This window comes from Paraburkholderia sp. (assembly GCF_050742655.1).
In the GTDB taxonomy this organism is placed as follows: domain Bacteria; phylum Pseudomonadota; class Gammaproteobacteria; order Burkholderiales; family Burkholderiaceae; genus Paraburkholderia.
Genome location: NZ_JBOIGG010000015.1, coordinates 112701 through 194056, shown reverse-complemented (window position 1 = coordinate 194056; position 81356 = coordinate 112701). Strand labels below are relative to the sequence as shown.

The 81356-nt window shown below is 65.0% G+C and carries 76 protein-coding genes, 1 other RNA gene, 1 pseudogene and 1 riboswitch (1 of these 79 only partly in view); of the genes and pseudogenes, 43 read left to right on the top strand and 35 right to left on the bottom strand.

All coding sequences use genetic code 11. From position 1 onward, the window contains the following. From ACREXZ_RS21380 to ACREXZ_RS21325, 12 genes are all read right to left on the bottom strand, one after another. Window positions 1-140: helix-turn-helix domain-containing protein (locus tag ACREXZ_RS21380; protein WP_431766115.1), on the bottom strand; the 140-nt coding region annotated here is incomplete at its 3' end. A 122-nt stretch (window positions 141-262) separates the two neighbouring features. Further along, window positions 263-835 (bottom strand): TMEM165/GDT1 family protein, encoded by a 573-nt coding sequence (locus ACREXZ_RS21375; RefSeq protein WP_431766101.1) that lies wholly within the window; start codon window positions 833-835, stop codon window positions 263-265. A 38-nt stretch (window positions 836-873) separates the two neighbouring features. Next, window positions 874-1062, bottom strand: a riboswitch (yybP-ykoY riboswitch). Between the two features lie 58 nt (window positions 1063-1120). Further along, window positions 1121-2464 carry a guanine deaminase gene (gene guaD / locus ACREXZ_RS21370; protein WP_431766100.1) on the bottom strand — a complete coding sequence of 448 codons (1344 nt, stop codon included), beginning with the start codon at window positions 2462-2464 and terminating at the stop codon, window positions 1121-1123. A 41-nt stretch (window positions 2465-2505) separates the two neighbouring features. Beyond that, window positions 2506-3552 carry an adenosine deaminase gene (locus ACREXZ_RS21365; protein ID WP_431766099.1) on the bottom strand — a complete coding sequence of 349 codons (1047 nt, stop codon included), beginning with the start codon at window positions 3550-3552 and terminating at the stop codon, window positions 2506-2508. Window positions 3553-3667: 115 nt separating this feature from the next. Then, entirely contained in the window at window positions 3668-4672 is a 1005-nt protein-coding gene (gene xdhC, locus ACREXZ_RS21360) for a xanthine dehydrogenase accessory protein XdhC (protein ID WP_431766098.1), read from the bottom strand. 472 nt (window positions 4673-5144) lie between these two features. Continuing rightward, complete coding sequence (locus ACREXZ_RS21355; RefSeq protein ID WP_431766097.1) at window positions 5145-5627, bottom strand: RES family NAD+ phosphorylase; 483 nt, start codon at window positions 5625-5627, stop codon at window positions 5145-5147. Further along, a complete protein-coding gene (gene parS, locus ACREXZ_RS21350; protein ID WP_431766096.1) occupies window positions 5624-6214 on the bottom strand; it encodes a type II RES/Xre toxin-antitoxin system antitoxin in 591 nt (196 codons plus the stop codon). Before parS ends, ACREXZ_RS21355 begins: the two co-directional genes overlap by 4 nt. A 72-nt stretch (window positions 6215-6286) precedes the next feature. Beyond that, window positions 6287-6796, bottom strand: a complete 510-nt coding sequence (locus ACREXZ_RS21345) for a disulfide bond formation protein B (RefSeq protein WP_431766095.1) — start codon at window positions 6794-6796, stop codon at window positions 6287-6289. A 93-nt stretch (window positions 6797-6889) separates the two neighbouring features. Next, window positions 6890-8266: an amidase gene (locus tag ACREXZ_RS21340; RefSeq protein ID WP_431766094.1), complete on the bottom strand. Its 1377-nt coding sequence runs from the start codon at window positions 8264-8266 to the stop codon at window positions 6890-6892. A 5-nt stretch (window positions 8267-8271) separates the two neighbouring features. After that, the gene (locus ACREXZ_RS21335; protein WP_431766093.1) at window positions 8272-8949 is read right to left on the bottom strand and encodes a GntR family transcriptional regulator; all 678 of its coding nucleotides are present in this window, start codon (window positions 8947-8949) and stop codon (window positions 8272-8274) included. 90 nt (window positions 8950-9039) lie between these two features. Further along, window positions 9040-10404: an MFS transporter gene (locus ACREXZ_RS21330; RefSeq protein ID WP_431766092.1), complete on the bottom strand. Its 1365-nt coding sequence runs from the start codon at window positions 10402-10404 to the stop codon at window positions 9040-9042. A 7-nt stretch (window positions 10405-10411) separates the two neighbouring features. After that, window positions 10412-11113, bottom strand: a complete 702-nt coding sequence (locus tag ACREXZ_RS21325; protein ID WP_431766091.1) for a DUF2848 domain-containing protein — start codon at window positions 11111-11113, stop codon at window positions 10412-10414. Window positions 11114-11319: 206 nt separating this feature from the next. Between ACREXZ_RS21325 and ACREXZ_RS21320 the strand changes: the two genes are divergently transcribed. Together ACREXZ_RS21320 and ACREXZ_RS21315 are read left to right on the top strand one after the other, a co-directional pair. Further along, entirely contained in the window at window positions 11320-13101 is a 1782-nt protein-coding gene (locus tag ACREXZ_RS21320; RefSeq protein ID WP_431766090.1) for a cation:proton antiporter, read from the top strand. A 287-nt stretch (window positions 13102-13388) separates the two neighbouring features. Further along, window positions 13389-14354 (top strand): annotated as a pseudogene (locus ACREXZ_RS21315) (gamma-glutamyl-gamma-aminobutyrate hydrolase family protein); the annotation flags it as partial. Window positions 14355-14375: 21 nt separating this feature from the next. Here ACREXZ_RS21315 and ACREXZ_RS21310 read toward each other — a convergent pair. Next, window positions 14376-14921 carry an N-acetyltransferase family protein gene (locus ACREXZ_RS21310; protein WP_431766089.1) on the bottom strand — a complete coding sequence of 182 codons (546 nt, stop codon included), beginning with the start codon at window positions 14919-14921 and terminating at the stop codon, window positions 14376-14378. A 395-nt stretch (window positions 14922-15316) separates the two neighbouring features. Between ACREXZ_RS21310 and ACREXZ_RS21305 the strand changes: the two genes are divergently transcribed. After that, window positions 15317-16624: an MFS transporter gene (locus ACREXZ_RS21305; RefSeq protein WP_431766088.1), complete on the top strand. Its 1308-nt coding sequence runs from the start codon at window positions 15317-15319 to the stop codon at window positions 16622-16624. A 116-nt stretch (window positions 16625-16740) separates the two neighbouring features. On the opposite strand, the gene ACREXZ_RS21300 is transcribed toward ACREXZ_RS21305, so the two are convergent. Next, the gene (locus tag ACREXZ_RS21300) at window positions 16741-18597 is read right to left on the bottom strand and encodes a tetratricopeptide repeat protein (RefSeq protein WP_431766087.1); all 1857 of its coding nucleotides are present in this window, start codon (window positions 18595-18597) and stop codon (window positions 16741-16743) included. 173 nt (window positions 18598-18770) lie between these two features. On the opposite strand from ACREXZ_RS21300, the gene ACREXZ_RS21295 reads away from it, so the two are divergent. From ACREXZ_RS21295 to ACREXZ_RS21285, 3 genes are all read left to right on the top strand, one after another. After that, window positions 18771-19094 (top strand): ArsR/SmtB family transcription factor, encoded by a 324-nt coding sequence (locus ACREXZ_RS21295; RefSeq protein WP_431766086.1) that lies wholly within the window; start codon window positions 18771-18773, stop codon window positions 19092-19094. A gap of 5 nt (window positions 19095-19099) precedes the next feature. Then, window positions 19100-20146 carry a cation diffusion facilitator family transporter gene (locus ACREXZ_RS21290; protein ID WP_431766114.1) on the top strand — a complete coding sequence of 349 codons (1047 nt, stop codon included), beginning with the start codon at window positions 19100-19102 and terminating at the stop codon, window positions 20144-20146. 82 nt (window positions 20147-20228) lie between these two features. Beyond that, window positions 20229-22019 carry an FAD-dependent monooxygenase gene (locus ACREXZ_RS21285; protein ID WP_431766085.1) on the top strand — a complete coding sequence of 597 codons (1791 nt, stop codon included), beginning with the start codon at window positions 20229-20231 and terminating at the stop codon, window positions 22017-22019. 34 nt (window positions 22020-22053) lie between these two features. Here the strand turns inward: ACREXZ_RS21285 and ACREXZ_RS21280 are convergent, their stop codons facing one another. From ACREXZ_RS21280 to ACREXZ_RS21265, 4 genes are read right to left on the bottom strand one after another with little or no spacing between them, the layout of a single operon-like run. Continuing rightward, window positions 22054-22299, bottom strand: coding sequence for a formate dehydrogenase subunit delta (locus ACREXZ_RS21280; RefSeq protein WP_431766084.1), 246 nt, complete (start codon window positions 22297-22299; stop codon window positions 22054-22056). Between the two features lie 9 nt (window positions 22300-22308). Further along, window positions 22309-25254, bottom strand: a complete 2946-nt coding sequence (fdhF, locus tag ACREXZ_RS21275) for a formate dehydrogenase subunit alpha (protein WP_431766083.1) — start codon at window positions 25252-25254, stop codon at window positions 22309-22311. Between the two features lie 18 nt (window positions 25255-25272). After that, window positions 25273-26838, bottom strand: a complete 1566-nt coding sequence (locus tag ACREXZ_RS21270; RefSeq protein WP_431766082.1) for a formate dehydrogenase beta subunit — start codon at window positions 26836-26838, stop codon at window positions 25273-25275. Then, window positions 26835-27335: an NAD(P)H-dependent oxidoreductase subunit E gene (locus ACREXZ_RS21265; RefSeq protein ID WP_431766081.1), complete on the bottom strand. Its 501-nt coding sequence runs from the start codon at window positions 27333-27335 to the stop codon at window positions 26835-26837. Before ACREXZ_RS21265 ends, ACREXZ_RS21270 begins: the two co-directional genes overlap by 4 nt. Window positions 27336-27466: 131 nt before the next feature. On the opposite strand from ACREXZ_RS21265, the gene ACREXZ_RS21260 reads away from it, so the two are divergent. Then, complete coding sequence (locus ACREXZ_RS21260; protein ID WP_431766080.1) at window positions 27467-28546, top strand: substrate-binding domain-containing protein; 1080 nt, start codon at window positions 27467-27469, stop codon at window positions 28544-28546. Between the two features lie 120 nt (window positions 28547-28666). Then, entirely contained in the window at window positions 28667-28930 is a 264-nt protein-coding gene (locus ACREXZ_RS21255; protein WP_431766079.1) for a hypothetical protein, read from the top strand. A 120-nt stretch (window positions 28931-29050) separates the two neighbouring features. On the opposite strand, the gene ssrA is transcribed toward ACREXZ_RS21255, so the two are convergent. The 4 genes from ssrA to ompA all read right to left on the bottom strand — a co-directional run bounded on the left by ssrA (window position 29051) and on the right by ompA (window position 31825). After that, window positions 29051-29409, bottom strand: a transfer-messenger RNA (tmRNA) gene (gene ssrA, locus ACREXZ_RS21250). Window positions 29410-29500: 91 nt separating this feature from the next. Continuing rightward, window positions 29501-30214, bottom strand: coding sequence for a phosphoglycolate phosphatase (gene gph / locus ACREXZ_RS21245; RefSeq protein WP_431766078.1), 714 nt, complete (start codon window positions 30212-30214; stop codon window positions 29501-29503). Between the two features lie 39 nt (window positions 30215-30253). Further along, complete coding sequence (gene ubiG, locus ACREXZ_RS21240) at window positions 30254-30952, bottom strand: bifunctional 2-polyprenyl-6-hydroxyphenol methylase/3-demethylubiquinol 3-O-methyltransferase UbiG (protein ID WP_431766077.1); 699 nt, start codon at window positions 30950-30952, stop codon at window positions 30254-30256. Between the two features lie 225 nt (window positions 30953-31177). Then, on the bottom strand, window positions 31178-31825 hold the full coding sequence (gene ompA, locus ACREXZ_RS21235) for an outer membrane protein OmpA (protein ID WP_431766076.1): 648 nt from the start codon (window positions 31823-31825) through the stop codon (window positions 31178-31180). A gap of 491 nt (window positions 31826-32316) precedes the next feature. Here ompA and gyrA point away from each other — a divergent pair, with 491 nt between their 5' ends. The 17 genes from gyrA to cysM all read left to right on the top strand — a co-directional run bounded on the left by gyrA (window position 32317) and on the right by cysM (window position 51360). Then, window positions 32317-34929: a DNA gyrase subunit A gene (gene gyrA, locus ACREXZ_RS21230; protein WP_431766075.1), complete on the top strand. Its 2613-nt coding sequence runs from the start codon at window positions 32317-32319 to the stop codon at window positions 34927-34929. A 126-nt stretch (window positions 34930-35055) separates the two neighbouring features. After that, window positions 35056-35661, top strand: a complete 606-nt coding sequence (locus tag ACREXZ_RS21225; RefSeq protein WP_431766074.1) for a DUF2059 domain-containing protein — start codon at window positions 35056-35058, stop codon at window positions 35659-35661. A 173-nt stretch (window positions 35662-35834) separates the two neighbouring features. Next, on the top strand, window positions 35835-36917 hold the full coding sequence (gene serC, locus ACREXZ_RS21220) for a 3-phosphoserine/phosphohydroxythreonine transaminase (RefSeq protein ID WP_431766073.1): 1083 nt from the start codon (window positions 35835-35837) through the stop codon (window positions 36915-36917). Between the two features lie 46 nt (window positions 36918-36963). Beyond that, the gene (gene pheA / locus ACREXZ_RS21215; RefSeq protein WP_431766072.1) at window positions 36964-38046 is read left to right on the top strand and encodes a prephenate dehydratase; all 1083 of its coding nucleotides are present in this window, start codon (window positions 36964-36966) and stop codon (window positions 38044-38046) included. Between the two features lie 56 nt (window positions 38047-38102). Further along, window positions 38103-39215 (top strand): histidinol-phosphate transaminase, encoded by a 1113-nt coding sequence (gene hisC, locus ACREXZ_RS21210; RefSeq protein ID WP_431766071.1) that lies wholly within the window; start codon window positions 38103-38105, stop codon window positions 39213-39215. Window positions 39216-39265: 50 nt separating this feature from the next. Further along, entirely contained in the window at window positions 39266-40204 is a 939-nt protein-coding gene (locus ACREXZ_RS21205) for a prephenate dehydrogenase (protein ID WP_431766113.1), read from the top strand. An 11-nt stretch (window positions 40205-40215) separates the two neighbouring features. Continuing rightward, the gene (gene aroA / locus ACREXZ_RS21200) at window positions 40216-41523 is read left to right on the top strand and encodes a 3-phosphoshikimate 1-carboxyvinyltransferase (RefSeq protein WP_431766070.1); all 1308 of its coding nucleotides are present in this window, start codon (window positions 40216-40218) and stop codon (window positions 41521-41523) included. Window positions 41524-41565: 42 nt separating this feature from the next. Further along, window positions 41566-42252, top strand: a complete 687-nt coding sequence (gene cmk, locus ACREXZ_RS21195; protein WP_431766069.1) for a (d)CMP kinase — start codon at window positions 41566-41568, stop codon at window positions 42250-42252. A 143-nt stretch (window positions 42253-42395) separates the two neighbouring features. Next, window positions 42396-44126, top strand: coding sequence for a 30S ribosomal protein S1 (gene rpsA, locus ACREXZ_RS21190; protein ID WP_431766068.1), 1731 nt, complete (start codon window positions 42396-42398; stop codon window positions 44124-44126). A gap of 22 nt (window positions 44127-44148) precedes the next feature. Continuing rightward, entirely contained in the window at window positions 44149-44472 is a 324-nt protein-coding gene (locus ACREXZ_RS21185; protein ID WP_133647883.1) for an integration host factor subunit beta, read from the top strand. 268 nt (window positions 44473-44740) lie between these two features. Next, window positions 44741-45034 carry a LapA family protein gene (locus tag ACREXZ_RS21180; protein WP_431766067.1) on the top strand — a complete coding sequence of 98 codons (294 nt, stop codon included), beginning with the start codon at window positions 44741-44743 and terminating at the stop codon, window positions 45032-45034. A 61-nt stretch (window positions 45035-45095) separates the two neighbouring features. Next, entirely contained in the window at window positions 45096-46271 is a 1176-nt protein-coding gene (gene lapB / locus ACREXZ_RS21175; RefSeq protein ID WP_431766066.1) for a lipopolysaccharide assembly protein LapB, read from the top strand. 98 nt (window positions 46272-46369) lie between these two features. Then, on the top strand, window positions 46370-47785 hold the full coding sequence (locus ACREXZ_RS21170) for a UDP-glucose dehydrogenase family protein (protein WP_431766065.1): 1416 nt from the start codon (window positions 46370-46372) through the stop codon (window positions 47783-47785). Beyond that, entirely contained in the window at window positions 47739-48740 is a 1002-nt protein-coding gene (gene rfaE1 / locus ACREXZ_RS21165; RefSeq protein ID WP_431766064.1) for a D-glycero-beta-D-manno-heptose-7-phosphate kinase, read from the top strand. The genes ACREXZ_RS21170 and rfaE1 overlap by 47 nt, the downstream gene beginning before the upstream one ends. A gap of 72 nt (window positions 48741-48812) precedes the next feature. Then, window positions 48813-49805: an ADP-glyceromanno-heptose 6-epimerase gene (gene rfaD, locus ACREXZ_RS21160; protein ID WP_431766063.1), complete on the top strand. Its 993-nt coding sequence runs from the start codon at window positions 48813-48815 to the stop codon at window positions 49803-49805. 77 nt (window positions 49806-49882) lie between these two features. After that, window positions 49883-50218, top strand: a complete 336-nt coding sequence (locus tag ACREXZ_RS21155; protein ID WP_431766062.1) for a ComEA family DNA-binding protein — start codon at window positions 49883-49885, stop codon at window positions 50216-50218. Between the two features lie 239 nt (window positions 50219-50457). After that, complete coding sequence (gene cysM, locus ACREXZ_RS21150; protein WP_431766061.1) at window positions 50458-51360, top strand: cysteine synthase CysM; 903 nt, start codon at window positions 50458-50460, stop codon at window positions 51358-51360. Between the two features lie 92 nt (window positions 51361-51452). Here the strand turns inward: cysM and mltB are convergent, their stop codons facing one another. After that, a complete protein-coding gene (gene mltB, locus ACREXZ_RS21145) occupies window positions 51453-52739 on the bottom strand; it encodes a lytic murein transglycosylase B (protein WP_431766060.1) in 1287 nt (428 codons plus the stop codon). A 233-nt stretch (window positions 52740-52972) separates the two neighbouring features. Between mltB and ACREXZ_RS21140 the strand changes: the two genes are divergently transcribed. Beyond that, the gene (locus ACREXZ_RS21140) at window positions 52973-53896 is read left to right on the top strand and encodes a histone deacetylase family protein (RefSeq protein WP_431766059.1); all 924 of its coding nucleotides are present in this window, start codon (window positions 52973-52975) and stop codon (window positions 53894-53896) included. A gap of 43 nt (window positions 53897-53939) precedes the next feature. Further along, a complete protein-coding gene (locus ACREXZ_RS21135) occupies window positions 53940-54764 on the top strand; it encodes an enoyl-CoA hydratase (protein ID WP_431766058.1) in 825 nt (274 codons plus the stop codon). A gap of 11 nt (window positions 54765-54775) precedes the next feature. On the opposite strand, the gene ACREXZ_RS21130 is transcribed toward ACREXZ_RS21135, so the two are convergent. Then, window positions 54776-55654, bottom strand: coding sequence for a lysophospholipase (locus ACREXZ_RS21130; RefSeq protein ID WP_431766057.1), 879 nt, complete (start codon window positions 55652-55654; stop codon window positions 54776-54778). Window positions 55655-55884: 230 nt separating this feature from the next. Here ACREXZ_RS21130 and ACREXZ_RS21125 point away from each other — a divergent pair, with 230 nt between their 5' ends. From ACREXZ_RS21125 to ACREXZ_RS21100, 6 genes are all read left to right on the top strand, one after another. Next, window positions 55885-56919 carry a methionine ABC transporter ATP-binding protein gene (locus tag ACREXZ_RS21125; protein ID WP_431766056.1) on the top strand — a complete coding sequence of 345 codons (1035 nt, stop codon included), beginning with the start codon at window positions 55885-55887 and terminating at the stop codon, window positions 56917-56919. Further along, window positions 56909-57562: a methionine ABC transporter permease gene (locus ACREXZ_RS21120; protein WP_431766055.1), complete on the top strand. Its 654-nt coding sequence runs from the start codon at window positions 56909-56911 to the stop codon at window positions 57560-57562. The genes ACREXZ_RS21125 and ACREXZ_RS21120 overlap by 11 nt, the downstream gene beginning before the upstream one ends. Before the next feature lie 54 nt (window positions 57563-57616). Continuing rightward, complete coding sequence (locus ACREXZ_RS21115; protein ID WP_431766054.1) at window positions 57617-58435, top strand: MetQ/NlpA family ABC transporter substrate-binding protein; 819 nt, start codon at window positions 57617-57619, stop codon at window positions 58433-58435. A 244-nt stretch (window positions 58436-58679) separates the two neighbouring features. Continuing rightward, window positions 58680-59429, top strand: a complete 750-nt coding sequence (locus ACREXZ_RS21110; RefSeq protein ID WP_431766053.1) for an electron transfer flavoprotein subunit beta/FixA family protein — start codon at window positions 58680-58682, stop codon at window positions 59427-59429. 13 nt (window positions 59430-59442) lie between these two features. Then, window positions 59443-60375, top strand: coding sequence for an electron transfer flavoprotein subunit alpha/FixB family protein (locus ACREXZ_RS21105; RefSeq protein ID WP_431766052.1), 933 nt, complete (start codon window positions 59443-59445; stop codon window positions 60373-60375). Between the two features lie 133 nt (window positions 60376-60508). Continuing rightward, window positions 60509-62296: an acyl-CoA dehydrogenase gene (locus tag ACREXZ_RS21100; RefSeq protein WP_431766051.1), complete on the top strand. Its 1788-nt coding sequence runs from the start codon at window positions 60509-60511 to the stop codon at window positions 62294-62296. A gap of 91 nt (window positions 62297-62387) precedes the next feature. On the opposite strand, the gene ACREXZ_RS21095 is transcribed toward ACREXZ_RS21100, so the two are convergent. After that, window positions 62388-63674, bottom strand: a complete 1287-nt coding sequence (locus ACREXZ_RS21095; protein WP_431766050.1) for a D-amino acid dehydrogenase — start codon at window positions 63672-63674, stop codon at window positions 62388-62390. A 146-nt stretch (window positions 63675-63820) separates the two neighbouring features. Here ACREXZ_RS21095 and ACREXZ_RS21090 point away from each other — a divergent pair, with 146 nt between their 5' ends. Both ACREXZ_RS21090 and ACREXZ_RS21085 read left to right on the top strand, forming a co-directional pair. Continuing rightward, entirely contained in the window at window positions 63821-64309 is a 489-nt protein-coding gene (locus ACREXZ_RS21090) for an Lrp/AsnC ligand binding domain-containing protein (protein WP_431766049.1), read from the top strand. A gap of 87 nt (window positions 64310-64396) precedes the next feature. Then, the gene (locus ACREXZ_RS21085) at window positions 64397-65551 is read left to right on the top strand and encodes a PA0069 family radical SAM protein (protein WP_431766048.1); all 1155 of its coding nucleotides are present in this window, start codon (window positions 64397-64399) and stop codon (window positions 65549-65551) included. Window positions 65552-65570: 19 nt separating this feature from the next. On the opposite strand, the gene ACREXZ_RS21080 is transcribed toward ACREXZ_RS21085, so the two are convergent. Both ACREXZ_RS21080 and ACREXZ_RS21075 read right to left on the bottom strand, forming a co-directional pair. Next, entirely contained in the window at window positions 65571-66038 is a 468-nt protein-coding gene (locus tag ACREXZ_RS21080) for an NINE protein (RefSeq protein ID WP_431766047.1), read from the bottom strand. A 125-nt stretch (window positions 66039-66163) separates the two neighbouring features. Then, the gene (locus ACREXZ_RS21075) at window positions 66164-67345 is read right to left on the bottom strand and encodes a PQQ-dependent sugar dehydrogenase (protein WP_431766046.1); all 1182 of its coding nucleotides are present in this window, start codon (window positions 67343-67345) and stop codon (window positions 66164-66166) included. 179 nt (window positions 67346-67524) lie between these two features. Between ACREXZ_RS21075 and rpsP the strand changes: the two genes are divergently transcribed. From rpsP to ACREXZ_RS21045, 6 genes are all read left to right on the top strand, one after another. Beyond that, entirely contained in the window at window positions 67525-67779 is a 255-nt protein-coding gene (gene rpsP / locus ACREXZ_RS21070) for a 30S ribosomal protein S16 (protein ID WP_006476550.1), read from the top strand. A 105-nt stretch (window positions 67780-67884) separates the two neighbouring features. Further along, window positions 67885-68595: a ribosome maturation factor RimM gene (gene rimM / locus ACREXZ_RS21065; RefSeq protein WP_431766045.1), complete on the top strand. Its 711-nt coding sequence runs from the start codon at window positions 67885-67887 to the stop codon at window positions 68593-68595. 36 nt (window positions 68596-68631) lie between these two features. After that, a complete protein-coding gene (gene trmD, locus ACREXZ_RS21060) occupies window positions 68632-69399 on the top strand; it encodes a tRNA (guanosine(37)-N1)-methyltransferase TrmD (protein WP_431766044.1) in 768 nt (255 codons plus the stop codon). Window positions 69400-69554: 155 nt separating this feature from the next. Then, window positions 69555-69941 (top strand): 50S ribosomal protein L19, encoded by a 387-nt coding sequence (gene rplS, locus ACREXZ_RS21055; RefSeq protein WP_133647907.1) that lies wholly within the window; start codon window positions 69555-69557, stop codon window positions 69939-69941. Window positions 69942-70044: 103 nt separating this feature from the next. After that, window positions 70045-70725 (top strand): CoA pyrophosphatase, encoded by a 681-nt coding sequence (locus ACREXZ_RS21050; protein ID WP_431766043.1) that lies wholly within the window; start codon window positions 70045-70047, stop codon window positions 70723-70725. A 126-nt stretch (window positions 70726-70851) separates the two neighbouring features. After that, complete coding sequence (locus tag ACREXZ_RS21045) at window positions 70852-71790, top strand: CobD/CbiB family protein (RefSeq protein ID WP_431766042.1); 939 nt, start codon at window positions 70852-70854, stop codon at window positions 71788-71790. A 93-nt stretch (window positions 71791-71883) separates the two neighbouring features. Here ACREXZ_RS21045 and ACREXZ_RS21040 read toward each other — a convergent pair whose 3' ends face one another. From ACREXZ_RS21040 to ACREXZ_RS21030, 3 genes are read right to left on the bottom strand one after another with little or no spacing between them, the layout of a single operon-like run. Then, on the bottom strand, window positions 71884-72204 hold the full coding sequence (locus tag ACREXZ_RS21040) for a putative signal transducing protein (RefSeq protein ID WP_431766112.1): 321 nt from the start codon (window positions 72202-72204) through the stop codon (window positions 71884-71886). Window positions 72205-72237: 33 nt separating this feature from the next. Further along, the gene (rsgA, locus tag ACREXZ_RS21035) at window positions 72238-73179 is read right to left on the bottom strand and encodes a ribosome small subunit-dependent GTPase A (RefSeq protein ID WP_431766041.1); all 942 of its coding nucleotides are present in this window, start codon (window positions 73177-73179) and stop codon (window positions 72238-72240) included. Then, on the bottom strand, window positions 73176-74435 hold the full coding sequence (locus ACREXZ_RS21030) for a M48 family metallopeptidase (RefSeq protein WP_431766040.1): 1260 nt from the start codon (window positions 74433-74435) through the stop codon (window positions 73176-73178). The genes rsgA and ACREXZ_RS21030 overlap by 4 nt, the downstream gene beginning before the upstream one ends. Before the next feature lie 114 nt (window positions 74436-74549). Here ACREXZ_RS21030 and orn point away from each other — a divergent pair, with 114 nt between their 5' ends. After that, on the top strand, window positions 74550-75179 hold the full coding sequence (gene orn, locus ACREXZ_RS21025; protein ID WP_431766039.1) for an oligoribonuclease: 630 nt from the start codon (window positions 74550-74552) through the stop codon (window positions 75177-75179). A 21-nt stretch (window positions 75180-75200) separates the two neighbouring features. Here the strand turns inward: orn and mog are convergent, their stop codons facing one another. Both mog and yjgA read right to left on the bottom strand, forming a co-directional pair. Next, a complete protein-coding gene (gene mog, locus ACREXZ_RS21020; protein WP_431766111.1) occupies window positions 75201-75818 on the bottom strand; it encodes a molybdopterin adenylyltransferase in 618 nt (205 codons plus the stop codon). Further along, window positions 75799-76401 (bottom strand): ribosome biogenesis factor YjgA, encoded by a 603-nt coding sequence (gene yjgA / locus ACREXZ_RS21015; RefSeq protein ID WP_431766038.1) that lies wholly within the window; start codon window positions 76399-76401, stop codon window positions 75799-75801. The genes mog and yjgA overlap by 20 nt, the downstream gene beginning before the upstream one ends. A 226-nt stretch (window positions 76402-76627) precedes the next feature. On the opposite strand from yjgA, the gene pmbA reads away from it, so the two are divergent. Continuing rightward, a complete protein-coding gene (gene pmbA / locus ACREXZ_RS21010) occupies window positions 76628-77998 on the top strand; it encodes a metalloprotease PmbA (RefSeq protein ID WP_431766037.1) in 1371 nt (456 codons plus the stop codon). A 101-nt stretch (window positions 77999-78099) separates the two neighbouring features. On the opposite strand, the gene ACREXZ_RS21005 is transcribed toward pmbA, so the two are convergent. The 3 genes from ACREXZ_RS21005 to ACREXZ_RS20995 all read right to left on the bottom strand — a co-directional run. Then, window positions 78100-78600 (bottom strand): dihydrofolate reductase, encoded by a 501-nt coding sequence (locus ACREXZ_RS21005; protein ID WP_431766110.1) that lies wholly within the window; start codon window positions 78598-78600, stop codon window positions 78100-78102. Window positions 78601-78685: 85 nt separating this feature from the next. Beyond that, window positions 78686-80134, bottom strand: a complete 1449-nt coding sequence (locus tag ACREXZ_RS21000) for a sigma 54-interacting transcriptional regulator (protein WP_431766109.1) — start codon at window positions 80132-80134, stop codon at window positions 78686-78688. Between the two features lie 147 nt (window positions 80135-80281). Next, a protein-coding gene (locus ACREXZ_RS20995; RefSeq protein WP_431766036.1) for a hypothetical protein crosses the window boundary here: on the bottom strand, window positions 80282-81356 show its 3' portion. 380 nt of this gene lie beyond the right edge of the window; only the last 1075 of its 1455 coding nucleotides appear in the window; its start codon lies beyond the right edge, outside the window — the gene reads right to left on this strand; the stop codon is at window positions 80282-80284.

Sequence of the window (81356 nt, the reverse complement as noted above, 5' to 3'; positions counted from 1 at the left end):
TGCTGCTCATAGGCCATCACCCAGCGCTGCACAACCGAGCGACTCATACCGTGTCGCTCGGCAAGCGCCCGCGTCCCACCGGCGCCGCCCAGATACTGCTTCACTACTTTCAGCTTTAACTGCTCACCGTACTTCGCCATGAAAAACACCCCAAAGGTTGGATCGGTGTCCAACTTTTGGGGTGCAGTTCAGACGGGGTGAACCCGCGAGGCCGTTTTTTATTGGCTGTATCGGTGAAGAGGCCCGCAGGCGTCGGACGGCGTCAGATGCCGACGCCCATGATCGCAAGCGCGCCGAGCACGACGAACATCACCGCCGCGATGCCATGCACGAGCTTGGTCGGCAGACGATGCGCGAAGCGGTCGCCGAGCAGGATCGCCGGCACGTTCGCGAGCATCATCCCGAGCGTCGTGCCTGCCACTACACCGAAGAAGTCGTGGAAGCGCGCGGCGAGCGCGACGGTCGCGAGCTGCGTCTTGTCGCCCATCTCGGCGAGGAAAAACGTGACCACAGTCGCACCGAACACGCCGAGCCGGTTGCGAGCCGCTTTCGCTTCGTCGTCGTCGAGCTTGTCGGGCACGAGGATCCACAACCCCATCCCGATGAACGATGCGGCGAGTGCCCAGCGCATGATGGTCGGCGTGACGAGCGAGCCGAGCCACGCACCGAGTGCGCCGGCGCCCGCGTGATTGATCAGCGTCGCGACGAGAACGCCGAGAATGATCGGTAGAGGTTTGCGATAGCGGGCGGCGAGGACGAGCGACAGCAGTTGTGTCTTGTCGCCGATTTCGGCAAGCGCGACTGCGCCTGTTGAGATCAGAAAGGCTTGTTCCACGTGTGATTGTCTTCCGGGCCGAGATGAGTGCGAGCGACGATCCACGACGCACCGGGCCCTGTGACGGCGGTCATGGATCATCGGTCTCGCCAGGCCCGAGGCTGCGTCTGCCATGGCCACGAAGGCCAAGTTTGTTGACAGACGCCCCCGCGAAACACGCGCTGTGCGCCCGGTGAAACGGGTGGCGCTAGCGTGCTGCGGGGCGGCTACTCCCCAATGAAGCGCGAAGTATAGCACGGGGGTTTTATCGTACCGGTCCCGCGGCAGGGCAGCCGTGCTGCGGTATTACGCCGCGATCTTCGCCGCGCGCACCGGATGCGCACGCTGCGTTTGCCCGTCGCGCCGATGCACGCATCGCCCGGCCGAGTAAGTCGCATACACGGCACGATCGTCGCCGAGCAGCGCGAGCGCGAACAGCAGTTCCTCCAGCGATTCGACCCGCGACGTGCGGCGCGCGAGCAGCGGCGTCGCGGCCGGATCGAGCACGACGAAGTCCGCTTCCGAACCCGGCGCAAGCGTGCCGATCTTGTCGCCGAGATCGAGTGCCTGTGCGGCGCCGGCCGTCGCGAGCCAGAACATCCGCGTCGCGGTGAGGTGATGGCCGGCGAGGCGCGCGACCTTGTGCGCTTCGTTCATCGTCTGCAGCATCGAGAACGACGTGCCGCCGCCGACGTCGGTCGCGAGCGTGACTGGCATGCCGGTTTCACCGGCCTTGTCGAAATCGAACAGCCCGCTGCCGAGAAACAGGTTCGACGTCGGGCAATGCGCGGCGACCGTGCCGGTCTGCGCCATCCGTCGACGGTCTTCGTCGTCGAGATGGATGCAGTGGCCGTACACCGCGCGCCGGCGCAGCAGCCCGTAGTGATCGTAGATGTCGAGGTAGCTGCGGTGACCCGGAAACAGACTCTCCACCCACTTCACTTCGTCCGTATTTTCCGCGACGTGGCTCTGGATAAACACATCCGGATGCTGCTTCGCGAGCGTCGTGCACGCCTCGAGCTGCGCTTCGGTCGACGTCGGCGCGAAGCGCGGCGTGAGCGCGTACATCTGCCGGCCGTGGTTGTGCCAGCGACCGATCAGTTCGGCGCTGTCGTCGTAGCCGGACTGCGCGGTGTCGCGCAGGAACTCGGGGCAGTTGCGGTCCATCAGCACCTTGCCGGCGACCATCCGCAGATTGCGTGCATCGCTCTCGGCGAAGAGCGCGTCCGCCGACTGCTTGTGCACCGTGCAGTAGACGAGCGCGGTCGTGGTGCCGCACGCGAGCAGTTCGTCGACGAAGAAGCGCGCGGTGTCCGCGGCGACCGCGGGGTCGCCGAAGCTGCGTTCGGTCGGGAACGTGTACGTGTCGAGCCACGGCAGCAATCCAGGTGCAGGCGACGCGATCATGTCGGTCTGCGGATAGTGGATGTGCGTATCGATGAAGCCCGGCACGATCAGCTTGTCGCGCATGTCATGGACCGTCGTGCCCGGCGCGAGCCGCGCCGACACCGCCGCATATGCGCCCGTCGCTACGACGCGACCGTCGTCGACGACCAGCAGACCGTCTTCGTCGAAGACCGCCGCATGGGACGATTGCGCGGGGTCGCCGGTGAAGGTCAGCAGGGAAGCGCGATAAGCCGTTTGAGTCATGGGAAAAACTGTCTCCGTAATTTGGGAATGGAAAAGGCCGGTCAGCGTGCGGCCGAGCCGTGCCAGTGCGCGTCGAGTCGCGCGATCAGCGCGTCGCGCTCGGCCGGCGTGACGAACGACGCTTCGAAGCTGTTTCGGACGAGTGTGTAGACCTCGCTGTCGGTGAGCTTCAGTGCGTCGATCGTCGCGAAGTAGTTGGCGTTGACGTAGCCGCCGAAATACGCGGGATCGTCGGAGTTCACGGTGACCGCGACGCCGCGATCGAGCAGCGCTTTCAGCGTGTGCTTCGTGAGATCGTCGAACACGCACAGCTTCAGGTTCGACAGCGGACAGACCGTCAGTGCGACGCGCGTATCGGCGAGCCGCGTGACGAGCGCCGGGTCTTCGATGCTGCGCACGCCGTGATCGACACGATCCACCTTCAGCAGATCGAGCGCTTCGTACACGTACGACGGCGGACCTTCCTCGCCCGCGTGCGCGACGAGCTTGAGCCCCTTTGCGCGCGCCTTCGCGAACACACGCTCGAACTTCGACGGCGGATGACCGCGCTCCGACGAATCGAGGCCCACACCGATCAGCCGGTGCGGGTAGCGGTCGAAGAGCGGCAGCGCGGCGTCGAAGGTGGCGAGCGCGTCTTCTTCGGATAGATGGCGCAGGAAACACAGGATCAGTTTGCTCGACAGCCCGCGCCGCTCGCCTTCAGCAAGCGCGCGTTCGATGCCGGCGACTACCGTGTCGATCGATACGCCGCGTTCGGTGTGCGTCTGCGGATCGAAGAAAATCTCCGTGTGCGCGACGTGATCGTCGAGCGCACGCTCGACGTAGGCCATCGTCATGTCGTAGAAATCCTGCTCGGTGAGCAGCACGCTCGCGCCCGCGTAGTAGATGTCGAGGAACGACTGCAGATCGGTGAATGCGTACGCGGTGCGCAGTTCGTCGATCGACGCGAACGGCAGCGTCACGCCGTTGCGTTCGGCGAGCCGGAAGATCAGCTCGGGTTCGAGCGAGCCTTCGATGTGAATGTGCAGTTCGGCCTTCGGCGCGCGAGCGACCTTGTCAGCGAGAGTCGGGGTGATCGTCGTAGTCATGTTCGTGGTGGGTGGGTGCGTTTCGTTCTGTTCGTTCGATTCGGTGCATTCGGCGCATCAAGCAGCGCGCGCCGTTGGTGTTCGGCGCGCCTCGTGCGGACCGAAGACCGCGCGTTCAGGGCGCGCCGTGCTGCGCGTTCGCCTCGACGGCCTGCAGTATCTGCGCCGCAGCGGAGATCGCGATGATCTCCGGCGACTTGTCGACGATGCCGTCGACGCCGAGCGGACACTTCATCCGTGCAATCTGCGCGGGATCGATGCCGCGCGCGGCGAGCCGGTGCTCGAACTGCTTGCGCTTCGTGTGCGAGCCGATCACGCCCAGGAACGCGTAATCGCCGCGCAGCAGGATGCGCGTGGCCAGCTCGAAGTCGCGCTCGTGGTCGTGCGTCATCACGATGAAGTAGGTGCGTGGCGTGGCATCGTCGATGAGCGAGTTGGGGTCGTCGGTTGCCTCGATCGTGAGGTTTGCCGCGTGCAGCGTGCCGGGCGGAGGAAACTGCGCGTCGCGCCCATCGATCCAGCGTACACGGCACGGCAGCGTCGCGAGCACGCGCACCAGCGCCGCACCGACGTGGCCCGCGCCGAACAGCATCACCGCGAAGTCGCGCGGCGCGATGGTTTCGGTCAGCAACGCGCCGCTCGCTTCGAAGCCGGGGCCGTCCCACAGCAGACAGTCCGCGCGCTCGACGCCGGGCTCCGGTTCGGACAGCAGCACTGCATCCGGTGCGGCGCCGAACGACACGCTGCGCACGGTCGACTGACCGGCGGCGAGGCGCTTCGCGAGCGACGTGACCCAGCCCAGATCGCCGACGTCGAGCCGTTCGAACGCGAGCACGACAGCGCCGCCGCAGCATTGCCCGAGACTCGGCCCGAGCGCGAAGCGTTCGAGCCGGCGCGTGCGCGGCGTGCGCATGCCGTCCTTCAGCACCTGGCGCGCGGTCTCGATTGCTTTCCATTCGAGGTGGCCGCCGCCGATCGTGTGCTTCGCCGATTCGCGCGTGACGATCATCTTCGTGCCGGCTTCGCGCGGCGCCGATCCTTCGGCGCGCGCGACCGTGACGAGCACGACGGCATCGCCGTGCGCGAGCAGCTGCTGCAGATCGGGTAACCAGGCTTCCATCCGCGTGCTCCGTCAGGGACCGCCCGAGACGTTCGGGCGAGTGGGTGAGTGCGGCGAAGGACTGGCAAATGCTGTGCTGGCGTTACCCGAGCGCTCCAGGGATGCGAGCCGATACGATGCCGCGGCCGCCGCGGTGTCGCGGACGGTTCTCTGGCTCAGGCTCGGGATGCGGATGGTTGGCGTTGTCATGGCGGAATCCGAAAGTGCGCGAAAGACATTGCGGACCGGGCGCGCGTTACGCAGGGGGGCGCGCCGCAGCCGGCCTCGCGCACGTAGATCGCCATCCAGTTCCGAAGATAGCACTCCCGCGCGAGGAAAATATTCCCCCCGGGTAATGAGGGGTATCAGCCGGGGGGTATCGGCGTGGAGGAATTCGCGATGGCCCCCGACAATCCTGTGATTCGCAGATACAGCGGAAGTTGCGCGGCGTGAGAGGCTTGCGGGTCTTGCCGGTTTTGCCATTACGCACGGTTCAAAGCTTGAGCCGGGTGTCGTAGCGCCACTTCTCCGTTTTCTCGAAGGTGATCTTCGCTGAGTCCGCGTGTGCGGGGTTGATCAGCACGTTGTGCTCCTGCGGCACAACGACGGACGGGACGACCAGCAGCGCGCTCTTCTGCTCCTTGAGCCATTTTTCGCCGGCGTCGACGCTGACCTTGCCCCACGGCACCGCATCCCAGCCGACATGTCTGGATGGGTCGAGTTTGATACGCGCCTTCCATACAGAAATCGGTACTGCGATTCTCACGAGGTAACGGTTCAGGGGCAAATCGCTCGCCTTGAAATGCACCAGCGTTTCGAGGTACGCCAGCGCAATCCGGTCCGACGTGTAGACCACCGGGGAATGCTGGGCATTCCATCGGCCGCCGCTGGACGCGGCGCCGGCCCCGCTGCTGTCTTCCGCGGTGTAGGTCAGCGTGTCGGTCCCGATGCGCCACAGATGGGTCGACACGCTCATGCGTAAGCGCCGCTCTGCGTCATTGCGAGCACTTTCGAGACCAGTTCCCGTCCCTCGGCCGTGTCCATGAATTCAGCGGGCCGCCGGCCACCAAGCGCGGGTACGGTGCGTTCCAGCCAGTCCGCCAGCCACTGTGCCGCGTTGAAGCCGTCGGGTTCGCCCGATTCCTCGACCATCGTCTGGACCTGTCCGATCAGCTTCGCAAGGCCCACCAGCCGCTCGCCCTGTTCAGTGGTGAGCCGCTGGTTCTCCTTGGCCTTCCGGTCGACGGTAGAAACAGCCAGCCCGAGCGTTTTGCTGATCTGCTCCTTGCTGCGATCCATCGAGCGCGCAATGCGCGCGACATCCTGCGCCGGCACGCCACTTTTGATCAATTCGATGCGTCTCGTCGGCCCAACGCGATAGACGTCGCCGAAATGGGTGATCTGGATGTGAGGCTCGTCATCGTGGCCGGTCACGAGGGACGATTCGCTGTCCCGCTCGTTCGCTTCATGGCGCACGTGATCACCGGATCGCACTTCCAGCGCGGACCCAGCGATGACTTTTACCGCTTTTCCGGGAGCCTTCGTTCTGGAGACAGCAGGCATGAGAATCCCCTAATTGAGGATTCAGTATAACCCATATGAGGGGATTGGGCGCGGGATCCCGCGCCCCGTCTCTCAACCGTACCGGCGCCGGTTACGCACGAGGCTCAGCACCAGCGGCACGAATGCGACGACGAAGCCGATCAGCGACCACGTCGGCAGCGACAGGCCGAGGATCGGCGGGTACGCCGTTTCGCACAGGCCGGCCACCTTGAACACGCCGGGCAGCCAGTGCGCTGGCGGCAGGCTGTCGACGAGCGGTTGCAGCGCATCGAACCCGCAGCTGAAGCCCGGGTTTGCCTGCACGTACACGTGACGCGCGGCGGTCACGATGCCCGCCGCCGCGGACAGCGTCGCGAGCAGTTCGAGCAGCCTCACGCCACGCCAGCCGCGCAGCCGTGCGCCGAGGAACGCGAAGATCGCGATCAGCAGATAGAAATAGCGTTGCATGATGCACAGCGGACACGGATCCTCGCGCTTGAAGTACTGCAGATACAGCGCGCCCGCGACCATCGCGAGGCAGATGAAACCGAGCAGGACGAGCAATGAGCGTTCGCGGCGCAGGACGGCGGGGTCGTTGTTCATGGGTCGATCGGGTGACGGTCGGAGGAGCCCGGCCAGATCGGCCGGGCGGGTGCTCGCGATTCTAGCGCGAACCCGCCCGGTTTCGCGCTGCGGCTAGCGGATCGTCGTCAGCACCGCTTCAACGGCGCGGCCGATCGCGAGCAGCGCGTCGTCGCCATGCGGCGCGCCCGCGAGCATCAGGCCGACCGGCGCGTCGCGGCGGCGGTGGCACGGCAGCGACAGCGCGCACGTATCGAGGAAATTGAACGCGCTCGGATTGCGCAGGATCAGCGCGTTCGTGCGGCCGAACGCGTCGTCGTCGGCGATCAGACCGGCGACCCGCGGCGGCACCACCGGCACCGTCGGCGCGACCAGCGCGTCGAAGCGTTGCCACAGCGTGCGTGCTGTGTCGAGCATCGCGCGGCGTTCGGCGAGCAGGTCGAGGTAGTCGGCGCCGGTCGCCGGCTGACCCTTCAGGATCCGCGTCAGCACGCGCGGGTCGTACAGGTCGCGATGCTGTTCGAGCAGCGGACGATGCCACGCATACGCCTCGATCGGCGAGAAGCCGAAGCGGTTGATTTCCGCGAGGCGGTCGAGCGGCGCGAAGCGCACTTCCGTGACGATCGCGCCGGCTGCTTCCAGATGCTTGAGCGCGGCGTCGACCGCGTCGGCGACGGCTGGCTCGACGCCGTCGGTCACGTAGTTCGTCAGCACGCCGAGGCGCACGCCTTCAAGCGGTCGTGCGTCCGGCACGCGCGGCTCGAGGCCGGCGAGCATCCGGTCCAGCAGCGCGCAGCACGCGACCGATACGCCGATCGGGCCGAACGAATCGAGTGTGGTCGACAGCGGTACGCCGCCCTGTTTCGGAATGCGGTCGGCGGTCGGCTTGAAGCCGGTCAGTCCGCACAACGCGGCCGGGATGCGGATCGAGCCGCCAGTGTCGGTGCCGAGCGCGATCGCCGCCATGCCATCCGCGACCGATGCCGCCGCGCCCGACGACGAGCCGCCCGAGATCCGTTCTTCGCCGGCTTCGCCACGGCGGTACGGCGACAGCGGGTTGCCGTAGTGCGGATTGAGCCCGAGCCCGGAGAACGCGAACTCGCTCATGTTGGTACGCCCGACGATCACCGCGCCCGCGCGTTTCAGTCGCGCGACGGCGACCGCGTCTGTCGTCGCGGGCTGCGCGTCGGCGAGTACGCGGGAGCCTGCGCGCGTCACCTGGCCTTCGATGTCGAACAGGTCCTTCACCGACACGGGGATGCCGGCGAGCGGCGACAGCACGGTGCCGGCGGCGCGCAGACGGTCGTGCGCGTCGGCGGCGGCGCGCGCGTGGTCCGCGTCGACGTGCATGAAGACGGTCGAGCCCTGGCCCGCCGGATCGGCGATCCGGTCGAGCGCGGTTTCGACGAGCGCGCGGCTCGTGGTGCGGCCCGCGGCGAGATCGGCGGCGAGCTGGGCGAGCGGCGGGAAGGGCGTGAATTCGGTGGTCATGGGGTTCAGATCCGGTTGAAAAGGGTCGCGCGGAATGCTTCGATGTGCCGCTGCACGGAGCGGCGCGCGCCTTCGGCGTCGCGTTCGCGCAGCAGGCGGAACAGTTCGAGATGTTCTTCGTGAACGTCTTCGAGATGATGCGGCTCGGACAGCGAGATGAACCAGAAACGCAGCGAGCGTTCGTGCAGCCCGCGCAGGATATCGGCGAGCACGGCGTTGCGCGACGCGGCCGAAATCGCCAGATGGAATTCGCGGTCGATGTCCATCATCCCTTCGACGTCGTGCGCGGCGACGCATACCGCCGAGCGGTCGAGCAGCGCCTGCATCGCGGCGAAATCCTGCGCCTGCGCGTGGCGCGCGGCCAGCTCGACGCAGTACGTTTCGTTGACGAGCCGCACGTCGATGATCGCGAGCACGTCGTCGAGCGACACGGGGCGCACCATGATGCCCTTGCGCGGCATGATGGTCAGCATCCCTTCGTGCACGAGTCGGTGCAGCGCCTGGTGGACCGGCGTGCGGCCGATGCCGGTCAGCGCCATCAGATTGGCTTCGTTGAGCACTTCGCTCGGGCGCAGACGCATCGTGATGATCTCGCGCTTGACGAAGTCGTAGGCCTGCTCGGCGAGGCTCGCGGTGTTCTGCCGTGCTGGTCGGGCAGAGCGGGAAGGGGATTGAAGCGTCATGAAAACGGGTGCGGTCGGTGTGGCCGCATTGTAGAACAACGCTTCGCGGCGCCAGGTCGACCGGCGCCGCAAAGCAGGCTGCACGGAACGTTAGCGGGCTGCGCCATGCAGCACCTTGACGCGCGGCATCGCGAGCGTCACGAGACCGCCGACGATCAGCGCGCCGGCGATCAGCAGCAGCCCGTACGTGACCGTGTGCGTCGCGTCCTTCACGAGCCCGAGTACATACGGGCTTACGTAGCCCGCGAGGTTCGCGATCGAGTTGATCACTGCGATGCCGGCGACCGCGGCCGTGCCCTGCAGGAACGTCGTCGACATCGACCAGAAGATGCCGAAGCCCGCGAGAATGCCGACGTACGCGATCGACAGGCCGGTCACCGCGAGCGGAATCGAGTTCGTCACCGACGCGCTGCCGATCAGTCCGGCCGCGCCGAGAAAACAGCACACCGCGTAGTGCCAGCGCCGCTCGCCCGTCACGTCCGACGAGCGGCCGATCAGGATCATCCCGATGCCCGCCGCGAGATACGGAATTGCGGTGACGAAGCCGTTGGTCACGAGATCGGTGACGCCGAGATCCTTGACGATCTGCGGTAGCCAGAACGAGAAACCCGCGTTGCCGGTGACGAGGCAGAAGTAAATCAGCGTGAGCAGCCAGAAGCGGCCCGAACGCAGCGCGACCGCGAGACTGTGCTCGGCGCCGGCCGCGGCGGCGGCCGTGTTTTCGCGCGCGAGCCGGGCGAGCACCACGCGCTTTTCATCGGCGCTGAGCCACGCGGCGTCGGCGGGCGTGTTGCGTAGCACGGCGAGCGCCCAGAAGCCGGCGAGGATCGAAGGGATGCCTTCGATCAGGAACATCCACTGCCAGCCGCGTAGCCCGTGCGTTTCATGCAATGCGGACATCAGGAAGCCGGACAGCGGCGCGCCAATGATGCCCGCGACCGGAATCGCGGCCATGAAGATGGCGACCATCCGCGCGCGGCGGTCGGACGGAAACCAGAACGTCAGATACAGCACGACGCCCGGCACGAGCCCCGCTTCCGCGATGCCGAGCAGGAAGCGCAGCACATAGAACGCGGTCTCCGAGCGGACGAACATCATCGCGCATGACAGGGCGCCCCACAGCATCGTGATACGCGCGATCGTCGCGCGGGCGCCGAAGCGTTTCAGCAGCAGGTTGCTCGGTACTTCGAACACGAAGTAGCCGAAGAAGAAGATCCCCGCGCCGAGCCCGTACGCGGCGTTCGACAGCCCGAGGTCGCCGGTGAACTGCAGCTTTGCGTAGCCGATGTTCACGCGGTCGAGATACGACAGCACGTAGACGAGGAACAGGAACGGCATGATGTGCCACGTGATCTTGCGCAGCGCGCCGGCTTCGAGTTCAGCGTCGGGGTGCGGAGCGGACGCCGGGCTGGACGCCGGGTCGGACACTTTAGTGGCAACGGGGGAGGGGCTCATCAAGTTCTCATTTGACGATGGGTAACGCGCGCACGCGATACGCGTGGCGCAGCGTGCGGTTCAGTACGGGATCGTGCAGTTCGAGTTCGAGCGCATCGCCGTCGCGCATCCCGACGATGCCGCCTTCCACCGCCAACGTGCCGCAGAACATCGCAGCACCGGCCGCGACCGGTGCGCGTTCGAGCAGGTCGGCGGCGGCGAGCAGCGACGCGACGCTGCCTTGCTGGTACACGCGCCGCTCGCCGTTCGCGATTGCATACGAGCGCAGTTCCAGTTGGTCCCAATGGTCTGCGACGTCGTCGAAGTACCAGGCGTCACGTGCAACCGGCTTCGGACAGATCTGCTTCGACACCGTGACGCCATACGCCTCGACCTCGCGGTCCGTGTGATCGGAACCGACCGTCACGAGCAGGCCGTCGCCATCGACGCCGCGCACCAGCACGCATTCGGCTTCACCGCTCGACTTCACGCCGACCACGTCGATCTGTTCGGCCTGCGTCACGAGTTCGGCGCCGAGCCGGTAGAAGCACGGTGTCGTCGACGGGCGTTTCACGCCCAGTGCCGCGAGTTCGGCGATGTGATGCTCGATCGCCGCCTGGTCGCGGCCCGCCCAGCCGGCGATGGTCAGCCGGTCGAGTGCGACGGTGTTGACAGTGGATACGGCGCTCGTTCCCGAGCGGCTCACGACATTGAACGACACCTGCGACATGACGGACTCCCGTTTGAATATGCGCCAGATATTATTGTGATATTTCACAGACGTCCAGCGTGTCAAAAACATTCCGGCCATGCCTGGCGGCCTGCAACGGCCGGTAACGGGCTAGCGGTGGCCCATCAGGCCGCCTGAAATGGGCCGGCCAACCACGTGGGTTACTATTTGCTTCTTATTGATTACTTTTTGTAAGGGGCGTGCGCATGCACCACGGCATCGGCTTCATTCAGGATCTGGCGGTCGTGATGGCGCTCGCCGGCGTCGTCACCGTGCTGTTCCATCGCCTGAACCAGCCGGTGGTGCTCGGCTACATCGCTGCAGGCGTGATCATCGGGCCGTACACGCCGCCGTTTCAGCTGATCCACGACGAGCAGACCATCCAGACGCTCGGCGAACTTGGTGTCGTGTTCCTGATGTTTTCGCTCGGCCTCGAATTCAGTCTGCGCAAGCTGTTCAAGGTCGGTGCGACAGCGATCGTCGCGGCGCTGTCGGAGATCGTGCTGATGCTGTGGATCGGCTACGAGATCGGCAGTGCGTTCGGCTGGAGCCCGATGGACTCGCTGTTCCTCGGCGCGATCCTCGCGATCTCGTCGACGACGATCATCGTCAAGGCGCTGTCCGAACTCGGCCTGAAACGCGAGAACTTCGCGCAGCTGGTGTTCGGCATTCTGATCGTCGAGGACATCCTCGCGATCGCGATGCTCGTGCTGCTCTCCGGCATCGCGCAGACCGGCGAACTGAGCGCGGGCGTCGCGCTGATGACGCTCGGCAAGCTGCTGCTGTTCATGACGGTGTCGCTGGTGGTCGGCATCCTGGTCGTGCCACGCGCGCTCAACTACGTCGCGCGTTCGAAAAGCGACGAGATGCTGCTGGTGTCGGTGCTCGGTTTCTGCTTCGGTTTCTGCCTGCTGGTCGTGAAGCTCGACTACAGCATCGCGCTCGGCGCGTTCCTGATCGGCGCGATCATGGCCGAGTCGCGCCACCTGCACCGGATCGAGCATCTGATCGCGCCACTGCGCGATGCGTTTTCCGCGATCTTCTTCGTCACGATCGGGCTGATGCTCGACCCACGCGTGCTCGTCGACTACGCGTGGCCGATCGCGGTGATCACGGCTGCGGTGATCGTCGGCAAGATCGTGTCGTGCGGGCTCGGGACGTTCCTCGCAGGTAAGGACGGCCGCACCGCGATGCGCGTCGGCATGACGGTGTCGCAGATCGGCGAGTTCTCGTTCATCATCGCGTCGCTCGGCCTCACGTTGAAGGTGACGAGCGCGTTTCTTTATCCGATCGCGGTCGCCGTGTCCGCGTTGACGACGCTGTTCACGCCGTATCTGATCCGCGCAGCCGATCCGCTCACGCAGCGTCTTGGCCACGCGATGCCGCGCACCGTCGCGAACGTGTTCGGCATGTACGCGCAGTGGCTCGGCAGCCTGCGGCCCGCGAGCGGCGAGCCGACGGTGTTCAGTCTGACGCGGCGCATCGTGTTGCAGATCGTGGTGAATCTCGCGCTGGTCGCGGCGATTTTTCTCGGCGTGTCGTATGGCGCGCCGTACGCGAGCGGATTGATCGCGCACTGGCTCGGTTCCGAGCCGATGCAGCGTGTCGTGCTGTGGAGCGCCGCGCTGCTCCTGTCGATGCCGTTTCTCGTCGCGGTGTATCGCAAGACCAAGTCGCTCGCGCTGCTGCTTGCGGAGGTCGGTGTGCAGCCGGCGAAGGCGGGGCGCTTCACGAGCACGATCCGCTATGCGATCGCGGACCTCGTGCCGATCGTGTCGATGGTCGGCGTGTTTCTGCTGGTCGCGGCGCTGTCGGGCGGCATCCTGCCGCCGACCGGGCTGCTCGTTGCAGTGCTTGTCTGCGCGGCGGGGTTGCTCGCGCTGCTGTGGCGCTGGTGCGTGAAGATCCACGCGACGATGCAGATCGCGTTACGCGAAACCTTCGAAGAGCAGCCGGACCCTGAAAGCCCGGAAGCCTTGGACCGCTGATCGCGCAGAGGTTCGTCACCGGATCGCGGTAATGTGAGCAATTGTGTGCCGGTTTGCCCGGGCTTATCTGCTGGCGGATAATCGCGCCATGTCCATTCGTTCGCGTGCTGAGACGCGCCTCTGCCAACGTCATGAGCGAAAAAACTCCAGACCAGCCGGATTCAAAGCCTGACTCACGGCCTGCTTCATCTCCCACTCCGCCGACTGCGGCGGGTTCCAGCGACGCCGTGCAGGCGGCGTCAAGCGATTCGCCAGGCGAAGCGGCTGTCGCAGCCGCCGCCGCTCGGGCAGGCGTGCCGCCCCCGGGCTTCGGTACGCCACCCGATTTCGACGCATCGCGTCCGCCGCCGTCCAGTGCGCTGCCACCGGGGCAGCCCGCGTATCTGAAGCAAACCGATTCGGCGTGGTCGGTATTCGGCCGCATCGTCGCGGCGCGTGCGCGGCAGCTGTTCGATCGAGCGGGGCAGCGGATCACGCAGCGCACGCTGCGCATCGGCGTGTCCGCGCGGATCTTCCATCCGGAGCCGGGCGCGAAGGGACTGCGCGGCAAGACGCTGCAGTATCTGGAGGAATCGGTCGCGCACTGGGTGATGTCGCGCGATGTGATCGTGTTCATGATTCCAACGGTCGGCCAGCAGGGGATGCTGCACCCGAGCAATATCCGGCTACGCGACTACGCGAAGCATCTCGACGGGCTGCTGCTGCAGGGCGGCGCGGACGTGTCGCCGCAGTCGTACACGGAAGCCGCGACGCACCCCGAATGGCCCGGCGACCGCGTGCGCGACATGTACGAGCTCGAGCTGTTCCACGAGTTCGTCGAGTCGGGCAAGCCAGTGCTCGGCGTGTGCCGCGGCTGCCAGCTGATCAACGTTGCGTTCGGCGGCACGCTGTATCAGGACATCGCCACCGACGTCCCGACCGCCGGCGTTCATGTCAGCGAGCATTACGACCAGCATCGCCACGCCGTGCATTTTCCTGACGGCTCGACACTCGCGAACATGTTCCCCGGCCGGCGCGATGCGATCGTCAACTCGATCCACCATCAGGCGGTGAAGACGCTCGGACGCGATCTGAACATCGAGGCGGTCTCGGCGTCGGACGGCATCATCGAAGCGGTGCGCTACCGGCGCGCGCCGTTCGTGATGGGCGTGCAGTGGCACCCGGAGTTTCATCGCGCGGGCGGCGCCGAACTGCTCGACTGCACGCCGCTGCTCGACACGTTTCTGCGGGTTGCGCGGGAGACGCGGTTCTAGGCGCGGGTTTTTGCTGCTGCCTCAACCCGCCTTCGTGCGATCCAGCAGGTATACGTAGCGCAGTGCGGTGATGTCGATGCCGCCCAGGTGGTCCGGCTCCGCGCCGGAAAATTCCCAGCCCTGGCGTTCGTAGAAGCGGATGGCCGGGTCGTTGCCTTCGAGCACATATAGATACAGCTGCGATTCGCCCTGTTCGCGCGCCCAGTCCTGCGCGGCGCGCATCAGCAGCTTGCCCGCACCGATGCCCTGATGCGCGGGCAGTGCGTGCAGGTTGTCGAGCAGCACGCCCCAGGGCGCATCGATTTCCCGTTCGACGCAGACAAAGCCGATTGCCTCGCCCGCGCGCTCGGCGATCCGCACGAGGCGCCGCCCGGCGCCTGGCGAGTTCATCCGGTCGCGCCAGTACGTCGAGCGTTCGCGCGTGACTTCGCTGTCGAGAAACGCGTCGGGCAGGAGCCCGCGGTAAGTGGCCTGCCAGCTCGCGGCGTGAATCGACGCGATGAGCGCCGCGTCGGCGACGGTGGCCGGGCGCAGCGTGAGAGAAGCGGGGGTAGAAGCGGCGGTCATCGGGTAGTGGAGAGTCGAGGTTCGAAGCGGTCGAGCGCAAAGTGTACCGCCGCGATGCGGAGCGGCGCATCGCACGACGCGGACTGCTCCATCGCGAACGCAACCGCAACCGACGATGCGCAACGACAGATACGCACCACATGCGCCGCGGAACGGTGAATTGCAGCGAACCGCAGCGCAGGCGGACTGCAACCCCGGTAATATTCCGGCAGACAGACGCGCCCCACGCATCTCCATGTTTACCCTGATATCGAAGCGACGGGTGCAGCGTCAGAATGCAGCGCCCCCGGCGCGTGATACCAGCGCCACGGGCGATCCACTCGCCGATGCAGTGGATCGTCGTCAACTGCCCGATTCGGCGCTGTCCGCCGGCAACGGGTTCACCCGAGAGTGTCATGTCTACTGCGTCCCACGCGTCTCACGCGTCCTCCACCAGCGAATCGAAAGCCCGGACAGTGTTCCGCGTCGTCAGCGGCAACTTCCTGGAAATGTACGATTTCATGGTCTACGGCTACTACGCGTCCGCGATCGCCAAGACCTACTTCCCGGGCGGCAGCGAATTCGCGTCGCTGATGCTGTCGTTGTCCGTGTTCGGTGCCGGGTTCCTGATGCGTCCGCTTGGCGCGATCGTGCTCGGCGCGTACATCGATCATCACGGCCGACGCAAGGGCCTGATTCTCACGCTTGGTTTGATGGCGCTCGGCACGCTGACGGTTGCCGCGATACCCGGCTACGCGACGATCGGCGTTCTCGCGCCGGTGCTCGTGCTGCTGGGGCGTCTGCTGCAAGGCTTCTCCGCGGGCGTCGAGCTGGGCGGTGTGTCGGTGTATCTGTCGGAGATCGCGACGAAGGGCCACAAGGGCTTCTACTGCTCGTGGCAGTCGGGTAGCCAGCAGGTGGCCGTCGTGTTCGCGGCGCTGATCGGCGTCGTGCTGAACAAGCTGTTGCCCGCCGACCAGATGACCGCATGGGGATGGCGTGTGCCGTTCCTGATCGGCTGCCTGATCGTGCCGTTCCTGTTCCTGATCCGCCGTTCGCTGAAGGAAACCGACGAGTTCCTCGCGAAGAAGCACCGCCCGTCGATGGGCGAGATCATGAAGTCGATGTTGCAGAACTGGGGTGTCGTGCTGGGCGGGATGGGCATGGTGATCATGACCACGGTGTCGTTCTACCTGATCACTGCGTACACGCCGACGTTCGGCAGGACAGTGCTGAAGCTGTCGTCGCTCGACACGCTGGTCGTCACGGTCTGCGTCGGCCTGTCGAATCTGATCTGGCTGCCGCTCTCAGGTGCGCTGTCGGATCGCATCGGCCGCCGGCCGGTGCTGCTCACGTTCACCATTCTGACGATCCTCACGGCGTACCCGGCGGTGCAGTGGCTCGTCGTGGATCCGTCGTTCGTCCGGCTGCTGATGGTCGAGCTGTGGCTGTCGTTCCTGTACGGCTGCTATAACGGCGGGATGATCGTCGCGCTGACCGAAGTGATGCCGGTCGACGTGCGCACCGCGGGCTTCTCGCTCGCCTACAGCCTCGCAACGACGATCGGCGGCTTCACGCCCGCGATCTCGACGCTGCTGATTCACCAGACCGGCAACAAGGCTGCGCCGGGTCTGTGGATGACGGTCGCGGCGGTGTGCGGTCTGATCGCGACGATGGTGCTGTATCGCACGCCCGAGGCGCGCAACCAGTATCGGGCTGCGTGATCTGCACGGATCGTAGTATCGGGAGCCTGCGGGCTTCCGCCGACGAAAGAACCCCACTGCTTCGTGCGTGGGGTTTTTTGTTTGCGGCGTGGGATGCGGGTCTCTTACGTCACGCGTCACACGTCACGCAGCGCCTGCGCCACCGTCGCGACCACATCGTCCCATTGCCCCGGCCGCGACTGTCGCACGAGCCGCGCGGACGGATACCACGGGCTGCGCGCGTCACGGGTGAACCAGCGCCAGTCGGCGGCGAACGGCAGCATCAACCACAGCGGCCGGCCGAGCGCGCCGGCGAGGTGTGCGGCCGACGTATCGATTGACACGACTGCTTCGAGCCGCTCGACGATCGCCGCGGTGTCGGCGAAGTCGCCGATGCGCGAGCCGAAGCGATGAATCGACGCCGCGCGCGGATGCGCATCGAGCGCGGCGGCATCGTCGGCGGTGAGTTCGGGCTGCAGCACGATCCAGTCGATACCTTCCAGCGCGAACAGCGGATCGAGCGCCGCGAGCGGCAACGCCCGGTTCTCCTGACGCTGCAGGCTGCCCGACCACACGATCCCGATCTTGCGCTTCGCGTGGCCGCCGAGCGATCCGCGCCACTTGCGCCGATAGGCGGGAGGCACCTCGAGGTAGGGTGTGCGGCTGGGGATCGTGTCGACGGTCGCGCCAAGCGCGAGCGGCAGGCTCGGCAGCGCGCACTGCAGATCCGCTTTCGGACAGGCATCGCCACGCGCGACGAGATGCACACGCGACGCGCGCGCGACGGATTCGACGAGCGGTATCAACGCGGGCTGCACTTCGAGGATCACGCGCGCTGCGCGCTTCGCGACCTCGGGCATGTAGCGGATGAACTGCAGCGTGTCACCGAAACCCTGTTCCGCGTAGAGTCGCACGGTGCGCGTATCGATGGGTTCGCCGCGCCAGCGCGGTAGCGCCATGGGTGCATCCGATGCAGACGGCGTCGTCACCTCGAAACGCCATTCGTACTCGGGCAGGCCGCGCGCGAAATCGCCGAGCGTGAGCCGCACGAGCGCGCGATTCATGTGTGCAGGCGCGAGATCGGGACGCAGCCGCAACGCCTGATCGAATGCACGCAACGCGGCCTCGTAGGTGCCGAGCGCGTGATACACGCTGCCGAGATTGAGCCACGCGAGCGCGAACGTCGGGTCGAGCCCGACCGCCCGTTCCAGAAGCGGCAACGCGTGGGCGTGCCGGCCCACTGCGGCGAGCGCGTTGCCGAGACCGAACAGCGCGGGCGGCAGGTTCGGCTGCAGCGCGAGCGCGGTTTCGAACGCGGCGACGGCTTCGTCGTGCTGGCCCACCACGTCGAGCGTGTTGCCGAGATTGAAATGCGCGGCGACGAAGCGCGGCTCCTCGGCGAGCGCCGCGCGGAATTCGGCGATCGCTTCGTCGGGGCGGTCCAGCGCGTTGAGCGCCATGCCGAGGTTGTTGTGTGCGCCCGCGTGACCGGGCCGCAGTTCGAGCGCGCGGCGAAACGACACGACCGCGTCGCGATGTTCGCCGAGCGCATGCAGCGCGTTGCCGAGATTGTTGTGGATCGACGGGTCGGCGGGCTGCAGATGCAGCGCGCGACGAAACGCATCGGCGGCGTCCGCGTGACGACCCACCGTTGCGTACGCATTGCCGAGGTTGTAGTGCGCCATCGGAAACGTCGGCGCGAGCGTGAGCGCGTTGCGAAACCGTTCGATCGCGCCGTCGAGCTGACCCATCGCCTTCAGCGCGTTGCCGAGATTCAGTTGCAACGCGGCGTCGTCGGGACGCAGGTCGGCGGCGCGGCGCACGAGGTCGGCCGCTTCCGCGTGCTGTCCCTGCTGGTGACGCAGCACACCCAGCAGATGCAGCGCATCGACGTGCACGGGGTCGACGTCGAGCGTCGCGCGGTAGCCGCGTTCGGCGTCGTCGAGGCGGCCGTCGCGGTGTGCCGCGAAAGCGCGGTCGAAAGCAGGTTCCATGACGGAGGCGGGCGGATCGGGTAATACGAAGGCCGCATTTTCCCACACTCGCCGTGGGGCTCCGGCGATTTGACCGTCCTGGTCGCTATCGACTAACATATGAATACTTGTTCATATGTATTTTCCGATGTGGTCCGGCCGAAACGGGCCGATGCCAAGACTCCCAGATTCCGATGCTGCCTGCCTTCGTCGACGACCGCGTCGTTCCCATTGCCGATCTGTTCCGCCTGCTTGGCGACCCGACGCGGCTGCGCATCGTGCTGGTCTGCGTCGACGAGCGGCGCGCGGTCGGCGCGATCGCGGATCTGCTCGGGTTGTCGCCGTCGCTCGTGAGCCATCATCTACGGCTGCTGCGCGCGGCGCGGATCGTACGGGCAGAGCGTCAGGGCAAGCAGGTGTTCTATTGCGCCGCCGACCGCCACATCAGCGGCATGCTCGCCGACATGCTCGAGCACGTCGCCGAACCGGCCAACGAATTTCCCCAGGATTCCGAATGATTCAAATGACAAAACCGCCTGCTTCGAGCGACGAAACTGGCTATGCGCGTGAGGCCATGGGTGGTCATGCGCATGACGATGGCCACGATCATGCTGAAGGGCATGCTCACGACCACTCGGACCACGACCACACGCACAGCCACAGCGGTCATCATCACCACCACGCCCCAGTCGCGGGCCAGGGTCGCGCGTTTGCGCTCGCCGTCACGCTGAACCTGCTGATCGTCGTCGTGCAGGCCGTCTACGGCGTGCTCGCGCATTCGACCGCGCTGCTCGCCGATGCCGGGCACAACCTGTCCGACGTGCTCGGCCTGCTGCTCGCGTGGGGCGCAATGTGGCTCACGACGCGCCGGCCGTCCGCGCGCTATACGTTCGGGTTCGGCGGCTCGTCGATTCTCGCGTCGCTCGCGAACGCGGGGCTGCTGCTGTTCGCGTGCGGCGTGATCGTCGCGGAGGCGATCGGGCGGTTGCTCGCGCCCGCGCCGGTCGCGGGGCTCGATGTGTTCATCGTTGCGACGATCGGGATGGTCGTGAACGGCTTCTCCGCGTGGCTCTTCATGCGCGGTCAGGAGAAGGATCTCAATGTGCGCGGCGCGTTCATGCACATGGCCGCCGACGCGGTGATTTCCGCCGCGGTCGCGGTCAGCGGTCTCGTGATCCTCTTCACCGGCTGGGCGTGGCTCGATCCGGCGATGAGCATCGTCGTCGTCGCGGTGATCGTCTACGGCACGTGGGGATTGCTGCGCGATTCGTTGCGGCTCGCGCTCGACGCGGTGCCGCCCGGCATCGACATGCAGCGCATCCGCGATTTTCTCGCCGCACAGCCGGGCGTCATCGACGTGCACGACCTGCACGTGTGGGCGCTGTCGACGACCGGCAACGCGTTGACCGCGCACCTCGTGATGCCCGCGGGCCATCCCGGCGACGATGCCGTCGACGCGATGGTCGGTACGTTGCGCGAACGCTTCGAGATGCACCACGCGACGCTGCAGGTCGACCTCGGCACCACGTCGCACCGCTGCACGCTCGACCATGCGCCGCACGCGCATTGAGCACGTTGCATTGATGCGCCGCACCGGGCGGCGGCGATCCGGCGGCGTACACTAGTCGGCGTGTTCATCCGCGGAGGCCTGCATGACTGCCGCTTCCCTCGATGCATCGCCGGTGCTCGTCGTCGGCGCGGGACCGACCGGTCTCGCCGCAGCGCTGAGCCTTGCCCGCGCGCACGTGCCCGTGCGTCTGATCGACAAGGCGCCGCAACCCAATCCGCATTCGCGCGCGATCGGCATTCAGGCCCGCACGCTCGAACTGTTCGAACAGCATCGGCTCGTCGAACCGTTCCTCGATCTCGGGCATCGCGCGCGGGCCGCAAATCTCTACTCGAACGGGCAGCGGCTCGCGCAACTCGATTTTGATCCGCTGCAAACCCGTTATCCGTACCTGCTGTTTCTCGACCAGTCGATCACCGAACGGCTGATGGCTTCCCACCTCGCGACGCTCGGCGTCGACGTCGAACGCGGCGTCGAGATGACGTCGTTCGAGCAGGGTGCCGACGGCGTGAGTGCGACGCTGCGTCGCGTGGACGGCCACATCGAAACGCTGCGACCGTCGTACCTGATCGCCGCCGACGGCGCGCACAGCACCGTGCGCCATGCGCTCGGGATGGGCTTCGCCGGCAAGACCTTCGAGCAGATGTTCCTGCTCGCCGATGTGCACGCGGACACCGGCTGGCCTGACGACGAATTCCATCTCTTCGCGTCGGGCGAAGGGGTCGTCGCGCTGTTCCCGATGGGGAACGGCCGGCACCGGCTGATCGCCGACCGCTCGCCGCCGCTCGCTCCGCCGAATGCCGCAACGAATGCTTCGCCGAATGCCGCGACGAATGCCGCAACGAATGCTCCGCCGAATGCCGACGGCACCGCACCGCCCGCGACCGCGCAGCCTTCGCTCGATGAATGCCGCGACCTCGTTGCGCGGCGCGTTCATCATCCGATCGAGCTGTCGGCGCCCGGGTGGTCGGCGTATTTTCATGTGAACAGCCGGATGGTCGAACAGCTGCGCAGCGGGCGCGTGTTTCTCGTCGGCGATGCGGCTCACGTGCACAGTCCCGCCGGCGCGCAGGGGATGAACACAGGTATTCAGGAGGCGTTCAATCTTGGCTGGAAACTCGCGCGTGTATTGAAGGGCGGCGCGCCGGACCGGCTGCTCGACACGTATCACGCGGAGCGGCACCCGATCGAACGCGACGTTCTGCGCCAGACGGGTGTCGTCATCCAGATCGCGCAGGCCGATCACGGTCCGCTGAAGCTGCTGCGCGAACGCGTGATGCCTGCGCTCGCCGCACTCGGACCGTTGCGTGACGCGGCGCGTCGGCAGGTCAGCGAATTGTCGGTGCAGTACCGGCGCTCGCCACTCACGCTCGAGCGCGTGCTCGACGGCGGTCCGCGCGCGGGGGCACGGGCGCCCGATGCGCTCGTGCATGTGATCGACGGACCGCTCGGGCGTGCGCCCGGTATCGGTTGCGTGTTCGATCTGCATGATCCCGCGTACTTCTCGCTGTTCCTGCTGGTGGCGCCCAATGCCGCTGATTTGCCTGCCGTCTCGAACGACGAGGATAGCGACGCCGACTCGGCGCTGGGCGATGGTGCCCGGTATGACGATCTCGACCGGCTCGCGGCGGCCGTCGAGCAGGCGCTGCCGGATGCGGTACGGGTCTGGCGCGTGACGGACATCGAAGGGGAGGGGGCGCTGTCGCTCGCCGAAGCGTACGGCCGTACACGGCCGTCGTTCTATCTGGTACGCCCGGACGGTTATATCGGCGCGCGCGGCAGGCCGTCTTCCGACCTGCACGCGCTCACGCGCCATTGCGAAGCGTGGTTCACGAAGGACGGCTTGCCTGCTGCCACTGTCGCTGCGCCGGAGTAGCGTCGGTGTTTATCGCCGACCTGTCGCCGACGCGTCAGGCGGTCGTGGCGGCTGGCGTCAGTGCCTCGCGATGCCGCAGCAGCGCCTCGCGGACGATCGGCGTCATCTCGATCTCCGTCGGCGGACCGTCGAGCGCCGCGAGGATCGTGCGTCGCATCCGCGGCTCCCAGAAGCGGTGGATGTGATCGGCGATACCCGCGAGCGCTTCGTCGCGATCGGGCATCGACTCGAAGAAATCGCCGATCCGGTTGGCCATGTCGATCAGATTGTTTTCGTCCATCGCCGGTCCTTACTTGCCCGCGGTTGCGTTGGTCAGCTCGCGCCTGCTCAGCAGATCGAGCTGTTCCGAGTTGAAGCGCGAGTATTCCTTCTGCCACTCGGACGGCTGCTCGACCGGCGTGACCTGCACCGCGGTGACCTTGTATTCCGGACAGTTGGTCGCCCAGTCGGAGCTGTCGGTGGTGATCACGTTCGCGCCCGACTCGGGGAAGTGGAACGTCGTATAGACGACGCCCGGCTGCATCCGCTCGGTGATCTTCGCGCGCAGCACGGTTTGCCCCGCGCGCGATTCGATGCCGACCCAGTCGTCGTCGCGAATGCCGCGTTCTTCCGCGTCGTGCGGATGGATCTCGAGCCGGTCTTCGTCGTGCCACTGCGAGTTCTCGGTACGACGCGTCTGCGCGCCGACGTTGTACTGCGAGAGGATGCGGCCGGTCGTCAGGATCAGCGGATACTTGCGCGTGACCTTTTCCGGCGATGCGATGAACTTCGTGATCACGAACTTGCCCTTGCCGCGCACGAACTGATCGATGTGCATCGTCGGCGTGCCTCCGGGCGCGTTCTCGTTGCATGGCCACTGAATGCTGCCGAGCTCATCAAGCCTCGCATACGAGACGCCGTGGAACGTCGGCGTGAGGCGTGCGATCTCGTCCATGATCTCGCCCGGGTGCGCGTAGTCCATTTCGTAGCCGAGCGCGCGGGAGAGCAGCACCGTCACTTCCCAGTCCGCATAGCCGGCGAGCGGCGGCATGACCTTGCGCACACGCGAGATGCGGCGCTCCGCATTCGTGAACGTACCGTCCTTTTCGAGGAAGGTCGAGCCGGGCAGCAGCACGTGCGCGTACTTCGCCGTTTCGTTCAGGAAGATGTCCTGCACGACGATGCATTCCATCGCCGACAATGCAGCGGATACATGGTGCGTGTTCGGGTCCGACTGCACGATGTCTTCGCCCTGGCAGTACAGGCCCATGAAGGTGCCATGCGTCGCGGCGTCGAACATGTTCGGAATGCGCAGGCCCGGTTCGGGCTGCAGCGTGACGTTCCATGCGTCTTCGAACAGCGTGCGCGTGATCGTGTCGCTGATGTGGCGGTAGCCCGGCAACTCGTGCGGGAACGAGCCCATGTCGCACGAGCCCTGCACGTTGTTCTGACCGCGCAGCGGGTTCACGCCGACGCCTTCGCGGCCGATGTTGCCGGTCGCCATCGCGAGATTTGCGATGCCCATCACCGTCGTCGAACCCTGCGCGTGTTCGGTCACGCCGAGGCCGTAGTAGATCGCGGCATTGCCGCCGGTCGCGTAGATGCGCGCGGCTTCGCGGACCTGTTCCGCCGGCACGCCGGTTACGTCCGCGGTGGCCTCGGGGGAGTTTTCCGGCAGCGCGACGAACGCGCGCCAGTGGTCGAATGCACGGGTTTCACAGCGTTCGGCGATGAACGCTTCGTTCAGCAGGCCCTCGGTGACGATCACGTGCGCAAGTGCGGTGACGATCGCGACGTTCGTGCCGGGTCGCAACTGCAGATGGTGCGATGCCTTCACGTGCGGCGTATCGACGATGTCGATGCGGCGCGGGTCGACGACGATCAGCTGCGCGCCTTCACGCACACGGCGCTTCAGCCGCGACGCGAACACCGGATGGCCGTCGGTCGGATTCGCGCCGATCACGACGATCACGTCGGCCTTCTCGACCGAGCGGAACGTCTGCGTGCCGGCTGATTCGCCGAGCGTCGTCTTCAGGCCATAGCCGGTCGGCGAATGGCAGACGCGCGCGCAGGTGTCGACGTTGTTATTGCCGAACGCGGCGCGCACGAGTTTCTGCACGAGGTAGGTTTCCTCGTTCGTGCAGCGCGACGACGTGATCCCGCCGATCGAATCGCGACCGTGCTTGTCCTGGATGCGGCGGAATTCGGAGGCGGCGTAGCTGAGCGCTTCTTCCCAGCTGACTTCGCGCCATGGATCGGTGATCTTCGCGCGGATCATCGGCTTCGTGATGCGGTCCTTGTGCGTCGCATAGCCCCATGCGAAGCGGCCCTTCACGCACGCGTGGCCTTCGTTCGCATCGCCGTTCTTGTTCGGCACCATCCGCACGACCTGGCTGCCCTTCATCTCCGCCTTGAACGAGCAGCCGACGCCGCAGTACGCGCAGGTCGTCACGACCGAATGTTCGGCCTGGCCGAGCATCACGACGCTCTTTTCCTGCAGCGTCGCGGTCGGGCACGCGGCGACGCACGCGCCGCACGACACGCACTCTGAATCCATGAACGGCTGGTTTTCGCTCGCGGCGACACGCGACTCGAAACCGCGGCCCGCGATGGTCAGCGCGAATGTGCCCTGCGTTTCTTCGCACGCGCGCACGCAGCGATTGCAGACGATGCACTTGGACGGGTCGTACGTGAAGTACGGATTCGACTCGTCTTTCTTGTCCTTCAGGTGATTCGCGCCGTCGAAGCCGTAGCGCACTTCGCGCAGGCCCGTCACGCCGGCCATGTCCTGCAGTTCGCAGTCGCCGTTCGCGGGACACGTGAGGCAGTCGAGCGGGTGATCGGAGATGTACAGCTCCATCACGTTACGGCGCAGCGATTGCAGACGGTCGGTCTGCGTGCGCACTTTCATACCGGCTTCGACCGGCGTCGTGCACGACGCCGGATAGCCGCGCCGGCCCTCGATCTCGACGAGGCACAGACGGCACGAGCCGAATGGTTCGAGCGAGTCGGTCGCGCAGAGCTTCGGCACGTTGACGCCCGCCTCGATCGCGGCACGCATCACCGACGTGCCGGCTGGCACCGTGACGGCCTCGCCGTCGATCTCGAGCGTCACGTCGACGTCGGCGTAGCGCGTCGGTGTGCCGTAGTCGGTGTCGTCGAAGGGCGAGCGGGCGCCGCGTTGCTGCGCCTGCGATTTACAACTGCAATTGCCGGAGCCGCAGCCGCCGGCAGTGGAATTGAGCGCGTCGGACATGGTGTGTGTGCTCCCTGTTCAAGCCGCCGCCGGGCGGGCGGTCGGCTGGACTGTATCGAGACCGAAGTCTTCGGGGAAATGATCGAGTGCGGACAGCACCGGGAACGGCGTCATGCCGCCCATCGCGCAAAGCGAACCGGCGACCATCGTGTCGCACAGGTCGCGCAGCAGCTGCACCTGCCGCGTCGACGTATCGCCGTTACGGATGCGCTGGATCACTTCGACGCCGCGCGTCGAGCCGATCCGGCAGGGCGTGCATTTACCGCACGATTCGAGCGTGCAGAAATGCATCGCGTACTGCGCAAGCTCCGCAAGATTCGACGTATCGTCGTGGACGACGAGGCCGCCGTGGCCGACCACCGCGCCGACTGCCGCATACGCCTCGTAATCCATCGGAATGTCCCACTGGCTTTCGGGCAGATACGTGCCGAGCGGACCGCCGACCTGCACCGCGCGCGCGGGCCGGCCGCTCGCGGTGCCGCCGCCGTATTCGTAGAGCAGCTCGCGCAGCGTCACGCCGAACGCGAGTTCGACGAGGCCGCCCTGCTTCACGTTGCCCGCGAGCTGGAACGGCAGCGTGCCGCGCGAGCGGCCCATGCCGAAGTCCTTGTAGTGCGCGGCGCCCTTAGCGAAGATGATCGGTACGGTGGCGAGCGTGATCACGTTGTTGATCACGGTGGGCTTGCCGTATAGCCCCGAGAGTGCGGGCAGCGGCGGCTTCGCGCGGACGATGCCGCGCTTGCCTTCGAGCGATTCGAGCAGCGCGGTTTCTTCGCCGCACACGTAGGCGCCGGCGCCTTTCGCGACGAACAGTTCGAAGCGATGCGCGGAGCCGAGCACGCTGTCGCCGAGCCAGCCGGCCGCGCGTGCATTGTCGATCGCGGCTTCGAGCGTCGCGATCGAATGCGGGTACTCGCTGCGCACGTAGATGTGGCCGACCGTCGCGCCGGTGACGATGCCGGCGATCGTCATGCCTTCGATCAGCACGAACGGATCGCTTTCCATCACGAGGCGGTCGGAGAACGTGCCCGAGTCGCCTTCGTCCGCGTTGCAGACGATGTACTTCTGATCGGCCTGTGCGCCGCGTACCGTGCGCCACTTGATGCCGGCCGGGAACGCGGCGCCGCCTCGACCGCGCAGGCCGGATTCGATCAGCGCGGCGCACGCGGCGTCGCCGTCTGTCGTGAGCGCGTTTTTCAGGCCTTCGAGGCCGCCGTGCGCGACGTAGTCGTCGGTGGACAGCGGATCGGTGATGCCGATGCGCGCGAACGTCAGGCGCTGCTGCTTCTTCAGATACGGAATCTCGTCGACGAGGCCGACGTGGCGCGCATGCGCGCCGCCTTCGATAAAGCCGGCGTCGAACAGCGACGCGACGTCTGCTTCGTCGACGTTCGCATAGCCGACGCGGCCTTGCGGGGTTTCGACTTCGACGAGCGGTTCGAGCCACAGCAGCCCGCGCGAACCGTTGCGGACGATGTCGAGCGCGATGCCGCGGCGTGCGGCTTCGGCTTCGATCGACGCGGCGAGTGCGTCGGCGCCGAGCGCGAGGGCCGATGAGTCGCGTGGAATAAACAGGCGCGTCATGCTGTTTTCTCCACGTGTTGGGTCGCGGCGACCGCGGCATCGAAGAGCCGGTCGAATTTCTGCGGCGTGACCTTCGCGTGCAGTTCGCCGTTGATCGTCATCGCCGGCGACAGCGCACACTGGCCGAGGCAATACACCGATTCGAGACCGACGGCGCCGCCGTGCGCGGGGTGCTGCGTTTCGAAGCGGCAGCCCGTGCGCGCTTCGATGTGCTGCGCGAGCGCTTCGGTACCCATGCTGCGGCACGCTTCGGCGCGACACAGCTGCACCGTGACGGTCGCGGCCGGCTCGGTACGGAAATGGTGATAGTAGGTGATGACGCCGTGCACTTCCGCACGCGACAGGTTCATCGTGCGGGCCAGCGGGCCGACGGCGGCTGGCGGCACGAAACCGATGTCGTCCTGGATCGCGTGCAGGATCGCGATCAGCGACATGCCTGGCCGTGCGTGACGCTCGACGAGCGTCTCGGGCGCGAGGGCATGGGAATCATCCAACATGTGGCTCCTCCGAAGTCAAATATGCACTTGTGATTCATAATACGTGCACCTATGCTTCTTCTATTTACTGTGGGTATATCGAACGATAGGCGGCGACGCTGGCTTGTGCAATAGGAAACATCTCAACATATATGATCAAGATTGAATGCCGGGCGCAACTGGTCGTGCGCGATGCTGAGGGCCGCGAGGCCAGCCTGACGGATGTCGTGCCGCTGCTCGCGTTCGTCGATGAGGCGGGGAGCATCGCGCAGGCCGCGACACTCAAGGGTTTGTCCTACCGTCACGCGTGGGGATTGCTGCGGAGCATCGAAGAGCGACTAGGCGGCCCGCTGATCGCGAAGGAGCGGGGGCGTGGTTCGGTGCTGTCGGAACTGGGGCAGGCGGTGCTGCGTTCGCAGCGTCTGTGCGGCGAGCGGCTCGCCGGCAACATGCAGGCGCTCGCGAGCGAGGTGGCGAGCGATCTGAACCGCTGGCTCGCGCCACCCGCCGACGACGTGCGCATCCATGCGTCGCACGGGTACGCGGTCGCGACACTGGTGACCGCGCTGGTTGCGGGAGACGTGCCGGTCGACATCAAGTATCGCGACAGTGCGGAAGCAGTCACGGCGCTGGCTCGGGGCGAGTGCGATCTTGCCGGGTTTCATCTGCCGCGCGGTGAGTTTCGCGAGACCTGTGCGGATACCTACCGGCGCTGGCTCGATCCGGAGCGTCACGTGCTCGTGCATCTGACGCGACGCAAGCAGGGGCTGTTTCTCGCGAGAGGCAACCCGAAGCGGATCGCGGGGCTCGGCGATCTTTCGCGCGACGACATCCGCTTCGTCAACCGGCAGCCGGGCTCGGGCACGCGTCTGTTGCTCGATCTCGCGCTGCGTCGAATTGGCATCGATCCCGATCGGGTGAACGGCTACGCGTCGGCGGAACTGACGCACTCGGCGATCGCGGCTTTCGTCGCGAGCGGGATGGCCGACGTTGGGTTCGGCGTCGAGCCCGCCGCGCATCACTTCGGGCTCGATTTCATTCCGGTCGTCGACGAAGATTATTACTTCGCCTGCGACCGGGCGCGGCTCGCACGGGCGCCGCTCGCGACGGTCATCGGCCTGCTGCGTAGTGACGCGTACCTGCAGAGCGTCGCGCGTCTGGAAGGCTACGACCCGACCGATTGCGGGCAGGTGCTCGACCTGGAGACGGGGCTGGGCGGCAAGGGCGTCTGAATTCGATGTCGAGGTAAGGCGACGTAACACGCTGAGCGCTGCATCGTGCGATCGTTTGCGATACTCTCTACGCTTCACCTTTCGCTTTGATTGCACGGCACTTCGCCCTTCCGACTACAGATGAAATTCCTTCTCCACGCATGCATTGCCGCTGCCGCGGCTGGCGCCCTGGGCGCAACCGTTTCGATCGCTTTTGCGCAGAACTCGCCGGGTGTGCCCGGCGGTATTCTGCAGGACGAGTTTCGTCTGAAGGAGCATCCGCAGCTGCCGTTCGCGGCTTCGGCGCCGTCGCAGAAGTATCAGAAGGGCGCGCCGTCGAAACTTCGTCGCAAGGGCGATGACGGCGATCCGGACGGATGCAACCTGAAGTGTCCGCTGGATTAATCAGGCGCGTACGGTCTTCGGGCTTGCGGCGTCGTGTTCGTCGGGCCTCGATGACGCTCGTTTGCGCCGCGTTGGGATAAAAAAAAGCCCGCTCACCGAGCGGGCTTTTTACAGGGAGTCTGGTGGAGCCGGCGGGAATCGAACCCGCGTCCGTAAGTACTCCACAACCAGTTCTACATACTTAGTTCAGTCATTTGATTTAACCGCGCCGACGCGGACGAACACGCTTCGTTACGGCGAGTCACTAGATTTTAGGCCCTGGCGTCGTGACACCACCCGGGATTAACTGACGTGAATGACCTTGCCGGGTCTTGCGACCCCTAACCCGTCAGTGAGTTAGTGCAAGGCTGGCGGGGTTAAGCCGCCAGTGCGTACGTTTCGTCGTTCGCAGTTACTAAAGTCCCATTGATTTACGAGGTGACGGGTCCTCGGTATGCCCTGAGTTGCTTCGTTACCCACGTCGAAACCAGGTCGGCCCCAATGTGAAAGGGAATTATCCCATAGAACCCGAGATGAGGCTAATCCGCGTCGTTGCAAGGCTTGCGCCGCAAGGGCGCTGGCCCCGTGTGACTAGCCGATCTCGCGCAACAGCCGCAGCAGTTCCGCTGTCGAATCGACGACGTATTGCGCGTGCCATCGCGTCGGTGGCAGGTCGGTGCCGCAGTAACCGTACGCAGCTGCCACGGTGACCATGCCGGCGGCGAAGCCGGCCTGCACGTCGCGCAGATCGTCACCTACGTAGACGATGCGCTCCGGCTTGATGTCGAGTTCGCGTGCCGCGTGCAGCAACGGTGCGGGGTGGGGCTTCGCGTGAGGTGTCGTGTCGCCGCTGACCACGCAGCCCGCACGCGTGTCGAGGCCAAGCTGCGCGACGAGCGGTTCGGTCAGCCGGGCCGCCTTGTTCGTGACGATTCCCCAGCGCACGCCGCGGGCGTCGAGATCGTCCAGCACTGCATCGATACCGGGGAACAGCGTGGTCTCGATGCAGAGATCCGCTTCGTAGTTCGCGAGAAATTCCGCGCGCATGTCGGCGAAATCATGATGGTCCGGGCCAATGCCGAACGCACCGCCGATCAGTCCGCGCGCACCGGCCGACGCGAGCGGCCGCAGGTTTTCGAGTGGCACCATTTCCAGGCCACGCTCATGGCGCATCTTGTTGACCGCGGCGGCGAGGTCGGGGGCGGTGTCGGCGAGCGTGCCGTCCAGGTCGAACAGAACAGCCTGGCAGAGGCCTATCGTTGCATCGTCGCCTTCGCGTTGTGGCAGGGGCGTGGGATCGCTCATGGAATCAGAAAGAAGAGGGGTGGCCTGTGTCGGCCTGGATCAGGCTTCGCGACGGCACGCGAGCAGGTAGTTCACGCTGGTGTCGTCGGATAGCGCGAAGTGCTTGCTGAGCGGCCGGTAGGTGATGCCTTTGATGTCCTGCGTTTGCAACGCTGCCGCGCGCACGAAACCGGCGAGCTCCGACGGCCGGATGAACCGCGCGTAATCGTGGGTGCCCTTCGGCAGCATCTGCGCGATGTACTCGGCGCCGATCACGGCGAACAGGTACGACTTGACGTTGCGGTTGAGCGTCGAGAAGAACACCCAGCCACCCGGTTTCACGAGCGTGGCGCACGCGGCGACCACGGCGGCGGGCTCGGGTACGTGCTCGAGCATTTCCATGCAGGTGACGACGTCGTACGTGGCCGGTTCACGCGCGGCGAGCGCTTCGGCGGCAATCTCCTCGTATTCGACGGTGACGCCGCTCTCCAGGCTATGGAGGTCCGCTACGCCGAGTGCCTGCGGTGACAGGTCGATGCCCTTCACGGTCGCGCCCAGCCCGGCCATCGACTCCGACAGGATGCCGCCACCGCATCCGATGTCGAGCACACGCTTGCCGGCGAGACCGGCATGCGTGTCGATCCATTTGAGCCGGACGGGATTCAGTTCGTGCAGCGGTTTGAACTCGGCATTCGGGTCCCACCAGCGATGGGCGAGATCGCTGAATTTTTGCAACTCGTGGGGATCGGCATTGGTCATGGCGGAGGCGGCGTGCGGCGCGGTTGAGCGGCCGGTCGAGGATAAACCCTGAGTATATAGGCCGACGATCAGGGCGGCAAAATGCCGCGCGACTCCGGCGCGCCTGGCTACGAATACCCGATGCTCGCGACCGCGGCTAACGCGGGCGATCGTGGAGAAAGCGGAGAGCGCGGATAAAAAAAGCCCCGCCGAAGCGGGGCTTTGATGCTGCGGTAATTTTGTAGCTTACTGCTTCGAAGTACCGACAACTTCGACTTCCACGCGGCGATCCGGCGCGAGGCAGGCGATGAGTTGCTTGCGGTTCCTCTGGTTGCAGCCCGTCGTAACCGGGTTGCGCTTGCCCTTGCCTTCCGTGTAGATACGGTTGGCTTCGATGCCACGGCTGACCAGGTACGCCTTCACAGCTTGAGCACGACGCAGCGACAGACGGTCGTTGTACTTGTCGGAGCCGATGCGGTCGGTGTAACCCGTTGCCACGACGACTTCGAGGTTCACGCCCTGGATCTTCGAAGCGAGATCGTCGAGCTTGGCCTTGCCAGCCGGCTTCAGGATAGCCTTGTCGAAGTCGAACAGAGCGTCTGCCTGATAGGTGATCTTCTGGCTCGTGATCGGAGGCGCAACAGGCGGTTGAGCCGGCGGCGTCGGAGCCTGGGCGACCAGTGCGCCATCGCACTTCGCGTTAGCCGTTGCCGGCGTCCAGAACGCGTCGCGCCAGCAAAGCTCGTTCGTGCCGTTCATCCACACGTATTCGCCCGTGCCGTTCACCCAGTTGTCGTTCACGGCTTGTCGCGATGCCGGCACCGATTGTGCCGAAGCCGATGCAGCCATTACCGCGGTAGCTGCAATGAACGCGAGCTTTGAAAGTTTATTCATATTTCTCCTCTCGAAATTGAGATTACCGCAGGTTTACTGCGAGCCTGTTGACGAAGACAAGTCATACATTGCTCGAAGTATAACATTGGTGCGGAACAAAAACGTGCTGTGTAGACTTCGAGCAGTGTCTAACTCTTTGTGCGTTGGCATTTTGCCATATCGTTCCCTTCCGACGATAAAAAAATCCGGCCCCATCAATCCCCCCCTTCCAATTGTGGTGCATGCGCAACAGAACGTTAACTGGCGGAGGAGCCCGTCCGTCGCGGTTCCGCGCGGATTTGGCGGGAGCAGTTTTCGGGCCTGGCCGAGTCTCTTTTGAGAGCGCTTCTGAGGGCCCCAGACGTCCTCGCTGGCTGTTCCACTAATAGGTATACGCAGGTGGGCGGGCGCGGATGCGCTGCATGGTAGAATCGCGTGATGCGCTGCGCCTGCAGCGCCGACGCGTAAGGCGCAGCTTCTTCGGCGTTTGCGCATAGAAAAGACACGGATAAATGGATCAATTCGCCAAAGAGACTCTGCCAATCTCCCTAGAGGAGGAAATGCGCCGCTCGTATCTCGACTACGCGATGAGCGTGATCGTGGGGCGAGCTCTCCCCGATGTCCGCGATGGCCTGAAGCCGGTGCACCGGCGCGTGCTGTACGCGATGCACGAACTGAACAACGACTGGAATCGCGCGTACAAGAAGTCCGCGCGTATCGTCGGGGACGTGATCGGTAAATACCACCCGCACGGCGATTCGGCGGTCTACGAGACGATCGTCCGGATGGCGCAGCATTTCTCGCTGCGCTACATGCTGGTGGACGGGCAAGGCAATTTCGGGTCGATCGACGGCGACAACGCCGCGGCGATGCGCTACACCGAAATCCGTATGTCGAAGATCGGCCACGAGCTGCTGATCGACATCGACAAGGAAACCGTCGATTTCCAGCCGAACTACGACGGCGGCGAAAGCGAGCCGAAAGTTATGCCGGCGCGCATTCCCAATCTGCTGATCAACGGTTCGTCCGGGATCGCGGTCGGGATGGCGACCAACATTCCGCCGCACAATCTCAATGAAGTCGTCGACGCGTGCCAGCATTTGCTGAAGAATCCGCACGCCACAATCGACGAACTGATTGAAATCATCCCCGGCCCCGATTTCCCGACAGCCGGCATCATCTATGGCGTTGCCGGCGTGCGCGACGGTTACCGCACCGGGCGCGGCCGCGTCGTGATGCGCGCCACGACGCACTTCGAAGAAATCGACCGTGGCCAGCGGATGGCGATCATCGTTGACGATCTGCCATACCAGGTCAACCGGCAATCGCTGCTCGAGCGAATCGCCGAGCTTGTCAACGAAAAGAAGCTGGAAGGCATTTCCGACATCCGCAACGAGTCCGACAAGAGCGGCATGCGCGTCGTGATCGAACTGAAGCGCGGCGAAGTGCCCGAGGTCGTGCTGAACAATCTGTACAAGGCGACCCAGCTGCAGGACACGTTCGGCATGAACATGGTCGCGCTGGTCGACAACCAGCCGAAGCTGCTGAACCTGAAGGAGATGCTCGAGCACTTTCTGTCGCACCGGCGCGAAGTGCTGACGCGGCGCACTGTATACGAACTGCGCAAGGCTCGCGAACGCGGCCATGTGCTCGAAGGCCTTGCCGTCGCGCTCGCCAACATCGACGAGTTCATCGCGATCATCAAGGCGGCACCGACGCCGCCGATCGCGCGTCAGGAACTGATGGCGCGTCCGTGGGACTCGTCGCTCGTGCGCGAGATGCTGGCGCGGGCCGAGACCGAAAACGCGTCCGCAGGCGGCTGGTCGGCGTACCGTCCGGAAGGGCTGAACCCGGCGTTCGGGATGCAGGGCGACGGCCAGTACCGGCTGTCGGACACGCAGGCGCAGGAAATTCTGCAGATGCGTCTGCAGCGCCTCACCGGGCTGGAGCAGGACAAGATCATCGGCGAGTATCGCGAGGTGATGGCGCAGATCGCCGACCTGCTCGACATCCTCGCGCGTCCTGAGCGTATTACCGCGATCATCGTCGACGAACTCGCCGCGATCAAGGCGGAATTCGGCGACGCGCGTCGTTCGAAGATCGAGCTGAACGCCACCGAGCTGAACACTGAAGACCTGATTACGCCGCAGGACATGGTCGTCACGATGTCGCACGTCGGCTACGTGAAGTCGCAGCCGCTGTCCGAGTACCGCGCGCAGAAGCGCGGCGGCCGTGGCAAGCAGGCGACGTCGATGAAGGAAGACGACTGGATCGACACGCTGTTCATCGCGAACACGCACGACCACATCCTGTGCTTCTCGAACCGCGGCCGCGTCTACTGGGTCAAGGTCTACGAGGTGCCGCAAGGTTCGCGTAATTCGCGCGGTCGTCCGATCGTCAATATGTTCCCGCTGCAGGAAGGCGAAAAGATCACGGTAGTGCTGCCGGTCAAGGAATTTTCGGCGGACAAATTCGTTTTTATGGCGACGGCGTTAGGAACGGTAAAAAAGACGCCGCTCGAAGCCTTTAGCCGGCCGCTGCGCAAGGGTATTATTGCCGTCGGTCTCGACGACGGCGATTACCTGATCGGTGCCGCGATCACCGATGGCGAGCACGACGTAATGCTGTTCTCCGATTCGGGCAAGGCGGTGCGCTTCGACGAGAACGACGTCCGGCCGATGGGCCGTGAGGCACGCGGCGTGCGCGGCATGCAGCTCGACGACGGCCAGCAGGTCATCGCGCTGCTGGTGGCGGGCGACGAGCAGCAGTCGGTGCTGACGGCGACCGAAAACGGCTACGGCAAGCGCACGCCGATCGCCGAGTACACGCGTCATGGGCGCGGGACGAAGGGAATGATCGCGATCCAGACGTCCGAGCGCAACGGCAAGGTGGTCGCCGCGACGCTCGTCGATCAGGAAGCGCAGATCATGCTGATCACGACCACGGGCGTGCTGATTCGCACGCGCGTGTCGGAGATCCGCGAGATGGGCCGCGCAACGCAAGGTGTTACACTCATCAGCCTTGACGAGGGTACGAAGCTTTCGGGTCTGCAGCAGGTCGCGGAAGCCGATACGGATGGCGATGTCGAAAATGGCGAGAACGGCGAAGAAGATGGCGCTGCCTGACGCGGCCCGACCCGTACAAGCCACCGGCACGAAGTAGATAACTGGCCGCGGGACCAACGATGCGCATCAGGCCGGTGCGCGGTTTGCGCGGCATGCGGTTCGACTAATTTCTCTTAGGGAGTAATGATGCAAAAACGATTCAAACAGTTGATGGTGCTTGCTGCTTTCTTGCCGACCCTCGCAATGGCCCAGGCTCTGCAGAACCAGGCTCCGGCACCCGCAGCTGCTGCGGCACCGGCACCGGTCGATCCGGCCAAGCAGGCCGCGATCAAGGATCTGCTGGATGCGATCGACGCACAGAAGCTCGTCGGCGCGATCGGCAACAGCGCGCAGATGCAGGCCAAGCAACTGGTCCCGGCGATCCTGTCGGATGCGCTGTCGGAAAACAAGACGCTGACTGACAAGCAGAAGCAGGCTTCCGTCCCGACGCTGCAAAAGAACACCGTGCCGAAGCTGGTTGACTCGGCAGGCCAGGTGTTCGCGACGGACAGCTTCCGCCAGGACGCAATGCAAGCTCAGTACGACGCGTACGCGAAGTACTACAGCACGTCGGAAATCAAGGATCTGACGGCGTTCTACAAGAGCCCGACGGGCCGCAAGTTCATCCAGGTCCAGGACCAGGTGGGCCGCGATGTCGTGAACGGTCTGATGCAGAAGTACATGCCGCAATCGATCAAGGCAACCCGCGACCAGGCCGACAAGGAAGTCGCCGCGGTCAAGCCGGCCAAGTAAGCAGTCGCCCGGCTTCGCCGGCAGTACCGTCGGCAGGAGGCGCACAGGCGCCTTCGATTGGCGGGTTGCCGGTAGAGTGCGATAATGGCCGTTTGCGCATAGGCGCAAACGGCCATTTCTTTTTGGGCGCGGAAACGTCTTTTTACCGCTGCGCCTGCTTCGGGATATTCACGATGCGCGTCTTCAATTTTTCCGCCGGACCTGCGGCTCTGCCCGAAGAGGTGCTGCGCCAGGCCGCTGCCGAAATGCTCGACTGGCAAGGCAGTGGCATGAGCGTGATGGAAATGAGCCATCGCGGAAAAGAATTCTCGTCGATCCATGAAGCCGCGCTGCTCGATCTGCGCGAACTCCTCGCGGTGCCGGCCAGCCACCATATCCTGTTCCTGCAGGGCGGCGGTCTCGGCGAAAACGCGATCGTGCCGATGAACCTGATGGGTACGAAGCCGCGCGCCGATTTCGTCGTCACCGGTTCGTGGTCGCAGAAGTCGCTGAACGAAGCGCGCAAATACGGCACCGCCCATCTCGCTGCGACCGGCCAGACAGCCGAAGGCTTCACGCGCGCGCCGGCCCGTGCCGAATGGCAACTCTCCGACGATCCGGCCTACGTTCATCTGTGTACGAACGAGACGATCGACGGCGTCGAGACCTTCGACATTCCCGACATGGGCGACATCCCGCTCGTCGCCGACGCGTCGTCGCACATCCTGTCGCGCCCGATGGACATCGCCAAATACGGCGTGCTGTTCGGCGGCGCGCAGAAGAACATCGGCATGGCCGGCGTCACGGTCGTGATCGCGCGCGAGGACATGCTCGAACGCGCGATGCCGATCTGTCCGTCGGCATTCGAATGGAAGACCGTCGCGACCAACAATTCGATGTACAACACGCCGCCCACCTACGCGATCTACATCGCGGGGCTCGTGTTCAAGTGGTTGAAGAAGCTGGGTGGCCTGAAAGCGATCGAAGCGCGCAATCTCGAGAAGTCGACGCTGCTGTACGACACGATCGATGCGAGCAGCTTCTATCTGAACAAGGTCGAGCGCGCGTCGCGGTCGCGGATGAACGTTCCGTTCTTCCTCGCCGACGAATCGCGCAACGAAGATTTCCTGGCCGGCGCGAAAACGCGCGGGCTGGTGCAGCTGAAGGGCCACAAGTCCGTCGGCGGCATGCGGGCGTCGATTTACAACGCGGTGCCGCTCGAAGGCGTCAAAGCGCTCGTCGAGTACATGAAGGAATTCGAACGGCGCGAGGCCTAGACAGCCTGGACCGCGCCCCTCTTTCTGCCAACGGCCGTTTTCACGCATGGACGACGAACTTAATTCACGACTCAAACCGCTGCGCGAACGCATCGATGCAATCGACGCGCAGCTCATCGCGCTTCTCAACCAGCGGGCGGCGGTCGCGCTCGAGGTCGGCGAGGTAAAGAAGCATTTCAACGCGCCCGTGTTCCGTCCGGAGCGCGAGCAGCAGGTCATCGCGCGTCTGCAGGGCATGAGCGAGGGTCCGCTCGCGGAGGAGCACATCAGTGCAATCTGGCGCGAGATCATGGCCGCGAGCCGTGCGCTCGAACAGACCATCCGCACGGCGTACCTCGGGCCGGTCGGCACGTATAGCGAACAGGCGATGCACGAGTACTTCGGTCAGTCGATCGAAGGCCTGCCGTGTCCGTCGATCGACGAAGTGTTCCGCTCGGTCGAAGCGGGCGCCGCGGAGTTCGGCGTCGTGCCGGTCGAGAATTCGACCGAAGGCGCGGTGTCGCGCACGCTCGATCTGCTGCTGCAATCGTCGCTGCTGATCGGCGGTGAACTGGCGCTGCCGATCCACCACAACCTGCTGACGTCGACCGGTGGCCTGACCGGCGTGACGCGCGTCTGCGCGCACGCGCAGGCGCTCGCGCAATGCCAGCGCTGGCTCGCCACGCATGCGCCGCATCTCGAGCCCCAGGCGGTGTCGAGCAATGCCGAGGCTGCACGTCTCGCCTCTACCGATCCCACCGTTGCCGCGATCGCTGGCGACCGCGCCGCGACGCATTACGGTCTGCAGGTCGCGTACGCGCTGATCCAGGACGATCCGCACAACCGCACTCGCTTCCTGATGATCGGCAAGGAGCCGGCGGGTGTCAGCGGCTGCGATCGTACGTCGATCGTGTTCTCGGTGAAGAACGAACCCGGCGCCGTCTTCCGGCTGCTCGAGCCGCTCGCGCGACACGGCGTGTCGATGACGCGTTTCGAGTCGCGTCCCGCGCGCGTCGACAAGTGGGAGTATTACTTCTACATCGACGTCGAAGGCCATCGCGACGATCCCGCCGTGGCGGCCGCGCTCGGCGAACTCGAACAGAAAGCCGCCTTCATGAAGATTCTTGGCTCGTATCCGCGCGCCCGCTGACGCTGCGTTCACCTGCCGCCATTCCAATATGCCAATCGTGTGATCCGGAGATACTGATGACAACGCCTTTCGGTCCTTCCTACGTGCGCGCCATCGCGCCCTATGTCGCGGGTAAACCGATTTCGGAAGTCGCGCGCGAGTTCGGTCTCGACGAGGCGCACATCGTGAAGCTCGCGTCGAACGAAAACCCGCTTGGCATGCCGCCGTCCGCGCAGCAGGCGATGGCGCGGGCCGCGAGCGAACTGGGCCGCTATCCGGATGCGAACGCGTTCGAGCTGAAGGCAGCGTTGAGCGAACGCTACGACGTGCCCGCCGACTGGATCACGCTCGGCAACGGCAGCAACGACATTCTTGAACTGGCCGCGCACGCGTTCGTCGAGAAGGGTCAGTCGATCGTCTACGCGCAGTACTCGTTCGCGGTCTACGCGCTGGCCACGCAGGGTCTCGGCGCGCGCTCGGTCGTCGTGCCGGCTGTGCAGTACGGCCACGATCTGGACGCGATGCTCGCCGCGATCGGCGACGACACGCGGCTGGTATTCGTCGCGAATCCGAACAACCCGACCGGCACGTTCCTCGATGGCGCGCAGATCGACGCGTTTCTCGCGAAGGTGCCGCGCCACGTCGCCGTCGTGCTCGACGAGGCCTACACCGAATACCTGCCCGCAGAACAACGTTACGACTCGATCGCGTGGGTGCGCCGCTATCCGAATCTGCTCGTGTCGCGTACGTTCTCGAAGGCATTCGGGCTGGCCGGCCTGCGCGTCGGCTTCGCGATCGCGCAGCCGGAACTGACGGATCTGCTGAACCGGCTGCGTCAGCCGTTCAACGTCAACACGCTCGCGCAGGCGGCAGCGGTCGCGGCGCTGAACGACAAGGCGTTCCTCGAGAAGAGCGCCGCACTGAATGCGCAGGGCTATCGCCAGCTGACGTCGGCGTTCGACCGGCTCGGCCTCGAGTACGTGCCGTCGTCGGGCAACTTCGTGCTGGTGCGCGTCGGCAACGACGACGGCGCCGGTAATCGCGTGAACCTCGAACTGCTGAAGCAGGGCGTGATCGTGCGGCCGGTCGGCGGCTACGGTTTGCCGCAGTGGCTGCGTATCACGATCGGCCTGCCGGAAGAGAACGACGCGTTCATCGCGGCGCTCGAAAAAACCCTCGCGACCGCCTGAGCGGTCGCTGTTTATCCTCTGCGTCCGGCCGCGAGCCGGCGCGCTTTTTTCTGTTCGCCGTGGCCGCATTCTCTTTTGACAAGCTCGTGATTTTCGGCGTCGGCCTGATCGGCGGATCGCTGGCGTGCGCGCTGCGCGAACGCGACGACGTAGGCGGCGCGCGGCGTGTAATCGGCGTCGGGCGGTCGGCTGCATCGACTGCGCGTGCGCTCGAACTCGGCGTGATCGACGAAACCGCATCGCTCGACGACCCGGTCGCGTTGCATGCGGCACTGGCAGGTGCGGATTTCGTGTTGCTCGCTGCGCCGGTCGCGCAGACGCAACCGCTGCTCGAACGCATCGCGCCGTTGCTCGACGATACGACGATCGTCACCGATGCGGGGAGCACGAAGTCGGATGTCGTCGCTGCAGCGCGTGCGGCGCTTGGTTCGCGTATCGGGCAGTTCGTGCCGGGTCATCCGATCGCTGGCCGCGAGTCGAGCGGCGTCGATGCGGCGCTCGCCGATCTTTACGTCGGCCGTAACGTCGTGCTGTGCGCGCTGCCGGAGAACACGCCGCAAGACGTCGCGCGGGCCGCGGCGATGTGGCGCGCGACGGGCGCCGAGGTGCGCGACATGTCGCCGGAGCAGCACGATCGCGTGCTTGCGTCGGTGAGCCATCTGCCGCACGTATTGTCGTTCGCGCTCGTCGAGCAGATTCTCGGCTCGGCGGACGCAGCGCTGAAATTTTCATTCGCCGCCGGCGGTTTCCGCGACTTCACGCGGATCGCCGCGTCGAGCCCCGAGATGTGGCGCGACGTCTGCGTGGCCAATCGTGTGGCACTGCTCGACGAACTCGACGCCTACACGGCGGTGCTCGCGCGTCTGCGTGCTTCGATCGAAGCCGGCGACGGCGCCGCGCTCGAAGCCGTGTTCGCCCGTTCGCGGGTCGCGCGGGCCGGATGGCAAGCAGGTGGCGGCAAGACCGGCGCGGACGACGCGTCGAAATAACAGGACACACCATGGATTACCTCGATCTCGGACCGTTCACCCGTGCGTCCGGCACCGTGCGTCTGCCCGGCTCGAAGAGCATTTCGAACCGCGTGCTGCTGCTCGCCGCGCTCGCCGAAGGCGAAACGACGATTACCAACCTGCTCGATTCCGACGACACCCGCGTGATGCTCGCGGCGCTCGAGCAGCTCGGTGTGAAGCTCGTTCGCGACGGCGATACCTGCGTCGTGACCGGCACGCGCGGTGCGTTCACCGCGAAGACCGCCGATCTGTTCCTCGGCAACGCGGGTACCGCGGTGCGTCCGCTGACCGCCGCGCTCGCGGTGAACGGCGGCGAATACCGCGTGCACGGCGTGCCGCGGATGCATGAGCGGCCGATCGGCGATCTGGTCGACGGGCTGCGGCAGATCGGCGCGAAAATCGACTACGAGGCCAACGAGGGCTATCCGCCGCTCTTCATCCACGCGGCGCAGATTGCCGTCGACGCGCCGATCCGCGTGCGCGGCGACGTGTCGAGCCAGTTCCTGACCGCGCTCCTGATGACGCTGCCGCTGGTGCGGTCCAGCAGCGGCTCGATCGTCGTCGAGGTCGAAGGCGAACTGATCTCGAAGCCGTACATCGACATCACGATCAAGCTGATGGCGCGCTTCGGCATCCGCGTCGAGCGCGACGACGACTGGCAGCGCTTCACCGTGCCGTCGAGCCGGCGCTACCGGTCGCCGGGCCGGATCATGGTCGAGGGCGATGCGTCGTCGGCGTCGTACTTCCTTGCGGCCGGCGCGCTGGGCGGCGGTCCGCTGCGGGTCGAGGGCGTCGGACGGGCGAGCATCCAGGGCGACGTCGGGTTCGCCGACGCGCTGAACCGGATGGGCGCGAACGTGTCGATGGGAGAGGACTGGATCGAAGTGCGTGGGATCGGCCACGATCATGGCAAGCTCGCGCCGATCGACATGGACTTCAACCTGATCCCCGATGCCGCGATGACGATCGCCGTCGCCGCGCTGTTCGCGGACGGCCCGTCGACGCTGCGCAACATCGCCAGCTGGCGCGTAAAGGAAACCGACCGCCTCGCCGCGATGGCCACCGAGCTCCGGAAGGTCGGCGCGACCGTCGAAGAGGGCGCGGACTACCTCGTCGTCACGCCGCCGGCGCGTCTCACGCCGAATGCGGCGATCGACACCTACGACGATCACCGGATGGCGATGTGCTTCTCGCTGGTCAGCCTCGGCGGCGTGCCGGTTCGGATCAACGATCCGAAGTGCGTCGGCAAGACGTTCCCCGACTATTTCGAGCGCTTCGCCGCGCTCGCTGCGCCCTGACCGCGGTTTTCCGTCAGCTTTGCCCGACGAGCGACTTTTCCGATGAAACCGATCCGTCCTTTTCACCAGACGCCCGTCATTACGATCGACGGCCCCACGGCCTCCGGCAAGGGTACCGTGGCCGCGCTGGTGGCCGCCCACCTGGGCTTCCACCTGCTCGACAGCGGCGCGCTGTACCGGCTCACTGCGCTCGCCAGCGTGCGCTACAACGTGCCCGCGGACGATGCGGACGCGCTGGCGAAGCTGGTAGGCGACCTCCATATCACGTTCCGCGAGGGGCTTTCCCAGCTCGACGGCGTCGATGTATCGAGCGAGATCCGCGCCGAGGAAATCGGCAAGCGGGCGTCGGCAATCGCTGTCCACGCGCCTGTCCGGACCGCGCTCGTCGCGCGCCAGCGGGCGTTTCGCAAGGAGCCGGGGCTCGTTGCCGACGGCCGCGACATGGGCACCGTGATCTTTCAGGATGGCGCGCTGAAGGTGTTTCTGACCGCGAGCGTCGAGGCCCGCGCGACGCGGCGCTATAAGCAATTGATCCAAAAAGGTTTTTCTGCTAATATGGATGACTTGCTCCGGGATTTGCGTGAACGCGACGAGCGCGATAGTCAGCGCGCGGCTGCGCCGCTCAAACCCGCTGCAGATGCAAGGCTGCTCGACACCTCTGCGCTGTCGGTCGACCAGGCGGTCGAACAGGTGGTGCAGTGGTATCAGGCGGTTGTGCCGCATGCATGACGCGCGCGTGAGCGTGCGAGCGGCAAGGTAGGTGCTTCGCGAGGTCCGCGAAGCGTGTATTCAACCCTTTAACCCCGCTTGGGATTCGTTTTGTCGCAGACGGCACGTGCCGCTGCACCGGCCACCAGCGCCGCGCGAAAACCATGCAAATTCCGATTTTTATGTCCGACCTGCAAACCTCTACCCCGATTACCGAATCTTTTGCGGCTCTGTTCGAAGAGTCGCTGACCAAGCAGGACATGCGCGCCGGCGAAGTAATTTCCGCCGAAGTCGTTCGTGTCGACCACAACTTCGTGGTCGTGAATGCTGGTCTTAAGTCCGAAGCCTACATCCCGCTCGAAGAGTTCCTGAACGACGCGGGCGAGGTAGAAGTGCAGGCGGGCGACTTCGTTTCCGTCGCGATCGACGCGCTGGAAAACGGCTATGGCGACACGATCCTGTCGCGCGACAAGGCGAAGCGTCTCGCTTCGTGGTTGTCGCTGGAAAAGGCGCTCGACAACAACGAACTCGTGACCGGCACGATCACGGGCAAGGTCAAGGGCGGCATGACCGTGATGGTCAACGGCATCCGCGCGTTCCTGCCGGGTTCGCTGGTCGATACGCGTCCGGTCAAGGACACGACCCCGTACGAAGGCAAGACGCTGGAATTCCGCGTCATCAAGCTCGACCGCAAGCGTAACAACGTCGTGCTGTCGCGCCGTGCTGTGATCGAAGCCACCCAGGGCGAAGAGCGCGCAAAGCTGCTCGAAACGCTGAAGGAAGGCGCGATCGTCGAAGGCGTGGTGAAGAACATCACCGACTACGGCGCGTTCGTGGACCTCGGCGGTATCGACGGCCTGCTGCACATTACGGATATCGCATGGCGTCGTGTGCGTCACCCGAGCGAAGTGCTGTCGGTTGGCCAGGAAGTCACCGCGAAGATCCTCAAGTTCGATCAAGAGAAGAACCGCGTTTCGCTCGGCATCAAGCAACTCGGCGACGATCCGTGGGAAGGCATTTCCCGTCGTTACCCGTCGGGCACGCGTCTGTTCGGTAAGGTCACCAACATCACCGACTACGGCGCATTCGTCGAAGTCGAATCGGGCATCGAAGGCCTGGTTCACGTGTCGGAAATGGACTGGACGAACAAGAACGTCGCACCGTCGAAGGTTGTCCAGCTGGGCGACGAAGTCGAAGTCATGGTTCTCGAAATCGACGAAGACCGCCGCCGTATCAGCCTCGGCATGAAGCAATGCAAGCCGAACCCGTGGGACGACTTCAGCCGCAACTTCAAGAAGGGCGACAAGCTGCAGGGCGCGATCAAGTCGATCACCGACTTCGGCGTGTTCATCGGCCTGCCGGGCGGCATCGACGGTCTGGTTCACCTGTCGGACCTGTCGTGGAGCGAAACCGGCGAAGAAGCTGTCCGCAAGTACAAGAAGGGCGACGAAGTGGAAGCGATCGTGCTCGGCATCGATGTCGAGAAGGAACGCATTTCGCTGGGCATCAAGCAGCTCGAAGGCGACCCGTTCAGCAACTTCGTTGCAATGAACGACAAGGGTTCGATCGTCGACGGCGTGGTCAAGACGGTGGACGCGAAGGGTGCAGTGGTTCAGCTGTCGACGGAAGTCGAAGGCTACCTGCGTGCTTCGGAAATCGCCCAGGACCGCGTGGAAGATGCGCGCAACGTGCTGAAGGAAGGCGACAAGGTCAACGCGATGATCATCAACATCGATCGCAAGTCGCGTGGCATCAACCTGTCGATCAAGGCGAAGGACTCGGCCGAACAGCAGGAAGCCATCCGCGGCCTCGCAGCCGACACCAGCTCGGCAGCGACCGGCACGACGAACCTCGGCGCGCTGCTGAAGGCCAAGCTCGACGGCCAGAATCAGTAAGCCTTAAGGGGTCTGCTGCAGTATGACCAAATCGGAATTGGTCGCCCAGCTGGCTACGCGTTTTCCGCAGCTTGTTCTCAAGGATGCGGATTTCGCGGTGAAGACGATGCTCGATGCGATGTCGGAGGCGCTTGCCAAAGGTCATCGCATTGAAATTCGCGGCTTCGGCAGCTTCGGCCTCAACCGCCGTCCGTCTCGCGTCGGTCGCAATCCGAAGTCCGGTGAAAAGGTGCTGGTACCCGAGAAGTACGTACCGCATTTCAAGCCGGGCAAGGAATTGCGCGAACGGGTCGACCGGCGTGCGGGTGAGCCGCTGAAAGACGAAGGGCCCGACGACGATCTGTGAGCACCGCTGTTCCAGTGTGCCCGCAGTTGCCGGCGGCCCAGCCACTCGGCAAAAGACCAGAAAAAGCGCCTGCGGGCGCTTTTTTTTCGTCCTCGGCCGGCTGCGGGTCGTCGGGCCCGAAAGCCGGCGTAAGCCGCCCTTGCCGCCGGTGCTGTCCAGCGGCGAGGGGCATCATTTACAATACGGGTCACTTCGGCGCGGGCAGCATCGTGGCGCGATGCGTCATCAGGCCGGCGTCATCCCGCAATCGCCGTCAAGAGATCTACTCATGAAATTTATCGTCTGGTTGATCCGCGTACTGGTGTTCGTGCTGCTGCTGGTGCTGGCACTCTCCAACACGCAAACCGCCACGCTGAATTTCCTGGCGGGCTATCAATGGCAGGCGCCGTTGATCCTGATCGGCCTCGCGTTCTTCGTCGTCGGGCTGCTGGCCGGCCTCGTGTCGTCGCTGCCGGCGGTGTTCCGGCTGCAGCTCGAGAACGGCCGCCTGAAACGCGACCTGCGCGTCGCGCGCGAAGCGCCCGTCGTCGTCGAACAGCCGCCGATGCCGCCTTTGATGTGAGCCATCTCCATGCCGTGCGTTGCGACGCGCGGCGTTCGTTTCCGCATTCACGACCATTCACATGGATCTAGACTACTGGTGGCTGCTCGTCATACCCATCGCTTTCGCGCTGGGCTGGATGGCCGCGCGATACGACCTGAAGACGCTGTTGTCCGAGAGCGCCAACCTGCCGCGTTCGTATTTTCGAGGCCTCAATTTTCTGCTGAACGAGCAGCCGGACCAGGCGATCGACGCGTTCATCGAGGTCGTCAAGCTCGACCCCGAAACGATCGAACTGCACTTCGCGCTCGGTAACCTGTTTCGTCGGCGCGGCGAAACCGATCGCGCGATCCGCGTGCATCAGAATCTGCTGAGCCGCACCGACCTGCCGGTAAAGGAGCGCGACCACGCGCTGTTCGAACTCGGGCAGGACTTCCTGAAGGCGGGGCTGCTCGATCGCGCGGAAGAAACCTTCCGCTCGTTGCAGACCGGCGATCACGCGCTTGGCGCGCAGCGTTCGCTGCTGACCATCTACGAAATCGAGAAGGACTGGAACAAGTCGATCGATACCGCACGCCGTCTCGAATCGATGGGCGCGGCGTCGCTCGACAAGGAAATCGCGCAGTTCCACTGCGAGCTCGCACAGGAAGCGCTGCAGGCGAAAAAGCCCGACGAGGCGCGCCGGCAGCTCGATCTCGCACTGCGCGCGAATCCGCAGAACGTGCGCGCGACGATCCTGGCGGGCGATGTCGATGCGACGGCAGACGACGGCGCGAAAGCGATCATGCAATGGCGCAAGGTCGAGGAGCAGAATCCCGCGTATCTGCCGCTCGTCGCCGAAAAGTTGATGAAGGCCTACGCAGCGCTTGGCCGCGAGGAAGAGGGCGCCGACCTGCTGACCACGTGGGTGGATCGCTATCCGTCGAACGATCTGCTCGACGTCGCGTATCAGCACGTTGCAGCACTGCGCGGACCCGACGCGGCGCATGCGCTCGCGCGCACGCAGATGCAGAAGTCGCCGACGCTCGCGGGTATGACGCGCCTGCTCGAAGCGCAGCAGGCGACCGCCGAGGAACCGCGGCGCAGCGAACTCGATCTGATGCGCACGCTGATCAGGCAGCGTACGAAGAATCTGCCGCGCTACACGTGCCAGAATTGCGGTTTCCGGGCGCGGCTTTTCTATTGGCAATGCCCGGGCTGCAGCGGTTGGGAAACTTACGCGCCGCGCCGCGTCGAACCGATCACGGCGGCGAGCTGAACGCGGTGCGGTAGACATCGTGCGTCACGTGACGCACAGCGCGACCACACTGATCACCGGAACCGAACCCCTCACCCGAACCTACTACCGGAACGCGTATGAAAATCTCCATCATCGGTACGGGCTACGTCGGGCTCGTCACAGGCGCGTGTCTTGCCGAAATCGGCAACGACGTGTTCTGCCTCGACGTCGATCCGCGCAAGATCGGCATCCTGAACAGCGGCGGCGTGCCGATCCACGAGCCCGGTCTGCAGGAAATCATCGCGCGCACTCGCGCGGCTGGCCGCATTACGTTCTCGACCGACATCGCGGCGAGCGTCGAACACGGCGACGTGCAGTTCATCGCCGTCGGTACGCCGCCGGACGAAGACGGCTCGGCCGACCTGCAGTACGTGCTCGAGGCGGCGCGCAATATCGGTCGCTACATGAATAGCTACAAGGTGATCGTCGACAAGTCGACGGTACCGGTCGGCACGGCCGAACGCGTGCGCGCGGTCGTCGCCGAGGAACTGGCCAAACGCGGTCTTGCGGATAGCCCGAAGCATCGCTTCTCCGTGGTGTCGAATCCGGAGTTCCTGAAGGAAGGTGCGGCCGTTGACGACTTCATGCGGCCTGACCGCATCGTGCTCGGCATCGACGACGATGTGCCCGGCGAAAAAGCCCGCGAATTGATGAAGCGTCTATACGCGCCGTTCAACCGCAATCACGAACGCACGCTGTATATGGACGTGCGTTCCGCGGAGTTCACGAAGTACGCGGCCAACGCGATGCTCGCGACGCGCATCTCGTTCATGAACGAGATGGCGAATCTCGCCGATCGCTTCGGCGCGGACATCGAGGCGGTGCGCCGCGGCATCGGCTCGGACCCGCGCATCGGCTATCACTTCCTGTACGCGGGCGTCGGCTACGGCGGATCGTGTTTCCCGAAGGACGTGCAGGCGCTGATCCGCGCCGCGAGCGAGAGCGGCCACAACCTGCGGATTCTCGAAGCGGTCGAGGACGTGAATTACGCGCAGAAAGAAATTCTCGTGCGGAAGATCACCGATTCGCTCGGCGCGGACCTGAACGGCCGCACGTTCGCCGTGTGGGGGCTCGCGTTCAAGCCGAATACCGACGACATGCGCGAGGCGCCGAGCCGTCGCCTGATCGCCGAGCTGCTCGCGCGTGGCGCGACGGTGCGCGCGTACGATCCGGTCGCACTCGACGAAGCGCGTCGCGTGTTCGCGATGGACCTCGACAGCGCGCCCGAACAGCGCAGTCGGCTGCACTTCGTCAACACGCAGGACGACACGCTGACCGGCGCGGATGCGCTTGTGATCGTCACCGAATGGAAGGAATTCAAGAGCCCCGATTTCGCGCATCTGAAATCGGTGCTGAAGTCGCCGTTGATCTTCGACGGCCGCAATCTGTACGAACCGGGAGCGATGGCGGAACTCGGCATCGACTACCACTCGATTGGACGCCCCTATGCTCAACCCTCCGACCGCCAGGCCGACGCAGCCACACGTGCCTGAAGCCACGACACCCGTTCCCGAAGCGGTCGTCGTGCCGCGCGAACGGCTCGCGCGGGCGCGCGTGCTGGTAGTCGGCGACGTGATGCTGGATCGCTACTGGTTCGGCGACGTCAACCGCATCTCGCCGGAAGCGCCGGTGCCGGTCGTGCACGTGCAGAAGCAGGAAGACCGCCTGGGCGGCGCGGCGAACGTCGCGCGCAATGCCGCGGCGCTCGGTGCGCAGTCGGGGCTGCTGTGTGTGGTCGGCCACGACGAGCCGGGCGAGCGCATCGTGCAGCTGCTTGGCGACAGCGGTGTCACGCCGTATCTGGAACGCGATCCCGCGCTGCTCACCACCATCAAGCTGCGCGTGCTGTCGCGTCAGCAGCAGTTGCTGCGCGTCGATTTCGAGAACTCGCCGACGCACGAAGTGCTGCTCGCCAGCCTCGCGCGCTTCGACGAACTGCTGCCCGCGCACGACGTGATCCTGCTGTCCGATTACGCGAAGGGCGGTCTCACGCACGTCACGCGGATGATCGCGCGGGCGCGCGAAGCCGGCCGGCCCGTGCTGGTCGATCCGAAGGGCGACGACTGGGAGCGTTATCGCGGTGCGACGCTGATCACACCGAATCGCGCGGAGTTGCGTGAGGTGATCGGGCAGTGGAAATCGGAAGCGGATCTGCATGCGCGCGTCGCGAAACTGCGCGCCGATCTCGAACTCGACGCACTGCTGCTCACGCGCTCCGAAGAGGGCATGACGCTCTTCTGCGCGGAGGGCGTCCTGCACGCTTCGGCGGTTGCACGCGAAGTGTATGATGTGTCGGGTGCCGGCGACACCGTGATCGCCACGCTTGCCGCGATGCTGGGCGCGGGCCTGTCGCTCGTCGAAGCCGTGTCGCTCGCGAACCGCGCGGCCGGTATCGTGGTCGGCAAGCTCGGTACCGCCACCGTCGACTACGACGAACTGTTCAACTGATGCCGCGCACGGCCGTGCGTCGCACAGCGATGCGCGGCCTGCCCGGCGGTTTTCACTCAACGCAGGACGACCATGACTCTCATCGTCACCGGCGCAGCCGGCTTCATCGGCAGCAACATCGTCAAGGCGCTCAATGAGCGCGGCGAGCAGCGCATCATTGCCGTCGACAACCTCACACGCGCCGACAAGTTCAAGAACCTCGTTGACTGCGAGATCGACGACTATCTCGACAAGACCGAATTCGTCGAGCGTTTCGCGCGCGGCGACTTCGGCAAGGTGCGCGCGGTATTCCACGAAGGTGCCTGTTCGGACACGATGGAAACCGACGGCCGCTACATGATGGACAACAACTTCCGCTACAGCCGCGCGGTGCTCGACGCGTGTCTCGCGCAGGGCGCGCAGTTCCTGTACGCATCGTCGGCGGCGATCTATGGCGGCTCGAGCCGCTTCGTCGAAGATCGCGAAGTGGAAGCGCCGCTGAACGTGTACGGCTATTCGAAGTTCCTGTTCGACCAGGTGATCCGCCGCGTGCTGCCCACCGCGAAGAGCCAGATTGCGGGCTTCCGCTATTTCAACGTGTACGGGCAGCGCGAAACGCACAAGGGGCGCATGGCCTCGGTGGCGTTTCACAACTTCAACCAGTTCCGCGCGGAAGGCAAGGTCAAGCTGTTCGGCGAATACAACGGGTACGGTGCAGGCGAGCAGACGCGCGATTTCGTGTCGGTCGAAGACGTGACGAAGGTGAATCTGTTCTTCTTCGATCACCCGGAGAAGTCGGGCATCTTCAATCTGGGCACAGGCCGCGCACAGCCGTTCAACGACATTGCGACGAGCGTCGTCAACACGCTGCGCGCGCTGGACGGCGAGGCACCGCTGTCGCTCGCCGAGCAGGTGCAGCGAGGGCTGATCGAATACGTGCCGTTCCCGGACGCACTGCGCGGCAAGTACCAGTGCTTCACGCAGGCCGACCCGACGAAGCTGCGCGCGGCCGGCTACGATGCGCCATTCCTGACGGTGCAGGAAGGCGTCGACCGCTACGTGCGTTGGCTGTTCGGCCAGCTATAAAACCCTCTCCCGCGTCCTTACACTGGGATCTCCCGGTCGGCGATCGTCGCCGGCCGGTGGTATCAGGGAGATTCCATATGTTCCGAAAATTCATGGTTACGGCGGCGATGCTCGCCGCGTTCGGTCACGCGTATGCGGCGGTGGACGTCAATACGGCGAACGAAGACGCACTGCGCGGCATCAAGGGCATTGGCCCGGCGAAAGCAAAGGCGATTCTCGACGAGCGCAGCGCTCACGGTCCGTTCAAGGACGCGAGCGATCTCGGCAAGCGCGTCAAGGGTATGGGTGGGCATACCATCGAGCGGCTGCAGGCGGAGGGTCTCGCTGTCGGTCCGGCTGGCGCTGCTGCTGGCACACAGACTGCGAAGGCCGTACCCGCGGTGAAGGACGCTACGACGGTGGCGAAGAAATAGCCAGGCGCTCTGGCTACGGTCGGGTTTCCACGATGAGATCACTCCTTCAGCCGTCGTTCAGATGACTGGCTCCCGCGGTACTCGCCGCGGGTTTTTTGCGTTGCCGCCGCGAAACACGAGCGCCGCGCGCGGTGCTTTAAATCCACCCGCTACCTGTACTGGTAGCAGGGGCGCAGAGCGGGGCGGTGCGCGGTGGTTTAGAATCGATGGATTACTGATCGTCCGGCAATCAATCGCATATGGCCTACAAAACAATCGAAGACACGATCGGCAATACGCCGCTCGTTCAGCTCGTCCGCTTGCCTGACGACGAGATCCGCAGTCGCAACAACGTGATCCTTGGCAAGCTCGAAGGGAATAACCCGGCGGGCTCAGTGAAAGACCGGCCCGCGCTGTCGATGATTCGCAAGGCTGAAGCGCGCGGCCGCATCAAGCCGGGCGACACGCTGATCGAAGCGACGAGCGGCAATACCGGCATCGCGCTCGCGATGGTTGCGGCGATTCGCGGCTACAAGATGGTGCTGATCATGCCGGAGGATCTGTCGATCGAACGCCGGCAGAGCATGGGCGCGTACGGCGCGGAGATCGTGCTCACGCCGGTGACAGGCGGCATGGAGTACGCACGCGATCTCGCCGAGCAGATGCAGCGCGACGGCAAGGGCGTGATCCTCGACCAGTTCGCGAACCCGGATAACCCGGTCGCGCATTACGAATCGACCGGTCCGGAAATCTGGCGCGATACCGAAGGGCGCGTCACGCACTTCGTCTCGGCGATGGGCACGACCGGCACGATCATGGGCGTGTCGCAGTATCTGAAGGAACAGAGCGAGGCGATCGAGATCGTCGGCGCGCAGCCGGAAGAGGGTTCGCGCATTCCGGGCATCCGCAAATGGCCGGAGGCGTATCTGCCGAAGATTTTCGATCGCAGTCGCGTGGATCGCGTCGAGAATGTGAGCCAGGCGGCGTCGGAAGCGATGGCGCGACGGCTTGCGTCGGTCGAAGGGATCTTCTGCGGGATATCGTCGGCTGGTGCGTGCGAGGTCGCGCTGCGGGTCGCGCGTCAGGTCGAGAACGCGACGATCGTATTCATCGTTTGCGATCGCGGCGACCGCTATCTGTCGACGGGTGTGTTCCCGGCCTGATTCCATTGCGGTAGGTTCCGCAGAGGCACGCATGAATAAAAAAGCGCCGACCGGCGCTTTTTTATTGCTTCATCGGTGAGCGAACGACGTGCTCACTGAATCGCGGGATTCGGCGCAGCGGCCGGTGCGGGTATAGGTGACGGCGCGGGCGCAGCTGTCGTCGCATCATCCGTCGCGGCCATCTGCGCCTTGATGCGTTCGCCCAGCTGATACACCGCAAGCGCATAGAAAAAGCTGCGGTTGTAACGCGTCAGCACGTAGAAATTTTTCAGGCCGAGCTTGTACCCGGTCGGCCGTCCGGGCGTCGGCAGATCGACCACCGTGACCGGCGTGCCGGCTTCGGCGGCGATGTCGAGCGTCGGTTCATCGAGCACGAGGCCGGCGCGCAGCAGTTGCGCGAGCGGCCAGTGCGGTTCCGGCTGGCCGTCCGCGGCCGCTTGCGCGATGCCCTGGCTGCCCGCGTCGCTGCCGATCTTCCACACCACCGGCCGGCCGTTCTCCCAGCCGTTCTGCTTCAGATAATTCGCGACGCTGCCGATCGCATCAACCGGGCTCGTGCGCAGATCGATCTGCCTGTTGCCGTCGTAGTTGACCGCATACTGCACGATGCTGCTCGGCAGAAACTGCGGAATACCGATCGCGCCGGTGTACGAGCCAAGCACGGTGGTCGGATCGATCTGCGAATCGCGCGTCCACACAAGATAGTCTTCGAGATTCTTGCGGAACGTCGCCTCGCGATCCGAGCGATTCTTCGTGTCCGGATAGTCGAACGTGAGCGTCGTGAGCGCGTCGAGCACGCGGAAGTTGCCCATGTAGCGGCCGTAGATCGTCTCGACGCCGATGATGCCGACGATCACTTCGGGCGGCACGCCGAACTCCTCGTATGCGCGCTGCAGGGTCGCCTGGTTGTTGCGCCAGAAGCGCACGCCCGCATTGATCCGGACCGGATCGAGGAAACGCGACTGATACACGCGCCAGTTCTTGATCGATGGCGACGGCGACGGCGTAACGAGCTTCACGGCCGTCGCCGAATAGCTGACGCCGGCGAACAGCGTATGCAGCGCGGCCGGATCGAAATCGTAACGCGCGACCATGTCGTTGATGAACGCATCGACGTTCGCGTTGTTCGCATAGCGCTGCGGGATGATCTCTTCTTCGAATGTCTGTCCTTGCGGCACCGTCGGCTGCGGTTGGGCCTGCGCGAGCAGTGCGGACCGCGGCGCTGTCAGCGGTGTTTGTGTCGTTTGTGCATGTGCTGGACGGCTGCCCGCGATCAGGCAGAGTGCCGCTGTCATTGCAGCCAGAGTCGTGGCGCTGAACCGGTTCGATACGCGTGGGAACGTCGTTGCCGAGGCGGGCGATGCAAGCTTGACAGTCATAGGGAGTGGATTGTGCGCGGGGCGAAGAGAACACGAGGAGAACTCGGGGCAGCCCAGATGAGCTCAGGTAAGTATACCCGACGCTTTCCCGGCCTCCGGACGAAAACCGCCCGGTGTCGCAGCTGCGTTGCGTGGACGCGTCGTGTGGTAACTTGACGTTTATTCGCGCGCGCCGCCGCGCCCAGACGGAGACACGCCGCGCACGCCTCGCGCTGCCCGGCAGAACACCATTCATGGCCACAGGCTTCTACTCCCACACCGACTGTCTGCTGCACGAAATGGGGCAGTGGCATCCCGAGTGCCCCGCACGTCTGCAGGCAATCGAAGATCAACTGATCGCGAGCCGCATCGACGGGCTGATCGAGCGCGAGTCGCCGCCGCTCGCCGATGAAACCGCGCTGCTTCGCGTGCATACGCAGGCGCATGTCGACTACCTGCGCGATCGCGCGCCGTCGGAAGGCTATGCGGAGATCGACCCCGATACGACGATGAACCGGCATTCGTGGCAGGCCGCGTTGCGCGCGGCGGGTGCTGCGGTCGCCGCGACCGATGCCGTGATAGAAGGGCGCTACGACAACGCGTTCTGTGCGGTGCGGCCGCCGGGCCATCACGCGGAGCCCGCGCGCGCGATGGGCTTCTGCTTCTTTAACAACGTCGCGATCGCGGCGCGTCACGCGCTGGAGGTGCACGGCCTCGAGCGCGTCGCGGTCGTCGATTTCGACGTGCATCACGGCAACGGCACGGAAGCCGCGTTTTCCGGCGACCCGCGTGTACTGATGTGCAGTTTCTTCCAGCATCCGTTCTATCCGTTTTCCGGCGCGGACCACCAGGCTGCGAACATGGTCAACGTGCCGATGCCAGCGCGCTCGAAAGGCATGGCGGTGCGCGAGGCTGTCGATCTGCTGTGGCTGCCGCGCTTGCATGCGTTCAAGCCGGAGATGCTGTTCGTGTCCGCCGGTTTCGATGCGCATCGCGAGGACGATCTCGGCAACATGGGTCTCGTCGAGGACGACTACGTGTGGCTGACCGACCAGATTCGCGACATCGCGAACCGCTACGCGGGAGGTCGCATCGTCAGCTGTCTCGAGGGCGGCTACAACCTGTCGGCGCTCGGACGCAGCGTGGTTGCGCACGTGCGCGCGCTGGCCGGTATCTAGATCGTTTTGCCGCGGTGAGATCGTCCGCGACAGGGAGTGCGTCATGAGCGCAATACCCCATTCGTTCCCCGATGCCGCCGATCCGGGTGGCGCGCTCGTCGAACTCACGCACGATGCGTTCGGCGTGCGCGGCGTCGCGTGCCTGACGCTCAACCGGCCGGATGCGTTCAACGCGTTGTCCGAGGCCATGCTCGACGAGCTGCACACGCGGCTCACGGCGCTCGCGCAGTCGGATGCGCGCGTGATCGTGATCGCCGGCGCGGGACGTGCGTTCTGTGCAGGCCACGATCTGAAGGAGATGCGCGCTGCGCCGTCGGCCGCGTACTACGAAGCATTGTTTGCGCGCTGCTCGAAAGTGATGCTGGCGATCCAGCGGCTACCGCAGCCCGTGATCGCGCGGGTGCACGGCATTGCAACGGCTGCGGGTTGCCAGCTGGTCGCGATGTGCGACCTCGCGGTTGCCGCGGATACCGCGCGTTTCGCGGTGTCGGGCGTGAACCTCGGGCTCTTCTGCGCGACGCCTTCAGTGCCGCTGTCACGCAATCTGTCGCGCAAGGCGGCGCTCGAAATGCTGTTGACCGGCGAATTCATCGATGCGCATCGCGCGCAGCAGCAAGGGCTCGTTAATCGCGTCGCGCCGCTCGACGAACTCGACGCGACTGTCGCGGCGCTCGCCGCGAGCATCTGCGCGAAACCGCGCGAAGCGGTGCTTGCGGGCAAGGCGCTGTTCTACCGGCAGCTCGAGATGGGTGTCGAGGCCGCGTATCAACTGGCCGGCCACACGATGGCCTGCAACATGATGGACGAGTCGGCGCTCGAGGGCGTGCAGGCGTTCATCGACAAACGTCCACCTGACTGGTCGCGATAGCCTGGGCCCGTTCAGACACGCGTGCTGTGCGATGTGATCCACGCGATCAACGCGTCGATCACGCGGTCGCGGTCGAGGTCGTTCATCGTCTCGTGATAGCTCCCTTCGTACAGCGTCAGCGTCTTGTCCGGCGAGCCCGCATGCGCGCCGAACGCGCGACTGCCGTCCGGCTCAGTGAGCTTGTCGAGGGTGCCGTGATACACGAGCAGCGGGACGCGCAGCGCCTCGCGGCCCCGCTCGATGCGCGCCATCGCGAGCAGCAGTTCCGCACCCGTGCGTGCGGGAACGGCGCCGTGGTGCACGAGCGGATCGTCGAGGTTTGCCGCGACGACCGTCGGGTCGCGCGACAGCAGCGACGCGTCGATCTTCAGCGCGGGAAAGCCTGGCCATACGCGGCTGATCACCTGGCTCAACGAGGTCATCCAGCGCGGCACATCGCGTCCCGGCGCGAGCGCGGGACTCGACAGGATCAGGCCGGCGAGCGGACGGCTCCGTTCGATCGCGTACAGCGCGGCGATCGCGCCGCCCATGCTGTGTCCCATCAGGAACAGTGGCGCGCCACTGCGGCTGGCGACGCCGACGAGTGCATCCGCGTCGTGCAGATAGTCGTCGAAGCGCTCGACCCATGTGCGGCGACCGGGCGCGCGGCCGTGGCCGCGCAGATCGATCGCGAGCAGTTCGATGCCGGCGTCGTTCAGACGCTGCGCAAGCGCGGCATAGCGTCCCGCATGCTCAGCGAGGCCGTGCAGCAGCGCGACCGTGGCGCGGGGTGCGCCCGTCGTCGGCCAGCGGTACAGCGGCAATTCGACGCCGTCGGCGGTCATCGCGCCGGACAGTTGCGGCGCGGCATACGCGGTGCCCGCGGACGCGTCCTGGCGGGTTGTCTCCATGGCCCTCTCCGTTTTTATCGTGGTGCGCACGATCATAGAGGCGCCGCGCGCCCGGCGCACGCCGACGCACCGCGAGCCACCTCTAATTCTTCTCCGTTATGAAAAGATCGGAATTGATTATTAAGGGAAATGTCGACGCTGCGGTAAAATCGCGGCCTTATTCCGATACCAGCAGCGGCGGCTGACCGTCGGCGGCGATACGTTGCCCGGCAGACCGCCGTTTCGTTTTCATGATCGAACTACGCAATATCTCGCAGCGATTCGCGGGGCCCCGCGGTTGGGTCGAAGCGCTGCATAACGTCAATCTGTCGATTCCCCGCGGTGAAGTGTTCGGCATCATCGGACGTAGCGGCGCTGGCAAGAGCACGCTGGTGCGCACGATCAACCTGCTGACGCGGCCGACCGAAGGCAACATCGTCGTCGATGGCCGCGATCTCACGACGTTGCCCTCCGCCCAGTTGCGCGAAGCGCGTCGCGAGATCGGCATGATCTTCCAGCACTTCAACCTGCTGTCGTCGCGCACTGTCTACGATAACGTCGCGCTGCCGCTCGAACTGGCCGGCATGAAGCGCGCGGAAATCCAGGCGACCGTCGAGCCGCTGCTCGAACTCGTCGGGCTGTCCGCGCAACGCGACCGCCATCCCGCGCAGATCAGCGGCGGCCAGAAGCAGCGCGTGGGCATCGCGCGTGCGCTCGCGAGCCAGCCGAAGGTGCTGCTGTCCGACGAGGCGACGTCCGCGCTCGACCCCGAAACCACCCGTGCGATCCTCGATCTGCTGAGGCGCATCAACCGTGAACTCGGTTTGACCGTCGTGCTTATCACGCACCAGATGGACGTGATCAAGCAGGTGTGCGACCGCGTCGCGGTGCTCGATGCGGGTCGGGTCGTCGAAGAGGGCAAGGTGATCGACGTGTTCCTGCAGCCGCATCACGAGGTGACGCGCGCACTGATCGGCGATGTGATCGCGCAGGAACTGCCACCCGCGATGAAGGCGCGGGTCGCCGAGCGGCTGAAGACGGGCAGCGGCCATCTGCTGCGGCTTGCGTTCACCGGCTCGGGTGTCGATCAACCGATCCTGTCGGAGACGATTCGCCGCTATGAGCTCGATTTCAACATCCTGCATGGCCAGATCGACGAGATACAGGGGCAGGCATTCGGTTCGCTCGCGGTGCTCGCGGGCGGCGAACCGGTGAAGGTCGCGCAGGCCATCGCGTTCATGCGCGAGCAGGGCGTCGTCGTCGAGGAGCTGTCGTATGTTGAGTGAAATGTTCGATATGTTCGTGCAGTCGTTCTGGGAAACGCTCGTGATGGTGGGCATTTCCGGAGCGATCGGCGCACTCGTCGGCGTGCCGCTCGGCGTGCTGCTGTATCTGACCGATCGTCAGGGCGTGCTGCAGAACGTCGCCGTGAATCGCGTGATGGGCATCGCCGTCAATGCGGTGCGTTCGACGCCGTTCATCATCCTGCTGGTCGCGGTGATTCCGTTCACGCGACTCGTCGTCGGTTCGTCGATCGGTACCGCGGCGGCTGTGGTGCCGCTGACCATCGCGGCGGCGCCATTCATCGCGCGGCTCGTCGAGACGGCATTGCGCGAAGTGGACCGCGGGCTGATCGAAGCCGCTCAGGCAATGGGCGCGACCACCCGCCAGATCGTGTTCAAGGTGCTGTTGCCGGAATCGCTGCCGGGCGTCGTCGCCGGGCTGACGATCACGTTCGTTTCGCTGGTCGGCTATTCGGCGATGGCCGGCGCGATCGGCGGCGGTGGGCTCGGGGATATCGGCATCCGCTACGGGTATCAGCGCTTCCTGCCGGAGGTGATGCTCACGGTCGTCGTGATCCTGATCGTGTTCGTGCAAGTGGTGCAGTCGTTCGGGGATTGGCTCGTGCGTCGGTTGAGCCATAAATAACCTGGGCCTCGCACACGGCTTCATACGTTCACAGAAAATAGAAAAAGGTGAGTCATGCAACGTCGTTCCATCGTCAGATTCGCGGCCGCGTTCAGTGCTGCATTCAGTGTCACCTCGCTCGCGGCCGCGCTGTTCGCCACGCCGGCACACGCTGAAGACACCATCAAGGTCGGCGTCACCGGCGGCCCGCACGCGCAACTGATGGACGTCGTGAAGAGCGTCGCCGCGAAGAACGGCCTGACCATCAAGGTCATCGAATTCTCCGATTACGTGCAGCCGAACGCCGCGCTGGCCGCCGGCGATCTCGACGCGAACAGCTATCAGCACGAGCCCTATCTGCAGTCGCAGATCAAGGATCGCGGCTACAAGCTGATCAAGATCGCCGATACCGTGACGTTCCCGATGGGCATCTATTCGAAGAAGGTCAAGTCGCTAGCGGAATTGCCGGCGGGCGCGAAGATCGCGGTGCCGAACGATCCGACCAACGGCGGTCGCGCGTTGCTGCTGCTGCAGAAGAACGGCTTGCTGAAGCTGCGCGCCGACGCGGGCCTGAAAGCCACGCCGCTCGATATCGTCGACAACCCGAAGAAGCTGAAGATCGTCGAACTCGATGCGGCGCAGATTCCGCGCTCGCTCGGCGACGTCGACGCCGCGGCGATCAACACGAACTTCGCGATGGAAGCGGGGCTGAAGCCGACCCAGGATGCGATCGCGCTCGAAGACCCGAAGGGGCCGTACGTGAACATCCTCGCAATCCGCGAAGCCGATCGCAACAAGCCGTGGGTCGCGAAGCTCGTCGCCGCGTATCACTCGGCGGAAGTGAAGCAGTTCATCGCGAGCCGGTTCAGCGGCTCGGTGATCGCGGCCTGGTGATCCCGGCAGATGTGCGGACCTACCGCGCAAACCGTGCCGCACGGCTCGATTAGAAGCGCGGATCAGGACCCGGACTTGGCGTCCGGGTTTTTTTTCGCTTAGAATAGAACGATCGTTCGCTATTGTCGGCACGTCGCTGAGACGCGATATCTTCGAGGACCCTACCTTCGGCGGGGCTGCCGGGAAAGGGGCAGTCGTTATAATGGCCGCTGGGTTGACGTATTCGTAACTTTGGAGCGTGTGAATGAAAATCCTGGTGCCAGTAAAGAGAGTGGTCGACTACAACGTGAAGGTCCGGGTGAAATCGGACGGCACGGGCGTCGACATTGCGAACGTGAAGATGTCGATGAACCCGTTCGACGAGATTGCGGTAGAAGAAGCGGTGCGGTTGCGGGAAGCGGGTGTCGCGACCGAAGTGATCGCAGTGTCGGCGGGCGTCACGCAGGCGCAGGAAACGCTGCGTACAGCGCTGGCGATCGGCGCGGATCGCGCGATCCTGATCGAATCGAATGAAGACCTGCAGCCGCTTGCGGTCGCGAAGCTGCTGAAGGCGCTGGTCGACAAGGAGCAGCCGCAACTGGTGATCCTCGGCAAGCAGGCCATCGACGACGACTCGAACCAGACCGGCCAGATGCTCGCGGCGCTCGCTAACCTGCCGCAGGCCACCTTCGCATCGAAGGTCGTCGTGGCGGATGGCAAAGCCACGGTGTCGCGCGAAGTCGACGGCGGCGCCGAAACGCTGGCGCTGACGCTGCCGGCGGTGATTACCACCGATCTGCGCCTGAACGAGCCGCGCTACGTGACGTTGCCGAACATCATGAAGGCGAAGAAGAAGCCGCTCGAAATCGTGAAGCCCGAAGACCTCGGAGTGGACGTGAGCCCGCGTCTGAAGACGCTGAAGGTGGTCGAGCCGCCGAAGCGCGCAGCCGGTGTGAAGGTGCCGGACGTGAAGGCGCTGGTCGACAAGCTTAAGACCGAAGCCAAGGTGCTGTGAGGAGACGGACGACATGACAAATCTGGTAATAGCAGAACACGACAGTGCATCGATCAAGGCCTCGACGCTGAACACAATCGCAGCGGCGCAGAAGATCGGTGGCGACATTCACGTGCTGGTCGCGGGTCACAACGCGCAGGGCGCGGCCGATGCAGCGGCAAAGATCGCGGGCGTGAGCAAGGTATTGCTCGCCGACGCAGCGCAACTCGAAGCAGGCCTCGCGGAGAACGTCGAGGCGACGGTGGTGAACATCGCGAAGAACTACACGCACATCCTTGCGCCGGCCACCGCCTACGGCAAGAACGTGGCACCGCGTATCGCGGCAAAGCTCGACGTTGCGCAGATCAGCGACATCACCGCGGTCGACAGCGCGGACACGTTCGAACGCCCGATCTACGCGGGCAACGCGATCGCCACGGTGCAGTCGCAGGACCCGATCAAGGTCATCACGGTGCGTACGACCGGTTTCGACCCGGTTGCGGCGGAAGGCGGTAGCGCATCGGTCGAGAAGATCGACGCAGCGGCCGACTCCGGCCTCTCGCAGTTCGTGAGCCGCGAAGTGACGAAGCTGGACCGTCCTGAATTGACGAGCGCGAAGATCATCGTGTCGGGTGGCCGTGGTCTGGGCAGCGGCGAGAACTACACGAAGGTGCTCGAGCCGCTCGCCGACAAGCTGAACGCAGCGCTCGGCGCATCGCGCGCGGCAGTCGATGCTGGCTACGTGCCGAACGACTACCAGGTCGGACAGACCGGCAAGATCGTCGCGCCGCAGCTGTACATCGCGGTGGGGATCTCCGGCGCGATCCAGCATCTGGCGGGGATGAAGGACTCGAAGGTGATCGTCGCGATCAACAAGGATCCGGAAGCGCCGATTTTTAGCGTGGCCGATTACGGGCTCGTCGGCGATCTGTTCGCCGTGGTCCCCGAACTCGTCAACGAGCTTTGAGCACTGCCGGACAGCGCCGCTCAACAGGCGTCCGGCCGTAATCGGGCGAAGGGTCGAAAGGGGTGTGGGGCCTGCGGTCCCGCGCCCCTTTTAACTTCGCACATCGCACATTGCAGGCAGGAGGAGAACTGACATGTACAACGCGCCCATCCGGGACATGCTGTTCGTCATGAAAGAACTGGCGGATCTCGAACACATCGCGACACTGCCGGGTTTCGAGGACGCGAATCTCGAGACCGCGCAGGCGGTCCTCGAAGAATCGGCGAAATTCTGCGGCGAAGTTCTGGCGCCGCTGAACATCGAAGGCGACCGCAATCCGAGCAGCTGGAAGGACGGGGCTGTCACCGCGTCGCCGGGCTTTCGCGACGCCTTTCGCCAGTTCTCCGAAGGCGGCTGGCAAGGCGTTCAGCATCCCGCCGACTACGAAGGCCAGGGCCTGCCGAAGCTGATCGCGACCCCGTGCATCGAAATGCTCAACGCGTCCAATCTGTCGTTTGCGCTGTGCCCGTTGCTGACCGACGGCGCGATCGAGGCGCTGCTCACCGCCGGCACCGAGGAACAGAAACAGGTGTACGTGCCGAAGCTGATCTCCGGCGAATGGACCGGCACGATGAATCTCACCGAGCCGCAGGCCGGCTCCGATCTCGCGCTGGTGCGCACGCGCGCGGAGCCGACCGGTGACGGCGCATACCGCGTGTTCGGCACGAAGATTTTCATCACGTGGGGCGAGCACGACATGGCGAAGAACATCGTCCATCTCGTGCTCGCCCGCACACCCGATGCGCCCGAAGGCGTGAAAGGCATTTCGCTGTTCATCGTGCCGAAATTTCTCGTCGGCGCGGATGGGTCGCTCGGCGAACGCAACGACGTGCACTGCGTGTCAATCGAACACAAGCTCGGCATCAAGGCGAGCCCGACGGCGGTGCTGCAGTTCGGCGATCACGGCGGCGCGCTCGGCTATCTGGTCGGCGAAGAGAATCGCGGCCTCGAGTACATGTTCATCATGATGAACGCCGCGCGTTTCGCGGTGGGCATGCAGGGCGTTGCGGTGTCGGACCGTGCGTATCAGAAGGCCGTCGCGTATGCGAAGGACCGCGTGCAGAGCCGTCCGGTCGACGGTTCCGCGAAGCAGTCGGTGTCGATCATTCATCATCCGGACGTACGCCGGATGCTCGCAACGATGCGCGCGCTCACTGAAGGTTCGCGTGCGCTCGCGTACGTCGCGGCATCGCACTGCGACATCGCGCACCGTCACCCGGACGATGCGCAGCGCACGCAGCATCAGGCGATCTACGAATTCCTCGTGCCGATCGTGAAGGGCTGGAGCACGGAGCTGTCGATCGACGTGACGAGCCTTGGTGTGCAGGTGCACGGCGGCATGGGTTTCATCGAGGAAACCGGCGCCGCGCAGTTCTATCGCGATGCACGGATTCTGCCGATCTACGAAGGCACGACCGCGATCCAGGCGAACGATCTGATCGGCCGCAAGACGCTGCGCGACGGCGGCGCGGTCGCGCAGACGCTGCTCGCCGGGATCGCGCAGACCGTCGAGCAACTGGGCCGCGAGCAGGGCACCGCATGCGCGTCGATGCAGCGGCAGCTCGAACAGGGGCGCCGCTCGCTCGAAGCGGCGGTGAAGTTCGTACTCGATAACGCGAAGCGCGATCCGAACGCGGTGTTCGCAGGCAGCGTGCCGTATCTGAAGCTCGCCGGTATCGTACTGGGCGGCTGGCAGATGGCGCGCGCGCTGCTCGTCGCGACGCAGAAGCATGCCGACGATCCGTCGTTCTACGGCGCGAAGATCGCGACCGCGCAGTTCTTTGCGGAACACGTGCTGCCGCAGGCCGCGGCGTTCGAAGCGGCGATCGTCAGTGCGAAGGGCGACGAGGGCGTGCTGGCGTTGTCGGAGGATCAGTTCTGATGTGACGCAGCGAATGCGATAAAAACAAACGGCGCCTCGGCGCCGTTTGTTTTTACATCACGACCGTGAACCGCGCGTGTTGCGCGCGACGTTACGCGTATGCGGGACGTGGCGTGCCGCCGGTTTCGCCGAGATAGCGATGCACGGACAGGTCGCCGGACTGGATCGCGGGCTGCTTGCCCGATATCAGATCGGCGAGCAACTGGCCCGAGCCGCACGACATCGTCCAGCCGAGCGTGCCGTGGCCGGTGTTCAGGAACAGGTTCGGCACTGGAGTGCGGCCGACGATCGGCGTGCCGTCCGGCGTCATCGGACGCAGGCCGGTCCAGAACGTCGCCTTCGACGTGTCGCCGCCGCCAGGGAACAGATCGTTCACGCACATTTCGAGCGTTTCGCGGCGCGCCTGACGCAGCGTCTTGTCAAACCCGACGATCTCCGCCATGCCGCCGACGCGGATGCGGTCGTCGAAACGCGTGATCGCGATCTTGTAGGTTTCGTCGAGCACCGTCGATACCGGCGCAGCGGCCGCATCGACGATCGGCGCAGTGATCGAATAGCCCTTCAGCGGATACACCGGGATCTTGACGATGCTGGACAGGAACTTCGTCGAGTAGGAGCCGAGCGCGACGACGAATGCATCGGCGCGCACGAGTTCAGCGCCGCACTGCACGCCGGCGATGCGGCCACCGGCTTGCGCGAGCGCGTCGATCGGCGTGTTGTAGCGGAATTTCACGCCGAGCGCTTCTGCCATCGCGGCGAGACGTGTCGTGAACAGCTGGCAGTCGCCGGTTTCGTCGCCCGGCAGACGCAGGCCGCCGGTGAGCTTGTGCGATACGGCGGCGAGCGCGGGTTCGGCGCGCGCCAGTTCGGCCGGCGACAGCAGTTCATACGGAACGTTGGCGTCTTTCAGCACGGCGATGTCTTTCGCGGCGCCGTCGAGCTGTTGTTGCGTGCGGAACACCTGCAGCGTGCCGCCAGTGCGGCCTTCGTAATGGATGCCGGTATCCGCGCGCAGTGCCTGCAGGCAGTCGCGGCTGTATTCGGCGAGGCGCACCATGCGGCCCTTGTTCACCGCGTAGCGCGCCGACGTGCAGTTCTGCAGCATCTGCCACATCCATTGCAGCTGGAATTGCGTGCCGTCGAGCCGGACCGCGAGCGGCGCGTGCTTCTGGAACATCCATTTGACGGCCTTCAGCGGCACGCCCGGCGCTGCCCACGGCGCTGCGTAGCCCGGCGAAATCTGGCCGGCATTCGCAAAGCTGGTTTCGAGTGCGGGACCGGCCTCGCGATCGATAACGGTCACTTCGTGGCCCGCGCGCGCCAGATAATAAGCGCTCGTCACCCCGACGACGCCACTGCCCAAAACGACGACTCGCATAGCTGCTCCGGAAAGGTCGAAAGGCCGCGGCGCCGGAATAATTCGATTAACGAGGTAATGCGCGGATGGCCTAGTGTTAACCGCTATACTATTGATCGTTAAGTAGGTTTTGTTATTGTATTTTTCAAATTTTCAGTAAAAACACGATGAGAACCCAGCGTCAACCGGTCCGTGCGCTCGACAAGCTCGATCACAAGATCCTCAGGCTTCTGCAGCAGGACGGACGCATGGCGATGAAAGACCTCGCCGAGCAGGTCGGACTGTCGGTGACGCCGTGCATCGAGCGCGTGAAGCGGATGGAGCGAGACGGCGTGATCATTGGCTACTACGCACGCTTGAATCCGGCGGAACTGGGGGCGGCGCTGCTGGTGTTCGTCGAGATCACGCTCGATCACAAGAGCGGCAACATGTTCGACCAGTTTCGCCGCGAAGTGCAGAAGATCCCGGAAGTGCTCGAATGCCACCTGGTGTCGGGCGATTTCGACTATCTGATCAAGGCGCGCATCGGCGAGATGGCCGACTACCGCAAACTGCTCGGCGACATCCTGCTGCAACTGCCCGGCGCAGTGCAGTCGAAGAGCTATGTCGTGATGGAAGAAATCAAGGAATCGCTGACGATCGCGGTGGGCGAATAGGGCAAAGCGACAGAGCTGCAGCGAGCTCGACAAAGCGCGTAAACACTGTATATTTGTACAGTATTAGCGTTGCTTGCCGTTGCCGCCATGACCGATCCCGATTCTCCCTCCGACATCGAATTTCCGATCGCCCCGCCGATGCCCCGCAAGGGGCGCGGCGCGGTAACGAACCTGCAGGGCCGGTACGAAGTCGACCAGCGCGAAAAGGTCGACGACGGATGGCAGCAAGCCGAAGACGAGGACGGCGAGCCGCGGCCGCTGCGCACGCAGGTGTTCGAGGAAAGGGCGAAAAGCATCCTGACGCGCAACGCGTCGCCGGACATCCCGTTCACGGTTTCGCTGAATCCGTATCGAGGCTGCGAGCACGGTTGCATCTATTGTTTTGCGCGGCCCACGCACAGCTATCTGGGCCTGTCGCCGGGGCTCGATTTCGAGAGCCGGATCTACGCGAAGATCAACGCGCCCGAGCTGCTCGAACGAGAGTTGTCGAAGAAATCGTATGTGCCGGAGCCGATCGCGCTTGGCGTCGCCACGGACGCATGGCAGCCGGTCGAACGCGACCTGCGGCTCACGCGGCGCGTGATCGAGGTGCTGCACGACCGCGGGCAGCCGTTTGCCGCGATCACGAAGTCCTCGCTGATCGAGCGCGATCTGGATCTGCTCGCGCCGATGGCTGCGCGCGGACAGATGATGGCCGCCATCACGATCACCACGCTCGACGCCGATATCGCACGTACGCTGGAGCCGCGCGCCGCGACGCCGGCGCGTCGACTGCGCACGATCCGGACGCTGGCCGAAGCGGGCGTGCCGGTCGGCGTCAGCATCGCGCCGGTCATCCCGTTCGTCACCGAGCAGGACATGGAGCGTGTGCTCGAAGCCTGCGCGGAGGCGGGCGCGACGAGCGCGAGCTATATCGTGCTGAGGCTGCCGTGGGAGGTCGCACCGCTGTTCAAGGATTGGCTCGCCGCCCATTTTCCGGACCGTGCCGATCGCGTGATGAGCCGTGTGCGCGACATGCGGGGCGGAAAGGACTACGACTCGTCGTTCGCCCATCGGATGAAGGGCGAAGGTCCATGGGCCGATCTGCTACGGCAGCGGTTCCGGCAGGCCGTGAAGCGTCTTCGTCTGAACGAACGCGATCGGGGCATTCTCGACATGTCGCATTTCAAACGGGTCGACTGGCCACGCGCTGCTGTACCTGGAAAGAGCAAGCCGCCCAGTCCGCAGCTCGATCTTTTCTAGCTTCGCGGCGTGGACGTCGTCACTGCGAGATCGACTTGGCCGCTTCGACCTGCGATTCAAAATACGTCTGGAACGACACCGCCAGTCCCGTCATCAGCAGGAACGCGCCGATCAGCAGCGAAAAGATCACGACGAAGATCACTGCCCAGCCGGAGCGGCTATGCCGTCCGGTGTTCGCATTGAACTGCGCGTCCCACTTTTCATCGGGCCGCAATCCATAGGCCATCGCGGCGAGAAACGCGGCCAGCAGCGACACGGCGCCAGGAATGACGAGGCACCAGCCGAGCGTCGACGCACGTTCGGTGGCGGCCAGCAGCAGGAAGCCGGGAATGCCGATCAGCGTGCCGATCACGTGAGCCCAGCCGTAGATATCGCGCAGGCCATACAGATAGAACCGGTGTGCGCCGATCGTGCCGAAAAAGAACGCGAGCGCGGCGGTGATCGTTTTCGAGCGGAAGCGGGGGGAGGTCGTGGTGACGGTGGGCATGGGGCGACGGGCAGGACAGACTGCGGAAAGGAACGGCGCGAGCGGGCGCAGGCCGACGCGCATTCTACGCCGTGCGCGTCGGCCCGGTCACGTGACCCGATGCCGCACGGATTGCCGGGAGCGTGTCAGTGCGGTGCGCTGTATGTCACGCGGTAGATCGCACCCGCGTAATCGTCGCTGATCAGCAGCGAACCGTCGGGCAACGGCATCACGTCGGCGGGGCGGCCCCAGATGGTTTCGTCCGGCATCAGCCAGCCTGATGCGAAGACCTCTTGCCGGGCATGACTGCCGTCCGCGTCGGCGATCACACGCACCACGCGGTAGCCGCTCTTCCTGCTGCGGTTCCACGAGCCGTGTTCGGCGATGAAGATGGTGTTGCGGTAGTCGGCGGGAAACATCTCGGCCGCATAGAACCGCATGCCAAGCGATGCCACGTGCGCGCCGAGTTTTATGACCGGCGGTGCAAACGCGCTGCATGGCCGTTCGCCGCCGAATTCGGGGTCAGGCGTGTCGCCGCCGTGGCAATAGGGATAGCCGAAATCGAGGCCGTCGCGTGCTGCGCGGTTGAGCTTGTCGTCGGGGCGGTCGTCGCCGAGCAGGTCGCGGCCGTTGTCGGTGAACCACAGCTCGTGAGTGACCGGGTGCCACGCGAAGCCCACGGTATTGCGCACGCCGCGCGCGATCGTGTCGTAGTGGCTGCCGTCCGCGTTCATCCGGCCGATCATCGCGTAGCGGTTCGGGTCCGGGCGACAGATATTGCACGGCGCGCCTTGCGGGACATATAGCTTGCCGTCCGGTCCGAACGCGATGAATTTCCAGCCGTGATGGCGGTCGGTGGGGAGGTCGTCGGTGACGACGACTGGCTTCGGTGGACTGCTCAGGTGGTCGTCGATCGCGTCGAAGCGAATGATCTTCGATATCGCAGATACATACAGCGCGCCGTCATGCCACGCGACGCCGGCCGGCATTTCGAGACCCGATGCGATCACGTAACGGGCGGCGACATGCCCGCCCTTGAGCGTCAGTGCGTAGACATGGCCGTCGAAGCTGCCGACGTACAGGATGCCTTTCGGCGACAGCGACATTTCGCGTGCGCTCGGGACGCTATCCGACAGCACTTCGATGTGAAAGCCTGCCGGCAGCGTAATCCGTTCGACCGGCAGCCCCGCGTGCACGGACGTGACTGCCGAGGCGACCAGCCAGGCCGCCACCGACTTCGCGACCCGTGCCAGGCGGCCGCGTGCGTATCGCGGGAGCCCGGCCGGAGCTGACGTCGGCGCGCAGGCGTCAGATGATGCGGCTTTCACGTGCGCTCCTCCGTGGTCAGACAATTGCCGGCGGTCGCGGGCGCCAGCGGATGCCGGGTTGTATCGCCGACGCGACCCGCCAGCCCAGTTTATCCCGGTAAGTGTTTGTTATGGCTTTGGTTTCCGGCTATAATCTCGCGTTTCAGTGGTTCCGAACCCCGGTTTTCAAGGATTCTAGTATGGTCATCATCCGCTTGGCTCGTGGCGGCTCGAAGAAGCGCCCGTTCTACAACATCGTCGCAACCGATTCGCGTAACCGCCGTGACGGCCGCTTCATCGAACGCGTTGGTTTCTACAACCCGGTCGCCACGAAGGGCGAATCGCTGCGTATCGCGCAAGACCGCCTGACGTACTGGCAAGGCGTGGGCGCGCAACTGTCGCCGACGGTTCAGCGTCTCGTGAAGGAAGCGCAAAAGGCGCAACCGGCCGCTTGATGCTGGCTGGTATATGCATCGGCGGTAGCGGTGAAGGCCAGACGGCCGACCCGCGTCAACCGGTGCGTGGATACAAACCGCACCGTCGTGCTTCGAGGGTAGTCCATGTCAACGCGTGATTCCGACGGCTCCGGCCGCACTGGGGCAAGCGCGTCGGCGACCGAAGCGCCGTTCGGTGCGTTCGTCCGCAAGCCGGTAAAAACGGGCGAGCAGAAAAAAGCTTCGGCGGCTGGGCAGTCGATGCGTATCGAATCGCCGGAAAGCTGGCCGGCCGATGCGATCGAAGTCGGTGCGATCGTCGATGCGTACGGCCTGAAGGGCTGGGTCAAGGTGGCCGCGCATGCGGACGCCGGGCACGGTGGCGACGCACTGCTGAGCGCGACCCGCTGGTGGCTGCTGAAGGGACGCGATGCGAATCCGGAGCGCAAGTCCGCTTCGGTGCGTGAAGCGAAGATCCATTCCGACAGCATCGTTGCTCAACTGGCCGGGTTGGACGATCGGGATGCGGCGCTCGCGCTGCGCGGCTGCCGTGTCTACGTCGGCCGCAGCGAGTTTCCCGCGCTCGATGCTGACGAGTTTTACTGGGTCGACCTGGTTGGCCTCGATGTCGTGAATCTGACCGGCGTCGGGCTTGGCAAGGTCGCCGGCATGATCGACAACGGTGCCCATTCGGTGCTGCGGGTCGAATATCCGGCAACCGACAAGGACGGCAAACCGGCAAGCGGCGAACGTCTGATTCCATTCGTCGGTGTGTACGTCAAAACTGTGGACCAGGCGACGAAGCAGATCACCGTCGACTGGGAAGCCGATTACTGAACCGGTCGACCGGTGTTTCGCTGAACGGAGAGGGCGATGCAGTTCGATGTCGTGACGCTCTTCCCCGAAATGTTTCGTGCGCTGACCGATTGGGGCATTACGAGCCGCGCCGCGAAGCAAGCGCGCTACGGATTGCGGACGTGGAATCCACGCGATTTCACTACCGACAACTACCGTACGATCGACGATCGTCCGTACGGCGGCGGCCCCGGCATGGTGATGCTGGCAAAACCGCTGGAAGACGCGATCGACGCGGCGAAAGCCGCCCAGGCCGAGCAGGGTATCGCGGCATCGCGCGTGGTGATGATGTCGCCGCAGGGTACGACGCTGAACCACGACGGTGTGATGCGGCTTGCCGCCGAACCCGGTTTGATCGTGCTGTGCGGTCGCTATGAAGCGATCGACCAGCGGTTGATCGACCGGTGTGTCGACGAGGAAATCAGTCTCGGCGATTTCGTGCTGTCCGGCGGCGAGTTGCCGGCGATGGCGATGATGGACGCGATCGTGCGCCAGCTGCCTGGGGTGCTGAACGATGCGCAGTCGGCGGTGCAGGACAGTTTCGTCGATGGCCTGCTCGACTGTCCGCATTACACGCGGCCCGAAGAGTACGACGGCGTGCGGGTGCCCGACGTGCTGATCGGCGGGCATCATGCGGAAATCATGCAGTGGCGGCGCCGCGAAGCGCTGCGCAACACGTTGCACAAGCGGCCCGATCTGATCGAGCGGGCAAGAAAGAACAAGATGTTGAGCCGTGCCGACGAGGCGTGGCTCACTACTCTCGCGAAGGAAGCGTCCAAGGCTTGATGCCTTGACGTTCCGGGCGGGAACCAGGCGGTGTCGTTCATGCGTGGACGGCGCCAGATGTAAACCCATCCTCTATCGGGGCCGTAGCCGCGCGTAACAGGAAACTCTACGCAAGGCAGGTACGAACGCCGACAAGATGGCACCAGGAGTCAGTAATGAATCTGATTGCAAAACTCGAGCAGGAAGAAATCGAGCGCGCGCTCGCAGGCAAGACCATTCCCGAATTCGCCCCCGGCGATACGGTGATCGTGAGCGTGAACGTGGTTGAAGGTACGCGCAAGCGTGTTCAGGCATACGAAGGCGTCGTGATCGCGAAGCGTAATCGTGGCCTGAATTCGTCGTTCATCGTCCGCAAGATTTCGTCGGGCGAAGGCGTCGAGCGGACTTTCCAGACGTACTCGCCGCTGCTGGCGAGCATCGTCGTGAAGCGCCGCGGCGATGTGCGTCGTGCAAAGCTGTACTATCTGCGCGACCGTTCGGGCAAGTCGGCCCGGATCAAGGAAAAGCTCGTGTCGAAAGACCGCGCGGCTTCGCAGCAGTAAATCCAGCAGTAAAAGCTGTAAGAAAAAGCACCCGTCCCGGGTGCTTTTTTCTTTGGCGAGGCAAAATACGTTTATCCCATATTGCCTGCGTCGAGAGTCCCGTTTGCCCCGTCCTGTCTTCGAACCCGAAACCCTCCCCGTCGAGTCTGCCGGTACCGATCTGCCGCCGGTCGCGCCCGGGCGTCTGACGCCGGATGGTCTGCGGGCGCGGTTCGAACAGCGGCTCCAGTGGGTTCCCGAGGCGGCCGAGGTTCGCTGGCGCGAAGTCGGCGATCCGCGGGTCGCCGCGGTGCTCGTGCCGCTCGTCGTGCGCGAAACCGGTCTGACGGTGCTGCTGACCCAGCGCGCCGACCATCTGAACGACCACGCCGGACAAGTGAGCTTTCCAGGCGGCCGCGAGGAACCCCACGACACCGATGCAACCGCGACGGCGCTGCGCGAAGCGCGCGAAGAGGTTGGTCTCGATCCGGCCCGCGTCGAGGTGCTCGGCGCGTTGCCCGACTACCTGACCGGTACCGGTTTTCGCGTGACGCCGGTGGTCGGCCTCGTTCATTCGCCGTTCACGGTCGAGGCCGATACACTCGAGGTGGCCGAGATATTCGAGGTGCCGCTCGATTTCCTGATGGACCCTTCGCATCACGAGGTACGCGTGTTTCGCTGGGAGGGCGGCGAGCGCCGCTTTTTCGCGATGCCGTATCCGCGCACCGAGGGCGGTGGCTCGTACTTCATCTGGGGCGCGACGGCCGGCATGCTGCGCAACTTCTATCGGTTTCTCGCCGCATGATCGATGCCGATGCGGCGAGGCCAGGCGCCGCAGGTTGCTAAAGTAAAAGTACGCCGCTCAGCGGCATCCGACCCTGTGCTATCGTTACAAGACAATTGCAAATACTCGAATGGCACGGCGCATCGCATGACTTTTTTCTCCGTATTGCTGGCTCTCATCATCGAACAGGTGCGTGCGCTGTCGCCGAACAATCCGGTGTCGGCGCTGCTTCACTATCACGCGGAGTCGGCGGCGCACGGGTTCGATGCCGGCAAACCGAGGCACGGCATTCTCGCGTGGCTCGTGGTCGTGCTGCCGTGGACGCTCGCCGTCGGTCTGATCTACTACGTGCTGTACCGGATCAACTTCGTGCTGGCGTTCCTGTGGAACGTCGTGATCGTCTACTTCACACTCGGCTTCCGGCAGTTCAGTCATTACTTCACCGACATCCATCTCGCGCTGAACAACGACGACGTGCCGCGCGCGCGTGAAATTCTCGCCGAGTGGACCGGGATCGATACCGTCGACATGCCGGTCAGCGAGATCGTTCGCCATACGTTGATTCACGCAGTCGTCGCGTCGCACCGGCACGTGTTCGGCGTGTTCTTCTGGTTCCTTGTGCCGATCGGGCCGGCCGGCGCGGTGCTGTACCGGATCGCGGAGTACCTCGCGCGCACGTGGGCGGAGCCCGCGGTCGATCGTACCGCGGCGTTCTCGACGTTCGCGCAACGCGTGTTCTTCGTGATCGACTGGGTGCCGGCGCGGTTGACGTCGCTCGGCTTCGCGATTGTCGGCAATTTCGAAGACGCGATTTACGCGTGGCGCAATCACGCGCGCCAGTGGCCCGATCCGAACGACGGCGTGCTGCTCGCCGCGGGCAGCGGCGCGCTCGGCGCACGGCTGAGCGGTCCGCTCGCCGAGCCGTCGAGTCTCGATGCGCTCGCGACCGGCGACGGCGGTCCGATGCCGGTCGGCGACGACTGCACGCCGCGCACGCTGCAATCGGCGGTCGGGCTCGTATGGCGGGCGGTGATCCTGTGGATGATCCTGCTGCTGATGTTGACCATCGCAGTTTGGCTGGCGTAGCAAAGGGCTACGCGGAATGAAGATCGATTCGAGGCCGGCTTGTCCGGCCTCGATCTTTTTTACGCCGCCCTTCGCGCGATCCGACCCACCGCTTCAGTCGCGCAGCGGATTCCGCGCAGTGCCGCACTGCCAGCACACCGTGAACTGCGCCTCCAGCGTTTCGCCGCAGCCTTCGCAGCGCCAGGCCGGTGCGCCATCGGCGGGACCGTGCGATGCCGTGTCGATCAACCGTCGCGCGAGTACCTCATCGCGATCGTCGACGAGCCATAGTTCCGGCGCGCATTGATCCGCCGGAATCTCGCCGAGCGCGCCGTTCAGGTAGCGGTTGTGCAACTCGCACGCGATGCCCGCGGTCGCCAGCACGTTGATCCAGTGCTGGCCGATCAGCAGGTTCGGTGCGCGCATCAGCTTCAGCATGACGGAACAGGGTAAAAAGGGGAAACCGCCTCAGCGGACGATCTGACTCGCTTCATGCACAAGCTGCGCGTACAGCGTGTGCCGTTCGCGCGCGATGCGGCCGTCGGCGACCGCTTCGAGAATCGCGCAGCCCGGCTCCTGCAAGTGATGGCAATTGTAGAAGCGGCAGTGCGGCAGCAGTGGCCTGAACTCCGGGAACGCGCGCTCGAGCGTTCCTTCGGTCAGATGATGCAGCCCGAACTCCTGGAAGCCCGGCGAGTCGATCAGCGCGCCGCCGTCCTGCAGCGGATAGAGCCGGGTGAACGTGGTCGTGTGGCGGCCGCTGTTGAGCGCGGTCGATATTTCGCGCGTGGCGACTTCGGCATCCGGGATCAGCAGGTTCACGAGCGTCGACTTGCCCATCCCCGACTGTCCGAGCAGCAGCGTCGCGTGATCGTGCAGATGCTCAGCGAGGATCTCGAGCGCCGCGTCGGGCTGCGCCTTGATCGACACCTCGAGCACCGGATAGCCGAGCGCGCGATACCGTTCGAGACGCATGCGCGCGCCGGCCAGCTCCGCTTCCACGTCGATCTTGTTGAGGACGATCAGTGGCTTGAGTTCGTTCGCCTCCGCTGCGACAAGCGCGCGGCCGAGCAGGTCCTGGCTGAAGTGTGGCTCGGTGGCGAGCACGATCAGCAGTTGATCCAGATTGGCCGCGAAGAGCTTCGACTTGTATTGATCCGACCGGTAGAGCAGATTGCGCCGCTCGGCGATCTCGACGATCACACCCTGGTCCGCCGATGTCGGTTCGTACACGACGCGATCGCCGACTGCCACCTCGCTGCGTTTGCCGCGCGGGAAGCACTGCAGCGGGGCGCCGCCGCCTTCGGGGGCGACGAGGTAGTGGCGACCATGCGCGGCGACCACGATCCCGTGGATGCCTGCACTGGAGCTGGAAGCCTTGCGTGCCGCCTTCGGTGCGCGGCCCGTCATGCGTGCCGCAGCAGGCGGTCGATGCGCTGCGACGCCGGCGGATGCGAGTAGTAGAACGCCGTGTAAAGCGGGTCGGGGGTGAGCGTCGATGCGTTGTCCTCGTACAGCTTGACGAGCGCGTTGACGAGATCCTTCGCATCCGTTTGCGTTGCCGCGAACGCGTCCGCCTCGAATTCATGCTTGCGCGAACTCAGGCTGCCGAGCGGCGTCACGAAGAACAGGAACACCGGCACGGCGAGGAAGAACAGCACGAGCGCGAGCGCATTGTCGGCGCTGGTCAGCGATGGCCGCACGCCGAGCCCTTCGTAGAACCACGTGTGCTGCGACAGCCAGCCGAGCAGTGCGAGCATCACGAGGCTGATCGCGAACAGGACGACCATCCGCTTGATCACGTGACGACGCTTGAAGTGGCCGAGTTCGTGCGCGAGCACGGCTTCGATCTCGCTGCCCGACAGACGCGCGAGCAGCGTATCGAAGAAGACGATCCGCTTCGCCGCGCCGAAGCCCGTGAAATACGCGTTGCCGTGCGCGGAGCGGCGGCTGCCGTCCATCACGAACAGGCCCTTGGCCGCGAAGCCGCAGCGCTTCATCAGCGCTTCGATGCGCGAGCGCAGCGCTTCGTCCTTCAGCGGTTCGAACTTGTTGAAGAGCGGCGCGATGAAGGTCGGGTAGAGCACCAGCACGAGCATCTGGAACGCGACCCACACGACCCACGTCCACAGCCACCACAGGTTGCCCGCCTGGTTCATCAGCCACAGCACGACGAACAGCAGCGGCAGCCCGAACGCGGCGCCGATCAGCACGCCCTTGATGCGGTCCGCGAAGAAAATGCCTTTGCCCATCCGGTTGAAGCCGAAGCGCTCTTCGATGACGAACTGCCGGTAGTAGTCGAACGGCAGATCGACGATGCCGGTGAGCGCGAGCACGACCGCGACCAGCGCGATCTGGCCGATGTAGCCGCGGCCAAGCCAGCTGCCCAGCGACAGGTCGAGCGCCTCGATGCCGCCGAGCAGCGTCAGCGCGATCAGCACGGCCGCGCTCGCGACGATCTCGAACATCGCGAGCCGCGTGCGCTGGACCGTGTAGTCGGCGGCGCGCTGGTGCGCGGTGAGCGCGATGGTGGTGGCGAACTGCACGGGCACCTGGTCGCGATGGGCCGCGACGAAGCGGATCTGCCGCGAGGCGAGCCAGAGTCGGGTGCAGACCATCGCCAGCACGGCGACGGCAAACAGGATGGTGAAGTACAGGGTAGGCATCCGGGGAATCCGTGGTAACTATGCGAGAATTATATGTTTCTTCCCGCCAGCCGGGCGGGAGCGTACGGGCCGGTTGCGAGTACGCTTCGCCGCGGCCAACCAAGGTTGCCTCTCATGACTGACACCCTCGCGCATCCCATCGATCCAGCCGGCGCGCCCACGCTCGTGCGCAACGACATGAACCTCGTCTGGCTCGACATGGAAATGACGGGGCTCGAACCCGACACCGACCGCATCATCGAGATCGCCGTCGTCGTCACGAATTCGAATCTTGACCGGCTCGTCGAAGGGCCGGTGCTCGCGATCCACCAGAGCGACGAAGCGCTCGACAAAATGGATCAGTGGAACCAGAACACCCATGGCCGCTCGGGTCTGATCGACCGGGTGCGCGCCTCGACGGTGACGGAGGCCGAAGCCACCGAGCAGATCCGCGCGTTTCTCGGCAACTACGTGCCGCCGGGCAAATCGCCGATGTGCGGCAACTCGATCTGCCAGGACCGCCGCTTCATGGCCCGCTGGATGCCGGATCTCGAACGCTTCTTTCACTACCGCAACCTCGACGTCAGCACGCTGAAGGAACTGTGCCGCCGCTGGCAGCCGGCCACCTACAAGGGCTTCCAGAAGCGCGCGATGCATACCGCGCTCGCCGACATCCACGAATCGATCGACGAACTGCGCTATTACCGCGAGCATTTCCTCGTGCCGGCCGCGAGCGCGCCGGTTGCGGAGCCGCCCGCAGCGTAACGGTAAGCGGCAAACGCGCCGTCAACGCGACGGCCGCTGCGCGCTTTTCGGGCGGAACGCCGCGACCACGCTGTCGTTCGTTTCGATATACGGCCCGCCGATCAGATCGATGCAATAGGGCACCGCCGCGAAGATGCCCGGCACCTTCACGGCGCCGCTGTCGTCGCGCAGGCCCTCGAGGGTCTCGCGGATCGACTTCGGCTGGCCCGGCAGATTGACGATCAGCGCAGCGCGCCCCGGCGTTTCGCGGATCACCGCGACCTGCCGCGACAGGATCGCGGTCGGGACGAAATGCAGGCTGATCTGCCGCATCTGCTCGCCGAAGCCCGGCATCTCCTTCGTACCCACGGCGAGCGTCGCTTCCGGCGTTACGTCGCGGCGCGACGGGCCGGTGCCGCCTGTGGTCAGCACGAGATCGCAGCCCGCGCTATCCACGAGCTCGATCAGCGTCGCGGAGATGGTCGGTGCGTCGTCCGAGATCAATCGTGTTTCGGCGCGCCACGGCGACGTGAGGGCGACGGCGAGCCACTCCTGCAGCGCCGGAATGCCCTTGTCCTCGTAGACACCGCTGCTCGCCCGGTCGCTGATCGACACGAGGCCGACGGTCAGTGTGCCGGCGTCAGGCGTGCTCGTCGTCATCGTCGTCTTCTGGTTCGGGGGCGTGGTCATCGTCGTCGCCGGTGTCGCTCGCGGTCTTGACCCACTGGAACAGCTCGCGGAAATAGCGCGGCGGACGGCCCTGTTCCGCTTCCTTGCGCGCATTGCGGATCAGCGTGCGACCTTCCTGCGGATCGGCGGCGGGATGGTTACGGACGAATTCGGTGAGCACCGCGTCGTCGGCGAGCAGCCGTTCGCGGGTGCGCTCGATCCAGTGCAGGCGCGCCGTTTCGGCCTTGTTGATGCCGTTGTACGAATCGAGCGCGGTGCGCAGCGCGGCCGTTTCGTCGTCAGTCAGTGTGCGCATCACGCGGCCGATGTACTGGATCTGGCGACGCTTGCCTTCGTGATCCGTAATGCGGCGCGCTTCGCGGACCGCGTCGTCGAGCTTGTCGGGCATCGGCATGCGTTTGAGCGCGTCTTTCGGCAGCGCGACGAGCGCGACGCCCAGTACCTGAAGCGCGAGCATGTCGCGCTTCAGCTGGGATTTGCTGGGACGGTCGTAGCCGTTTTCGTCGACTTCGACGGCTGTTTCCATCGGTTGAATGCGGGTTTTGCGTGTCATACCGATATTGTAGCGTGCCGCGTCCCGTCGGCCGGTGGCGCTCGCGTTCGCGGCCGAACGAATCGCAGGTGCGTGCGCGCGGACCTTGCTATGATCGCGGGATGCGCAGCGCGGCCCCGGTCTGTCGGACTCATCGGACCTGACGGGCGGCACCTGCGGACCGACTTCCCGACGGGCCGGCCAGCGCCAGCCCCTCACCGAATGGCAATCCAGGACGGCATAGACAATGGCAGCAGACACGGACGTCAAACAGCGTTTCTTCCCGCATACGCAGGACCAACTCAAGGAAATCGCCTCGGACATCCTCCGCCACGCGAAGTCGATCGGTGCGAGCGACGCGGCGACGGAAATTTCCGAAGGCGACGGCCTGTCCGTCTCGGTGCGGCGGGGCGAGGTCGAAACGATCGAGCACAACCGCGACAAGATGGTCGGCGTCACGGTTTTCATCGGTAACAAGCGCGGCAACGCGAGCACGTCGGACTTCTCGTCGTCGGCGCTGAAGGACACGGTCGCCGCCGCGTACAACATCGCGCGCTTCACGGCCGAGGACGATTGCGCCGGCCTCGCCGAAGCGGAGTTGCTCGAAACCGCGCCGCGCGACCTCGACCTGTATCACCCGTGGAATCTCTCCGCCGACGAAGCGGTCGAGATTGCCCGCCGCGCCGAAGACGCCGCGTTCGCCACCGACCCGCAGATCCGCAACTCGGAAGGCGCGAGCGTCTCCGCGCAGCACTCGCAGTTCGTGCTCGCGACGTCGCGCGGCTTCCTGTCCGGCTATCCGTATTCGCGCCACTACGTGGCCTGCGCGCCGATCGCCGGCAGCGGCCGCAACATGCAGCGCGACGACTGGTACACGTCGAAGCGCAGCGCGCCCGAACTCGCGGCGCCGGAAGCGATCGGCCGCTACGCCGCGCAGCGCGCGCTCGCGCGCATCGGCGCACGCGGGCTCGACACGCGCAAGGTGCCGGTGCTGTTCGAGGCGCCGCTCGCGGCCGGCCTGCTCGGCGCGTTCGTGCAGGCAACAAGCGGTGGCGCGCTGTATCGCAAGACGTCGTTCCTCGTCGATAGCCTCGGCAAGCCGGTGTTCGCGCCGCACGTGCAGATCGTCGAAGACCCACACGTCGCGCGCGCGATGGGTAGCGCGCCGTTCGACGAAGAAGGCGTGCGCACGAAGCACCGTTCGGTCGTGAAGGACGGCGTCGTCGAGGGTTACTTCCTGTCTACGTATTCGGCGCGCAAGCTTGGCATGCAGACCACAGGCAACGCCGGCGGCTCGCACAATCTGTCGATGCGCAGCTCGAACACGCGTCCGGAAGACGATTTCGAAGCGATGCTGAAGAAGCTCGGCACCGGCCTGCTGCTGACCGAACTGATGGGGCAGGGCGTCAACTACGTGACGGGCGACTATTCTCGCGGCGCGTCGGGCTTCTGGGTCGAGAACGGCAAGATCCAGTACCCGGTCGAGGAAATCACGGTGGCGAGCACGCTGCAGGAGATGTTCCATCACATCGTCGCGATCGGTGCGGACACGCTCGTGCGCGGCACCAAGCAGATCGGCTCGGTGTTGATCGAACGGATGACGATCGCCGGGCAGTAAAGCCCTGGCAAGATAAAAAACGCCGCGAGACCTGGGAGTACCCAGGGCTCGCGGCGTTTTTCAATGGCGCGACGAAACGGGGTGCAGAGGACAGCCGCCCGTCAGCGCACCTTGCGTCGGTACGTGACGAACGCGTAGTCGAAATCGTTGGGTGCGTGCGCGCGGTGCGTGTCGCGGGCCGTTTCTTCCCAGTCCTGCGGGTCCGGCGCGGGAAACGTCGCGTCGCCGTCGAAGTCGGCGGAAATCTCGGTGACGATCAGCTTGTCCGCGTACTGCAACCCTTCGCCGTAGAGCTCCGCGCCGCCGATCAGGAACGCCACCGGCGCATGGTCGGTCGCAGCGAGCGCGAGTGCGTCGTCGAGGCTCGTCGCGGTATCGCAGCCCTGGAAGCGGCGCTTGCCGTTGCGCGTGACGACGATGTTGCGCCGGCCCGGCAGCGGCCGGCCGATCGACTCGTGCGTCTTGCGGCCCATGATGAGCGGCGCGCCCATCGTCGTGCGCTTGAAGAATGCGAGATCCTCGGGCAGCCGCCACGGCAACTGGTTGTCGCGGCCGATCACGCCGTTGCGCGCACGCGCGACGATCAGCGTGAGCGTCGTCATCGAAAGAGCAGGAGTAGTCATCGGGCGATTGTACCCGACGGCTCTCCTGCGCCTGGCCGCGTCGCTCTTGGCCGTGACGCGCGTCCTAAGCGCCGGACACGTCGGACACGTCCGGGCTGTCGGGCGGTTCGCCCTGATGATCGGGCGGAAGCCGGTCGTCCTGCTCGGTCACTGCGCGCAGACCGTGCGAGCCCATCAGCCGGTACAGCGTCACACGCGAAATGCCGAGGTCCGTGGCCGCTTCGTTCAGCCGATGCCGGTGCCGCAGCAGCGCGATTTCGATCGCGCGTTTCTCGGCGGCTTCGCGCGCCTGCGCGAGCGTCATCGTCTGCTGCGCGGTGAAGTGCGCGAGGTCGAGGTCTTCGGCGGAAATCAGCTTGTTCTCCGCCATCACGATCGCGCGCCGGACGAGATTGATCAGCTCGCGCACGTTGCCCGGCCAGTTGTAGTTGTGCATCGCCTCGATCGCCGACGGTGTGAAGCCGCGGATCTTGCGCGCGCTGTCGGTCTTGAAGCGATGCAGGATATGGTGCGCGAGAATCTCGATGTCCTTGCCGCGCGCACGCAGCGGCGGTTCGTCGATGCGCAGCACGCACAGCCGGTGGAACAGGTCGGTGCGGAACCGGCCTTCGCGTATCGCGCCTTCGAGATCGATATGGGTCGCCGAAATGATCCGCACGTCGACGGCGATCGACTCGCGTCCGCCAAGCCGTTCGATCTTGCCCTCCTGCAAAAAGCGCAGCAGGCTCGCCTGGCTTTCGAGCGGCAGGTCGCCGATTTCGTCGAGCAGCAGCGTGCCGCCGGCAGCCGCTTCGACCCGGCCGATCTTGCGCTGGTTCGCGCCGGTGAACGCGCCGCGCTCATAGCCAAACAGCTCCGACTGCAGCAGGTGGTGCGGAATCGCACCGCAGTTGATCGCGACGAACGGTGCCTTGCGGCGCGGCGAGCGCTCGTGGATCGCGAGCGCGGTGAGTTCCTTGCCGGTGCCCGATTCGCCGGAGATGAACACGCTCGCGTCGGTGTTCGCGACCTTGCGGATCGTGCGGAACAGCTGCTGCATCGCTTCGCAGGTGCCGACCATCTCGTCGTCGCCGGCGGACGCGATGCCCGCGATGAAGTCGAGATCGCCGAGCGCGACCATCCCGAACGCGTGACCGACGAGGTAATCGATCGTCGCGTCCGCGACCGGCATCTTCACGTAGTCGAAGCAGTACTGGCGGATCAGACGCCGCACCTGGAGATCGGCGAGCCGTTCCTCAGTGGCGAGCGCGATCCAGCCGACCTGTTCCTGCTGCAGGGCCGACTCGAACGTGGCCAGTTCGCGCACAGGCAAGCTCGCGAGATCGACGATGCCGGCGTACGGCGCATCGGGTCTCAGCAGTCGCACGATCTCGTGCGGCGAGCGCGCGACCGACACGCTCCAGCCTCGGCTCTTCAGATGCGCGACGAGCGCGCAGTCCGGCGTGCGCGTCACGTATAGCAGCGCGCGGGCGGCGTCGGCCGTATGTGCGTCGCCGTCATGCGTTTGCGGCATGTCCACACGCTGCACGTTCGGGTCGGGGCACGGCGCGGGAAAGTCCTGCGAACTCGCGAGCGTGAGATGCCCGCCCGCACCCGCGAATGGCGTCACACTGGTCAGATGGGATGAATCGCGCACGATCGGCCTCATGTCGGTGATGCATCAGAAGGTGTACGGGAAACGCACGCCGACAACGAAGTTCGGCGCGTCGGGCGTGAGGCCGACGGAAACCGCACCGTTGATCGTCAGATGCTTGTTCACCACGTGGTTGAGCCCGAAGTTCAGCACCGACGCGGTGGTTTCGCTGCCGGGTACCTTCTGGTAGCTGCCGCCGGGCTCCCTCGTTTTCGATGCGGGTTCGAGCGCCATCGTGTACGAGATGCTCGCCGAGTCCTTGTCCGAGAACGCCAGCGCGACGCCGCCGCCGAACTGGATGATGTCGCCGAGCTTCACGGTCGCCGGCTGCGTCTGCCCGACGACCGACGAGATGTCCGCGAACGAGCGCGCGATGTTGTACGTGTACGAGAGGCTGCCGAACAGCACGACCGGATCGTAGGTCTTCAGCACCGACACGCCGGCCGTGATGTTCCAGAAGCCGGTGCCGGTCGGCAGCTTCGACGGCGCGACGAGATTCGTGTTGTCGGGCGACACCTGTACGACCTTGTCGCCGAACGGCGACGTGCCGGTCGGTGCCTTGATGCGCAGGCTGCCGACCACGTCGGGCACGCCGGCGGTCTCCTTCAGGAACTGGTAGTAGAGTCCGAAGTTGACGTCGCCGAGCGCGCTCGAATTCAGCGACGCGTCGGACAGCGTGTTCGCGGCGCCGCCCGCGCCACCGACGATGAAGTTGCTGTGCCGGTAGATGTACGGCACGTCGACGTCGATGCTGATGCGGTCGGTGATGCCGTAGCGCGTGTCGAGATCGGCCATCACCTGGTGCGACTTCGTCTCGCCGAGGTTGATGTTGCCGAGGAAGATCGCGTCGAGCGCGAGGAACCCGGACAGCTGCAACTGGCGGCGATCGTAGTAGGTGTCGCTGATGCCCCAGTCGAGCGTCAGCTTGTGGTCGAAGAGCGGTGCGTGCTCGCGCTGCACGACGGCTTCCTCGGACTGCGTGCGCACCGGTTCGGCCGCTTTCTGCGTCTGGCCGATGGTGCCGTCGGGCATGCTCGCGGGACCGCTCGAGCCTGGTGCTGCTACGCTCGATCCGCCTGGTGCGGGCGGGTTGACCGGTACG

Bases quoted from the DNA above. Each gene is read 5' to 3' on its own strand.
- guaD (WP_431766100.1), bottom strand. From the start codon at position 2,464: ATGACTCAAACGGCTTATCGCGCTTCCCTGCTGACCTTCACCGGCGAC.
- ACREXZ_RS21225 (WP_431766074.1), top strand. From the start codon at position 35,056: ATGCAAAAACGATTCAAACAGTTGATGGTGCTTGCTGCTTTCTTGCCG.
- fdhF (WP_431766083.1), bottom strand. From the start codon at position 25,254: ATGTCCGACGCGCTCAATTCCACTGCCGGCGGCTGCGGCTCCGGCAAT.
- ACREXZ_RS21005 (WP_431766110.1), bottom strand. From the start codon at position 78,600: ATGACGACGCTCACGCTGATCGTCGCGCGTGCGCGCAACGGCGTGATC.
- rfaD (WP_431766063.1), top strand. From the start codon at position 48,813: ATGACTCTCATCGTCACCGGCGCAGCCGGCTTCATCGGCAGCAACATC.
- trmD (WP_431766044.1), top strand. From the start codon at position 68,632: ATGCAGTTCGATGTCGTGACGCTCTTCCCCGAAATGTTTCGTGCGCTG.
- rfaE1 (WP_431766064.1), top strand. From the start codon at position 47,739: ATGCTCAACCCTCCGACCGCCAGGCCGACGCAGCCACACGTGCCTGAA.
- ACREXZ_RS21280 (WP_431766084.1), bottom strand. From the start codon at position 22,299: ATGGACGAAAACAATCTGATCGACATGGCCAACCGGATCGGCGATTTC.
- ACREXZ_RS21365 (WP_431766099.1), bottom strand. From the start codon at position 3,552: ATGACTACGACGATCACCCCGACTCTCGCTGACAAGGTCGCTCGCGCG.
- yjgA (WP_431766038.1), bottom strand. From the start codon at position 76,401: ATGACACGCAAAACCCGCATTCAACCGATGGAAACAGCCGTCGAAGTC.
- parS (WP_431766096.1), bottom strand. From the start codon at position 6,214: ATGCCTGCTGTCTCCAGAACGAAGGCTCCCGGAAAAGCGGTAAAAGTC.
- ACREXZ_RS21355 (WP_431766097.1), bottom strand. From the start codon at position 5,627: ATGAGCGTGTCGACCCATCTGTGGCGCATCGGGACCGACACGCTGACC.
- ACREXZ_RS21295 (WP_431766086.1), top strand. From the start codon at position 18,771: ATGCTGCCTGCCTTCGTCGACGACCGCGTCGTTCCCATTGCCGATCTG.
- rpsA (WP_431766068.1), top strand. From the start codon at position 42,396: ATGCAAATTCCGATTTTTATGTCCGACCTGCAAACCTCTACCCCGATT.
- rsgA (WP_431766041.1), bottom strand. From the start codon at position 73,179: ATGACGGGCCGCGCACCGAAGGCGGCACGCAAGGCTTCCAGCTCCAGT.
- gph (WP_431766078.1), bottom strand. From the start codon at position 30,214: ATGAGCGATCCCACGCCCCTGCCACAACGCGAAGGCGACGATGCAACG.
- mog (WP_431766111.1), bottom strand. From the start codon at position 75,818: ATGACGACGAGCACGCCTGACGCCGGCACACTGACCGTCGGCCTCGTG.
- rplS (WP_133647907.1), top strand. From the start codon at position 69,555: ATGAATCTGATTGCAAAACTCGAGCAGGAAGAAATCGAGCGCGCGCTC.
- aroA (WP_431766070.1), top strand. From the start codon at position 40,216: ATGGATTACCTCGATCTCGGACCGTTCACCCGTGCGTCCGGCACCGTG.
- cmk (WP_431766069.1), top strand. From the start codon at position 41,566: ATGAAACCGATCCGTCCTTTTCACCAGACGCCCGTCATTACGATCGAC.
- gyrA (WP_431766075.1), top strand. From the start codon at position 32,317: ATGGATCAATTCGCCAAAGAGACTCTGCCAATCTCCCTAGAGGAGGAA.
- ACREXZ_RS21085 (WP_431766048.1), top strand. From the start codon at position 64,397: ATGACCGATCCCGATTCTCCCTCCGACATCGAATTTCCGATCGCCCCG.
- ACREXZ_RS21300 (WP_431766087.1), bottom strand. From the start codon at position 18,597: ATGGAACCTGCTTTCGACCGCGCTTTCGCGGCACACCGCGACGGCCGC.
- ubiG (WP_431766077.1), bottom strand. From the start codon at position 30,952: ATGACCAATGCCGATCCCCACGAGTTGCAAAAATTCAGCGATCTCGCC.
- ACREXZ_RS21125 (WP_431766056.1), top strand. From the start codon at position 55,885: ATGATCGAACTACGCAATATCTCGCAGCGATTCGCGGGGCCCCGCGGT.
- ACREXZ_RS21000 (WP_431766109.1), bottom strand. From the start codon at position 80,134: ATGCCGCAAACGCATGACGGCGACGCACATACGGCCGACGCCGCCCGC.
- xdhC (WP_431766098.1), bottom strand. From the start codon at position 4,672: ATGGAAGCCTGGTTACCCGATCTGCAGCAGCTGCTCGCGCACGGCGAT.
- ACREXZ_RS21135 (WP_431766058.1), top strand. From the start codon at position 53,940: ATGAGCGCAATACCCCATTCGTTCCCCGATGCCGCCGATCCGGGTGGC.
- pheA (WP_431766072.1), top strand. From the start codon at position 36,964: ATGGACGACGAACTTAATTCACGACTCAAACCGCTGCGCGAACGCATC.
- ACREXZ_RS21270 (WP_431766082.1), bottom strand. From the start codon at position 26,838: ATGACGCGCCTGTTTATTCCACGCGACTCATCGGCCCTCGCGCTCGGC.
- ACREXZ_RS21260 (WP_431766080.1), top strand. From the start codon at position 27,467: ATGATCAAGATTGAATGCCGGGCGCAACTGGTCGTGCGCGATGCTGAG.
- serC (WP_431766073.1), top strand. From the start codon at position 35,835: ATGCGCGTCTTCAATTTTTCCGCCGGACCTGCGGCTCTGCCCGAAGAG.
- mltB (WP_431766060.1), bottom strand. From the start codon at position 52,739: ATGACTGTCAAGCTTGCATCGCCCGCCTCGGCAACGACGTTCCCACGC.
- orn (WP_431766039.1), top strand. From the start codon at position 74,550: ATGACTGACACCCTCGCGCATCCCATCGATCCAGCCGGCGCGCCCACG.
- ACREXZ_RS21080 (WP_431766047.1), bottom strand. From the start codon at position 66,038: ATGCCCACCGTCACCACGACCTCCCCCCGCTTCCGCTCGAAAACGATC.
- rimM (WP_431766045.1), top strand. From the start codon at position 67,885: ATGTCAACGCGTGATTCCGACGGCTCCGGCCGCACTGGGGCAAGCGCG.
- ACREXZ_RS21180 (WP_431766067.1), top strand. From the start codon at position 44,741: ATGAAATTTATCGTCTGGTTGATCCGCGTACTGGTGTTCGTGCTGCTG.
- ACREXZ_RS21090 (WP_431766049.1), top strand. From the start codon at position 63,821: ATGAGAACCCAGCGTCAACCGGTCCGTGCGCTCGACAAGCTCGATCAC.
- ACREXZ_RS21290 (WP_431766114.1), top strand. From the start codon at position 19,100: ATGACAAAACCGCCTGCTTCGAGCGACGAAACTGGCTATGCGCGTGAG.
- ACREXZ_RS21045 (WP_431766042.1), top strand. From the start codon at position 70,852: ATGACTTTTTTCTCCGTATTGCTGGCTCTCATCATCGAACAGGTGCGT.
- ACREXZ_RS21330 (WP_431766092.1), bottom strand. From the start codon at position 10,404: ATGAGCCCCTCCCCCGTTGCCACTAAAGTGTCCGACCCGGCGTCCAGC.
- ACREXZ_RS21100 (WP_431766051.1), top strand. From the start codon at position 60,509: ATGTACAACGCGCCCATCCGGGACATGCTGTTCGTCATGAAAGAACTG.
- ACREXZ_RS21320 (WP_431766090.1), top strand. From the start codon at position 11,320: ATGCACCACGGCATCGGCTTCATTCAGGATCTGGCGGTCGTGATGGCG.
- ACREXZ_RS21335 (WP_431766093.1), bottom strand. From the start codon at position 8,949: ATGACGCTTCAATCCCCTTCCCGCTCTGCCCGACCAGCACGGCAGAAC.
- ACREXZ_RS21340 (WP_431766094.1), bottom strand. From the start codon at position 8,266: ATGACCACCGAATTCACGCCCTTCCCGCCGCTCGCCCAGCTCGCCGCC.
- pmbA (WP_431766037.1), top strand. From the start codon at position 76,628: ATGGCAGCAGACACGGACGTCAAACAGCGTTTCTTCCCGCATACGCAG.
- lapB (WP_431766066.1), top strand. From the start codon at position 45,096: ATGGATCTAGACTACTGGTGGCTGCTCGTCATACCCATCGCTTTCGCG.
- ACREXZ_RS21120 (WP_431766055.1), top strand. From the start codon at position 56,909: ATGTTGAGTGAAATGTTCGATATGTTCGTGCAGTCGTTCTGGGAAACG.
- ACREXZ_RS21110 (WP_431766053.1), top strand. From the start codon at position 58,680: ATGAAAATCCTGGTGCCAGTAAAGAGAGTGGTCGACTACAACGTGAAG.
- ACREXZ_RS21285 (WP_431766085.1), top strand. From the start codon at position 20,229: ATGACTGCCGCTTCCCTCGATGCATCGCCGGTGCTCGTCGTCGGCGCG.
- ompA (WP_431766076.1), bottom strand. From the start codon at position 31,825: ATGAATAAACTTTCAAAGCTCGCGTTCATTGCAGCTACCGCGGTAATG.
- ACREXZ_RS21305 (WP_431766088.1), top strand. From the start codon at position 15,317: ATGTCTACTGCGTCCCACGCGTCTCACGCGTCCTCCACCAGCGAATCG.
- ACREXZ_RS21105 (WP_431766052.1), top strand. From the start codon at position 59,443: ATGACAAATCTGGTAATAGCAGAACACGACAGTGCATCGATCAAGGCC.
- rpsP (WP_006476550.1), top strand. From the start codon at position 67,525: ATGGTCATCATCCGCTTGGCTCGTGGCGGCTCGAAGAAGCGCCCGTTC.
- ACREXZ_RS21255 (WP_431766079.1), top strand. From the start codon at position 28,667: ATGAAATTCCTTCTCCACGCATGCATTGCCGCTGCCGCGGCTGGCGCC.
- ACREXZ_RS21185 (WP_133647883.1), top strand. From the start codon at position 44,149: ATGACCAAATCGGAATTGGTCGCCCAGCTGGCTACGCGTTTTCCGCAG.
- ACREXZ_RS21170 (WP_431766065.1), top strand. From the start codon at position 46,370: ATGAAAATCTCCATCATCGGTACGGGCTACGTCGGGCTCGTCACAGGC.
- cysM (WP_431766061.1), top strand. From the start codon at position 50,458: ATGGCCTACAAAACAATCGAAGACACGATCGGCAATACGCCGCTCGTT.
- ACREXZ_RS21140 (WP_431766059.1), top strand. From the start codon at position 52,973: ATGGCCACAGGCTTCTACTCCCACACCGACTGTCTGCTGCACGAAATG.
- ACREXZ_RS21095 (WP_431766050.1), bottom strand. From the start codon at position 63,674: ATGCGAGTCGTCGTTTTGGGCAGTGGCGTCGTCGGGGTGACGAGCGCT.
- ACREXZ_RS21310 (WP_431766089.1), bottom strand. From the start codon at position 14,921: ATGACCGCCGCTTCTACCCCCGCTTCTCTCACGCTGCGCCCGGCCACC.
- ACREXZ_RS21130 (WP_431766057.1), bottom strand. From the start codon at position 55,654: ATGGAGACAACCCGCCAGGACGCGTCCGCGGGCACCGCGTATGCCGCG.
- ACREXZ_RS21155 (WP_431766062.1), top strand. From the start codon at position 49,883: ATGTTCCGAAAATTCATGGTTACGGCGGCGATGCTCGCCGCGTTCGGT.
- hisC (WP_431766071.1), top strand. From the start codon at position 38,103: ATGACAACGCCTTTCGGTCCTTCCTACGTGCGCGCCATCGCGCCCTAT.
- ACREXZ_RS21030 (WP_431766040.1), bottom strand. From the start codon at position 74,435: ATGCCTACCCTGTACTTCACCATCCTGTTTGCCGTCGCCGTGCTGGCG.
- ACREXZ_RS21115 (WP_431766054.1), top strand. From the start codon at position 57,617: ATGCAACGTCGTTCCATCGTCAGATTCGCGGCCGCGTTCAGTGCTGCA.
- ACREXZ_RS21325 (WP_431766091.1), bottom strand. From the start codon at position 11,113: ATGTCGCAGGTGTCGTTCAATGTCGTGAGCCGCTCGGGAACGAGCGCC.
- ACREXZ_RS21345 (WP_431766095.1), bottom strand. From the start codon at position 6,796: ATGAACAACGACCCCGCCGTCCTGCGCCGCGAACGCTCATTGCTCGTC.
- ACREXZ_RS21265 (WP_431766081.1), bottom strand. From the start codon at position 27,335: ATGTTGGATGATTCCCATGCCCTCGCGCCCGAGACGCTCGTCGAGCGT.